The sequence below is a fragment of the Paenibacillus sp. OK076 genome (assembly GCF_900110055.1).
Taxonomy (GTDB): domain Bacteria; phylum Bacillota; class Bacilli; order Paenibacillales; family Paenibacillaceae; genus Paenibacillus.
This window is the reverse complement of the sequence record NZ_FOCH01000001.1, coordinates 1-115,343: the sequence shown is the minus strand read 5'-3', so window position 1 is coordinate 115,343 and position 115,343 is coordinate 1. Positions and strand designations below refer to the sequence as shown.

96 protein-coding genes, 1 rRNA gene and 2 riboswitches (1 of these 99 running past the window's edge) are annotated in these 115,343 nt (G+C 46.6%); of the genes, 35 read left to right on the top strand and 62 right to left on the bottom strand.

All coding sequences use genetic code 11. The features are described 5' to 3' along the window. Together BMY78_RS00485 and BMY78_RS00480 are read right to left on the bottom strand one after the other, a co-directional pair. On the bottom strand, nt 1-340 hold the 5' portion of the coding sequence (locus BMY78_RS00485) for a hypothetical protein (protein WP_090893601.1). The gene continues 323 nt to the left of window position 1, outside the view; 340 of the gene's 663 nt are visible here — the first part of the coding sequence; it begins with the start codon at nt 338-340; its stop codon lies off the left edge, out of view. A gap of 83 nt (nt 341-423) precedes the next feature. Next, nucleotides 424-909, bottom strand: a complete 486-nt coding sequence (locus tag BMY78_RS00480; RefSeq protein WP_090893599.1) for a hypothetical protein — start codon at nt 907-909, stop codon at nt 424-426. A 314-nt stretch (nt 910-1,223) separates the two neighbouring features. Between BMY78_RS00480 and BMY78_RS00475 the strand changes: the two genes are divergently transcribed. After that, a complete protein-coding gene (locus BMY78_RS00475; protein WP_090893597.1) occupies nt 1,224-1,745 on the top strand; it encodes a GNAT family N-acetyltransferase in 522 nt (173 codons plus the stop codon). A 409-nt stretch (nt 1,746-2,154) separates the two neighbouring features. Here BMY78_RS00475 and BMY78_RS00470 read toward each other — a convergent pair whose 3' ends face one another. Further along, nucleotides 2,155-2,595 carry a hypothetical protein gene (locus BMY78_RS00470; protein ID WP_090901816.1) on the bottom strand — a complete coding sequence of 147 codons (441 nt, stop codon included), beginning with the start codon at nt 2,593-2,595 and terminating at the stop codon, nt 2,155-2,157. 49 nt (nt 2,596-2,644) lie between these two features. Continuing rightward, a complete protein-coding gene (locus BMY78_RS00465; RefSeq protein WP_090893595.1) occupies nt 2,645-3,781 on the bottom strand; it encodes an EndoU domain-containing protein in 1,137 nt (378 codons plus the stop codon). A gap of 656 nt (nt 3,782-4,437) precedes the next feature. Between BMY78_RS00465 and BMY78_RS00460 the strand changes: the two genes are divergently transcribed. Continuing rightward, nucleotides 4,438-4,848, top strand: coding sequence for a hypothetical protein (locus BMY78_RS00460; RefSeq protein ID WP_090893593.1), 411 nt, complete (start codon nt 4,438-4,440; stop codon nt 4,846-4,848). 169 nt (nt 4,849-5,017) lie between these two features. On the opposite strand, the gene BMY78_RS00455 is transcribed toward BMY78_RS00460, so the two are convergent. The 6 genes from BMY78_RS00455 to BMY78_RS00430 form a co-directional block, all read right to left on the bottom strand. Further along, nucleotides 5,018-5,905, bottom strand: a complete 888-nt coding sequence (locus tag BMY78_RS00455) for a permease prefix domain 1-containing protein (RefSeq protein WP_090893591.1) — start codon at nt 5,903-5,905, stop codon at nt 5,018-5,020. Beyond that, the gene (locus tag BMY78_RS00450; RefSeq protein ID WP_256221904.1) at nt 5,892-6,218 is read right to left on the bottom strand and encodes a PadR family transcriptional regulator; all 327 of its coding nucleotides are present in this window, start codon (nt 6,216-6,218) and stop codon (nt 5,892-5,894) included. Before BMY78_RS00450 ends, BMY78_RS00455 begins: the two co-directional genes overlap by 14 nt. A 279-nt stretch (nt 6,219-6,497) precedes the next feature. After that, nucleotides 6,498-6,782, bottom strand: a complete 285-nt coding sequence (locus tag BMY78_RS00445) for a DUF4183 domain-containing protein (RefSeq protein ID WP_090893587.1) — start codon at nt 6,780-6,782, stop codon at nt 6,498-6,500. A gap of 82 nt (nt 6,783-6,864) precedes the next feature. Then, on the bottom strand, nt 6,865-7,674 hold the full coding sequence (locus tag BMY78_RS00440; protein WP_090893586.1) for a DUF4183 domain-containing protein: 810 nt from the start codon (nt 7,672-7,674) through the stop codon (nt 6,865-6,867). A 298-nt stretch (nt 7,675-7,972) separates the two neighbouring features. Further along, nucleotides 7,973-8,347 carry a hypothetical protein gene (locus BMY78_RS00435; RefSeq protein ID WP_090893584.1) on the bottom strand — a complete coding sequence of 125 codons (375 nt, stop codon included), beginning with the start codon at nt 8,345-8,347 and terminating at the stop codon, nt 7,973-7,975. Between the two features lie 66 nt (nt 8,348-8,413). Beyond that, nucleotides 8,414-9,319 carry an ATP-grasp domain-containing protein gene (locus BMY78_RS00430; RefSeq protein ID WP_090893583.1) on the bottom strand — a complete coding sequence of 302 codons (906 nt, stop codon included), beginning with the start codon at nt 9,317-9,319 and terminating at the stop codon, nt 8,414-8,416. A gap of 145 nt (nt 9,320-9,464) precedes the next feature. Between BMY78_RS00430 and BMY78_RS00425 the strand changes: the two genes are divergently transcribed. Further along, complete coding sequence (locus BMY78_RS00425) at nt 9,465-9,851, top strand: VOC family protein (RefSeq protein WP_090893582.1); 387 nt, start codon at nt 9,465-9,467, stop codon at nt 9,849-9,851. Nucleotides 9,852-9,980: 129 nt separating this feature from the next. Here BMY78_RS00425 and BMY78_RS00420 read toward each other — a convergent pair whose 3' ends face one another. Then, nucleotides 9,981-10,451, bottom strand: coding sequence for a DUF4362 domain-containing protein (locus tag BMY78_RS00420; RefSeq protein WP_090893580.1), 471 nt, complete (start codon nt 10,449-10,451; stop codon nt 9,981-9,983). A 70-nt stretch (nt 10,452-10,521) separates the two neighbouring features. Then, nucleotides 10,522-10,998: a DinB family protein gene (locus tag BMY78_RS00415; protein ID WP_177185618.1), complete on the bottom strand. Its 477-nt coding sequence runs from the start codon at nt 10,996-10,998 to the stop codon at nt 10,522-10,524. 175 nt (nt 10,999-11,173) lie between these two features. On the opposite strand from BMY78_RS00415, the gene BMY78_RS00410 reads away from it, so the two are divergent. Continuing rightward, nucleotides 11,174-12,742, top strand: a complete 1,569-nt coding sequence (locus BMY78_RS00410) for a stalk domain-containing protein (RefSeq protein ID WP_090893576.1) — start codon at nt 11,174-11,176, stop codon at nt 12,740-12,742. A gap of 175 nt (nt 12,743-12,917) precedes the next feature. Here the strand turns inward: BMY78_RS00410 and BMY78_RS00405 are convergent, their stop codons facing one another. The 3 genes from BMY78_RS00405 to BMY78_RS00395 all read right to left on the bottom strand — a co-directional run bounded on the left by BMY78_RS00405 (nt 12,918) and on the right by BMY78_RS00395 (nt 18,783). Then, nucleotides 12,918-13,733, bottom strand: a complete 816-nt coding sequence (locus BMY78_RS00405; protein ID WP_090893574.1) for a putative phage abortive infection protein — start codon at nt 13,731-13,733, stop codon at nt 12,918-12,920. 188 nt (nt 13,734-13,921) lie between these two features. Next, complete coding sequence (locus BMY78_RS00400) at nt 13,922-17,401, bottom strand: glycoside hydrolase family 2 TIM barrel-domain containing protein (protein ID WP_090893572.1); 3,480 nt, start codon at nt 17,399-17,401, stop codon at nt 13,922-13,924. Between the two features lie 224 nt (nt 17,402-17,625). Next, complete coding sequence (locus BMY78_RS00395; protein ID WP_090893570.1) at nt 17,626-18,783, bottom strand: epoxide hydrolase family protein; 1,158 nt, start codon at nt 18,781-18,783, stop codon at nt 17,626-17,628. 202 nt (nt 18,784-18,985) lie between these two features. Here BMY78_RS00395 and BMY78_RS00390 point away from each other — a divergent pair, with 202 nt between their 5' ends. Further along, a complete protein-coding gene (locus BMY78_RS00390) occupies nt 18,986-19,564 on the top strand; it encodes a hypothetical protein (protein WP_090893568.1) in 579 nt (192 codons plus the stop codon). Between the two features lie 255 nt (nt 19,565-19,819). Beyond that, the gene (locus tag BMY78_RS00385; RefSeq protein ID WP_090893566.1) at nt 19,820-21,589 is read left to right on the top strand and encodes an alpha-glycosidase; all 1,770 of its coding nucleotides are present in this window, start codon (nt 19,820-19,822) and stop codon (nt 21,587-21,589) included. A gap of 194 nt (nt 21,590-21,783) precedes the next feature. Here BMY78_RS00385 and BMY78_RS00380 read toward each other — a convergent pair whose 3' ends face one another. Genes BMY78_RS00380 through BMY78_RS00370 form a run of 3 tightly spaced genes read right to left on the bottom strand, consistent with a single transcriptional unit; the run spans nt 21,784 to nt 25,984 of the window. Further along, entirely contained in the window at nt 21,784-23,196 is a 1,413-nt protein-coding gene (locus BMY78_RS00380; RefSeq protein ID WP_090893564.1) for an ANL family adenylate-forming protein, read from the bottom strand. Further along, nucleotides 23,193-24,608, bottom strand: a complete 1,416-nt coding sequence (locus tag BMY78_RS00375; RefSeq protein ID WP_090893563.1) for a cysteine peptidase family C39 domain-containing protein — start codon at nt 24,606-24,608, stop codon at nt 23,193-23,195. Before BMY78_RS00375 ends, BMY78_RS00380 begins: the two co-directional genes overlap by 4 nt. Before the next feature lie 2 nt (nt 24,609-24,610). Continuing rightward, nucleotides 24,611-25,984: an alpha/beta hydrolase gene (locus BMY78_RS00370; protein ID WP_090893561.1), complete on the bottom strand. Its 1,374-nt coding sequence runs from the start codon at nt 25,982-25,984 to the stop codon at nt 24,611-24,613. A gap of 481 nt (nt 25,985-26,465) precedes the next feature. Here BMY78_RS00370 and BMY78_RS00365 point away from each other — a divergent pair, with 481 nt between their 5' ends. Beyond that, the gene (locus tag BMY78_RS00365; protein ID WP_090893559.1) at nt 26,466-28,625 is read left to right on the top strand and encodes an alpha-amylase family glycosyl hydrolase; all 2,160 of its coding nucleotides are present in this window, start codon (nt 26,466-26,468) and stop codon (nt 28,623-28,625) included. Nucleotides 28,626-28,728: 103 nt separating this feature from the next. Here BMY78_RS00365 and BMY78_RS00360 read toward each other — a convergent pair whose 3' ends face one another. The 4 genes from BMY78_RS00360 to BMY78_RS00345 form a co-directional block, all read right to left on the bottom strand. After that, nucleotides 28,729-30,015 carry an MFS transporter gene (locus tag BMY78_RS00360; protein ID WP_090893557.1) on the bottom strand — a complete coding sequence of 429 codons (1,287 nt, stop codon included), beginning with the start codon at nt 30,013-30,015 and terminating at the stop codon, nt 28,729-28,731. Between the two features lie 156 nt (nt 30,016-30,171). Then, nucleotides 30,172-31,008: a sugar ABC transporter permease gene (locus tag BMY78_RS00355; RefSeq protein WP_076290382.1), complete on the bottom strand. Its 837-nt coding sequence runs from the start codon at nt 31,006-31,008 to the stop codon at nt 30,172-30,174. Further along, the gene (locus BMY78_RS00350) at nt 31,005-32,360 is read right to left on the bottom strand and encodes a carbohydrate ABC transporter permease (protein ID WP_090893555.1); all 1,356 of its coding nucleotides are present in this window, start codon (nt 32,358-32,360) and stop codon (nt 31,005-31,007) included. Before BMY78_RS00350 ends, BMY78_RS00355 begins: the two co-directional genes overlap by 4 nt. Nucleotides 32,361-32,456: 96 nt before the next feature. Further along, nucleotides 32,457-33,743 (bottom strand): sugar ABC transporter substrate-binding protein, encoded by a 1,287-nt coding sequence (locus BMY78_RS00345; protein ID WP_090893553.1) that lies wholly within the window; start codon nt 33,741-33,743, stop codon nt 32,457-32,459. Nucleotides 33,744-34,201: 458 nt separating this feature from the next. Between BMY78_RS00345 and BMY78_RS00340 the strand changes: the two genes are divergently transcribed. Continuing rightward, complete coding sequence (locus BMY78_RS00340) at nt 34,202-35,230, top strand: LacI family DNA-binding transcriptional regulator (protein ID WP_090893551.1); 1,029 nt, start codon at nt 34,202-34,204, stop codon at nt 35,228-35,230. 124 nt (nt 35,231-35,354) lie between these two features. Here the strand turns inward: BMY78_RS00340 and BMY78_RS00335 are convergent, their stop codons facing one another. Next, nucleotides 35,355-36,113, bottom strand: coding sequence for an SDR family oxidoreductase (locus BMY78_RS00335; RefSeq protein ID WP_090901813.1), 759 nt, complete (start codon nt 36,111-36,113; stop codon nt 35,355-35,357). 190 nt (nt 36,114-36,303) lie between these two features. On the opposite strand from BMY78_RS00335, the gene BMY78_RS00330 reads away from it, so the two are divergent. Next, nucleotides 36,304-36,906, top strand: a complete 603-nt coding sequence (locus BMY78_RS00330; protein ID WP_090893549.1) for a TetR/AcrR family transcriptional regulator — start codon at nt 36,304-36,306, stop codon at nt 36,904-36,906. A 105-nt stretch (nt 36,907-37,011) separates the two neighbouring features. On the opposite strand, the gene BMY78_RS00325 is transcribed toward BMY78_RS00330, so the two are convergent. The 5 genes from BMY78_RS00325 to BMY78_RS00305 form a co-directional block, all read right to left on the bottom strand. Next, nucleotides 37,012-38,151: a toxic anion resistance protein gene (locus BMY78_RS00325; RefSeq protein WP_090893547.1), complete on the bottom strand. Its 1,140-nt coding sequence runs from the start codon at nt 38,149-38,151 to the stop codon at nt 37,012-37,014. A gap of 80 nt (nt 38,152-38,231) precedes the next feature. Further along, the gene (locus BMY78_RS00320; protein ID WP_090893545.1) at nt 38,232-39,920 is read right to left on the bottom strand and encodes a vWA domain-containing protein; all 1,689 of its coding nucleotides are present in this window, start codon (nt 39,918-39,920) and stop codon (nt 38,232-38,234) included. 12 nt (nt 39,921-39,932) lie between these two features. Then, the gene (locus BMY78_RS00315) at nt 39,933-40,664 is read right to left on the bottom strand and encodes a hypothetical protein (protein WP_256221899.1); all 732 of its coding nucleotides are present in this window, start codon (nt 40,662-40,664) and stop codon (nt 39,933-39,935) included. 362 nt (nt 40,665-41,026) lie between these two features. After that, a complete protein-coding gene (locus BMY78_RS00310) occupies nt 41,027-41,593 on the bottom strand; it encodes a Uma2 family endonuclease (protein WP_090893540.1) in 567 nt (188 codons plus the stop codon). A gap of 82 nt (nt 41,594-41,675) precedes the next feature. Further along, the gene (locus tag BMY78_RS00305) at nt 41,676-43,997 is read right to left on the bottom strand and encodes a glycoside hydrolase family 127 protein (protein WP_090893538.1); all 2,322 of its coding nucleotides are present in this window, start codon (nt 43,995-43,997) and stop codon (nt 41,676-41,678) included. Nucleotides 43,998-44,191: 194 nt separating this feature from the next. On the opposite strand from BMY78_RS00305, the gene BMY78_RS00300 reads away from it, so the two are divergent. Continuing rightward, nucleotides 44,192-44,959: an AraC family transcriptional regulator gene (locus BMY78_RS00300; protein WP_143066993.1), complete on the top strand. Its 768-nt coding sequence runs from the start codon at nt 44,192-44,194 to the stop codon at nt 44,957-44,959. A 171-nt stretch (nt 44,960-45,130) separates the two neighbouring features. Beyond that, nucleotides 45,131-45,640, top strand: a complete 510-nt coding sequence (locus tag BMY78_RS00295; RefSeq protein WP_064640524.1) for a GNAT family N-acetyltransferase — start codon at nt 45,131-45,133, stop codon at nt 45,638-45,640. 147 nt (nt 45,641-45,787) lie between these two features. Here the strand turns inward: BMY78_RS00295 and BMY78_RS00290 are convergent, their stop codons facing one another. Then, a complete protein-coding gene (locus tag BMY78_RS00290; protein WP_090893535.1) occupies nt 45,788-46,831 on the bottom strand; it encodes a 2,3-butanediol dehydrogenase in 1,044 nt (347 codons plus the stop codon). A 141-nt stretch (nt 46,832-46,972) separates the two neighbouring features. On the opposite strand from BMY78_RS00290, the gene BMY78_RS00285 reads away from it, so the two are divergent. Next, nucleotides 46,973-47,878, top strand: a complete 906-nt coding sequence (locus tag BMY78_RS00285; RefSeq protein ID WP_090893533.1) for a LysR family transcriptional regulator — start codon at nt 46,973-46,975, stop codon at nt 47,876-47,878. Nucleotides 47,879-47,989: 111 nt separating this feature from the next. Here BMY78_RS00285 and BMY78_RS00280 read toward each other — a convergent pair whose 3' ends face one another. The 5 genes from BMY78_RS00280 to BMY78_RS00260 all read right to left on the bottom strand — a co-directional run bounded on the left by BMY78_RS00280 (nt 47,990) and on the right by BMY78_RS00260 (nt 54,213). Then, entirely contained in the window at nt 47,990-49,744 is a 1,755-nt protein-coding gene (locus BMY78_RS00280) for a methyl-accepting chemotaxis protein (protein ID WP_090893531.1), read from the bottom strand. A gap of 323 nt (nt 49,745-50,067) precedes the next feature. Beyond that, entirely contained in the window at nt 50,068-50,358 is a 291-nt protein-coding gene (locus tag BMY78_RS00275; protein ID WP_090893528.1) for a hypothetical protein, read from the bottom strand. 14 nt (nt 50,359-50,372) lie between these two features. Next, a complete protein-coding gene (locus tag BMY78_RS00270; protein WP_256221897.1) occupies nt 50,373-51,803 on the bottom strand; it encodes a WXG100 family type VII secretion target in 1,431 nt (476 codons plus the stop codon). Nucleotides 51,804-52,047: 244 nt separating this feature from the next. Then, nucleotides 52,048-53,400 (bottom strand): amino acid permease, encoded by a 1,353-nt coding sequence (locus BMY78_RS00265; RefSeq protein WP_143066992.1) that lies wholly within the window; start codon nt 53,398-53,400, stop codon nt 52,048-52,050. 357 nt (nt 53,401-53,757) lie between these two features. After that, nucleotides 53,758-54,213 carry a GNAT family N-acetyltransferase gene (locus tag BMY78_RS00260; RefSeq protein ID WP_090893526.1) on the bottom strand — a complete coding sequence of 152 codons (456 nt, stop codon included), beginning with the start codon at nt 54,211-54,213 and terminating at the stop codon, nt 53,758-53,760. Nucleotides 54,214-54,654: 441 nt separating this feature from the next. Between BMY78_RS00260 and BMY78_RS00255 the strand changes: the two genes are divergently transcribed. Both BMY78_RS00255 and BMY78_RS00250 read left to right on the top strand, forming a co-directional pair. Further along, entirely contained in the window at nt 54,655-55,230 is a 576-nt protein-coding gene (locus BMY78_RS00255; protein WP_177185617.1) for a GNAT family N-acetyltransferase, read from the top strand. Further along, nucleotides 55,227-55,574: a DUF1801 domain-containing protein gene (locus BMY78_RS00250; protein ID WP_090893524.1), complete on the top strand. Its 348-nt coding sequence runs from the start codon at nt 55,227-55,229 to the stop codon at nt 55,572-55,574. The genes BMY78_RS00255 and BMY78_RS00250 overlap by 4 nt, the downstream gene beginning before the upstream one ends. Before the next feature lie 208 nt (nt 55,575-55,782). Here BMY78_RS00250 and BMY78_RS00245 read toward each other — a convergent pair whose 3' ends face one another. The 4 genes from BMY78_RS00245 to BMY78_RS00230 all read right to left on the bottom strand — a co-directional run bounded on the left by BMY78_RS00245 (nt 55,783) and on the right by BMY78_RS00230 (nt 61,708). Further along, nucleotides 55,783-57,087: a DUF1963 domain-containing protein gene (locus tag BMY78_RS00245; RefSeq protein WP_090893522.1), complete on the bottom strand. Its 1,305-nt coding sequence runs from the start codon at nt 57,085-57,087 to the stop codon at nt 55,783-55,785. Nucleotides 57,088-57,165: 78 nt separating this feature from the next. Beyond that, nucleotides 57,166-58,344 carry an alanyl-tRNA editing protein gene (locus BMY78_RS00240; protein WP_090893520.1) on the bottom strand — a complete coding sequence of 393 codons (1,179 nt, stop codon included), beginning with the start codon at nt 58,342-58,344 and terminating at the stop codon, nt 57,166-57,168. A gap of 451 nt (nt 58,345-58,795) precedes the next feature. After that, nucleotides 58,796-60,565 carry a dihydroxyacetone kinase subunit DhaK gene (gene dhaK, locus BMY78_RS00235; protein ID WP_090893518.1) on the bottom strand — a complete coding sequence of 590 codons (1,770 nt, stop codon included), beginning with the start codon at nt 60,563-60,565 and terminating at the stop codon, nt 58,796-58,798. Next, nucleotides 60,566-61,708 (bottom strand): glycerol dehydrogenase, encoded by a 1,143-nt coding sequence (locus tag BMY78_RS00230; protein ID WP_090893517.1) that lies wholly within the window; start codon nt 61,706-61,708, stop codon nt 60,566-60,568. Nucleotides 61,709-62,078: 370 nt separating this feature from the next. Between BMY78_RS00230 and BMY78_RS00225 the strand changes: the two genes are divergently transcribed. Then, on the top strand, nt 62,079-63,110 hold the full coding sequence (locus tag BMY78_RS00225) for a PocR ligand-binding domain-containing protein (RefSeq protein WP_090893515.1): 1,032 nt from the start codon (nt 62,079-62,081) through the stop codon (nt 63,108-63,110). A gap of 140 nt (nt 63,111-63,250) precedes the next feature. Further along, on the top strand, nt 63,251-64,240 hold the full coding sequence (locus BMY78_RS00220; protein ID WP_090893512.1) for an aldo/keto reductase family protein: 990 nt from the start codon (nt 63,251-63,253) through the stop codon (nt 64,238-64,240). A 191-nt stretch (nt 64,241-64,431) separates the two neighbouring features. Here the strand turns inward: BMY78_RS00220 and BMY78_RS00215 are convergent, their stop codons facing one another. The 4 genes from BMY78_RS00215 to BMY78_RS00200 all read right to left on the bottom strand — a co-directional run bounded on the left by BMY78_RS00215 (nt 64,432) and on the right by BMY78_RS00200 (nt 68,022). After that, nucleotides 64,432-65,337, bottom strand: a complete 906-nt coding sequence (locus tag BMY78_RS00215) for a LysR substrate-binding domain-containing protein (RefSeq protein WP_090893510.1) — start codon at nt 65,335-65,337, stop codon at nt 64,432-64,434. A gap of 32 nt (nt 65,338-65,369) precedes the next feature. Beyond that, nucleotides 65,370-65,840 (bottom strand): SMI1/KNR4 family protein, encoded by a 471-nt coding sequence (locus BMY78_RS00210; protein WP_090893508.1) that lies wholly within the window; start codon nt 65,838-65,840, stop codon nt 65,370-65,372. Nucleotides 65,841-66,039: 199 nt separating this feature from the next. Continuing rightward, entirely contained in the window at nt 66,040-67,140 is a 1,101-nt protein-coding gene (locus tag BMY78_RS00205) for a threonine aldolase family protein (RefSeq protein WP_090893507.1), read from the bottom strand. 6 nt (nt 67,141-67,146) lie between these two features. After that, nucleotides 67,147-68,022: a LysR family transcriptional regulator gene (locus tag BMY78_RS00200; RefSeq protein WP_090893506.1), complete on the bottom strand. Its 876-nt coding sequence runs from the start codon at nt 68,020-68,022 to the stop codon at nt 67,147-67,149. Nucleotides 68,023-68,158: 136 nt separating this feature from the next. On the opposite strand from BMY78_RS00200, the gene BMY78_RS00195 reads away from it, so the two are divergent. From BMY78_RS00195 to BMY78_RS00185, 3 genes are all read left to right on the top strand, one after another. Further along, entirely contained in the window at nt 68,159-69,148 is a 990-nt protein-coding gene (locus BMY78_RS00195; RefSeq protein WP_090893505.1) for a zinc-binding dehydrogenase, read from the top strand. A gap of 392 nt (nt 69,149-69,540) precedes the next feature. Further along, nucleotides 69,541-69,759, top strand: coding sequence for a bacteriocin immunity protein (locus BMY78_RS00190; protein ID WP_090893504.1), 219 nt, complete (start codon nt 69,541-69,543; stop codon nt 69,757-69,759). Between the two features lie 26 nt (nt 69,760-69,785). Continuing rightward, nucleotides 69,786-70,283 (top strand): hypothetical protein, encoded by a 498-nt coding sequence (locus BMY78_RS00185; RefSeq protein ID WP_090893503.1) that lies wholly within the window; start codon nt 69,786-69,788, stop codon nt 70,281-70,283. A 270-nt stretch (nt 70,284-70,553) separates the two neighbouring features. On the opposite strand, the gene BMY78_RS00180 is transcribed toward BMY78_RS00185, so the two are convergent. Next, a complete protein-coding gene (locus BMY78_RS00180) occupies nt 70,554-74,891 on the bottom strand; it encodes an S-layer homology domain-containing protein (RefSeq protein WP_090893502.1) in 4,338 nt (1,445 codons plus the stop codon). A 40-nt stretch (nt 74,892-74,931) separates the two neighbouring features. Then, a complete protein-coding gene (locus tag BMY78_RS00175) occupies nt 74,932-77,595 on the bottom strand; it encodes an S-layer homology domain-containing protein (RefSeq protein ID WP_177185616.1) in 2,664 nt (887 codons plus the stop codon). 381 nt (nt 77,596-77,976) lie between these two features. Between BMY78_RS00175 and BMY78_RS00170 the strand changes: the two genes are divergently transcribed. Continuing rightward, the gene (locus BMY78_RS00170) at nt 77,977-78,765 is read left to right on the top strand and encodes a formate/nitrite transporter family protein (protein ID WP_053784134.1); all 789 of its coding nucleotides are present in this window, start codon (nt 77,977-77,979) and stop codon (nt 78,763-78,765) included. Between the two features lie 205 nt (nt 78,766-78,970). Here BMY78_RS00170 and BMY78_RS00165 read toward each other — a convergent pair whose 3' ends face one another. The 5 genes from BMY78_RS00165 to fabF all read right to left on the bottom strand — a co-directional run bounded on the left by BMY78_RS00165 (nt 78,971) and on the right by fabF (nt 87,743). Next, nucleotides 78,971-79,957 (bottom strand): WXG100 family type VII secretion target, encoded by a 987-nt coding sequence (locus tag BMY78_RS00165; protein ID WP_090893500.1) that lies wholly within the window; start codon nt 79,955-79,957, stop codon nt 78,971-78,973. 51 nt (nt 79,958-80,008) lie between these two features. Beyond that, entirely contained in the window at nt 80,009-80,467 is a 459-nt protein-coding gene (locus tag BMY78_RS00160) for an acetyltransferase (protein WP_090893499.1), read from the bottom strand. Nucleotides 80,468-80,770: 303 nt separating this feature from the next. Next, nucleotides 80,771-85,756, bottom strand: a complete 4,986-nt coding sequence (locus tag BMY78_RS00155; protein WP_090893498.1) for a DUF4132 domain-containing protein — start codon at nt 85,754-85,756, stop codon at nt 80,771-80,773. A gap of 23 nt (nt 85,757-85,779) precedes the next feature. Further along, nucleotides 85,780-86,199, bottom strand: coding sequence for a hypothetical protein (locus tag BMY78_RS00150; RefSeq protein ID WP_090893497.1), 420 nt, complete (start codon nt 86,197-86,199; stop codon nt 85,780-85,782). Between the two features lie 305 nt (nt 86,200-86,504). After that, on the bottom strand, nt 86,505-87,743 hold the full coding sequence (fabF, locus tag BMY78_RS00145) for a beta-ketoacyl-ACP synthase II (protein ID WP_090893496.1): 1,239 nt from the start codon (nt 87,741-87,743) through the stop codon (nt 86,505-86,507). A gap of 142 nt (nt 87,744-87,885) precedes the next feature. Here fabF and BMY78_RS00140 point away from each other — a divergent pair, with 142 nt between their 5' ends. Then, nucleotides 87,886-88,749 carry a helix-turn-helix transcriptional regulator gene (locus BMY78_RS00140; protein ID WP_090893495.1) on the top strand — a complete coding sequence of 288 codons (864 nt, stop codon included), beginning with the start codon at nt 87,886-87,888 and terminating at the stop codon, nt 88,747-88,749. A 127-nt stretch (nt 88,750-88,876) separates the two neighbouring features. On the opposite strand, the gene BMY78_RS00135 is transcribed toward BMY78_RS00140, so the two are convergent. The 7 genes from BMY78_RS00135 to BMY78_RS00105 form a co-directional block, all read right to left on the bottom strand. Next, on the bottom strand, nt 88,877-89,716 hold the full coding sequence (locus BMY78_RS00135) for a MetQ/NlpA family ABC transporter substrate-binding protein (protein WP_090893494.1): 840 nt from the start codon (nt 89,714-89,716) through the stop codon (nt 88,877-88,879). Between the two features lie 77 nt (nt 89,717-89,793). Then, complete coding sequence (locus BMY78_RS00130) at nt 89,794-90,462, bottom strand: methionine ABC transporter permease (RefSeq protein ID WP_090893493.1); 669 nt, start codon at nt 90,460-90,462, stop codon at nt 89,794-89,796. Continuing rightward, nucleotides 90,452-91,270, bottom strand: coding sequence for a methionine ABC transporter ATP-binding protein (locus BMY78_RS00125; protein ID WP_090893492.1), 819 nt, complete (start codon nt 91,268-91,270; stop codon nt 90,452-90,454). Before BMY78_RS00125 ends, BMY78_RS00130 begins: the two co-directional genes overlap by 11 nt. 131 nt (nt 91,271-91,401) lie before the next feature. Continuing rightward, on the bottom strand, nt 91,402-93,684 hold the full coding sequence (locus BMY78_RS00120; protein WP_090893491.1) for an outer membrane protein assembly factor BamB family protein: 2,283 nt from the start codon (nt 93,682-93,684) through the stop codon (nt 91,402-91,404). A gap of 114 nt (nt 93,685-93,798) precedes the next feature. Further along, complete coding sequence (locus BMY78_RS00115) at nt 93,799-94,593, bottom strand: energy-coupling factor transporter transmembrane component T family protein (RefSeq protein ID WP_090893490.1); 795 nt, start codon at nt 94,591-94,593, stop codon at nt 93,799-93,801. Beyond that, nucleotides 94,568-96,076 (bottom strand): ABC transporter ATP-binding protein, encoded by a 1,509-nt coding sequence (locus BMY78_RS00110; protein ID WP_090893489.1) that lies wholly within the window; start codon nt 96,074-96,076, stop codon nt 94,568-94,570. The genes BMY78_RS00115 and BMY78_RS00110 overlap by 26 nt, the downstream gene beginning before the upstream one ends. Continuing rightward, a complete protein-coding gene (locus tag BMY78_RS00105) occupies nt 96,077-96,670 on the bottom strand; it encodes an ECF transporter S component (RefSeq protein WP_053784146.1) in 594 nt (197 codons plus the stop codon). Between the two features lie 238 nt (nt 96,671-96,908). After that, nucleotides 96,909-97,019: riboswitch (TPP riboswitch) on the bottom strand. A gap of 163 nt (nt 97,020-97,182) precedes the next feature. Between BMY78_RS00105 and BMY78_RS00100 the strand changes: the two genes are divergently transcribed. Beyond that, on the top strand, nt 97,183-98,136 hold the full coding sequence (locus BMY78_RS00100; RefSeq protein ID WP_090893488.1) for a copper amine oxidase N-terminal domain-containing protein: 954 nt from the start codon (nt 97,183-97,185) through the stop codon (nt 98,134-98,136). 172 nt (nt 98,137-98,308) lie between these two features. Here BMY78_RS00100 and BMY78_RS00095 read toward each other — a convergent pair whose 3' ends face one another. The 3 genes from BMY78_RS00095 to BMY78_RS00085 form a co-directional block, all read right to left on the bottom strand. Continuing rightward, nucleotides 98,309-98,977, bottom strand: coding sequence for a pectate lyase (locus tag BMY78_RS00095; RefSeq protein WP_090893487.1), 669 nt, complete (start codon nt 98,975-98,977; stop codon nt 98,309-98,311). A gap of 368 nt (nt 98,978-99,345) precedes the next feature. After that, entirely contained in the window at nt 99,346-100,221 is an 876-nt protein-coding gene (locus BMY78_RS00090) for a radical SAM/SPASM domain-containing protein (RefSeq protein ID WP_064640556.1), read from the bottom strand. A 136-nt stretch (nt 100,222-100,357) separates the two neighbouring features. After that, nucleotides 100,358-101,050 (bottom strand): aspartate/glutamate racemase family protein, encoded by a 693-nt coding sequence (locus BMY78_RS00085; RefSeq protein ID WP_090893486.1) that lies wholly within the window; start codon nt 101,048-101,050, stop codon nt 100,358-100,360. 286 nt (nt 101,051-101,336) lie between these two features. On the opposite strand from BMY78_RS00085, the gene BMY78_RS00080 reads away from it, so the two are divergent. The 13 genes from BMY78_RS00080 to BMY78_RS00020 all read left to right on the top strand — a co-directional run bounded on the left by BMY78_RS00080 (nt 101,337) and on the right by BMY78_RS00020 (nt 113,659). Further along, a complete protein-coding gene (locus BMY78_RS00080) occupies nt 101,337-102,527 on the top strand; it encodes an iron-containing alcohol dehydrogenase family protein (protein ID WP_090893485.1) in 1,191 nt (396 codons plus the stop codon). Continuing rightward, the gene (locus tag BMY78_RS00075; protein ID WP_090893484.1) at nt 102,524-103,579 is read left to right on the top strand and encodes an ABC transporter substrate-binding protein; all 1,056 of its coding nucleotides are present in this window, start codon (nt 102,524-102,526) and stop codon (nt 103,577-103,579) included. The genes BMY78_RS00080 and BMY78_RS00075 overlap by 4 nt, the downstream gene beginning before the upstream one ends. A gap of 27 nt (nt 103,580-103,606) precedes the next feature. Next, nucleotides 103,607-104,392, top strand: coding sequence for an ABC transporter permease subunit (locus BMY78_RS00070; RefSeq protein WP_090893483.1), 786 nt, complete (start codon nt 103,607-103,609; stop codon nt 104,390-104,392). 23 nt (nt 104,393-104,415) lie between these two features. Further along, nucleotides 104,416-105,192, top strand: coding sequence for an ATP-binding cassette domain-containing protein (locus tag BMY78_RS00065; protein WP_090893482.1), 777 nt, complete (start codon nt 104,416-104,418; stop codon nt 105,190-105,192). A gap of 24 nt (nt 105,193-105,216) precedes the next feature. Beyond that, nucleotides 105,217-106,338 carry a histidinol-phosphate transaminase gene (gene hisC / locus BMY78_RS00060; protein WP_090893481.1) on the top strand — a complete coding sequence of 374 codons (1,122 nt, stop codon included), beginning with the start codon at nt 105,217-105,219 and terminating at the stop codon, nt 106,336-106,338. Between the two features lie 105 nt (nt 106,339-106,443). Beyond that, nucleotides 106,444-106,546: riboswitch (TPP riboswitch) on the top strand. Nucleotides 106,547-106,716: 170 nt separating this feature from the next. Continuing rightward, entirely contained in the window at nt 106,717-107,484 is a 768-nt protein-coding gene (locus tag BMY78_RS00055) for an ABC transporter ATP-binding protein (protein WP_090893480.1), read from the top strand. After that, nucleotides 107,471-108,316: an ABC transporter permease gene (locus tag BMY78_RS00050; protein ID WP_090893479.1), complete on the top strand. Its 846-nt coding sequence runs from the start codon at nt 107,471-107,473 to the stop codon at nt 108,314-108,316. The genes BMY78_RS00055 and BMY78_RS00050 overlap by 14 nt, the downstream gene beginning before the upstream one ends. A gap of 117 nt (nt 108,317-108,433) precedes the next feature. Beyond that, nucleotides 108,434-109,501 (top strand): ABC transporter substrate-binding protein, encoded by a 1,068-nt coding sequence (locus BMY78_RS00045; RefSeq protein ID WP_090901803.1) that lies wholly within the window; start codon nt 108,434-108,436, stop codon nt 109,499-109,501. Nucleotides 109,502-109,780: 279 nt separating this feature from the next. Continuing rightward, the gene (gene thiM, locus BMY78_RS00040; RefSeq protein ID WP_090893478.1) at nt 109,781-110,593 is read left to right on the top strand and encodes a hydroxyethylthiazole kinase; all 813 of its coding nucleotides are present in this window, start codon (nt 109,781-109,783) and stop codon (nt 110,591-110,593) included. Continuing rightward, a complete protein-coding gene (gene thiD / locus BMY78_RS00035; RefSeq protein ID WP_090893477.1) occupies nt 110,590-111,402 on the top strand; it encodes a bifunctional hydroxymethylpyrimidine kinase/phosphomethylpyrimidine kinase in 813 nt (270 codons plus the stop codon). The genes thiM and thiD overlap by 4 nt, the downstream gene beginning before the upstream one ends. Beyond that, nucleotides 111,402-112,067: a thiamine phosphate synthase gene (thiE, locus tag BMY78_RS00030; RefSeq protein WP_090893476.1), complete on the top strand. Its 666-nt coding sequence runs from the start codon at nt 111,402-111,404 to the stop codon at nt 112,065-112,067. The genes thiD and thiE overlap by 1 nt, the downstream gene beginning before the upstream one ends. Before the next feature lie 165 nt (nt 112,068-112,232). Continuing rightward, entirely contained in the window at nt 112,233-112,976 is a 744-nt protein-coding gene (locus BMY78_RS00025) for a MerR family transcriptional regulator (protein WP_090893475.1), read from the top strand. Nucleotides 112,977-113,197: 221 nt separating this feature from the next. Continuing rightward, nucleotides 113,198-113,659, top strand: coding sequence for a ferritin-like domain-containing protein (locus BMY78_RS00020; protein ID WP_090893474.1), 462 nt, complete (start codon nt 113,198-113,200; stop codon nt 113,657-113,659). Nucleotides 113,660-113,753: 94 nt separating this feature from the next. On the opposite strand, the gene BMY78_RS00015 is transcribed toward BMY78_RS00020, so the two are convergent. The 3 genes from BMY78_RS00015 to rrf all read right to left on the bottom strand — a co-directional run. Beyond that, nucleotides 113,754-114,404, bottom strand: a complete 651-nt coding sequence (locus BMY78_RS00015; protein WP_090893473.1) for a deoxynucleoside kinase — start codon at nt 114,402-114,404, stop codon at nt 113,754-113,756. Then, nucleotides 114,401-115,024, bottom strand: a complete 624-nt coding sequence (locus BMY78_RS00010) for a deoxynucleoside kinase (RefSeq protein WP_090893472.1) — start codon at nt 115,022-115,024, stop codon at nt 114,401-114,403. The genes BMY78_RS00015 and BMY78_RS00010 overlap by 4 nt, the downstream gene beginning before the upstream one ends. 224 nt (nt 115,025-115,248) lie before the next feature. Further along, nucleotides 115,249-115,343, bottom strand: a 5S ribosomal RNA gene (gene rrf / locus BMY78_RS00005); the annotation flags it as partial.

Genomic DNA, 115,343 nt, shown 5'->3' with positions numbered 1-115,343 from the left:
CGGGTTGTAGCAGCCAGTTGGCTTCTTCGCTGAAACTTAGATTCATCAAGTTATACTTATCTATAATCTGCGTCATATCTGTAAAGTTGTAATAGAGCTGGCTGGCTTGTTCTCCATCCTCAACCATCTCGTTTGTTATTATTTCATTCGTAAGTATTCGGTTAAATAAAATATTATTATTTATGATCGCACTCTTCATATCAACGATATCTTGGCGGACATTCATCGTTAGATACTGTTCATACATTCTTTTTTCTTTATAAAAACTATAGGTTAGTACAAGTAAGATCACAAAAGCAATACAACATCCGATCATTAAAAGTCGTTTTTTTAGTATCATGGCACTTTGTTCTCCTAAGATTTTATGGTAAAAGCACCTCTAGTTTGTGTGTAGAAGTGCTAACCTTAATAAATCCTCTTAACTCATACAATCTTTTCGCTACACCACTTTGGGTTGTACGGCTTTTGACTTAATATCAAGATATCGTCAGCTGTATAATACCACTCAGCATCATCAAACCATAGGTAATCTTCCGTGTTATCTTGAAAATACTCTACTACAAACCTATAAATAAATTTATATTCATGATTAATATTTACAACATCCGCTGCCCAAAAGTAATCTGTTGATTCGGTGAGCCACGTAAAACTATCATATGAATTTTCGACAACTTTATTCACGTTAAAAGTGAAGTACCTAATAGTTTCTTCATCATCAGTATTTGATAGGGTCTCTTCATCCACTTCAGATAGCGTGCCTTCTGCAGATTGAAAGTTGTTATCTGTTTCATGATCAACTGTTAAATGAAAACAATACATATTCGCTCTCTGTGCTGCATGCTTAAAGTTCTCAAGAGTCTGCTCCGGAGAATAATTTGAGATTTTTTTTAGAATGATTACTGAACTCATTTACTTATATCCTCCTTCAATTCGTCTAATGAGCTAATTTTATATTCTGATCTTTTAATTTTTCAACTGAGTCAGACTGAGTTTTATTTTTCACAGTTACATCTTCCATACTCGTGTGGCAGCGGGCTAAACCGCTGAAAGAAGATGCAGATTATGTCCGTAACCACTTGTAAAGGCTGATGGAACACTAGGAATACGAATATCCATTAAACCAAAAGACAATCTTCTGATGTTGAATAACGAAATAGGAATGTTATACTTGCTATAGTATATTAGTAGTATTTAGAATTAAAGTTTATTGGAGGGAAGTATTCATGAATATAGTAATTGAGAAGTTAAAAGACACTGATCTTGAAAGCTTGTATGAATTTGAGATTGAAAACAGAACTTTTTTCGAGGAAATGGTACCGTCTCGAGGAAATGATTATTACAAGCCTGAGGGTTTTAAAGTAAGGAATGAATCTCTGCTTGATGAACAAGCTAAAGGACTTTCCTTTTTTTATTTAATAAAAGACGAAAATAATTCTATTCTTGGAAGAATAAATTTAGTTGATATTGATGATTCCGATAAAATAGGATTTCTCGGCTATAGAGTGGGACAAATTCACACTGGAAAAGGTATTGCTAAAAAAGCATTAAAATTATTTCTCAATACAATAGTTGATTTAGATATAAAAGAAGTTGAGGCAAAAACAACCACCAACAATATAGCATCTCAGAAAGTTTTAGAGAAAAACGGATTCGAGCATACAGAAACTAGTGATAAAGAATTTGAAATGAATGGGCAAATGTTAAAATTCATTAGTTATAAATGGATAAATAAATCATTGTTTTAATAACCAATGCCTTCTGCTTAACCTCTCCTCCATCATCTCTCTTGAATCATCTAGAAAACCACGATTCCAGGTCCACTGGTGAGTCTCCTATTATTCCTGGAACATATGGATTGGTGTAAAGAAAATCCTTATTTATTTTCAACCCACCTTTTTGAATGGCATGTCACTAATATAGTCGAGTATATTTTAATGCTCCTTCGCTATTGTAAGTTTCTTCATCCTTATCAAAGAAAAGTTTCTCTTTTCTACATATGTTCCGAGCAGCACTCGATAAAAGATAAGTCGGCATGCTCTTTCCAAGTCTAAATAGTATAAAAGATGATATCCCCATGAATTAAATCTCCCAATAATAAGATGATACAACTTTTCACTGCTTGTCGGCCATGATCAGGGATGAGCTTTATATCAGCTATTGTATAGATTCATTTTCTATACTCTCAACTTCTAACATCTTTTGTTCAACCCATTTCATAACCATTTCCGCCTCCTTTAAAGCAATCACTCCCTTTTTACTTTTAAATTTGTAAGTTTCGTAAGCCCATAGTAATATTACTTTTACGAATTCAACTGTCTCTAACTTACAAATGGGTTCAATTTCATCTTCTTCCTCATCATAAAATGGATCTTCAATTATTGTGTAATCTTTATGTGATATGACGCTGGATGCATTTCCTCCATGTCTATATTCGGGGATTCCTCCCCTTAATAAATCAAAATAATTCTCAATATCTTTTCTCAAATCTTCAAATCTCCAAGGTATATCAGATCCTAAAGGATCACTTATCATAGTGGCGAACTTAAGTGATTTTTCCTCGTCAAAATCCATTACAACCATATTAAATTCATCCATGTATTTCAATTTATAATTATATTTTATCTTCACTAATGTACCCTCCAATTCAGTATATTGGGTATGCTGAGATTATCTTATCATTTCTCAAAATAAGCTCTATTTCCATACCTGTGCTTGTTTTCCCTATATATTTATTGTTTTTTATATTTACTTTACTATTAAAAGCTTCATTTACTGAATCAATTACCTGTTGTGGTGTCCATTCCTTTGGAAAAAATGTGGATTTGGGTCCTTTTGGTACTCCATTAATTTCAACATTGGCTTGATAGACACCAAACTCATTAGGTGTATCAACTTTCCCGACAATTTTGCCGTTACTATTTGGCATCCCTTCATAATGAAAACCATTGGCATTCCCATTTTTGAGTATTTCACCACCAAAAATATGGCTTAATCCGTTTTCTTTAGTTCCTGTTTTAAAGTTTTCTGTATTTTGTAGACTCCCGAGCCACCTCTCTTTATCTACAACAGGTTTACCATCTTGTCCAGCCCCTTCTTTACCCTTATCCGCTTCTTTCTTACCTCCCCCTAATCCCCCGCCCATATCTTCTTTCGAACGAAGCGCCCTGCCAACAAAGGCGTAGGCCAATACCTGACCCATCACAGAACCACTATAATAGCCTACCCCACTCTCATCCATCTGTTTCTTCTGCTCATCTACAAACTGCTCAATGTCAGACCTGGCTGTTCCTGTGCCCCAAGCGGCATCCCATGCGAATCCGATTCCTCGTCCAACATCGACCACTCTGCCCAAAGTCAGCCCATAGGCCACACTGGCGACCGTCCCGAATGGATCATAAAAGAGCGCCTCTGCTGTCTGTCCAATTCCCGTTACGGTCTCTCCAACCGACTTGTCGAGCAGTCCAACACCGAAATTTCGTTTCAGTTCTTCCGGAATGTACAGTGCAACCTCACCCGAACCATCCGCTGTTCTAAAATTCTTCGCTATAAATATAAATTCATTCTGAATTTTATCCAATAGCCCAATTGTGGCTGGGAAAACTTCTTTCACCTGCATAAAATCCCAGAAGAACCGCTCTCCTGTGACACCAGACCATTCGGACTGCAACAGGTAAATTGATTTTTCCAGATCCCGGACCATTCGCTCCAGTTCCAGCTTCTTCTGTTGAACCAATCGCGCTTTTTCCTCTAATTCATCGGGATGTACCTGAATACGCTGCATCTATCTTCACCGCCAACCTGACCGTAGTATATGTACCTAAATTTTAACAAGTTAGACAGGGGATTGGAATCAAACAGAGGATTCAATTTTTTATAAGTAGTCCGGTAGGTAGGAGATATCCTACAGGCAAGTATATTGCACATTAGTGCATGTTGAAGGCTAATATACTGAGCTTCTCTATCTTAAACGAAAGCGCCAGTCGATCAAATCGGCGGTCACGATCTTCTTTTGCAGCACCAATAACATACTCGTCTTAGACCTTGCGCCTGTGATTAATGAGCTTAGAGGTTCATAGAGTGTGGGGGAAAACATCTTCAACTTGGCCGGTAGAAACATCAGCGGATTATACCAGTATGTCTAGGATCATAAAGAGCAGTATCCCGAAGTTCACATTACTCACCATTCTTCCATACTCGTGTTGCAGCGGGCTATACCGCTGGGCGGCGATGATGAGGTTGCGGCGGGTTCGTCGATACAGTGACGCTCGGCGTATAGCTGTTCCAGCACTCTGCCCGTGAGTTATATGACATTCACTACTCATGTAGCGAGGAGATGAAGATACAGCAGAAGGCCAATTCTTCTTGTTCTCCTATGAACCCAATCAAAATGAATTTAATAACATAACATAAACTATCACTTTTAGGAGGTTGATATGTATGACATTAGTAAAATATTCTACTGGTCCAGTTGAAAATGCTATTAATACTGTAACAGTTCCCGGAGAGTCCAGAACTTTTTTCGCGAAGGCAGTTAATAATGGAAGTAGCAACGCTACGGTACGTGTTCGATTATTCCGTTTGAATGGAGCAAAAACTCTGGTTAGCACATTTACTTTCACTCTTGCACCAGGCTCTTCTAGCTTCCGGGTTCTGAATGTTGCTAATTTGGTTCAATTTGAAGTTGAGTATACTACAAACAGCGAACATGTCCTTGTGTCAGGATGGGGTAAAAACGCAACTGGCCGACTGGTTGCAGCTCATCGCTTTTCACCTACAGAATTGGCTAAGAAAAGTTTCGGCAAGCACTCTAAGCATTATAAACACTATAAACATTATAAAAAGCATTAATAATAATCAGTAGATTGGAGATCGACCTGCTTCTACAGAGGTGGGTCTTTTGGGTTTATGTTTCAGATTCTGCCGACCTTCTATTATTTGTATTAAAGCTCTCTTGTTTTATCAATACATAAATCAAAAAAAGCCGCCATATAGCGACACAAAAAATACTCGGTGGCTATCAAGCTAAGTTCAACTTCCTTTTCGAAGTCCATTTCCCCCAGAGCATCAATAATACAAGCACTAATGCACCGATAACCAAATTAAGTCCGATCTCCATCAAACGCTGCACATTACCATCCAGGAAAACGCCATACCCCTGAGTTACCGAGGAACTAAACTGCTCTGACGTAAAGAATGCGTAATAGAGAGTGAACATCATCATATGAACCAATGTATACATGGTGGAAAAGACAAACGGGAGTATGGATATATAACGATTTTTACTTACAGCAAAAAGGATGAGCACTTGTGTTACCAGGAACAAATCGCCTATCAACATGACTTCAATCCGACCGGAAATATCATATGAACCACTGAAAAATAACTTTTCAAACATCGTAAACGATAATCCCTCACCCCAATAATCAACCAAGATTTGAAAGTAGGCTTGCAGATATCCTAAGGCAAATAACAGTGGCAGAGATAGCAGACAAAGTCGATCTACTCGTTTACGAGTTAAACATATACAGATGCTTAATGCACTCACGGTAATCAAAACAACCGGCATAATCTCGATATATCGGTTATGTACACCGTATTGATTGGCTACTAGTCCAGCTACGAGTGTCACGATGAAAAGGATAAAACTTGCTAAAGCACAACCAAGTATCGTCCTCATATTGAATCCATATGTTTCTTTGGTTACCGTTCTGCGTAGTTCTGAAATAGAGCCAAATTGTTGGATGCTGCGTTCCATAGCCTGTTCTTCAGAATATCCCTGACTTCTATAGTGATCGGTAGACGAATGGAGATGAGCGGCCATTTCTTCTCTCCACTCGGACTTTTCCCGTTTGGACAAAAACGTATAGCGGAGTACTTGATCTAAATATTGTTCAATGACTTCCATGAAGACTCCCTCCCAAGAAAATATTGATGATCTTTATGTTATCCGTCCAAGATGTTCTCAACTTGTCGAGCTGAGTCTGACCCTCGGAGGTCATTCGGTAATATCGTCGCCGTGGTCCTCCAATTTGCTCCCCCCAATAGCCCTCAATGTACCCATTAGCCTCCATTCGTTTGAGGGCGGGATATAACGTCCCTTCTTTCAGATCAAATTGACCGTTCGTCTCGTCATGTACCATTTTGGATATTTCATACCCGTATGCATCCTGCTTACTCAGAACAGACAGTACAATACCATCAATGTAACCTTTCATCATTTCATTCCTCAGTTCTCACACCACCTACTGTGTAATTCTATGTAGTCAGCATAACAAACAAATATTGTAAAAAGCAATACATAAAATCATTTGAGATTAATGTTCTCCCTCGAATTTAGGCATATCTAGAAGGTTTATTTCTTCCTATTGCCGAATTCGGCCGTTTGTTAAGTTCGTTAATACCCTTTAGAGTCGATTGGTGCCTTGTACAAAAAAGTCCGGCTTCTATCACAGATAGAAGCCGAACAAGATAATGATGCAGCATGATTCAAGTAAGCGTTAAGACACTACGAATTGTACTACGACTGGAATTCCAGCATTCAGCGCGTCTCCACCAGGAATCGTAATTGTAGTGGTTGTAACGGAGGAAGTATCTGCTGTCTGCATAATACCGTTAATATAAAGATTGTAATAATTGAACGTGCCTGGAAATGCCGTTGCAGCTGTACCTGCGTCGTTTGTAAAAGCCGTCGCAGCAATCGCAAACGTCGCTCCGGTACCTGTTCCATCGCCAATGGTTGCAGCATATCTTAAACTGTTCTGAAAGGGTGTCACGAGTGGCATGTTTCTCACCTCCTACCTGACATAGTATATGTGGTAGATTCGAGAGTCGTGAAGGCAAAGTCACGAGGAGGTTTGACTAATTTTAACCATTTATTATATTTACTGTTAGTTGGATAGTCTCCAAGATGATCGGCGTTTCTGCAAAAAGTACACCACCTTGCGAAGGAAAAAACAGCATAACCTTATTTACTTCATATGAGTTACCTGGCTGTACGATCCCGTTGATATAAAGATTGTAGAAACTCGTAAGTCCTATTCCTGCAAATTCGGATACGCTCCCACCCTCATCATTCGCGAATTCCACGGCGGGAATCGTAACCGAGTCCAATAAATTCAGATCGGTGTCTGGAAAATAGAAGTAACGGTTTACCGTAGGAATGATCTCAATTCCGGGTACGCTGCCCGGCGGACCTTGCTCACCTGGGGGACCCGTTGGTCCTTGTACTCCGGGAATTCCTGGGAAACCCTGCTCGCCTTGGGAGCCAGCGGGACCCTGCGCTCCGGGCAGACCCGGTTCGCCTTGCTCACCCTGCGGGCCGACAGGACCCTGCGCTCCGGCAAGACCCGGTTCGCCTGGATCGCCGCGAAGGCCAGCGGGGCCTTGCGCTCCAAGTTGGCCCGGCTGCCCAGGCACACCGTGGGGACCGACAGGGCCTTGGGGGCCTTGGGCACCTTGCTCCCCTACCAGACCTTGTGTTCCATGAGGTCCAACAGTCTGAGTTTCATGTTGTCTCACCGGAGCCAGCCGGGGCCTGGACTCCCGGCATGCCGGGTTGAGGCCAATTCCCCTCGGCAAAGCAATGATTTTTTTGCCACAGACTACTTTCAGTTGTCTTATTGGACGCTTCGGTCGGAGGTAGCGCCGCTTTTTCCGGCAAGGTTTACGGGTCATAGGGCAATTCCTGAGTTTTCCCAGGGATTTTTTTCTACATTTCGGTATTGAACGTCTCGATCTTAATCGTTTGGGCGCAGCTCTTCTCTTATTCAGATACTTCAGAACGTTCACTCTCCTTAGGCCAAAGCACACAGTGTATATGCCCTATTCTATGTCCTTGCCACATTCGGAGAGTGTGCGAATAACTATGAAGGATGCCCAATAAAAAAAGACAACAGCTCCTGCTGCAGTCCTTTGTCTTAGCCATATGCTTTCATTGTTTGCTCATGAGGGTTTTTTTGGTGGACTCTTACCTCTACTCAAAATGCTGAACGATTTCTTCAGGTTTATGTGTCTCCAATGTAATCTGGCCTTTCTCAAAGAGGATCATATACGGGTATGTTTCTAGTTCAAAAATCTTCTCAAATTTAAATTTATGTTCATCACGAATATTATAAAAAGTCACGTTGGTGATTGGGCCTTCCGCCCTCAGATTCTGGTTGTTCACTTCATTCAATTCTGTCTGTAAATCAACAATAAATGGCCGCTCCGCAGGGCGATCGGTAAATACAATTAGAGAAGCATCATTCCTCTGATTTTGAGTCAAATGTTCAATGGCCTTCTCTCTATTGTTCTGACCACACCCTGTCAATAAGAGTATCAACACACTCACTATCCAGAACCTCTTCATCAAACACGCCTCCAATATATGATATAAGTTAATTCATAATCACCATGAGTTAACTCTTTTGATTGTTTACACTAATGCTCTTTTCAATTGCTTATAAAACGTCAACGGGTCAGCATAATCCGGTAAACCCGCAACCTGTCCGTCACCTAGTTCGAGAATAATCCAGGATCCGCCTTCCATCTTGGCAAAATCCATTGTGAAGAAACGACTTTGAATCGATTGGGCAATGTCCAGAAACGAAATAAATGCTTCCTTGAATGCTTCGTCCTGACCGTCATCCCAATAGTTTGAAATGTATGCAGGCTTACCGTCCATCATAAACACACGCATCTCCCGGGACAACGGCATGCCGCTCTGATCGTGGTAGGATAGAAACTCCAACTGAACATACTCCCTGAACACAAGCCCTGCATTCAATTCCTCACCTTGTAACGTCACAAAGTTATGCACAATCTGCTTCATATGCTCCTCATCCGCAGCATCTGGGATGTAACAGGCTTCCTTCCACTCATGTTTACGAGATTTTACGTAATCCTTAACGATAATCGGCTGATTACCAAACTGGCGCGCGGCCTCCTTAACGGCATCTGGAGAAGCCTGGATATCTGACATAGGCACCCAGACGGAGCGCGGTGTATATCCTTTGATTACGTCATATGACTCGGGCAAGTAATGGCAATGCTTATATTGCTCCGGTGTGTTAATGAGATATAGATTTTTTGACTCCAGGGCCTCATATAGTAGCTCATACTCTTCCGGTCTCAGCATCCAGCCGCGATATAACACGTCCTCTCGTTCTGTTGCTTTCTTCAGCCGTCTCACCGCGAGATCCGGTCGCTGGTTCACTATTAGCTCTTCCAGATGAACTAATCCCAACTCAAATCCAAATTCCTTGGCACATATATACTCTTGTTCGTAGCTTTCGTCTACCTTCTTCTCATTCAGCGGTGAACTACAAAAAATAATTTTCATATGTATCTCCTTTTTTCATTTTGCTTTATTGTGTTTCTCATACGATGTCGATCCAACTGAGCTCTAAGGTATAATAAACGAAATACTATTATATACAACCCTCGTTTTACAGGAGCTAATGATCCAATTCGAAGGAGGCTCATCCATGAAATTAGAACGACTTGATCATCTCGTGTTAACCGTAGAGAATCTGGAAGCAACGATTGCATTTTATACGAATGTATTAGGCATGCAGGTAGTTGAATTCGGCCAGGGCCGAAAAGCGTTACAGTTTGGACAGCAGAAAATCAATCTGCATGAGCGGGGCAAAGAGTTTGAACCGAAAGCTCATATCCCCACGCCGGGTTCAGCAGATCTTTGTTTTCTGGTCAGCACACCGCTGGAGGAAGTCATTGCGCATTTAACACGACAGAACACGAAGATCGAAGAAGGACCAGTCAAGCGGACAGGTGCACTGGGGCCAATCTGTTCGGTGTATATACGTGATCCTGACGGTAATCTGATCGAACTATCCAATGCTTTGTATGCATAAACCACCAGCTCTCGCTCTCCATATAGCAGCAAAAAGATCCTGAAAAGCCTCGGCTTCGCAGGATCTTTTTTTGATTTATAGCATGAATAATTACATAGCTCAACTATTTACGGTTAGATACCGCTCTCATCACTTGGGAATCGAAAAGGTACTGCCTGCCTTCTCACAACCGGTTAACACGTTAAAAACACGTCCTTGCTCACTCTTCATCGTACCGATCCCTTCGCAGGTGTTGGTCGTGATCCCCTGTTTGGAGCCATAGGCATCCCTTGAGTTATCATAAGTCGATTGAATGACTGAGCCATCGTATATCAATTCATAGATGATGGCCCCACCTTCGATGGTATACATCGTCACACGAACCTGATCCTGCTGCTTGTTCTTCACATTCTTCACAAATGTGTTCCACTTATCCTTGTTCCGCATGCCTTCGAGAAGTACAACGACATCCCCGCTTTGCTCCGCTTGCTCAGGGTTATGTGGCTCAATAATTTCCGAAAATGAATTCATGATTACTGGAGAATCCACTGTCTGATCATTTGCCTCACAGGCTGTTAACATCATTAACGCTATCGAAAGCGTGAGCAGTACTCTTTTCATCCTATCACCTCATGCTTAAGACGATAAAGTCGCTGTTCATGTTACATCTCTTTTCAAAACCCTGTTCCAATCATTGTGTGCAAGCGCTAATGTACCTTTGTATCGACTGAATGTACCCCAGATGATACCACTCATGATAAAGCGTGCGCGGAATAATTTCCCCGATGGTGTTCATGCCAAGTTCACTCTCGCGTTGCAGCGGTTCTTCAAGACGACCGGAAAATTTGCGCTTTAGCACCTCTGGCTGCATCTTCAAACGCTCCATTAATTCCTCCCACGTTGGCGGTTCTTCTGTCCATGTTGCAGGGCTTGTCCCGAATCCAAAAAATTTCTCATACGCCGTCGGAATTTCCGCCTCATCAGCAATCAGATAATGAAACCACGTATCCTGATCCAAAATGATATGTCCCACATTCCATCGAATGGAATTGTTGAAACCCTGAGGAACCACATCTACTTGTTCCGGATTCATGGCCACGCACACCTGCAACGTAAATTGCCTTACATCCTGCAGTTGATTCCAAAGAACATCCTCATTGAATTTCATGATTGTTCCTCCTCTGTTTACTAATGGTAATGACTGCTCCATAAGCTGAAACGGCGATTTCTATCTTCAATATAAAGGAAATTTTATCATTTGTATGTAACTTCGACTCTCCATAAAGTGTTTATATAGCAATGCATCATTTACGTCCATCTCATCTGAAAAAGAGGCGATACCTATGCGTTCGATTAACCCATCCAATAACATAGCAAAAGAAAAACGACGCTCTACTTCACGCTTGAATCATAGACCCAATGGGAAAGGTAAAACGGCCCGCCGATTCGCCATTGCCATGGCTGCAGCATTAGTTGTATCAAGTCTGTTGATTGAGCTGGCAGATGAGCAAACGACTCACGCAGCCACTAACGTACAGCATTCCGCCAGTAACACTTCTGTTCCATCGAATGCAGCAAACGCAGAGAAGAAACTCCACTATACCGCTGTAGAGGGGGCTTATTATTACACAGTCGCCTTAAGAAGTGATGGTTCGGTCTGGACCTGGGGCCGCAATCTCTTTGGAGAGCTGGGTGTGAGCGAGAACATTCGATATCGTCATACGTCTAGTCCAATCCGAATACCGGTACTATCTAATGTAACAGCTATTTCAGCCGCCGGTGGTGGAATCAACGCAGCCGTTCAGGCGGATGGAACGGTCTGGGAGTGGGGTGCTGGCAAACTACCAAGCAAAGTCGAAAGCATCAACTCTGCGAAGGATGTAGTGAGTGGTTCTTTTACTGTCGCCCTTCTCCATAACGGGACAGTATGGTCATGGCAGCGCCCTACCGCTCAAGGAAGCGATTCTGATCTCATACGTAAACCGCATGCGATTAGCGGACTGAAAGATGTTATCCAGGTTGGATCCGCAGGTCTGCATGGATATGCTTTGAAGAAAGATGGCTCCGTATGGACATGGAACGAGCCCGACGAACCCGGTAAAATCCTGTCCAAACCTACCAAGATAAAAGGTCTGACCAACATATCTTCGATCACAAGTACAGATACGTCCCTGCTTGCACTGGATAAGAACGGGAAAGTCTGGGGTTTGGACGAGACAGGGAAAGCATTCGCCTTTCATTACGACTTCAAGGTGAAAAAGATGGATGGAAATTCGCAATATATGTTATTACTCACGACATCCGGTGAGGTATATAGCTACGGAAGGAGCGTGAACGGCAAAGAAGGCAAAGTAAACCATTTATCCGGCATTACTGATATTTCAGCAGGATATTACCACAGTCTTGCCTTATCCTCGGATGGAGCCGTCTGGGGCTGGGGAAGTGATAAATACGAGGAAGCGGGTGCACCTGCAACGTCATCTGGTGGCATGGTCTACAAACCCGTTCAAGCCAAAATTGGCACAGATGTATATCTGAACGGTGAGTTGTTCCAGTCGATGTATGCCGCTGTTGAAACGGCTAAGACCGTGCAACTGCCCATCAAAGCCATCGCAGCAGCACTCGGAGCAGAATTTGAGATTCACCAGGTGGAAGGTAGCCTGAACCACTATACGTTAACATATGACAATCGGACAATCACAATCCAACCTAACGAAACACAGTATGTTATAACTTCCGCAGATGTGTCTGGGGAGAGAGTCATGCAGCTGCCTGAACCCATAAATAACTACTCGGGAGCAACCACAGTGCCTTTTGAGGTATTGCGTGGTTTGGGATTGAACGTGTCCTGGGATTCAGAGAAAGCAATGCTGACCATTGACGATGCTGATAAAAAAGAGTCAGGAAGCTAAAAAAGTCCATTTCTTTCTAAAAACACGCGCTTCTTGTGACTTCTGCATTTTCTATTCTATATACAGCATCTCCTTTTTGGTTACTAAGAGTCTAGCGTATGAATTGGATGAAAGAACTTCGTAAAGAATCTAATCTAAATAAAAAGAGTGACGGTTATCCGTCACTCTTAAATAACTAAGAAGTCATCCACTCATAATGATGCCGAGCGAAATGATTTAATTCACTTATATCAGTAAATTTCTCCAAAAATAATCTCGTCTCACTCTTGTATCCCAATGTATAGAAAATCAGAAATCGTTCGTCCTCTGATAATTGAGAGAGAGCAATACGGGTATAATTCGAATCTCTCAAATCTTCTTCTGTGTTCAGACCATGCTGCTCAATCAATTCAAGTATACAATAATAGTTATTAAGGTAATGTTTAATATGCCGACCTTTAAGTCTAAGAAAATCTTCTATTGTTTTATTCAAATCACGCTTATGATCAGCACGTTTCAATTCATCATAGAGAAACTCTCGTAGTTTCTCTATGGCTCTTCTTCCCTCATAAGGTTTATCATTCATTGATGCAATTAAATTGTGATGGAGTTCGATCATTTTAAAAAAAGTGTTTTCAAAGCTTTGCTGTATCATTACATTTTTTTGTTGTTCTAATTGATCACCATTACGAGCCACTTCCAAACGTTGCATCTCCAACTCTTTTCTTTGTAAACTCAACTCATATCTCTGAATGAAAAGAGTGTACACTAATCCTCCAAAAGCAAAAGCAGAGAAAAGTGCATTGATCGCTCCAAACATATCACCAAATGTTCCCCTGTCACTCCACTCCGAGAATGCATAGTAAATAATTACTCCTGATAGACACCAGATAACCAAAAATCCTAATAAAATTGCTTTAAAGTTCACAATAACATTCGGCTTGTCTTGTTTTTTAATTGAATCCAAATCTTCTAACATAAACTTTCTAACACTAGACTTAAGACGATTCATATGTATATTTTCTCCTTTAGGTGACTTTCTCAGGAAAATTATACATAACAACAAGCAATGTGACCATCCTGAACAAAAGAGATTTAAAAAATCCCCTTCAGGTAAACGTCCTGTTCTGAATGAACACCGTTTACTTGAAGAGGATGGATATAAATCATCTCTAACCCTGAATTACTATATTTGGACTCCTACTTCTCGAACCGGAACCAGCCAAAGTCAAACTGACTACCCGGCAGGAAAATAAAGGTCACCTTCTGCACACCTTTAACTTGCTCAAGCTCAAACACCCGCTCCTCATATCCATCGGACTGTGTGAATTCGACCAGCTGATTGCTCTGTCCGTCCTCACCTGCAAATCGGATATGGATCGTGTTTTTATCAATCGGCGAACGTCCATAGATCACAAGCTTGGATGTGCCTTCGGCCGTGAAGTCCATATTTTCGAACTCCAGCGACACATTGTTTCCGATCCCCTCAACATGATCACCCTCGATCTTGAACGTATCCCCGTAGAGATGATCGCATGATGCAGCCGTATTCTGTTCAAATGCCCGACTTTGGCGCTCGAACGAGAAGCCTTTGATATGAATCTTCTGCTTCAGTACAAAACAGATCGACGTAATCCCGCTCAGCCGCTTGGACAGATGATACGTCTCTTCCTGATACACATTCCATCTGGATTCTTTGTCATACACCACATCTGCCAGCAGTGTACTTCCCTCTTCATCCGGCATGCCTTCCCAGATCTGAATGAAGTACTCTTCACTGGACAGCGCAAAGATTGGAATCGTAATGGTGTCAGATCCATAAGGCCCGAAGTCAATGTTGCGGAAGCCCACATGTGTCTCCCCGTCCCGGCTTGTCGCTACCCCGCGTTCATTGCCGTTACCGACATCCCCTTTGGTGTAATCGTACAGCCCGCCAGTAATAAAGCCGTATGGATCTTTGTAAGCCGTACCTAGACCTGTTGCTTTGAACTCCAGTTGGGAAATCAGTTTCGTTTTATCGGTACCGTTACTGCTCGTCGCACGAAGACGGAATTCCCCATCGCCCAGAGCGGATACGTTGACTTCCAGACCGTTGGCTTCGACCTTGGCAATGTTGGATTCGATACCTGCGTCGTTCACAACTGCCCACTCAATATCCCGATAGGATGTGTTCTCCGGATACAGCTTGGCTTTCACCGTCATCTCCTGTTTCGATTCATCGAATAGCTGTCCACCTTCGCTGACAATCTCGATTTTTCGCAAAGGAATCTCCTGCACGTGGCCCGTCAGAACCGGACGTTCTGTATTACTCATGAGTACGATATGCTCCTGACCTGCAGCGGCCTCGGAATCACCTAAGGTACGATCTCCTGCGCCTGCAACAGCTCGTGATTCGAACTCGGCAGCTGCACTTTCCAACCCTTCCGAAGTCACCTCAATCCGTACGGTTCCCGATTCGTTCGTTGCTCCGATGATTGCCATCAGCTTGCCGCTGAACAGTCTTCTGCTGAGACCTTTGTATGGATCATAGTCCGTGCTATCTCCATTATCCAGACCCAATAGACGACCTGCACCTGTCACTTGGACCTGCACACGGTTGTTTGCATTTTGCACGGGATTGCCCGCTACATCTTCCACTTGGATTTCCACGAAAATAAGATCCGTACCGTCCGCTTGCAGCTGCTCCCGATCGGCTTGCAGACGAATCTTCTTCGCATCTGTAAAGGATTTTTGCACATCCGTTGCAATAACGTTGCCGTGTTCATCATAAGCGATCGCTTTGAGCTCGCCTTCTTCATATGGCACTTTCCACCAGCCTGCCAGCTGGGTTCCCTTTGTATGATCGATATCATACGTGCCAATCGTCTTGCCATTCAGCTGCAATTCAATCTTCGGCGCATTACTGCACACGCGTACATCGATCAGCTGACCAGGACTGAAATCCCAGTAAGGGAACAGGTGAACCATCGGACTTTTCTTGTAATCCGTCCAGGCCGCTTGGTAGATATAATAGGAATCCTTCGGGAACGTTGCTGTATCCAGCTGTCCAAAATACGAATTCTTCGTATGATACGGTGTTGGTTCTCCAATATAATCGAATCCCGTCCACAGGAACTGCCCCAAGGAATACGGCGTATCTCGTTCCGCCAAAATGCAATATTCTGCTGACTTTGCGCCCCAGCTTGTTGTACTGTTACCCAAAGCTGAGCACTGCTCGTCATCGTCGGCCAGAATGGATTGCTCGAACGGGAAGTGATAGATCCCACGGCTCTGCACCACAGACGACGTTTCACTACCATAGATAATCCAGTCCGGATGTTCTTCGTGATGTTTGTCGTAGTATTTTTCCGCGTAGTTATAACCTGCGAGCTTCACGATATCGGCGCATTTTTGTGCGTTTTCCCACGGCATGTAGTTCGAACCGATCGTCACGCCTGCATTCCCTTTTGGATCGAATTCCAGTACATACTCCATCAGCATCCGGGTTACTTCTTGGCCCCTCTCATCCGCATGAGTGTCGTAAATTTCGTTACCGATACTCCACATGATCAGACTTGCATGGTTACGATCACGCTTGACCCAGCTCTTCACATCAGAATATGCCCACTCCGGGAAAAATCTCGCATAATCGTAAGGGGTTTTGGCTCTCTCCCACATATCAAACGCTTCCGAAACGATCAGCATACCCATCTCATCCGCAAGTTCCATGAATTCTTTGGCAGGCATGTTATGAGCGGTCCGGATGGCATTGACGCCCATTTCCTTCAACAGAGTAAATCTTCTGCGCAGCGCCGTTAGGTTAAAAGCAGCCCCGAGCGCCCCGAGATCATGGTGTTCACACACACCGTTCAGCTTCATCTTGACCCCATTCAGGTGGAATCCTTCGTTTGCATCCAACTTGATATCCCTGAAACCAATCCGCTGTGTGGCGGTCTCGATCGTCTCATAGCCCTGCTCACCTGTAGCTACTAGCAGTTCCGTTACCAGATCATACAGATTCGGTTCATCCGGGCTCCATAACTTCGGAAGATCGACCGTCAGCTTTTGGCTGTTGGATTGTATCTCTCCATGTCCGGCGTCTTGACCCGCTGTAGCTGTAACGTCCTCTTTGCTGGATACGATCTGATTACCCTGATACCAAATCGTGTGCACAAGTTGTGCGTTCTGATTGAGACTCAGCTCTGTATCCACCTCAACCTGCCAGCCTTCTGTCTGCTGCTGAATCGATACATAGGTACCGTCTGTGACAATATGATTCCGATCTCTCGTTTTGAGCCACACATTGCGATAAATGCCAGCCCCCGAATACCATCTGCTGTTGGGACTCTGATGCACAACCTTGACTACAATTTCATTGTCACCTTCCACCAAAGCACTCGTGATCTCATGCTCAAAAGCCGAATAGCCGTACTTCCATTCCCCCACAAGCTGACCGTTCACATATACGGAAGAATCCATATACACCCCGTCAAAGCAAAGCAGAAGCTGCTGATCATCCTTCTTATATGGGAATGTCTTGCGATACCATCCGATGCTGTCCTCATACAGTTCAAGCGTATTATAGATCAGCCAATCATGGGGAAGCTCAACCGGTTCAAACGTTAACCCCGCAGGCTCCGTAACCTCCAGCTTACTTTTCGCAAATTGCCATCCATCCGTAAAAAGCTTTTTCTGATTCATGTCAGCTCTCACCTTCTGTGTATATTATGATTGCGGTTACAAACAACAATAGACCACTTACCGAAAACCTTTTCGAAAATAACTTGGTGAGACAATAACACTTCACCCGATTATATCATCTGACCGCCTCTGTACGTCACTTTTTGAGAAGATTGAAGAAAAAAAAGTCCCACTTTAGATATCCAAGTCGGGACCTTACGAATTCTACCAAATATATAACTGCATTAATTATTCATAGCTCGAATCGGTCTGTAGAATGCCCGAATATCATCTGCCAGCAACTCCGGTTCTTCCAATGCCGTAAAATGCCCTCCACTTGGCATGGACGTCCAACGCGTTACGTTCAGGTTTTGCATCGCCCAAGACTTGGGCGGCAGCACGATATCCGCAGGAAATATGGCAATGCCTGTCGGAACTTCTATACGTCCCAATGGTGGCAAGGAATGTGAATTTTCGAAGTACATACGTGTGGATGATCCTATGGTGTTCGTAACCCAATAGATCATAATATGAGTCAGCAACTCATCCTTGCTAAATAGTTGATTGAGGTCGCCTTTACAGTCGCTCCAAGCACGAAATTTCTCAATGATCCAAGCGGCCAAACCTACTGGGGAATCGGAAAGTCCATACGCAAGTGTCTGAGGTTTGGTTGATTGAATGGACATATAACCCCCCTCTTGTGAAATCCAGGTTGAAGCATTTTTCTTGTACTCTCGTTCTTCCTCCGAACGTTCTGCCTCATCCTGGGAAGATAAGAGATCTCTTATGATACCAATATCCGTTAAGTGGATTCCAACTAGAAGTTCAGGATTATTCGATGCCAGATAACGTGTAACGCCAGAGCCAATATCTCCACCTGCAGCAGCGAATTTATTGTAGCCTAATTCTTTGGTCATTAGTTTGGCCCACATCTGGGAGACACCAGAATTGTTGATTCCAGGTTGGTCAGGGCGACTAGAGAATCCAAATCCAGGCAATGAAGGCACAATGACATCAAAAGAGTCCTCCGGATTACCTCCATGACTCGCGGGATCGGTCAGGAGAGGGATAATCTTTTGATAACGAAGATAGCTATCGGGCCAGCCATGGGTAAGAATAATCGGCAGAGGGTTAGGCCCTTTACCACGTTCATGTACGAAGTGCACATCCACCCCATCCAACTGGCAACGAAACTGGGAAAATTGATTCAACCTGGACTCTTGTGCTCGCCAGTCATAATGATCTCTCCAATAAGAGACAAGTGATTTTAAATAACTAATATCTGTTCCTCGCTCCCAGCCGGAATCTACAAATTGATCTGGCCAACGGATGTGATGCAGCCGATATTGCAAATCGTCCAGAATCTCATCGGAGACATGAATATGAAAACGTTCAACAGTCATCAAGATTTCCTCCCTTTTTGCTGATTCACAACGTTATTATATCCTTTTAAACTTGCATTTTGCACGGTTATAACTGAAGCAAACAACTTCATATTGATTCATAGATTCCATCTCTGTAAATCGATTCCTGTAATTTCTTGTCGTGCTATGTTAGATTATCCATTGGAATAATATCACATATATAGATAGGGGAAATTAGAACGTGAAGAAATCATGGGTACTATCAATTATTATGAGTTTTGTTTTGCTCGGCGGGGTACTCGCACCTGCAGGGTCCTATGCCGCTGCGGCGGATGACTCAACCACTACATATTCGGATGATGCATACTCCGAGGTTGATACAACAGAAGAAGAGCCGGAACTTACAGCCGATGAAGAGGATTTCTTGAACTACCTGGATCAACTGGATAGCGCATCTGTGTATGAGGAGAAAGCCTTCAATGCTTTGGTGGGCAGCTCATACATTACGTCTTCCAATCGCAAATCGGTTTTCCTGAAATTGACCAACACAGCGATTCCTAACTACACCAAATATGTATCTATGCTGAAGCTGATCAAGCCGCAAAATGCGGAACTGCAAAAAATTCATGCCAGCCTGATCAAAGGAAGCTACACACAGCTGGAAGGATTCCAACTGGCTAAAAAGGCTGTATCGAAAACAACGATAAACAGCGCTGTTCTGAAACAAGGTAACGCCAAAATCGATACGGGTAAGAAAAGCATTGAGAAGTTCCAAAAAGATTTGTCTGCCTATGCCAATAAACTTGGGTATGATTTTTAAAACAAAAACCCAAATTGAATGGTGACTCCAAAAATCATCCTTATCTCATAAATGAAGTGAAAGCGCAACTTGCGTTTTGAATTCGATAATTTGAGAATTAAGGAAAAAAAGTGTTTTCTTTTTCCAATTTAGTTCGTATAATAGCACTATAATCAAAAGGCTATGCTGCCGAAAGGTACAACCTCGTGAACATTGGGGTTGTGCCTTTTTTGCGTTTATAGCCATATTATCCATCCCAGATAAGGAGTGAATGCTATGTTACTTGAAGCTATTTATCACCGTCCCAAAATGAATTGGTCCTACGTATATGACCGTTCCACCATGCACCTGAGACTCCGTTCCAAGCGGGGCGACCTGGATGCGGTTATTGCCATCATCGGGGATAAATATGCGTGGGATCGTACGGTCCTTCACCTTCCGATGCGAATCTTTGCCCGTGATGCCCTGTTCGATTATTGGGAAGTGGAAGCGCAACCACCTTACCGCAGATTGCGTTACGGCTTCCAACTGATCGAGGGAGAAGAATCGGTCTGGATGACGGAACGGGGATTCGAACAGGCTCTGCCTGATCATCCGCTGGAATTTTTCGATTTTCCATTTATGAATCCAGCAGATTTCTTCGAAACGCCTGCTTGGGTTAAGGATGCTGTGTTCTATCAGATCTTCCCTGAACGTTTTGCCAATGGTGATCCGTCGATCAGTCCAAAGAACGCTGAGCCCTGGGGTGGTGAACCGACTCCTGTCAATTTTTTCGGAGGTGATTTACAAGGCGTTTTGGACCATCTCGACCATCTGAGTGCGCTTGGCATTAACGCCATTTATTTCTGCCCAGTGTTCCAGGCTACAACCAACCATAAATACAATACCGCAGACTACCTGAAGATCGATCCGCACTTTGGCACTAATGAGAAAATGAAGGAGCTTGTGGATGCATGCCATGCACGTGGGATACGGGTAGTTCTGGACGCGGTGTTTAACCACTCCGGCAGAGAGTTCCTTCCGTTTGCGGATGTGCTTGAAAAAGGGGCTGCTTCCCGTTATGCGGATTGGTTCCACGTCAGAGAATGGCCAGCACGTATCGAGGACGGTATTCCCACATATGATACCTTTGCCTTTGAACCCCTTATGCCCAAACTGAACACGGAGCATCCCGAGGTTAAGGAATATTTGCTGGAGGTGGCCCGCTACTGGATTCAGGATATGGGTATCGACGGTTGGAGGCTGGATGTTGCCAATGAGGTAGACCATCAATTCTGGCGTGAATTCCGGCAAACGGTCAAATCACTTAACCCGGATGCCTATCTGCTAGGCGAAATCTGGCATGATTCCATCATGTGGCTGCAGGGGGATCAGTTTGATGCAGTCATGAACTATCCGTTCACGAATTCAGTCATGGATTACGCTGTGCTTGGCAAGCTGGACGGTCTCGGATTTGCCAACGAGGTTGGCAAACTGCTTGCTGCGTATTCACAGCCTGTAACCGAAGCAGCTTTCAACCTGCTCGGCAGTCATGATACACCAAGACTGCTCACCCTATGTGAAGGGGATGTTCGCAAGATGAAGCTGGCTGTCATTCTGCTGCTTACGTACCCAGGCGCTCCTTGTATTTATTATGGTGACGAGGTAGGACTTGATGGTGGCTATGATCCAGGTTGTCGCAAATGTATGGAGTGGGACGAACAGAAGCAGAACAAGGATCTGCTCGATTTCTTCACCCAAGCCATTGCCCTGCGTAAACAACACGCTGCATTGCGCAGTGCAGACATCACCATGATTTACGCGGAAGCCGCAGATCCGTGCATTGCCATCGGACGCAAGGATCAGGATACCGGGGAACAATTCGTCCTCGTCCTGAATGCAAGCGAAGAACCGCGCAGTATGGAGCTGCCACTACATCAAGGGACTTGGCGTAATGTATTCTCAGCCACAGCTCGGGAAACTCAGCAGAACAAGCTGAAACTGGACTTGGAACCATACGGTTTCTCCCTGTTACAGCTGGATGTCAAATCACACGTGAAGGCATAATATTTACGTTAATCACAGTCCTTATCGAAGCTATCCTAGATCATTTGCAACGAGAAGTTGTGTATGTTTATCTCTCAAAGTGCAAAAGGGGAACCATCGGTGCATCATGCATCCGAAGGTTCCCCTCTCCTGTTACAACTCATGATGTCCCCTGCTGCATTGGCATTCATGAGTCACTTTATTCATTCGTTCATTCAGTATTGAGTTCGTCCCGAATCTTCCTCCTTGCTTGCCGCAACCTCATCCCGAACGGAGGAGCTTGGACCGGGATTTCTTATTTTCTTCATTCTCGGGCTTGTTAATGTCTCCTGGGTAATCACGATTTTTTGCGGAATTTTGTACTGGGGCAGCTTGTCTCGGCAAAAGTCCCAGATTTGTCTGCGCAGTTCCGTAAGAGGCTGCTCACCTGTAAGTCTGACCGTGGCCTTTACCATCTGCCCCATAATTCCACTCGGCTCGCCACTCACGGCAGCCGTTTCAATGACTTCCATTTGCTCCAGAATACTCTCCACTTCCGCAGGATAAACCTTACGTCCGCCTACATTAATGATCTCGGAGCGGCGACCCAAAATACGAATGTAACCATCCTCCATCTCCGCTTCATCCCCGGTCTGGAGCCAGCCATCTTCCGTGAACGGAGAAGGGGCGTTCAGATACCCGATCATAGCCGTTTTCGTTTGGATCTCAAGCAAACCGTCCACAATGCGATAACGGACTCCTCCGTCACGAACCGTAAATAGCAATGAACCCGAATCCTTGGAGCGTGTCGGCAGAATGCCAAGCTCCGACATACCGTAAGCCTGCACCGTACGTACATTCGGAAACTGTCTATTCCATGCGGTAAGCAGCGCCTCCGGCATAACCTCTGAACCATAGGAAACCACTTCGAGACTGGATAGATCGAACTCCCGATAGACTCCACTAAGAAGCAGCAAATTCATGAACGTTGGTGAGACTGGAAGTGCCTGAACACGGTACTTTTCAATGGTTTTGCATACTTCCAGGGGGGAGCGATCCGGTATGACGCATAAACAGCCGCCGCTGGACAGGGATTGCAGCATCGTATTCAAGCCGCCGATGTGGTCAAACATCATAAAGGGAATGGTACAGAGCGGCCGAACTTGCCGCCTGAACCCGTGCAACAGACGATCTGCGCTATGAACAGCAGCTTTGCTTCGTCCTGTCGATCCGGATGAGAAAATCACCAGACCTGCTTTCTTTTCCTGACTCAGTCTTGCCAAAATCGGGGCCGAACTACCTTTCACAGAGCAATGTTTTGCAATAGCTTCCCCTTCCCCAACACTCATACGCCATTCTGCCTGAGCAAGCGCTGTATACTCATTCCGTTTGGCCTCAACCAAGTGTCGATCCATCGGAACCACAATACAATTCCGCTCCAGAAGAGCGATCAATGCCGCTGCGGCATAAGGAGAATAATCCTCTTCAAGCACAACGATCGCCCCTTCGAGCTCTTCACTGGAAATCCATTGGCTAAAGGTGTGAATCTGATCCAATAACCAGTTATAACTATATTGCTCGTCCTTCCATATCAACGCAGGGCGATGGTCATACGCGGCGAATCGTTCCAGAAGAAAAGTGATATTCATCCCTTATCATCCTTTGGGCAATGTTTCAATTGCGCCTCCAGATATTCAACCAGCGATTCCACCGTTCGGTAAGGACTTTCCGGCATGGAAGCCACCGCCATTTCCGCGAGGGTTATCCCTGCACCAAACGTATCTTCAACACTTTGCTCGACAACCGCAAGTAAAGTTACAAGTTCAAGGGAGTCCAACCTTCCCCGACTTCCATACAGAGGCGCCTGCAAGCCATGCTCCAGAGGAATCGGCGCGTTATGGTACCGATTAAGCTCAACGCAGCTATCCAGCACAATCCGCTCAATGACTTCCCGATGTGTAGGCGCGGAATTTTCCACAGTCGATGAGGTCCGTCTGAAGCGATCAGCATGCTGATGTGTCGTCATTAACGCTTCGTACCAGCATAATTCGTCCGCCGCCAATTGTTGAATAATAACCGTTAACTGCTCCCTCCATTCTGGGCTTCGTTTCATTCTGGCGATCTGCAGCAGCTTATGCGCCTGTTCCCACTGGGCAATCATTGCACCGAATTCTGCAACATATTGATCATGGGGAGAATCGAGCCATTCGGCGGCCTCCTCCAGCAAATCGCGGAAAAAGTAGCGGCTCCAGCGCATGTCGAACAGGAACGCGGAGATGGCTTTCTCCTGTTCCCGATCCACCTCGGCATCCGGGTGCAATCTTTGTAACAATTGTGATGTGACAGCCTGTCCAAAATAATAGCTTCGATTGCCCTGCCAGATCGTTCTGCCCGTGATGAATTCATGCGCCTGCGTCGCCAGCGCAGAGCGCAGCATGGTTCGGTAGCCTGCGGCGTCGAGTGTCTCCACAGCACGGATCTCCATCGTGCCATATGTCCGTAATGTTTCTTTGCGCCGGGCTATTTCGAGCTCGGAGATATTTTTGTTCCCTTTCCAGAACTCCTGGAAATCAGTAGACGATACAGCTCCCATGTATTTGGAGGGAACGGGGTCATAGACATAGAACTGCTCCTCATCCATCCCGTACACAGCCAGCCAATGATCGACCAGATGAAGGCGCGAGCCTTGTTTAACGAGTTTATGAATATACTCGGGATTTCGATAATCCTCCCCGTAAGGCAAGCAATAACTTGTGCCTGTAACGACCAGAAGCCCCTCATTTTCAAGGCGTTCCCGAATATATGCCTTCCCTTGTTCGAAGCTGTCAAACTCCCGTTCTCCAAACACTTCCCACATCGGCTCCTCATAATCCAGCTTATGAAAGTAAGGCTTGATCAGACCACGTTCCGAACAGGAAGGCAGACTATACAAACGGCTGGAAGCCAGCAAGCCCAGACTGCTTATTGAGCCCTGACGCTGAAGGATTTCGTGGATCAAAGGAAAATTGCAGGGATAATAATACGGAATATCCATCGTTGGTTGAAATGGTTGACTGATCATGGCTACCTCCTGTTCCCGGCTTTGGCAGCCGTGCTGCCCCAAGACTGGATTTTGTAATGAAGAGACAGGTTATCAAGGGCACGAAACACCCGATTGGGAAGTGCCTTTCCATCTTCACCGGTTTCAAACTGCCGGAAACCTCGCGTGAACCTGAACCGAAATCCGCTGTCACGTGGAACCTCGAAGCAGCCCTCATAAAGGCCACCTCCGGTGTGCAGAAGCTTCATGCCCATGCCTCCGTAGATCGAGTCATCATACGTGTCATGAAACGGTACCTCTGCACGCATGCACACTGTCACGTGACCCGATAATTCTTCCACAACTGTGTACACGCGTGATGCCGACAGCTCTCCCACCGTGAGGGTGACCACTGCATTACCTATCTTGACAGGAACCAATTCCCCATTGGGTCGAACCTCAATAACATCGGGTTGATCGGAATGATATTCCCCTTCAAGCACACTCATGGTGAACCCGCTGTCGTAATGAAGCAGCGCATTGATGTGACAGTTCATTCCGCCTTTCAATCCGATCATGTCCCTTCCCATCAGCTCCAGAGAAACCGGTTTGCCGATTCGGCCAAACATGTACAGTAGCGGAAGGTGAACCCTCTCTCCCCAATCCGCTTCCTGATGACCTGCATCCGGCTGTTCCAGAAATGCGATGTCCTTGCCAGGCTTGTATCCCAGTTCAGTGATCTGACGGACTACATTCCTTACCTGGGAAGGAAGAAATAATCCTTCTGCATCCCCAATATCTATCCACATTTGAATCGGAGCACTGCGCTCAGGCATGAGGTACATATCCTCCTCCTGTAAACTGCTCTCCGACGTTTCATCCAGCTGCACGTCCACGAAAAAGGGAGAGAGCATGATCAGTTTGCCAAAAATTTCAGGATGACGTGTTCCTATATGGAAGGTGCTGAGTGCCGCTGCGGAAGAACCAAGCAGTCCCGTATTGTCCTTGTCTGGAAGTGTGCGGTAATGCTCGTCAATGAACGGTTTCAGTTCATGAATGATAAAGTGTTCATAATCCAGGCCTGAGCAGCCCACACTCACCGCTTCTCTTGCAGGCGCAATGAAATGATAGAATTCATTGTGTGTAACTGGACGAACATGGGCAATTCCGACAATGATCAGCCCGTCCATCAAGCCTTGATCAATCAGTTGGTTTGCCGCCTGATCTACGTGCCACGTTTCATTTCCCGTAGTCGAAGGGCCGAAGGCCCTCTGACCCGCATGCATGTATAACACAGGATAGCGATGATCCACATGCTCCTTATAGCCTGGTGGCAAATAGACAAAAATCTTTCTCGTGTTGCCCAGCCTGGATGCCTTGAAACCTTCCACACATTCGATGACAGAATGAGTGTTCACTGAGCCATCAACCGCCTCTCCTATAGATTTCCCTTTTACACTACCGGGGTTTTCTTGTTAGTCTTGCTTCGTTCTTCCCTCGGCTACATCGACAAACAACCCCGTCTCTAAAGAGACGGGGTTGTTTTAAAACACCGAAATGTTCTAAAATGCATAGCCCTTATATTGGTGGGTCTGCGAATAGTTTAAATCTGTTGAGCCTGATTTGTAAATATAGAAATAGAAAAAAAATGCTCAAGAAAAAGTTATTGACAACCAAACCATTATTTAATTATCATAACGTTGTGATTATAACTAGAGGGCCATGCTTTTAAACCCAATCGGTTTAGGACAACCCCGGTAACTCCAGCAGGAGGTGCCGGGGTTGTTGGCGTTCATAAAGGGGGGGATATCTTAAGAATAACGAACCAGCGTCTAACTTGAAAGCGCTTTTCTAATCAAGAAGAGATTACACATCTAAACCACGAAGGGTGGATTATCAATGTTCAAATGGACCAAGCGAATCATCCTCAGTACCACGCTGAGCTTCAGCTTGCTGGCCGGAAGTGCACTGCCACTATTCCCGGCGGCCTCCGTATTCGCAGATGCTGATACGGCTGTAACCAACAAGCAGAACTTCAGCACCGATGTTATTTATCAAGTATTTACCGACCGTTTTCTGGACGGCAATCCCTCCAATAACCCTACTGGGGGAGCCTATGACGCCTCATGTTCCAACCTGAAGCTCTATTGCGGGGGCGACTGGCAAGGACTGATCAATAAGATTAACGACAACTACTTTTCCGATCTCGGCATTACGGCACTCTGGATTTCCCAGCCTGTGGAGAACATTTACTCGCTGATTAACTATTCCGGTGTCAACAATACAGCTTATCACGGCTATTGGGCACGTGACTTCAAGAAGACCAATCCTGCTTTCGGTACGATGACCGATTTCCAGAACCTGATCAATACGGCACATGCCAAAGGCATTAAAGTCGTCATTGATTTTGCTCCTAACCATACCTCTCCTGCCATGGAAACCGATACCTCATTCGCAGAGAATGGAAAGTTGTACAATAACGGCACTCTGCTTGGTGGCTACACCAATGATACGAACAAATTTTTCCACCACAATGGCGGCTCTGACTTCTCCACACTGGAGAACGGTATCTACAAAAATCTCTATGATCTCGCTGACCTGAACCACAATAACAGCACCATTGACACCTACTTCAAGGATGCGATCAAGCTCTGGCTGGATATGGGCATTGACGGAATCCGGGTGGATGCGGTGAAGCATATGCCGATGGGATGGCAAAAGAACTGGATGTCCTCCATCTATGGCTACAAACCGGTATTCACGTTTGGTGAATGGTTCCTGGGTTCATCCGCATCCGATGCGGACAACACCAACTTCGCCAACCAGTCCGGCATGAGTCTGCTCGACTTCCGCTTCAACAATGAAGTACGTAACGTGTTCCGTGATAACACATCCACAATGGTTGCCCTGGATTCCATGATCACCAGCACTGCCGCTGATTATGCCCAGGTGAATGACCAAGTGACCTTCATTGATAACCATGACATGGATCGCTTCAAAACAAGTGCCGTTAACAACCGTCGCCTGGAACAAGCTCTTGCATTTACACTTACCTCGCGGGGCGTACCAGCCATCTATTATGGCACTGAGCAGTATTTGACAGGTAACGGCGACCCTAATAACCGTGCCAAAATGCCTTCGTTCTCCAAAACAACAACCGCTTTTAACGTGATCAGCAAGCTAGCTCCATTGCGCAAAACCAATCCAGCCATCGCCTATGGAACAACCCAGCAGCGCTGGATTAACAACGATGTGTATGTGTATGAGCGTAAATTCGGTAACAATGTGGCCGTCGTAGCGATTAACCGCAATCTTTCGACTTCCACATCCATCAGCGGTCTAACCACTTCACTCCCTTCGGGTACATACAACGATGTTCTTGCAGGTGCATTAAGTGGTAATACCATTACCTCTACTGGAGGTAACGTCGCTAACTTCACTTTGGCAGCAGGAGCTACAGCAGTCTGGCAGTATACAGCCAATACCACTACACCAACCATCGGGCATGTGGGCCCTGTAATGGGCAAAGCCGGTAATACCGTTACCATTGATGGTCGTGGATTCGGCACTACCAAAGGTACTGTTTATTTTGGTACAACCGCTGTTACCGGTTCAGCCATCACATCATGGGAAGATACTCAGATCAAAGTGACCATCCCTGCTGTTGCCGCCGGCAACTATGCAGTTAAAGTCGCAGCGAGCGGAGTCAACAGCAACACCTATAACAATTTCACGATTCTTAGTGGCAACCAGGTTTCCGTTCGGTTTGTCATCAACAATGCATCCACGACACTCGGCCAGAATCTCTATCTGACGGGCAATGTCGCGGAGCTGGGTAACTGGTCCACAGGCCCTCTCGCCATTGGTCCGGCGTTCAATCAGGTGATCTATTCTTATCCGACCTGGTATTATGACGTGAGCGTGCCTGCCGGAACGAATCTGGAATTCAAGTTTTTCAAAAAGAACGGCTCTACCATTACGTGGGAAAATGGCAATAATCATACCTTCACCACACCAACCAGTGGAACCGCGACCGTTACAGTGGACTGGCAACCTTAATTCCATCACCGTCCTATCATTCAACCCGGGGTCAGACGCAATGAGCGCCTGCTTCCGGGTTCTTTGATTAGGCTCGCCCATACCTTTTTGCATGGTTGCTCTGCTATCGATAGGTCCGAATGGATTTTAATCCAGCTGAAGCAATCACTCCTACCACTAGCAGCAGCGCGCCCAAGCTCTCCAGCACGGTTTGGGCACCCCACTGATCAGCCAAAACGGAAACCACCGTTAATCCCAGAATCGGGGCTGTACTTGTTATGGTTCCGAGCACCCCGTAGATTCTCCCCTGCAGCTCATCGGGAACTTCGGCACGCATCATGATCTGGGTTAACATTGTACAGCACGCAAACATCGCTCCCCCCGCAATGATCAGCGGCAAGGCCACCAAAGGAGAAGATACATTGGCTAACAGCATATACAGTGGGCCGAGAACCAGCAGACCGATAAACACCCATCGCCCCTTTCGTTTCAGCCGGTTGCCTGAGGCAATCAGAATTCCGGAACCCAGCATGTACCCCAGTGGAATACATGTCTCGATCAGTCCGAACTGGACAGGATTCGCCTGCCATACGTTGACGGCCATGACTTGAACAAGCATGATGGCTGACATGAAGAAAAGAATCAGCAGCGGATTAAGAATAACGATAGAGCGAATCAGGGGATGTGCAAAGATGTAGGAAAATGAACCGCCCCACTCCTTTACAAACGATCCTCTATGCATCGAAGAGCGTTGTACATCCGGAAAACGCCCAGCCAACATTACACATATCGCTGACAGCAGAAAGGTCACACCTGTAATCATAATAGCCGTAAACCCTCCAAATGCTGAAACTGCAATCCCCGCTGCGGCCAGTCCGCTGATCCGGGCAATATTATCGACCAGATGAATGGTTCCTGTAGCTTGCTGCAGATGCTCCCTCCCTACAAGACTGGTTACCGAAGCATGAAAGGCAGGCGCCTGAAACAGGCTGGAGAACATCGAAAGGGAAAGCATGAGCAGTACGATTGGAAAAGGAGCATGCAGCACAAACAGACTCACCGCGATGATAAACGCCATAGCACCACGAAACAAATCCGACGACAGCATCAATGTTCTGCGATCCAGCCTGTCGGCAAACGTACCCGCGAATGATCCGAACAGAAAACTGACGACCATATTACATACTTGTACAGCTGCCATGCTCTTCGCACTTCCCGTGGTCTGCAGCACCCACAGACTGATGGCAATGCCGTTGAAGCAATCACCAAATACGGAGATGCCGTAACCGCACAAAATTCTGCGATATGCAACATTGCGCCAAAGCGCCCTGTTGGCCATTTTCGGACTTTCCGCGGCAGCGAGAGCCCCGTTCGGTCCTAATTCCGGTTCTGGGGACTGTAGCGTTCCCATCGATCTTTTCCTCCTCTTGTCATTCAGATCTCAAACAGCAGGCAGGCGCTTCCGGAGCAGTTCCAGCGATAAATGGAACCTCTCAGAAGCGCCTGATTGGTGGCCTGGATATGTTCTACAGGCTGTCTATGCGGTTAATGGTTTATCCTTTATCTTTTATCCTTTGGAGGCGCCAGAGGTCAGCCCCTGCACCAGGAAGCGCTGCAGGAATACAAACAACAACGTAATCGGAATGGCGATCAGTACCGCCCCGGCAGCAAACATGGTAAAGTTACTGTCCTGATAACGGCTAACCAGATCCCACATGCCAACAGCAAGTGTCCAGTTCTCTTTCGTCCGAAGTACCAGCCGGGCAAAGATAAAGTCCATCCACGCTCCAGTGAAGCTGGTTAAGGCTACATAGGTCAGCATTGGCCGGGACAATGGCAAAATGATGCTGGTGAACACACGCAGATGACTGGCACCGTCAATTCGTGCGGCTTCATCCAAACTGCGCGGAATGGTATCAAAGAACCCTTTGACAATAAATCCACCTAGCACGGCCCCGGAAGAATAGACCAGAATCAACGCGGCATGAGTGTCCAGCAATTTGATCTGAAGCAAAATAATATAAATGGCAATCATGCTCATGAAGCTGGGGAACATCCCCAGAATCAGCATCGTGGATAGAATGGTCTTACGACCGCGAAAACGGAAACGGGACAAAGCATACATGCCCAAAGTGACCATAAGCGTTGAGAAAATCATCGTGAAAAAGGCGATCTTCAACGTGTTCAGATACCATGTGCCATACATGAACGACGGGTTGGTAAACAGTTCCCCGTAATGGGCCAGCGTGAACGCTTCAGGCCACAGACGTTCACTGTATAGCGCTGCCCCTGGACGCAGTGACGAGAGAAATATCCACAAGACGGGATACACCGATACGATGGCAATGATGACCAGCAGCACATAACTGATCGCCAGACGCATGGGATTGTTGCGCTTTTTCATTGAATCATGTCCTCCTCCTTGAACGATTTGGAACGACGGAAATTCCAGATGGAGAACGACGCAATAATCAGGAAAATAATGATGCCGACCGCCGAAGCCATATTGAATTTGTTGTTATCCAACGTCAGTTTGTACAACCAGGTCACGAGGAGATCGGTTGATCCCGCGTATTGATAATCTCCACGCAGCGGATTCCCGTTCGTCAGCAGGAAGATGACATTGAAGTTGTTGAAATTCCCGGCAAATTGCATAATAAGCACCGGTGTCGTAGCGAACATGATAAAAGGAAGCGTAATGATGCGGAACTTCTGAAAGCCGGACGCACCGTCTACCTCAGCCGCTTCATACAAATCCCGTGGAATCGCCGTCAGCACGCCCAGGATGAGCACCATGCTGACCGGGATTCCGATCCACATGTTTACAATAACGACTGTAACTTTTGCCCAGAATGGATCAGTTAACCACGGCAACCCCTCAAGGCCAAAAGCCTTCATATACGTATTAATCGGGCCAAACTGTCCGTTGAACAGGTTCCGCATCAGAAGCAGTGAGATAATCTGCGGAATGGCATAAGGAAGAATGAATATCGTCCGCCACACCTTTTTGAAGCGAATACCCTTCTGCTCGATGAGAAGTGCAACCAGCACCCCGCCGAAATACGTAGTGACCGTTGCCAGAATGGCCCAGATCACGGTCCATGTTAATACGCCAAAGAAGGTATGGCTCCACGATTTAAGCTGGACCAGATCCGTGAATGTCTTGAAGCCGACCCAGTCCACCAGCTTGGCGGGCGGAATATGATCCGGTGCCGAGTAATTGGTAAAGGCCAGGGTAATCGTAAACAAAATCGGCATAATGGTGAAAAACAGGATGCCGAGTGCAGGGATGGATAAGAAAAGATACGGGAATTGTTTATCGAGCAGATATCTCAGGGAAGCAGAAGCTCCGGTGGCCTGCTTGCCTTCCTCTCTTAATTTTCCCGTGAGGTACGCATCCCGGATATTGAATATATACAGAAGAAGAAAAACGAAAAATACCAGAAGTACTATGATTCCGTTGAGCAGTAAAAAGATGGAGTGGTCGCCCTGCTGGAGCACCGTTGATCCATTGACCTTGACGAAACGCTGCGTTTGCTCGCCCAGCGTCCATACTCCCCATACGGCCTGATTCAAACGGGGAATCAGATAGGCGAGTCCCACTGCCTCTAAGATCAGAAAACAAATTCCCTTGATCCATTGACGGTTATACAATTGTCCAAGTCCTTGCAGGACAACGGACAACACAGCCGCTGTCATACGATGCTGTCTTTCTCGATTCGGCTTAACCGTGACTGGAACATGCTGTTGTTTCATTCATTCCTACTCCTTCCCGGCAAGCGAAGTTACCGATCAGTTATAGCAGAGTGCAGAGGACATGTTGACTTCCTCTGCACCTGCTCATTTTTTATTTTATTGGGTGGTTGCAAGGCTCTCCTTGACTTGTTTGACTGCGTTATCCAGAGAGGTCTTTACATCCTTGCCTCCATCCCATATGTCGGTAATCGCCGCGCTGATGGGACCCCACACGCTATCCATGGCAGGAAGCGAAGGCATAGGGGTGGAGTTGTTGAATTGCTCAAGGAATGCCTTCGTGATTTCATCCCCTTGAATCTTCGGATCTGCCGCCACATCTTTATTGGCCGGGAGTGTTCCGTTCATCTCAAAGTTGACCATCTGGGATTCGGCACTGGAGAGATAGGCCGCAAACAGCTTGGCAGCATTCGGATAGGTTGTAAATGCATTGACGTAATAGGCCTTAACTCCAGAGAAGGAGGTCATCGGTTTGCCTTCAATCGCCGGGAGTGGAGCCACACCGAAGTCAATGCCAGCATTGCGATAATCGGCGATGGACCAAGGTCCGTTAATATCCATGGCCAGTTTCCCGCTTGAGAAAAGACCTTTCTTGATGTCATAGTTCACATCACCCATTTTCACAGGCAGTACTTCCGATTTCAGCGTTTGCAGGAACTGACCGCCCTTGATGGCTCCCTCATTGTTAAGACCAATGTCCTCGCTGTTCATGCCTTCATCGCCGAAGATATATCCGCCCTGAGAAGCCAGATAAGCAAAGTTGTAATAAAATTGCTGGAGTTCCCACATCAGAGTGTACTTGTTGTTTTTGGGGTCATTAAAGGTTTTGGCAAAGCTGATAATGTCATCAAATGATTTTGGTGCTTCGGGATAAAGCTTTTTGTTATAAAACAACGCATAGGTTTCTACGCTGTAGGGATATCCATATAAGATGTCTTTGAAGGTTACGGCTTTAACCGCATTGTCGCTGGTAGATTGCGTGGTCTGTTGCTCAAAAATATCGTTTGGCAAGATCAGTCCGGCCTCTGAAGCGCTACCAATCTTGTCATGCGGGAAAACGACTACATCCGCAGCCAATCCTGCGGGTCCGTCCGTAGTGAGCTTGGTCACTTGGTCGGTAGGCGGTAATTCCTCGATCTTTACAGAGACGCCATACTCCTCTTCAAATTTCTTCGCCCGCTCCTCGATAAAGCTGCGTTGATTCTTATCCTCCCATATAACAAGGCTCGCGCCCTCTTCTGGCTGAATATTTTCCGCGGTCACTGTGGTTTCTCCAGTCTCACCGCTGTCTGTTGTGGTTGGCGCTGCGCCTCCACCTCCGCTTGAACATGCGGTAAGTGCAAGTGCCATGAAACCTGCAAGTGCTGCTTGCTGCCATTTTCTCATTGAATTTCCCCCTTTTCGTAGTCTTGATCGATGCTGTACTCGCGCTTTTCACCCGTTATTCTGTGTACTGTTCCTGTACTCCGAAGTTCGCCGTGGTTCCGTTTGAAAGTAATACAAACGTTTGCTCATATTAACCTCAGACTGGTCCAATCCTTATGTAATCGGGATGAATATTCTAGGAAGTATGTTGATTTAAGTTATGTAAGCGCTATAATGACAATAACATCATACAACAGCAAACTTTGTTTGTACAAACGTTTGCACAAGTCATTTTCGTTCATTTTCCGTCACTTTTGTGGTGTTTCTTTCTGTAATTTCCTATTTGCTTGATCTACCACCATCTTCCTTTAATTTTCTTTTCCCCTCTTCACCATGATGCAGTTAGCAATTGATTTATCCAAGTCTTTGAATTAACATAGGAGACATGTTGAAATGCTTGTACAGAAGGGATTTTTCACATGATTACAATCAAAGATATTGCCAAATTGGCGGGTGTATCCCCTTCTACGGTCTCACGGGTTATTTCCAACCATCCCAGAATCAGTTCGGAAACATCACTCAAAGTGAAGCAAATCATGAAAGAAATGAATTATCATCCCAATATGATGGCCAAAAGCCTTGTTTCCAAAACGACTCAAACCCTGGGTATCATGCTGCCCCGACCTGCTGAAGAGCTGTTTCAGAACTACTTTTTCGGAGAATTGCTTCGGGGAATCATTACCCATGCCACCCGCATGAATTATGAACTTCTTCTCTCCACCGAAACGTCTTCCAGCGATGAATTGAATGCCATATCTCGCCTGGTACACGGGCGGCGCGTAGATGGAATTTTGCTGCTTGGTTCTAAACGGGAAGACCCGATTATTTCATTTTTGGAGGCGGAAAAGTTTCCTTTTGTACTGATTGGCCGCAGCGAAACGCATCCTGATGCCCCGATGGTGGACAATAACAATGTACAGACGGCTTTCGATGCAACTACACATCTGATTGCCCAAGGGCATAAACGAGTCGGATTTGTTAGCGGACCACCAGATTTGACGTTGTCTCATGATCGCCTGCTTGGATACAAAAACGCGCTTGAAGAAGCGGGTCTTGATGCTAACAATGACTGGATCGTGGAGGGAGAATTCCTGCAGGAAAGCGGCTTCCGGTCGATGTCCCTGTTCATGTCGCTACCCGACAGGCCTACCGCCCTCGTTGTCATCGACGACAATGTTGCCTTTGGCGTACTTCGCGCTCTGGCCGAGCTGGGATACAACGTTCCTGAAGATATAAGTGTTGTGAGCTTTAACAATATTGCCTTATCGGAACTCGCATCGCCTCCACTCAGTTCGATTGATATCGGAACCTATCAACTGGGCTATACCGCGGTTCAGGTACTGCTGAAAATTCTGAGTGGGGAGCAGTTGCCTCAGAATCCGGTCATTATTCCCCACCGCTTAATTGTTCGGGATTCGTCCTTGTTTACGCTGTCCGGGAATGTCTAGACACGTTTGTGCAAACGTTTGCCCTACTGGTTTGAAGTGTCACATTCTCGCCTGTTGCAGACATGCAAAAGAAGCCCATACAGCGGTATGAGCTTCTTTGCACATTTCAGTTATGAACGATGGATTAGTAAGAGCTCCATCCTGCATCTGCCGTTACGACGGTTCCGTTCACAAAGCTGGATTCGTCTGAGCCTAAGAACAGAGCCACCTTAGCAATCTCTTCACTTGTTCCTATACGTGGGTTAATCGCCATACCCAATTGTTGTCTGCCCGCACCAAACTGACTTAACCCCGCCATGGATGAACTAATATTGGTTGCTACCGCCCCAGGAGCGATGGCGTTACAGCGAATGCCTTGCTCGGCGTACATGTAGCCTGTATTTTTGGTGAATCCAACCACAGCGTGTTTGGAAGCTGTGTAGGCTGCACCGGCTCGGCCACCGTTCAAGCCACCTGCTGATGCAATATTGACGATGACACCTTTTTGTTTCTCCAGAAAGATTGGCAGCACCTTACGTGTTGCACGCATAACACTGGTCGTGTTGATTGCAAACACTCTCTCCCATTTGTCATCAGACACATCAGCAGCCGGCTCCATGCCATCCATAATGCCTGCATTGTTCACCAGAACATCCACTGTTCCGTATGTGCTCACCGCAGTATCAATCAGATTCTGGATATCTTCTTCTTTTGCCACATTGGCGAGCACAACCATAGCTTCGCCGCCCTGCGCCTTAATCTCATCCACGAGCGTCTGGGCTGTCTCCGCATTGATATCCGATACGATTACCTTCGCTCCCTCCTGTGCGTACAATGTTGCAATCGCTCTACCCATACCGGACCCCGCACCTGTCACCACAGCCACTTTATCTTGAAGTTTCATCATGTATCATCCTCCATGTATTCGTTTACAATAAGTTAACAAACAAATGTTCATTAACTCGTATCCTTAGTATAATAAGTCATAGCATTCCTGTTCAATCAGTAAAAGCATGCCCAAATGTACGTTAATCAACAATTTCCATGATGTATGTACTTTAACTTATAAATCGCTCTTCCAAGGAGGCTATAGTATGACTGAACTTCCGAACTCTATAGACCGAAGAATCAAGAAATCCAAAGCGGCGCTGAAGGATGCCCTCATCCAGTTAATGCAGAAGCAGCCGTTTAAGGAAATATCCATTACCGAGATCGTGCAGCTTGCGGATCTGAATCGAGGTACCTTTTACAGACACTATCAATACAAAGAAGACCTGTTCAATGAAATGATCGATGATGTGATCAAGGATCTGGTGGCTTCTTTCCGTGAGCCTTATCAGGATATGGAACTATTCCGAGTAAGTCATATGCCTTCTTCCGCAATCAAAATATTTGAACATGTGCATCAACATGCACCATTCTACACGCTTGTGGTGAAGTCCGAGGCCGCGTCCAACTTTCAACAAATGATCTGTGAGGTTCTTCGTAACCTTGCCTTGCAGGATCTCACTGAGGTTTTTCCTTCTCACATCAACCAGGAACTGCTAGCCAGCTACCAGTCCCATGCTATCTTTGGCATGATCCTGGAGTGGATTCGGCAGGAATTCAAACACACCCCCGCCTATATGGCAGATGAGTTATTCAAAATCATTAATTTCAAGCCTGCCAATGCGGTGGTCCAGTCTAACCTCAAATGATCGATCCAGGCGTATTTATCCACGAATTCTGAATGAAAGTCAAAAAGCGACCGTTCCCAAAGGCTTAACAAGGAACGGTCGCTTTGTTTATTTATGAATGTCGAACTACAGCCCCAGCTTCTGCCCTTTCTCCAACCGCTGAATCTGCTGCTCCCCGGTATCCGCCAGTTCACGGAACTGGTTAATGGTCTCCCGCATCCGTGGCAATGCCTCCTGCTTATACACACTGATGGAGTCGAGCGCGGACAGCACATCCGTGAACGCCTGCTTCATCGTATCGACCGAAATGCTGGCATCATAAGCTTGCTTCTGGATGGCAATGCCCTGATCTTTCAGCATTTTGGACGTACCTGCGATCAGGTCGTTGGTCGTCCGGTTAAGCAGTTCAATTTTCTGCAATACAATCTTCTGATTGTAAAGTGCACTCGCAACGGTGACGGCAATTTTCAAGGCCGAGATCGTTACATTTTTGGCCCGATCCACACCACGGATCAATTCCTTGTTGTTGCGGATGACAACTTCAATCGCCATGATGCCTTGCTGGTTCACCACCAGCATTTGCTGCAAATCCATGACCCGCTGACGAAGCGGGAACAGCACTTCTTCCGTGATAAAACGGACTTTCTCCGGGTCCTCGTTGCGTACTTTGGCGGCTTCGATCTGTGCGTCGATCGACTCATCCATCAGCACACCAAGCTGAATTTCCTTTTGCAGTCGTTTAGTGAGTTCCCGCAGATTTTGCTGTTCAATCTCCAGTGTAGTATTGTCGTTTCTCAAGGTCGCTCTGCCTTTATCCAGCGAGGTTACGATATCGGCGATAACAGCGTCAGCCTTCTGGTATTTCAGGAAATAGGCCCGCAGGGGATTGAACAATTTGCCAAGGAATCCGGTCTTGGCAAAGTCGACCACGCTGGGGTCGAGATCCTTCAGTTGCATATGCAGCTCGGTCAAGCCTTTGGCGACCTGTCCGCCCTCGTCTCCCGTCTTGGACAGATGTCCAACGGAGACTTGAAGCAACGCGTTTTTCTCGGAAGAGGATCTCATCGTGTTCATGCCAAAGCCATCAATGGATTGCAGAATCTCCTTGCGTTTCTCCAACGATTCGAGATCCAGTGTCATGATCATCTCCACGTTGGCATTTGCGACTTGCTGCAGCTCCGCCACCTCGGCAGGTACGGGCTTTATCTCCTCCTCAATTACCTTCTGAATTTCCTTCTGACTAGGTATCTCCATCGAAAACGACATCCAAGTTCCCCCTTCAATTACGTGCTATATAAAATGGAATAATGAACCTTACATTAGGTCACTTCGAGTGAGTACCCGTGCTACATCTGCACGTTGAACAGGTTACCGATTTTGTATACCACATCGTCGGTATCCGCGTTAATGCTCGCCGCTTCGTTAATGCTGGAAATGCTCTCCAAAGCTTTGATGTCCGCGTTGTAACCAATCGTGTAGATTGGCACTTTGTACGTCTCGACCAGATCACGAATATCTTTCAGTGTATGACCTTCGTTGGTCTCTCCATCACTTAGGACAAAGATCAGTGGCTTCACATTCGGATTCGCAGCTATATAATCTTCCAGCATCTTCATTGCCACAACGATTCCATCGAAGGTTGCCGTACCGCCACCCGCTTGCAGGCTATCCACCGTACCGACAAACATCGACTGCTGATTCGTATCATACTTGGCAATGGGCAGATTCACCGTTACTCCACTAGAGTAGGAGACGAGGCCGATACTGTTATCTGTGCCCAGGAACTTCTGGCCTTTGCGCAATGATTCCTTGAGTCGGTTCAGTGGTTCACCATCCATACTCCCGGATACATCGGTTACAAATACGGCTGCAATCGGTTTACTGCCGTTCTTTTTCTCTTTCCATACTTTCTGAGCAGACAACAACGTGCCACCATCCACTGTGTTCAATTCCGACTTGTAATCCTGCAAGCCGTTGAAGCCGAATTCCTCAGCCGATTGCTGATACTTCGCTTGGGTTACGAATTCTGCATACTTCTTAATGATTTCTTGCTTGTTCTGCGGTAGTTGCCCCAGTGCATACAGCGGGCTGTCATGTCTCACACCAAAAGGGGTAAAGACGTAGCCGCTTTTCAGATCTGCGGTGTTTACGTAAGTCTGGTATTCCAGTACAAATGCGTCCAAACGGCCTGACTTGGCTGCCTCACGCATCTGAATGGTTGTGGACGCCGTAAACGGTACGTTAGCTTGAAACTTCTCAAAACCCTCAATCGCTTTCTCACCAAGCGGATTGGAGCTGTCGTATGTGTTGAGTGCCGTCACCAGAAAGTTCAGTCCCGTGGAACTGGCAAATGGATCGGTGTACCCCATCGCGAGTTCATTGTTGGCAATCGCTTCGGTCACGGTTTTTACATTAACTGAGCCGTACGTGTCGACCAGCGCATCATATTTGGCTTTCGAGATGACGATTCCGGGAACGTTCCCCACCAGTCTTTTGGATACCAGGTCTGTCTTCACTCCGCTTGCAGCTACCATCTCGCCCCATAACTCATTGGAGGGAGTGTACGCATCAGGCACATATTTACCAGACTTGATATAATCGGCCGCCGTACCGGATGCGATATTGCGTAACTTTACCGAAACCTGCTTGCCGCCAACGGTAATGTTAGCCTTGTTGAACTCTTCGGTGACCTCGGTTAACCAGCCATCTCCGCCAGTGCCTGCTTTCTCCGGGGATGAAAAGATTTCCACATAATCATTCGTTGTATTTTCGACCGTGATCGGAAATTTCGAGATGTCTGGAAGTGACTCTGCCACATCCACCGGATCGAGATCAATCTGTCCCTTCACAGGTTCAGCCGTTGCCGGAGCAATGTCCGCATACAGCTTGCCTAACTCTTTGCCTGCATTCTCTGTCGTTACCTGTGTACTGGATTTACCCACGTTCGACGTCAGCGTGATACCTGCATATACGAGTCCAAACACAAGTACCAGCATTAAGATCGATATGAAAAAAAACTTTCCCTTCTTAGCCATACGTACAACCCCTCACTGTCTGTATAATTTGGTGTGCTTGATTAATTGGTCAATTTCTTGCATACAAGGCATCTGTTCAATATCTCCTGCTTCAAAGCTGTCCAGGCGGGAGATTTCCAGCATCAATTGGTCGAGCTTCAAAAGAATTTCCTCATTGGTATGAAGCGAGCTTTTCACATAGCTCAGATAGTCGTTATATACTTTAGTCTTTTCCTGAAAGAGCTTCTGGGGAAGTGTTGCGGATTTGGACTTCATCAGGCTGGCGTACTCCGCTTCATCGAACACATTGAGTCGGTTAAGTACACTTCGGATGTTGAGGTATAACAGCTTCTCCACTTCGAGGGTGACCGAAGCAAATTTCTTGTAACTCAGTTCCCCCGGATCAAATCGCTGATTCAGCACGTTCAGGAGGGTTTCTTTCTTTTTCTTCATGCGACTTAGTTGAGATAATCCCAGTGTGATATCTTCCTCAAGCACTTTAATGCGTCGATAAAAGGATAACGCTTCCACATAATCATCATGGGTTTCGATATTTTTCACGGGCAAGACCACAGGCTGTTTGAACAACAAGGTGTAGCTTCCATAGAAGAGCGTCATCACGCTGCCGAACAGAAATGTCACCGAGAGCGCTGTCGTAAATGCTCCCCCGCCAAACTCCAGTCCGATGAATCCTGGTGAGAACAACAGAACATTCATGACCACAACGCCGAAGATTAGCCCCAGCAGTTTTATGTACTTTATCATGTAAATCATCAGACCTCCTTTCGCGCTATGTGTTGGAGCTTTATGTCGATATTTACCATTGGAACTTTATTTCATTGTACATGATGTTGCCGCATTCGGGTGGATTAATATGGATATTCATAATATACGTGGCTTGGGCTTATCCCATTTCATCTTTAGAGGGACAACGTGGATAAGATTTTGTAACCTCTGGGAAATGAGCCTGGTACCCTTGAACAATCGGTGGCGGAAAAAGAAATGTTATCAGGTAATACGTGGAAATTTGCAGTGCGTGTCATTTTTTATATAGGGCTTGTTTGATACGATAAAAATCAAAAAACACCCCGACGCCCGGCGCCGGAGTGATGATGATGTTGTGTAATCTAATTCAGCTTGAATAAATTCCGAAGCGGAATTTCCAATTCCGGATATAACACCGATTGAATCGTTTCTTGCTCCGTGTACAGATGACGGTTCTGGTAACTGCCTTCTTCCAATGTGTACACATGAACGGTCTGATTCCCAGGGTCAACAATCCAGTATTCATTCACACCGTATTTCTGATACAGATTAAACTTCTCGTTAAAATCCTTCAGCGCAGTTGAAGGAGACAGCACTTCTATGATTAGAGAAGGCGCACCTTGACAGCCGTTTTTGGTTATTTGGTCTTTGGAACAAACCACCGATAAATCCGGTTGAACAACATGATCAGGTACGTCATACTGCTCATTCTCACTGAAATACACGTCAAAGGGGGCAACAAATACGATACATTTCCGATTCTGAAAAAAAGTACGCAAGGAGAAGTGCAGCTCACCCACAATAAACTGGTGTAATGAGGTGGGTGCTGGAGACATATTGAATGCTTTGCCGTTAATTAACTCCCATGCCCCCTCCCAAGTTAACCAATCCTGAAAACTATAGGTGCCTTTATTATCCGGTTTTGCCACACTTCCAACCTCCTCTTTTACCTAATCAGCATTTTGCTCTTATTATAACATTGTGTTTGCCCAATTTCATACAATGCCTCTTCTATGAGAAGATAGATTCCGGTTTACTCCGCGTTGTACGTACCTCCACCACTTTCCCGGCACAACCATTGTCGTCCAACGCCTGGAATGCAACCCGAACGCTGTCTTTACCTGACGTTACCTTCTCAGGGATGTCATAGGTAACATAGAACACTTCACCAATCTTGTTCATATGAATCCACTGTTCTCCGACCACATGTCCATCGACGGCGATACTAAATATTCTCTCATGCCGTGTTCCTTCCCGTACAAAAGGAGAATGATCGCCGCCCCAGTATGCCACGCATACATAGTTCGGTGCAGAACCATCCACCGCCAGCTGGTAGCTGAAGTAAGACCCGCTGACACCAAAAGCTTCCCGCCACATATGCAGCTTGTTGCGGCTGTCTGTATAGGAACCGTTATGATGTTCTGCGCGGCAATTGCTATCCAGATGATGTCCAATCTCATCCTGCTGACCGTCAGGCTGCACCCTGTCGATGGTGATATCATTCAATTCCTTCTCCAGCGCATCCCCTTCATCGTTGAACGGCCAATAGACCGTATAGAACTCATGATGCACATCATAGAACGGAATTAGCTTCACCGGGTTACCGTCTGATGTGACATCCTTGCTGATCTCAAACGTCAACGTACTTGCGTCTATGACCTTGATCCACTCGTGCACATCCTCCTGCTCTGTCCATATAACAGGTACAGGTGCAGTTTTGGGGTTCAGTGCCGTTTCGTCCACAATGGTATCCTCAGGCAGCCCTTCGCTTCCCAGAGCCCCTGCCAGCACAATCGGGCCATACAGGAATGCCACCTTGTGAGCATCATCCCGGGACGTATATTGGTGGAGCGACATCGGCAGCGTGATGGTGATGACATCGCCAGCGGTCCATGTGCGCTCGATGTCGAGGTATCCGGGTTCCATCCGGGTATGCGGATGGGCCGTATCCCCGTTGACCATTGCCGTCATTGGCTCCTGCAGCCAGGAGGGCACGCGTAGTCTAAGATTGGCCGAGGCGCTGCCTTCGGTGATCGTAAGGGTACCCTTTTCCGAATAAGGAAAGTTGGTTTCGAGCTTCAGCGATAGGCCTTGGGATTTCCAGTCCAACTGGGAAGCAATATACAGGTTAACGTACAGATCCTGCTCATCCTCGAAATAGATGGCCTCGGCGTATTTGCCCGGGTTCTCCATGCCAGATCCTGTGCAGCACCACCAGGCGGTATCGTGAGTACCGTAGATTTTGTAGTGGCCTTGCAGCGTTGATGCAAAATACGTTTTGTTGCCTGTGTCCGGGTCCTGTGTGCCCAGGATGTGGTTGTAGATCGCATTTTCATAATAGTCCATGTAGGCACTGTCCGGATTCCAGGTGTAGAGCTGCTTCGTCAGATGCATCATGTTGTGGGTACAGCAGCTCTCTCCGGTTTTAATGCCCAGACTCTCCATGCCTTTCGCTTCATAATGCTCCGAAATGCTCGTAGCACCAAATACATAAGACCGATGATGAATCGTAGTGTCCCAGAAAAACTCCACTGCTGTCCGGTAACTCTCGTGATGATGGTCCTGATTGTAGATTTCGGCTGCACCGATGACTTTCGGAATCTGCGTATTCGCATGTTTGCCCTGAAGATCGTCCTGCTTGTGTTCCAACGGTTCGAGGATTAATTGATGTGTGAATTTGTTGGCTATATCAAGGTATACGGACTTCCCGGTGATTCCATACAAGTGTGCAAACACTTCGTTCATACCGCCGTGTTCACATTGAAGCATGATCTGCATCTGTTCTTCGGTCATCGGGCTTAGACCGTCCACCGCCCAATCCGCAAACCGTGTTACCACCTCAAGGGCCTGCCCGTTGCCCGTTAGTTTGTAAGCGTCAATTAGTCCGCGATAGATTTTGTGTATGCTGTACCAAGGCACCCAGTATTCGCCGATGTTGAAACCACCAATATGTTCTGCCCGAAAGGCAATGTGGAAAGCTTCTTCTGACAAGCCGCCGACATACCCACTTCCTGTATGCTGTTGAATGGATGCAAGCTCACTGACGGCATAGTCCAGCGTTTGCTTTAACGTTTCATTACCTGTCGCCTGATAGGTCACAGCCAGGGCAGACAGGTAGTGTCCAAGGGAATGCCCGCTAATCGAGCGTGCCTCCCAACCCGCGTATCGTTCCTTTTTCGCCGGTAACCCATGGGCCTCAAAACATGGTGCCAGAAAACGGTCAATGTCCAGTGATAACAAATACCGTTCTCCAACCTCCTGTGATGTTTGAAAGACGCCATTTAACAGCTCTACATGCTCAGGTCCCAGAAATCCCTTTTTGGTTTCAATCATTCTGCTCGCTCCTCCTCGGTATGTAGTGGATATTTAGAAGCACTTATATCATTGTACAAAGGGTAAAATCCGTGTTGAAATTCATGTGTCCCTTGCGATGTTTCTTCACACAGGCCTTGAATATCCTCATATTATCAAATAAAATACAACTACATCAGACTCATAATCCAAGAAAAGGTGGAGAAATCCGTCCTATGCAAAAGCCATTGGAACATTACTTGTGCGGCAAATTCATAACCGAAGGCAATTGGAGCCATATGAAGCGCAGCATGCCTGTTCACGAGGTCATTTTGATGTTGGAAGGCGAGATGTACATTGCCGAGGAGGACGAGCAGTTCGTGGTTCGTGCCAATGATCTACTATTTCTGAGGGCTGGACGCACCCATTATGGCTATCAGGTCAGCGATGCTCCCGTCAGCTTTTATTGGGTTCATTATGATTCAAATGAGAAAGAGTTCGACCAGTATCCCACCCATGCGACTATTCAGGTTCCGTCCACCGCCAATCAGCTGTTCAAGCAGCTGCTGCATAGTTCATCGTTCTCGCCGGAAGAAGCAGACGCAGCATTGCTGCTGCTGCTCAAAGAACTGGAACGCAATACACAGGCGGGTTATCGGCCGCACAATGCAATCGTTGACCACATCTGCAAGTGGGTGGATATTCATCTGCATACCGACATTACGGTGGGCAAGATTGCTGAGACTTTTAATTTTAACAAGGACTATATCTCCAAAATGGTGAAACGTGAGAAAGGCATTGGGCTCAAAACCTATATCCTCACGGAACGGATTCGCCGGGCCAAGCAGATGCTGCTCAATACCAATGCCAGTGTGAAAGAAATTGCGGGGCAATGCGGTTTTTCGGATTACAAACTCTTCCTGCGCATGTTCAAACAATACGAAGGCAATACGCCCACCGAATATCGCAATAATTTGTATTCTACACAGCTCAATCGCCTATAATGAACCTTATACGTGCGAACCTTGGATGTGCTTGTGCGGAAGTACCAACTCATAGAATTTCATGAGTCATATATAGAAAATTTGAATAAATCCAGTACCATCAGGTGTGATACAATTCAAGTCAACTATATCTCTTATCAAACCAAGATCAAATCAGAAGGAGAACTTGAGATGACAACGGCAGTAACGATTCATCCCGCTACAGAAGCTGACCATGAAGAAATTGTACATATTCTCATTGAAAGTTACTCCGAGTACCGGGACACGTTCCAAACACAGGAACAATGGGAACATTATTTGAAGGATATTCGGGAATCGCCGAGCAATCCTTATATCAAGCAATTATGGATTGCCAAAATAGATAATCAGATTGTTGGAACGGTCCAATTGTTTGAGACTGCACATAAGGCTTACCCGAACTTCGAGCTGCCTATTGATTATCCGTTTATTCGACTGTTGGGCGTTGATCCCAAGTGGAGAGGTCACGGTATTGCCAGAGAATTGCTTCAACAATGTGTTGAATCTGCCAAAGACATGGGCAAAAATACGGTGTATTTATATACGGGCGGCCAGATGGTCAACGCGATCCGATTATACGAGCGTTTCGGTTTTGTAGAAGACCCGGAATTCAGTTCCGAGAGTGGTGGAGGCAAAGCGATCTGCTACCGTTATGATTCATAATTCTCGCAAATGCTAATAAGCGTGGATAACAGAAAAAGGGATGCCCTTAAGTCATTAATATGACGGAGGGTATCCCTTTTTAGCGTTATTCTGAGCTAAAGAATCGGATTAGAGCAGCAAATGTTATTCGCTCCATTTTCCAAATTATTAACCGCTGATTTCCACCAAAATTTTCGCATGGCTCTTGTCGGTCATGAGCAGTTCAAGTCCTTCCTGAACGATGTCGTCCAGCTTGATTTTTCTGGTGATCACCTGCTTCACATCAAGTGCTCCCTCAGCAATCAAAGAGATGACTTCAGGGAAGATATGACGGTAGGCCAGCGTTGCTGTCAGGTTCGCTTCCTTCACCAACAGGTCGAAGAAATTCACCTGAAGTGGATTCGGAATTGCTGCGATGACAACAACTTCTCCACCTTTTTTGATTACCGCTACGGCGCTGTCCATGGTTGGCTGTACACCTGCCGCTTCATATGCTACATCTATTCCGCCAGACTGCTGCAAAATCACCTCAGTGGCATTAACTTTGGCACTATTCACCGGAATGGCTCCCAGCTTGGCAGCCAGGTTCAGGCGTTCTTCAAATACATCAACTGCATAGATCGTGGAAGCTCCGGCAGCTTTGGCTGACAGGATTGTCAGGAGTCCAATCGGACCTGCACCATATACAGCAACCTTCTGACCTACTTTTAGTTTGCTATGGCGAACCGCATGAAAAGCTACTGCTGTAGGCTCAACCAGTGCGCCCTCTTCAAAGGAGACGTTGTCCGGCAATTTGTGCACCATATAGGCCTCAACCACAACGTATTCAGCAAAACCTCCGTCACCGTTCAGTCCCACAAATCCGAACTCGGTACATTGGTTATAGCGCCCCTGAATACAGTACTCACACTGTCCGCAATGATACAGCGGTTCAACAACAACACGGTCTCCTACACTGATACCGCTTACATCACTTCCCAATTCACTGACGGTTCCTGCAAACTCATGACCAAGTGTCAGCGGCGCTTTCTGTCCTGAAAGCGGGTGGTTCTGCCCTTCCTGAATGCCTACGCCATGATGGTAAGCATGCAAGTCACTACCGCAGATTCCTGCGTACTCGACTTTAATTTTCACTTGTCCTGATTGGGCTACCGGTATTTCCCGTTCTTCGACCCGGACATCTTTTTTGGCATACCATACTGCTGCTTTCATGAGATACATCCCCTTTGGTTTATCTTGTCTACCTGAGATTCAACTACTGTCTATTAATTATATCGCTGTTCACGTATTATTCATATTTATAGATACTAATGTTAATATTACTTGTACTAATGCTAAAACGGAGATGAAACCATGAATCTGGAACAGCTTGAATATGTCGTTGAAATTGCCAAAACCCAATCATTCTCGGCTGCCTCGGAGCACCTGCATGTCACTCAATCGGCGATCAGCCAATCTGTGCATCGTCTTGAAAATGAGCTGGGTATGATCCTGTTCGAACGCTCGCGGCATGGGACGTTTCCCACCCCTGAAGGCAAACAGTTTATTGCCAAGGCACTCGATATTTTGCAGCGAATTGATGAATTGAAATCACTGAATGCCGAGACATCCTTGTTAACCGGAGACCTGCATGTTGCTACTTTTCCAAGTGTGATGCCTTACCTTGTACAGACGGCTGCAGATATGAAACGCGAGCATCCTCAATTGAATATTGCCATTGAAGAGAAAGGTTCCATGGAAATTATCGAGGACATCCGTAACAACAGAACCCACCTGGGCTTCATCGCCATCTACGCCAAACAATTGCGGGAATTCGATGGACTGCATTTCAGTCCTATGTATTCAGGCAAACTGGTTGTGTGCACTCATCACCAATCCGAACTAGCCAAGCTTAACCGGGTTACTCCCGAACAATTAAAAGAACATAAGCTTGCTCTGTATCGTGATGGATTTATCGAAGATTTCCTGCAGGAGTTCACGTATGATTATGGCCCTCTGTCCATCCTGTTCAAAACGAACAACTCGGAAGCGATTAGCACCGTTCTAAGAAACAATATTGCTGCCACCATTGGTCATGACTTCTCCTTCCACCAACATCCGCTATGGAAAGAAGGTATTGCGAAAATGGTTGAGATCGCCTCGATCGACCAGCCTAAAATGCAAATCGGCTTCGTACAGACCGAGTCCAAGGAGGTGGCTGTATCCGCTGAGCGATTTGCCCAACGCTTCAGACAGGCGATTGAGCTGGATCAGTTATAATGGCAGAGTCTAAGTCATCATCGGGGTGTCAAAAAAACACTCAGGTGCTTGCACCAGAGTGTTCCACATTTGATGATAAGGATTCAACTTACTGCTTACTGCTTGCTGCCCTTATACCTTTACTTTTCTTACCGCTTCGCTCAACTCAATCGTTTGCTGTCTTAGCAGGGTGGACGTCTGTGCCACCTTCTGGAACATGCTCGACTGCTCCCCTGTCAAACGATAAATGTCATCCGAATGATCTGAAACGCCGGATGAAATTTGCGAGATCGTATTGACCGATGCTGCCGCTTCCTCGGAACCGGCCGATATCTCCTCCGCTGCTGCGGATACCTCCTGGATACGATGTGTTACCACACGAAATGCCTCAACCATTTGGGTGAAGGCATGCTCTGCTTCTGCTGTGCTCGTCACTCCCTGGCCGATCTCTTGCGAGGTAATATCCATCTGTGATCCGATGTTCTGGGACTCCTGCTGAATGCCGAGCAACAAATCCGATATCGTCTGCACGGATGTGCTTGATGCCTCCGCCAACTTCCGCACTTCATCCGCCACAACGGCAAATCCCTTCCCGTGCTCTCCTGCATGAGCGGCTTCAATCGAAGCATTCAGTGCCAGCAGCTTGGTCTGACTCGCAAAATCCTGCACCGTATGAAGCGCACCGCCAATCTGCTTCGAGAAGTCGTTAAGCACTCGGACCATGGCTACAACTTCAGCAGATACAGCCGAAATGCTCTCCATCTGTTTCTTCATTTGCGTCATGCTCTGCTTACCCGATTGTGCCGTAGCAAGCGCAGTTGTTGCAGCGTCGGACACGGCTGTAGATGACTCTGAAATATCGGTAATCCCTTTAGCGATTTCTTCCATCGCATTGGCGCTGTCGCTAGCACCTTGCTTCTGGGTGTGTGCTCCCTGTCTGATCTGCTGCACGGATTGGTCAACGCTCTTATTCATCTCAAGCATGTCTTCTGCATCACGTTTGAATTGCTCCGTTGATTCCGCGAGGATACCGGTGGTTACCGAGACACCCGCGACCATGTCGCCGATCATTTGATTTAAGTCCCCGGACATATGAATCATCGCCTTGAATGTGCTGCCAATCTCATCCTCACTTTGCAGCCGATACGCGGTCAGGATTCGGTTGGCTTCCGCCAGCTCACCTTGCGCCATTTGTTCGACGCTTGCCTTTAGTGGTTTCAGCGGTCGCAGTCCTCTTACGATGTACCACAATACAACCGCGATGCCTGCAAGCGTAATGAATAACAATAGGGCATACAACGGAATGCTGGATTTCATAATATCTGACTCAATACTTCCAATGACCGACACAGCTGTATCGATTCCTATCACACCCGTTAAGGCCCCATTACTGTCCAAAATCGGAGCGTATGAGGAAATATATTCGCCATATTCCTCATTATGAATGATCGGAGAACTGGCCGTTTTTCCTTGCAGAAGCTTTTGGACTGCATCACCTGGGATATCCGTCACTTCATTGATCGGTGATGCTTTATCCGCATCTTTCATGCCGTCCACCATAATGAGGGGCGTGCCTGAATCGTCTATTTTCACAAAATACACATACATCGCCCCGATGCTCACACGAAAATCATCCAGCTCATCACGAATCTTCAAGAACACGTCATTTTCTTTGGGATCTTGGGCAAATTCCACATACGGCTCCGTGTCCAGCTGTTTCACATAACTCTCGGCAATTTGAATATTGTAACTCGATATGGCCTCCTGCGCGGCTAGCTTCATATTCGCCAGCTGAAGCAGCATGCTTCCCGCAGATATAATCATAATGACCAATGTAACCATGGCAACAATGCGAACAACCAAACGTTTCTTGAAAAACCCGACCATCCAATCCTCTTCCTCTCACGCCTGTATGTAAGCCTTTTCGACTACGCCCTACCCAAAAACTACATGCTTGAAGCACTATGTAATGTGAAAATAGTATATGAAGTTGTCGAATTAGGCAAGAAAATATTGGAACCGAATTGGAACGCTATCATCACTGTGTTAGCTTTATTTTTATAGAAGTTTATCCATGTTTGTTTCGATGAAACTGTTACGCTTTTACACAAAGAAAAACTCCGACGTATGCGTCAGAGTTTAGTCAACATGGGTAGGTTTAAGCCTGATTTTCGTAAGTGATCTCACAAATGCATCTCCAATTAAGCCCATTAAGAGATATCGGTATACACCACTGAGTTAATAGGGATTTCAGATTGGTTTATTGACTTACCAACGCATATACCAATGCTCTTCTTATTCATTAATGAACTTGAGATTTGTACTGAAACCACATCTATTGGAAATTCCTTATTGTCAGGTGTTCGAACAACAATATGATTATGGATTCGCTTTTTGATCTGATCATGGCTTAGGTCATCAAGTTCAGGATTGATACCCACTAAAATAGTACCATATTCGGATGATTCAAAAACATCTCCAACCTTCATCAATTTATGCATATTTATCATCCTTTCTATCTGTGTTGGATATAAAGTTCATTCTTCACATCTTGTACACGGAGATCTGCGTTTTTTAATCTCGTTACTGCATCTCTAAGTAGTGTCATTCTCTCTACAGAAGTTAATTCTGGTGCAAACCTCGCTGCTCTTATGCTGGCTTGTGCTTCGTCCAAAGCAAAATTTCGTGCATACGTTGCATCATCAAGATTATATAGTTCAAAGGCCCTTCCGCTTTTAAACGCTTCATAATGTCCAATAATCTCATGAGCTACAGTAGCTCTACCCGAAACACGTGTGTTGGCACTTAATGTGCCAATTCCATGGGACTCTGCGGGTAACACGTCTGTATTGATATATAGTCTGTCATACATCATTCCAGTATTCCAATGTTCTCGAAACACTATATTCTCTTCCGGGAAACCTAATCTTTTAGAGTAATTAATCAATTCAGTTTTCTGGGCATCTGTTAGTTCCAGTTCATTTCTTAAACCATCTGAAGAAATCTGACGATGATCCCCTTTTCCAAGCTCTCGTTCCTTCTCAGCATACTCGGAAAACCTGGAGGATTCTCTAGCCTTTTTGCTCTCGGCTATATTATCCACCACTCGCAGACGGGTATCTTGAAAACCATTAAAACCACCCCTCATCTTTCCTGTGCCCGGCTGTCGGGTAAAGGCCTGAATACTTGCGCCACCACCTGATAAAGTCAGCAAATTATGCGGTTTAATTAGAGAAGAAGCATAGCCTGTTCCAACCATCAGACCTCCCATACCGATCATGTTCGCCCAATGTTCACTAGACCAGGCATTCGTCGGAAACGTCGCTTTGCGGATCGTACCATGAATACCGAATGTAAGCCAATTAGCTGTATCATTGGGCGAGTTGAATGCTTTATCTGCACGGTCCACATAACCCTTAACAAGACCTCTGGGGATACCGAACGTCCAGTAATCCAAAAATCCACCTACACTATCATAACGCTTTTGATACCGAGCATCCGCAGATTGCATAAAGTCTTGTCCCAATTCGACCAAACTGTCAGCAGACTTCTGAAAAGCATTACGTGTATCGGCTAATGGTGCCCTACATTCATCCGGGGGTGGTGGTACGCAACTAGCATCATAGGATTGTAGAGCTTGCTGATCAACAAGTCTGAATTTCTCAGCATGCGCTTGAAGTTCTTTGGCAATGGACAGAGACAAGGAAACAAAGTTATTCATGACCTTCTGCGCCAGTGTAAAATCATAATAAAACTTCTCCTTCGTGCTGCCATCCCACTGTCTTTCGATCTCGAATAAGTGTTGTTTCAGGATACTGTTCATCTGAAAAACCTGGCTTTGGGCTGCTTCAAACTGTCTGGAGACTGATAACAGCTGTTCCGGGTTACTTTTATCGTCGTCATGTGGTACCTCGTTCGAAATATATTCGTTGTTATATGAATCCAAGGGAGGAGTATGATTTATGTAAGATTCAAACGTACTTCTGGTCCTTTATTATAAAAGCAGCTCATGTCATTTCGTAGCTACTGGCGATTTATTTATCTAGTTCGTATCCCCCCTATTTTTCCATAATATAACATTACAACTTCAAATCAGTCCCCATTAAAACTTTCTTTCTCAAAAAAAACACCCCAGCGTGAACGCTGAGATGTCTTGTTACTGCGTAGCTATTATGATTCTTCTACAAACACTAAACTTCTTGCCCATGGTTCTTTCTGAATCGAATCAGAGACCAGAGGATCAGTAACACGAGTACAGTTAGACAGATGCTGATGCTGAAACGGTTGCCTTCATCAAATACGAACATGACTGCAATCACGCCAAGACAGAGCACAGCAGCTCCAGTTACGTAAGGAAATCCCCAGACCTTAAATGTCGGCTGTACCGGATACCTCTTGCGCAGCTTCAGCTGTGAGGTGGCAATACAGATCCACACGAGCATCACGACAAACCCCGGAACCGCCAGCAGCACGCGGAAGAGCTGGTCTTGTGCGAACAGCCCCAGCATGGAGCCCCCAAGCAGAATCACAGCACATACCAGCAGTGTATTTACCGGACTGCCGTTGCGATTCGTTTGTGATAATGCCTTGGGAGCTTCACCACCTACCGCCATGGAATGCATCATACGGGATGCGCCGTAAATGCCCGAATTCGCAGCAGACAGCACAGCGGTTACCAAAATAAAGTTCATAATATGAGCGGCTCCGGGTAGTCCCGTGGAGGCAAGCACCTGTACAAACGGACTGCTCTCCGGTCCAATTTCATTCCACGGAATGAGTCCACAGATGATGAGAATCGGCAGCGTGAAAAATAAAATAATTCTCAGCATAAAGTTGCCCACAATCTTAGGCATCACCTTGTCCGCATTTTCCGTCTCCGTTAAGGTGAGTCCAATCAGCTCCGATCCTCCATACGAGAACATCACGACCAATAATGCCGAGAAGACCGATGACCATCCATTAGGGAAGAAACCGCCTGCTTGCGTGTAATTATGCAGATAAGGCGTGTTGTCACTTGGAATGATTCCGAAGATCAGACCAGCACCAAGGATAATAAAAATAATAATCATGGCGATTTTAATGCCCGCCAGCCAAAATTCAAATTCCCCAAATACGCCCACACTCAACAGATTAATCAGTATAATAAACACCGCACATGCCAAGCTCAGCATCCACAGCGGCACTTCCGTGAACCAATACTGCAAAAAGCTCCCTGCTGCAATCACCTCAATTACACATACCGATAACCAGAGGAAACAATACATCCATCCCATGATAAAGGAGACTCTGCTGCCGAACGCTTCCTGCACAAAGTCTTTCATATTTTTGTTCTTGTATACCGTAGCCATCTCCGCCATCGCAGCCATGACAACCAGTAACAATAATCCTGCAAAAATGTACGTTACAATGACGCCTGGACCTGCAATTCCAATCGTTTCGGCGCTTCCTTTGAAAATGCCGGTTCCAATGACACCGCCCATAGCCATAAAGCTAATATGCCTTGGTTTGAGTTTCTTCTGCAATGTTCCTTCTGTCTGAGCCAATTCAAATCCTCCTGATGTAAAAAACGTCTATAATCTTCTGTTATGTTTTCTAAAACATAACTTCCAGTATACCCTATTGTTCATGGATCAGCCCAGCAGTTCCTTAGGGCCAATTCATCCCAAACCGTCGCTGACATAACCTATGTTTTATACCCCACAATGATACATGGCAAACTGTATGCAATCCCATTTGTTCATTTGAATACATTCTACTCTTCTTGCGATCTCCCATATGTATGATTTGTTGCAATCCACCACTTCGGACAACAATCATTACACGCAAAAAACCAGCGTTCTGTCTGCAACAGAATGCCGGTTTCCTGTGTTCCTGCTATGTTGTTTTGCCTATCATGTAATTTATAATTCCTTCGTCATAAAAGCGCTGTTCGGGTCCAAACTATAATCTGCAAATGGCTCACAGTATACAAACCCAAAGTCTTCATACAGTTTCCGCGCCGGAATAAAAGAATCCATCGAGCCTGTCTCCAAACTGATCCGTTTATATCCCCGATCCTTGGCAACCTCGATAATATGGGCAAGGATTTTTCTCGCTACGCCTTTTCTCAGGTGAGCCGATGCTGTACGCATCGATTTCAATTCTGCATGCTCCGAATTCAATTCCTTCATGGCGCCGCAGCCCAGCAACTCCTCCGCTTCCCATGCGCACCAGAAGGTAATCTCAGGTTTCTTTAACCCCTCCAGATCCAGAGCGTGAATGCTTTCCGGCGGCGAGTCTGCTGCCATGCCCTGCAAATGTTCTGCAATTAATCCAATGACCTGATGACCGCTCAAATCGTCTACTTTGATCTCCATATCTACCACTCCTGCCGACATTTTGTTGTGTGTTATATCAATGAATACATGTCTATTATTTATATAGTACTACCATGACAGGTTTTCTGACAACAACTTCAAAAACACAAACGAAATGTCTATTGTGATACCCTTAAATTTCCATTATAGTGAGGCTATCTGAAACCAAAAGGAGCGAAGAATATTGCGTAGCAGCCATATAGCTAAATTGATATTTACTCGAAAACGGAGAGGACAGAAATAACCTGAAGAAGCGGAGCGTTCGCCTTTATCCCCGGATTTTCCCCTTTGAAAAAGGAATTCAAAAAATCTGGGGATAACAGCGATCGGAAGGTTGTTCTGTCATCGGAGTGGCATGTGTAAATATCTTTTTTAGTTCAATTTATATAGCTAATTGTCGTGCTAGGTGAAGCGAACTTAATTTGTGAATAGGAGATCATCATGACACTATCGACTGAAAATCTGTTTTATAGCAAACGATTGAAAATGACCCCGCCCCGTGCTGAAGACGTGCAAACCATGCTGCAATGGAATGAAGATCCCGAATATTTGCGAAATGTGGACACGGATATTGCCATTCCTTATTCGGAAAAGCAGCTTGAAGATGAAGGCGAGACGAAGGACAAGGAAGTTTACTTCCGGCTTCGAACGCTTGAGGATGAACAACTGATCGGATTCGTTGTCATTCACAGTATTGAATGGAACAACCGCTGCGGACAGCTTGCCATTGGCATTGGACTCGCACAGCATCGCAACAAGGGGTACGGAACGGAAGCGTTGAATCTTATTTTGCGGTATGCCTTCCATGAATTGAATCTGGACCGGGTAGGTCTGGATGTCATCGCCTATAATGCCAAGGGCATCCGAGCCTATGAGAAGGTCGGCTTTCAGTTGGAAGGTCGGGCTAGATCAGCCGTGTATCGTGATGGAAAACGCTATGATCGCTTATGGATGGGAATTCTAAGACCGGAATGGGAAGCACACAATCAGATCAAATTGGAGGGTGGACAAGCATGAATAGGAATGCGGAAGTCACTGAATTTATCGAACAGATCACGGTACCATGGCAAGTCCAGGTTGCAAGTAAACTGCGGGAGTTGGTACATGAGTCCATCCCTGAAGTAGAGGAACGTGTGCAGTACAAAAAACCTCATTTCCTGAAAAACGGTAAATATACGGCGGTCATCTCTCCTTCCAAGCCGGCTGTATCCTTCACGATCTTCAATGCAACCGGACTTGATCTGCCAGATGGGATATTTGAAGGCCCTGCGGAACGCAAAACCATCAAGATCAAGGAAAAAGATACGCCGGACTATGAGTGGCTCGCTGGCCTTCTGACACAGGCATCGGCAGAACTCTAAGCTGGTATCGAGGATATAACATGTCATAGATTTTTCTAACCGACTATAGCAACTATTAAAAAGGCCAACCAGCATATCTGGTTGACCTGATCATACGAAGGGGCTTCCTATACTGTTGAACACATATAGGATCGCCCCTTTTGGGTGTGCAGCATTTATTACAATTTAAATCGCATCTATGCAATAACAGATCATTAGAGTTCCCTCATCAGGATTGTTGATAAGATACCGCAGTCATCTGACACGGCTCGCAAATGAACATGTAATACATGCCATCCCCGTATTCCTCAACCTCGCTCCAGTCTATTTGTCCAACGGCCCGCATCCTAGAAGAGCAGCATGGACAGTTCGGGTACTCCGCGTCCTGAACCCATCCGGGATGGCCCCCAATCTGGGAAGCAGAAGGTTCCATCGCCCACTCACTGGCATGGAACGCATGACGTGGTGTGGTCGCAATCCGAAACTGCTGCCCTGCATCCGCTGCAAGCTGAACATCGTCGTCCGGGTCAAGATTATCCGCTCCCATCGGCATCACATTATGCGCACTCCAGCACGGTTCACCTGCTGAATCCATCTCCATATAAACGACGCCATAACAACTACAACTAATGCAAGTCTGCACTTGAAGTCGTTCACTGTTCCAAGCAACGTCCTGCAGTGCTGGATGCCGTACATCCAAATCCATTAAGGTCGTTAACTGACTGCCACACCACTCACAGGTATCGGCACTGGTCAGCAGCATGGAGATGGGATCGCCAATTGATGGGTCGTCTGCCCCTTCATTCCCTTTTACTTTATAGAGTGAATAACTTGGGGTGATGAATAAATCCCTGCGCTGACCTTCATTCGTTAACTCCCAACCGGCTTCGGTTGTATAGTACTCTGGTGCAACATGCAGCTGATCTGCCCAATGAGGTGGCAAATGCCTCCATTGCTGGAACTGACGTACGACCACTTCATCTCCAATATAGGCGAGCATGAGCAACAGGTTATTCCGATTCTCATCATCGGTGTTCACCCGCTGCAAAAGTTGATCACGTACTTCGGGCGAGGCACTCTTATACAAAATGGCAGGGTAGTCAATTTCATGCTCCAGCAGCTCAGGAATCTGTGCAGACAACGAGGTATCATGGTAACAGACCAGATATACCAATATATCTTTACCTGTATCATCATCCCCTGAACGAATCAGCTGCATCGCATACTCAATCATGAGGGCTTGCTGCTCCGCAGACAAGGACAGATATACTTCTTCTTTGGAATGATCGTATGCCACATAACGGATTAGCGGATCATGAACCTGGCGTGTATGCATAACTTTCAAAATCTCCACAGGGTCCGTCATTCCCTCATACAAGTTCACGTCGCGCCGATTGGCTTCAATGTATCTTTGACGTGCCTCACGTTCCATCTCCTGCTTGCAAGGCATACAGTACCCACCTGTTCGGGCAGCCGTTGCTGGCAAAATCGTATTTGGGCACCCCTCTCGTATGCACGGAATGCGTTCTGTCATCCGTTGGCACCTCCTCTGCTATTGATCACGCTTCACGATCCATCGAGTCCCATCCATATCGATCAGCGGGAAGGTAGATTAGTGATGTCCCAGTTGCTCCTTCGTGAATTCATAAAATGCGAGCGCATCTTCGCTGCTGGCAAAGCCCGCCTGAGCCATCTTGTCGCTGCCGCCACCTTTGCCCTGGTAGGCTCCGAGATTGCCCTTGAAGAAAGGTCCACAAGCCCACTCTGGCGGCTGCCCGTTCTGCGCCAATACAACCTTGGCCTCCGAGATGCTCGCAAAGAGTACAAGGCCTTCATGTTCTGATGTCAGCTTGGTTGCCAGACTCTGCATATCCTTGAGCGATTTGTCCTCAAAGATTTGGGCAATGACAAGCCCTTCCCGTGCAGATAAAAGCTCCTGCGCATAATAAGCGTCATTGGAAGCTTTCACCACGTTCAGCTCTGCTTGCAGCTGCTTTTGTTCTGCTTCCATTTTGTCGATCCGATCCGTCAGCTCTTCCCGGCTCGTCTTCAATTTGGCTGTAATTCCGGTCAGTACGCTTTGCGCGGCGTTGAACTCATTCAGTGCTCGGTATCCACATTTAAAATAAATCCGGGTGCCGCCCTTCACTTTCTCGGTTTTCAACAGTTTAATGATCCCGATCTCGCCAGTGGCTGACACATGTGTTCCACCACAAGCGTTATATTCCACACCCTCGATTTCCACGATGCGAATATCTTCGGTGACGGAAGGCTGCTTCACCAGCGGCAGACGGGCCGCTTCTTCCGCTGTGACCCAGGAACTGCTGATTTTGGCATTTCGGTATATCTGCTGATTGACCTCCATTTCAATGGCAGCCAGTTGGTTCGCTCCCAATTCGGCTGCGGCCACATCAATCGTGATATAATCTGTGCCCAGATGAAAACTGAACGTCATCGCATCTGCCAGTTTCAGCGCAATAGCCGATAGCAAATGCTGCCCGCTATGCTGCTGCATATGATCGAATCTGCGCTGCCAATCGATGTGGCAATCCACGTCATTCTGCTCCGGCGCACGCTCCAGCTTGTGCAGCACCTCATCATTTTCACTAATTACATCCAACACATCCATGCCGCCGATCTGTCCCAGATCACAAGGCTGTCCACCCCCATGCGGATAAAAAGCCGTCTCTGCCAGCGTCACATATATACCGTCTTCCTTGTCCACTCTGCCTGTAATTTGTGTATGCCACTCGCGTGTGTATGCCGAGTCATAATAGATTTTTTGCGTCATCGAATCATCCCGATCCCTTCTCTTTCAAATGGCTGTCCATACTCTCCAGATTACACTATCTGGAACCGCCAAGCCAAATTTTCCGACTCACATCTTCGCTTTTCCATATCAAAAAAAGACCGCTCTGTAAGCCAAGCTACAGAGCGGTCTCCTTACTTATATCCACTATCCACGTTTAATGAAACGTTGGATATGGTTTGTACCTATGATTACACCAAAACAAGATGCAGTCATATTAATTTGGTATAGACACAAGAGCGAAACAGACAGAAAGGACCTGAAGAAGCGGAGCGTGCTCCTTTATCACCGGATTTCTCCCTTCAGGGGAAAATCATTGAAATCCGGGGGTAAGAGAGATCGAAAGGTTTTCTGTCTGTGTAGTTCCTGAGTGTCTAAATCAAGTATGGTCTGCAATCGGAGTGGCCAAGTGTAATCTCGTTGCACTCCATATTTATTTCATTGACTCGGATAGCTCTGTGAAAATAACACCCAGCGCATAGGCGCCAGCATCCGGGTATCCGAGACTGCGATCGCCAACAGCACCCGCGCGGCCCATGCGTGCCACAATGTCTTCTGTTTTCTTCGCGCCTTCTACCGCGGCTTCAGCACCTTTGGCAAACGCCGTTTGGAAGTTATCTCCATACTTCGCACTTTGCGTCCATGAATCTGCACAAGGAACAAGTGCGTCAATTAATGTCTTGTCACCTACAACGGCACCACGTCCGAAGGAGCGCTCCCCTGTAGATTGAATGCCTTGTACTGCCGCCTGCATCATGTCAGCGAACTCTGCAACGTTCAATTGCTGCTTGTCCCCAACGGCTTTGCCTGCCGCCCGGAATGCCGAACCCCAGATTGGACCGGAGGCACCGCCGCAGTATTCCATAATGACAAGAGAGCATGCATCGAGGAATGAACCGATATTCTTTTTCTCTTCATTCAAGATATGGTTCCATTCACGCTTGAGCTGTCTGAAGCCCTTTGCTACGCTCATGCCAAAGTCGCCGTCACCCGCATGGGAATCCAGTTCACAGAACGGTACTTCGTTCTTAATGATGATCTCACTCATCTTATCGATCAGGTAGACGATATTTTCCAGGGAGAATTGATTGTTGTTGATTACAGCAGAAGATGCAGGTGTCTCCACTTCATAGGATACTGGCGCATCTTCAGTCACGACGGCTTCCAACGCTTCGGAATATGTCACTTGTGCTACTGGAGGACCAGTCACTTTGAAAGCAGGTGTATCACTTTCCTTAAACAACAACGTTTTCAGTTCATCGTCCAGTTTCAGGATGGTTACCGATGCGCCTGCCATATCGATGCTCGTCATGTAATTGCCAACAAACGTAGTGGCTACATTCAGTCCTGAATGCTGTGCCAGCTCACGCTGAACCGAGTTGTTGAGCAGATAGAGCTCCTGCAACGGTGTAGCGCCAAAGCCATTGACGAGCACAGCAATCTCAGCAGAAGCATCGTTGTCCAGCTTCATATCTGCAAGCAGCGCTTCAACCATGCGTCCTGCAAGCTCATCCGCAGATACCAATTTCTCGCGGCGAATACCTGGCTCACCATGAATGCCCACACCGAATTCCATCTCATCTTCAGCGATTTCAAATGTCGGTGTTCCTTTGGCAGGTACGGTACAGGATGTGAATCCAAATCCGATGCTGCGTACGTTCAGGGCTGCTTTCTCAGCAACGGATTTCACCTCTGCCAGACTGCGGCCTTCTTCGGCAGCGGCACCAGCGATTTTGTGAACCAGTACAGTTCCGGCAACGCCGCGGCGTCCTACCGTATACAAACTGTCTTGAACAGCAATATCATCCTCAACCCGTACATATTGCACGTCAATGCCATCTTCCTCGGCAAGATGCGCCGCGTTCTTGAAGTTCATCATATCTCCGCTGTAGTTTTTGATAATCAGCAGCGTGCCCTTCTTGCTAGCTGTGGCCTTGATCGCCTGATATACCTGAATCTGGGAAGGAGATGCGAATACATCTCCGCAGACCGCAGCATCCAGCATGCCTTTGCCAACGTAACCCGCATGAGCAGGTTCATGACCACTACCGCCGCCACTGATGAGGCTGACTTTATCCCCATTAATCTCTCTGCGTTTAATGACCTTATATTTTTTCAAAAATTCAAGCTCCGGGTGCGCCAGCGCAATTCCGTTGCACATTTCCATGACAACATTTTCAGCCTGATTGATGATTTTTTTCATTTATTTCGCCTCCCGGCGAGCTTTTTTGTAGTCCCGTCCCATCCGGTCAGCAGCCGCAATGGCAGCAGCCACTTCAGGAACAGTAATCGGGAACGGCATGGCGTGAATGGATTCTTCCGGAATACATGCGATCTCGGCCACCTTTAACAACTCTTCCTGACTAATGGTATCTACACCGATATCCGCCAAGCTTACAGGCAGTCCCACCGCGAGACAGAAGTCCATGACTTCATGCAGCTCTTCGGTTGGTGCATTTTCAAGGACGAGTTGTGCAATCGTACCGAAGGATACTTTTTCACCGTGGAAGAAGTGATGTGTACCCTCCAGAACAGTCAAACCGTTGTGGATCGCATGGGCAGCAGCCAGACCGCCACTTTCAAATCCAAGACCAGACAACAGAATGTTGGTCTCAACGATGTTTTCCAGCGCTTGAGTCACGACGTTGCTGTCACTGGCTACTTTTGCTTTCAATCCATCAGTCAGCAGCATTTCATAACACAGTTTTGCAAGGGCAAGTGCTGCATTCGTACCTACTGCGGATGGCGTGTATCCTTCACGGGAGCCCATCGGCAGACTTGCGTTCACACGAGAGTACGACTTCGCTGTAGCTCTTGCTTCAAAGTATGTCGACAATGCATCACCCATACCCGATACGAGGAAACGTGTTGGGGCGTTTGCGATAACCGTTGTGTCCACGAGAACAACACTTGGGCTTTGTTTGAAATAAGCGTAGTCATCAAAAGCACCTTCCGGCGTGTACAACACAGCCGAGTGACTTGTTGGCGCATCCGTTGCTGCGATGGTAGGACAGATAATCAGCGCTTCACCTTCTGCCACACATTTGGCTGCGTCGATCGCTTTACCGCCACCAAGACCGATGGTACAATGACATCCTTTTTCCTTCGCGATCTCTTGCAGACGAGCAACTTCCTCGCGGGAACATTCCCCTTTAAAACCGCTTTCAACAAACGTAATATTGAATTTCTGTGCCGTTGCATCGAGCTTCGCCTTTACACGCTGCACATCATCCGGATGTGCGATCAGCAATGCAGATTCACCAAAGGATTTCACAAAGTAACCGAGGTTCAATAATTCGTCTTCGCCTTGCACATACTTCGTTGGGCTAATAAATGCTTTTCTCATAATGATATAGACCCTCCTATGGATGATATAAGTTAAGTTCGTTTACTGCATAAATGTTCTGCATACCTACAACAAGGGTACCTGATGTCATTCTTGGATGAACTTATACATTAAATTTTAAATGCTCACAATTAACCTAAATATATACCATGCATGTGAGGTTTACAGTGGACTTTGATAACAAATTATTATAATTTGCAATCGTAATTTTTTGCTTTTCAACGGAAACATGGTATCTTATTGTCATGCGATAGGTTAATTTTTGACATCTTCTATACATTACCCGTCATTATCTCATCTTAATATGTACAACTTGCTAACTTTTAACGAACAAAATCTTTCATCAGGTTAGCTATGGAGGGTTCCATTCATGATTAAAGAATATCTGCATATCAATAAAATCCTTGATTTGAATAAATGGAAGCGTCTACAGGATTCCCTTGCCACCGTGACCAAGCTGGCTATTCTAACCGTCGACTATAAAGGCATTCCCGTAACCAGCCATAGCAGCTGTCAGTCCTTTTGCCAAAATGTTCGCAAAGATCCCGAACTGCTCCCCTACTGCCAGAAATGTGATTCCCGAGGTGGTCTGGAAGCCGTTCGATTGAATGAGCCTTATGTTTACCTGTGTCATTTCAATATCGTGGACATTGCGATTCCAATCACGATTGATGGGAAATATATCGGTGCCGTAATGGCAGGACAAGTTAAGCTCGCTGACCCGGAGAAAGGTACGGAACTGGAACAGATCGTCACGTCCAAGAACGTGCCAATGCATGCTGCGAAGCTAAAGGAATTACAGGACGATTATGACCAGCTGCCGGTCATGACCTATGAAGAGGTTGTGAAAATTTCCAACATGCTTTCTTTACTTTGTAACTACATTGTGGAGGAAGCACTGAACAAAAATTTGCTGGTGGAAATGTTCGAGAAAGCTTCGGGGCATCAGGAGTCTCTGAATCTGTCCACGATTCTGCCTGGATACTCCATCCGTAATATTGAGTCGATCAAAAAAGAAATGACCAATGCGATTGCGGATGCCTATCTTAAAAACAGCCCAAGCGATACTGAGAGTTCCAGCCCGGTGCTCCAACCTGCTTTTGAATATATTCACAGTCACAAGAGTGAGCAAGTCTCACTCAAACAAATGGCCGATCTGTGCCACCTGAGTCCAAGTTATTTCAGCAGGCTGTTTGCCAAGGAAACGGGAGAGAACTTCACGACTTATATTGCACGACTCAAAATCAAATGGGCCAAGCAATTGCTGGAGGTTACGGACATGCCCGTGTCGCAGATCAGTGATGAACTGGGGTTCAATGAATCGGGTTATTTTATCAGAATATTCAAAAAATTTGAGGAGATTACGCCTGCCCTCTATCGCAAATACATGCAGGAACAATGAGCAAGCCTAACTATACGTTTTTGTTACAAGAGAAAACTCAGTGATATCTTTTTCGTATCAAAGATGAGGTTAAAAGACATTTCACCTATTAATCTGCCATTGCTACAATGGAGTCCAGATTACTTAGGGAGGCGTCACGAATGGAATATCGCAAATTAGGAAACAGCGGTCTAACCGTCAGTGAAATTTCACTGGGGAACTGGATTACACATGGAGCACAAGTGGATGATGGAATCGCAAAAGCCTGTGTTCAGGCTGCTTTGGAGGCAGGTATCACGACATTTGATACGGCAGACGTCTATTCCAATACCAAGGCAGAAACTGTGTTGGGACATGCTCTTAAGGAGATCCGAAGAGAAAGTATTGAACTGTGCACCAAAGTCTGTCATCCAACCGGCTCAGGTCGCAACGACAGAGGACTTTCCCGCAAACATATCATGGAGGCCTGCAACGCTTCATTGCAAAGATTGCAAACCGATTATATCGACGTCTATTATGCTCACCGTTATGATCCAAATACGCCGCTGGAGGAAACATTCCTTGCATTTGCCGATCTGGTTCGTCAGGGCAAGGTTCACTATATTGGAGTTAGCGAATGGACTGCTGCTCAGATTGAAGAGGCTTCCGCATTTGCTAAGGAGCTTCGCGTGCCCTTTATTGCGAGCCAACCACAGTATTCGATGTTATGGCGTGTTATTGAGCAGGAAGTTGTGCCAGCAAGTACACAAGCAGGTCTGGGCCACATTACATGGTCTCCCCTGGCTCAGGGCATACTATCGGGTAAATATATCCCGCATGAAGCGATCCCAGCCGGATCACGTGCAGCGGCCGAGGCTGGAGCACCCTTTTTCAACAATCTTGCTGGTCGGTGGTTACGTGACGACGTTCTGACTGCTGTTCAGCAGCTTATTCCATTGGCGAAAGACATCGGGCTGACGCTCCCTCAACTTGCCGTCGCCTGGGTTCTCCAGCATTCGTATGTGTCATCCGTCATTATTGGCGCATCTCGTCCAGAACAAGTTCTTGAGAATGTAAAAGCCTCTGGTGTTCAACTGGATCGGGACATCCTGTCCCGCATTGATGAAATATTGGGTGAGTGGATTGAAAGAGACCCTGCCAAGACGGGTTAGTAGCTCTTCTTAAACTACTCTAACCATACTATATAAGTTGGACTAATCATTTGCACGACAACGGAGAGGACAGAAAAAACCTGAAAAAGCGAAGTTACAAGCTTTCTACAAGAAAGCTGCATCGGAAGCATACGCTTATCCCCAGATTTTCCGATTGGAAGGTTGTTCTGTCATCGAAGTGCTAGTGTAAATCATTTTTTGTTCAACTTATATTCCCCTTCAACAATTTCATCTACAATATTCATAAAACGGGAAATCACTTCCTGATTCATGTCCGTCCGCCATGCCGTGTATAACGGTACGGAGGGCGGACTTTCTATTAGTGGTAGAAATACCACACCCCTCCGCTCAAACACATCTACTGAAGAAGGAACGATGGAGATGCCCATGCCCGCTGCCACGAGATTCACAATCGTGTACATCTGAATGGCTTCCTGTGTAATACGAGGATCTACACCATGCTCCCTGCAATAATCCAGAACGAGACGATGAAACGGAGACCCCAGATGCCGCGGGAATAAAATAAAATCTTCGTCCGCCAGCTCAGTGATTGACACCTGAGTCTGTGAAGCTAAAGGGTGATGGTCTGGCAGCACTGCAAGTAATGTTTCCGTCTGACAGACCCGGAACGACAAATGTCCGTTATGATCCGGATACCGCAAAAATCCAATATGGATCTGTCCATCTGCTAGTGCCTGCAATTGTTCGGACGAGGTCATCTCGCGCAACGTAAGTTCAATCTGCGGGTACGCAGCTCGGAATTTTCTCAGCACATCGACCATAATACTCCCCGAAGCAGAATCCACAAAAGCAACCGTTAAATGTCCAATGATGCCCTGGTCAGCCTTCTGCGTAAGCTGGATGGAGCGTTCAAGTTGGGCCATGATCAGCCTCGCCTGTTCCAGAAATACGGCACCTGCCGCCGTGAGACGAACCATTTTTTTCGTGCGTTCCAACAGCTTCACGCCAAGCTCTTCTTCCAGATTCTGAATCTGCTGGCTCAGCGGCGGCTGCGTCATATTTAATTTCTCTGCCGCACGGTGGAAATGAAGCTCCTCCGCCACGGTGATAAAGTATCGTAATTTTCGGATATCCATTCGCCTGATGTACTTCCCTTCTGTCTGACCTCTTACTTCATCTGTTCCTGAACCCAAACGGCTGATTCAGCCAGCATCGTCATTAATTCATTAAAGTCCACGGCTATCTCACGAAGAGGTAGTTCTCCCGCATCGTGGATTAACATCAGAACCTTGCCAGAATTTTGATCCAGTATAGCAATGCTTCCTTCGCCAAACCCACCAATTGGAAATGGTTGCAACTCAGCGGGCAACTCGTATTCCTTCTCATATTCACGGTATACTTCCAGGAACTCGGGATATGCCCAATTCAATTCTTTCACCGAATACACGGCAGGATCGCCGAAGTTGCATGCACCAAATTCAAGCAAGAGCTCACGATACACTGCGGGCAATTTCACATTAAACTTTTGCTCAAAATCCTCAATGCTTTGTTGCGTTTCAGGAGTACACCCTTCTCCCATGGTTGTATTGTATGCTTCCACCAAAAGATCACGAATGGACTCCAAACGTATTGACTCCACTTGAACTCCTCCTTATAAATGAAAATCAATGAAATTGTGGTCCACGAATATGTTCACTATTAACGACGCGATGATACTAGAAGCTGCATTATTGCTGTTATTACTGCATTAAAGTACTTTTCGTCAGCTATCTTTCTTTTCCTGCAACAAAAATGCCCTATCCAACAAGTGGATAAGGCAGAATTAGCATAGCTTTATTTTAGTTCACATGTTTCCGCAGTTCTTCATCCAACCATTGCAGCGCTGAATGCAGCTTGTCCTTGGGTACATTCTGATAACGATCCCCCGTTGACAATTCAAAGGCACAGCTATGAGCACTGGTCTGCTGCAAGTATGAAGTAAACCCTAAGCCGAATTGCTGTGTCATGAATGCCAGAATACGCTCCACCTCGGCTTGGGCCAAGGGGAAATGTACGTGAAACATATTGGAGACGGGTACTTCTGGCAATGTACGTATACCGTGACACGCATTTAACAAGGAAGCAAGTTCTTTGGCCTGCTCATAATAAAGCCCCATTTTGCCATTCCGTTCATTGAAATAATATTGAGAACTAAGAATATACGGATATAGGCCGATCAGATCGCCGCCGTGCCGACGCTTCCATATTTTCGATTCTTCCATAACATCCGTATCTCCTGCCAATATAGCCCCAGCAATTCCTCCAATGCCTTTGTAAAAAGAGACGTAGACACTATCGAACAGACTGCAAATCTCGGCGGGTGTCTTCTGATAATAAGGCGTGATTTCGAACAGGCGTGCCCCGTCCAGATGAAGCTTGATTCCACGTTCACGGCAATAAGCCGAGATTGCCTCCAACTCTTCATAGGCAGGCAATTGTCCACCAATCTCGCGTTGAGGCAGTTCAAGCAGCAGGCAGGAAATTTCCTCATTCATCCCCTCTACATCTTCCAATCGAATCAGTCGGTCCTCGTCCGCCAGCAAAATGGTTTCAATCTGATGCAGTTCCTTCAGTCCGTCTTCCTCATGGATTTCCAGATGAGATAAAGGATGATAGGCTACCCGCTTGATGCCCTTACGGTCACACCAGATACGCAAGGCGATTTGCTGTGCCATCGTACCACTGGGGAAAAATACAGCCGATTCCTTGCCCAGAACGTCAGCCATCTGCTGCTGGAATTGATCAATAATTTTACCGTTGCCATAATGATCACTATACTGTTCCCCATCCACCTGCTCCAGCGCTTTCTGAAGCACTTTGACTTTACGACTTCCGTGACCGCCTATAATAAACTCTGCCTGATTAAAAGCTTCCGCTAATGTTAACTCTGTATTCTTCAAGGTTATTTACTCCTTTATTGTCCTGGTTTTTTTGTTCGTTATCATCTGCACCAATGCACCCAGCGCCCCGGATAGATGCTCACTCCGGGAATGCACAAATCCCACTTCCAACCTGCGGTACGGATCAGGCAAAGATAACACTGCAACCTCGCCTCTTCGCTCTGCTTTAGTAACCGAGGAGCGTGGGAGCAATGACACACCCAACCCGGCAGATACGCCATTCAGAATAGTGTCCAGTGTTCCGTATTCCGTGACATTGAGGGTGTGCACGCCTTGATCTTGCAAAAAGGCTTCTGCCTGTTCGCGATGAGTACACCCTACTTCAAAGAATAACATGGGTTTACGCAATAAATCATGCATTTTATGGGTCCCGGGTTCGGCAATCAGCACCAATTCTTCGTCGTACACTTTCATATAGTTCAGCTCAGGGTGGTCGACCGGGCCATATATTAAAACCCCATGCAGCTCATGTTGAATGACCTTCTGATTGAGTTCATGTGTACCCCCTGTAATTAACGAATGCTGAACCTCGGGGTAACATAAACGGTATTCAGCGAGCAGCGGCGTCAGATAACTGGAGACTGCGGTCTCAATCGCACCAACACGAAGCATACCTGAAGGTGGATTTCCGATCTGCGTTGCCTGCTCCGCTTCATATAATAAATGTAATATTTTATCCGCATATCCCAGCAAATTCTCACCCGCTGGTGTGAGCGACATGCCCCGGTTGGAGCGATGAAACAGCGGTACCTGCAGCTGATCTTCCAACTGTTTAATTCGTGTTGTTACATTGGATTGCACATAATTCAGCGCTACTGCTGCTTTGCTGATACTGCCTTCGCGGGCAACCGCCTGAAATATTCTCAAATCTCCTGCATCCATGCCCTGATCACCTGCTTGTTATCTATGATCTGAATTGATACTGACATTCATTTTTGTTCATTTTACGTGAATCTGCCCCATCTGTACAATGAGGCTCAGTAGTGAAGTTTTTTATACACAAGGAGGATTTTTGAAAATGAAAGCTATTATACATTCCGGCCAGAGCGGCCTTGAAGGTCTTCAATATACAGAGTCAACATCTCGCGCACCAGAAGCCGGTGAAGTACAGATCCAACTGAAATCTGCTGGAATTAATCATCGTGATCTGTTCATCATGGCAGGACGTACATTCCAGGATACACCACTCATTCTTGGTTCCGATGGAGCAGGTGTAATCATAGCGATTGGAGAAAGTGTAGATGGCTTATCTGTAGGTGATGAGGTCATTATCCACCCTACTCTTGGTTGGGACCACGCAGTAGACGTGCCCATTGTGCCCGATATTGTAGGAGGCCCTACGGATGGAACTCTCGCACAATATATTACGCTGCCTGCTAGAAATGCCTTGCCCAAACCCTCTCATCTATCATGGGCGGAAGCAGGGGTGTTGTCCCTTTCGGCTTTGACAGCATACCGCGCCCTATTCACTCGTGGCGAACTTAAGCAGGGTGAACATATCCTCATTCCCGGCATTGGCGGCGGTGTAGCGACCTATGCTTTGCTTATAGCCATAGCTGCTGGTGCCAAGGTAACCGTTACATCCAGAAGTGAAGCCAAGATACATGAGGCTCTGCGTCTGGGCGCTTTCCAAGCTCTGGACAGTCATGCAGACTGGAGTCTGCAGAACGATCTTAATCCTATTGATCTCATCTTGGATAGCATCGGACAAGCCATGTTTCCCAAATATTTTGATATAATCAGACCAGGTGGCCGTATCGTGATGTATGGTGCAAGCTCTGGAGATGATCTGGCTGTTCCGATCCGCTCGATCTTTTTCCCGCAAGTTAGCCTGATTGGCACCTCCATGGGCAGCCGTGAAGAGTTTGTCCAGATGCTCCAATGGGTTGAAGAACATGATATACATCCTGTAATCGATAGCATATATCCGCTACAAGACACAGCCAAAGCATTCGAACGTATGGAAAAGGGAGAACAGTTTGGCAATCTTGCTATACTCGTGGAGTGACATCTGGTTATAGATGGACCTTCATTACTTGGTAAAAATCATTTTACGATAATGGGGGAATCCATCTGACCCGTCTCGCTAAACGTACAGCCATTGTTCTGGTCGCAATTATACTTTTGGCTCAAATTCCGTTGTTGAAAGCAACCCTTGCCCGCGGGGTAACTACGCTATATGTGAACGTAAAGTACCCCGAACGCTCCTTTCAATACAGGGATTTCATCTATGAATCTCATTTTGGGAGCTATCTCATTTCTTATGCTGATCAAGACGAACAACTCATTAGCCTGATGCTTGAGCCTCAATTTTTACCAGTGATCGTTACATATGATCCATTGGATCAACCCATGAAAGACTAAATTATTCACTCTATGAATCATTCAGGAGGTATCGATATGTCTAATCATTTGCACTTGGTCGAATTAGTTCGCAAGCTAATGAATGCCGAAGGAACCGAGGATGAACTGGATGAGATGCTAAACGAGCTGCAGCAGCAATTGCCTTACGCGGAGATCAGCAATCTCATTTTCTGGGATGATCGAGATCTGACACCCGAGCAGATTGTGGAGGAGGCGCTGACTGCTCGTCCCATCATTCTTCCGCCCCAGCCCTAACATACTTCAGGAGGTTAATGACGGATATGTCGGATCTGAATCATAACAACAATGAACAGCCTGATTTGAGCACTATCAGTGGAGAAGAAAAACTACAGGCCCTTCGTGATCTGATCGATCTGACGGATAACCACCTTGCTCAGCAAATTCTCACTATTGGCATGGATTCTCGCGAAGAAGATCTGGTGCGCATCGAAGCATGGCGTGCTCTTGGTATGGCAGGCACCTCTGCTCTTCTAGGTGAGATCCTTCATGCTGCCGCACAACTTGTTCGTAATCCAGAAGAAGATGAGGATGTACAGAATTACGTCTTGCAAACTCTCGCCTTATTGCCTATTACCGAAGCGGAGATCAAGTTGGCTCAGGAGGTTTTGGAGGGGGAAGCCTATATTTTGGTCAAAGCAGCGGCCTTTGCTATTCTTGTTGCACATCAACATGTTTCTGGTGCCACATCCGCGCTAGAATCGCTTCAATACGATCCTGATTTTGGCGCTTCCGCGAAGCGGGTACTGCATTTGAATTAAGGAAGTGATAATGATGACTAGTGAGCGGACATGACCTTTCACATCAACATGAATTTTATGAAAACTGAATCAAAACCAGGAGAAGCTGCTACGAGATCTGTCCGAATGAACAGAGGAACCGAAGATCAAGATTCTCAGATCCTGTATGTATTCATCTCCGTTTAAATATTAAAATCCTCCCTACTCAAGTTCAGAGTAGGGAGGATTTTAATATCAATAATGAATCATACTACCTAGTAAACTGTATTTCTTGGTTTCTTACCCTCAACTCTACGGTGTATGTTTACCCACATGCTGTAAAGTTCCTTTAGGGAACTCGTTCCATTCACCTGTTAATGAAAACTGTTGTGAACCCGTGTAAATCCCACGTTTGCGGATAAATGTCCCACCAGCAGGCATAAATTGATCATGCGAGGATGGGTCTCCCAGTACATCGACAATTCTTCCGTCCTTTTTGAGAACCAAAGCAACGACGTTATACTCATTCGGGTTATACAATTCCAGTTCATCATTGTAGTACGTGGCTGAAGTGATATCAAAAAAGTCGTAAAATATATAATTTATATAAATGAAAGGCATTCCTGGAACAACATCGAATACATTTTTCGTCGTCACCTTCATTGTTGACGTCTTTTTCATCCACTGATACACGTCCACTTGATAACCTGTTGCCTTGTGAGACGGATTACCGTCACCAGTATAGTACAGTTGGACAACACTACGTCCATCTCCTGCATCCATGTATTGAGAGAAAAATAACTCGGGTGAGCCTTGTGGAAGCGAATTGACCTGAACGACCACGGCTCTACCATCATTTCCAATAATCCAGAAGTACAACGGAGATGCGGTTAAAGTAATTTGAGTCGTATTTATCGTATCCGGTCCCGTAAACGTCGAATCTGGTGTGCCACTATATAGTTTGAAACTTGTCTGTCCCGGGAACAAATTCGAAGTTGAATAGGTTAGAGCATCCTGCACCCCTGATTTCGTATTGATCTGCATCACTCCATCATTCACCAGAGAAGCGGTACGAACATTAAAGGAATACTCTGCCTCTCCACCTTTTCCATCCTTCGCCGTCAGGGTTAATGGGGCTACTGCATTACCTGTTCCCGGCTTCAAGGTTAACAGGCTACCATTAATGCTTGCATTAACTGCTTCGCTCGAAATGCTGCTAATTGCAAATTGTAACACATCTCCATCTGGATCACTGAACAATTGACTCAGATCAAACGTACGATCGTTCGTTACATTGGGTGTTAAAACTTGTTCGTAAATACTGCTTACAACCTCTGGTGATAAATTAGGACCAGCAGGCTCACCTTGTATGGTCAAGCCAAAGGACGCTTGCTCGCTTCGTCCTGTCTGATCATACACCGTTAACGTCACTGTTGTGTGTCCTTCCGCAATTGGAGCGACAGATACCCTCGAACCAGTAGTAGAAACTTCCGCAATATTGACGTCTTCAGAAGAGGCATCCACCGTTAATGTACTTATGTCAAAATTCAGCAGGTACGGAGTAAGGTCTATATCCTCAGTCGTCCAAGGCCATGTTACCGTTTGATCCGGAATCGAACCAATGCTTCCTGATTCTAAGACCTCTACATCAATAGGGACTGTTGCCTTTTTGCCATATACATCTTTTGCTATAATGTCAGCTTGAAATTTCCCAACTTGCTTGGGATGAATAATCAGCTTGTTTTCTTGAATATTCATCTCTGCTATCAGGAAATTATTGAAGTCAATTGGCGTTTGAAACTCTAATGCATCTCCATCTGGATCACTAAAATATTGTGAGAGATCAATGACAATATCCTCCTTACCCAGAAACAACGTTTGAGCAGGTAGATCACTCGTAAGAATTGGAGAAGCATTAGGCTTAGGATTAACGCTTATTTGAAAACCAGTGGAAACGAAACCTCCCCTACCATCTTCAACCGAATAGTTAATGGTATATTCTCCAAATTTCAGAGCAGTAAAATTCAGCACTCCGGAAATTTCCTCCACTATCAATCCATCCGGATCAGATGAACTGGCGCTGAATGTAAGCGGGTCACCGTCTGGATCACTATAATAATCATTTAAGTTAACAGATGGAATTCGATCTGGTAAGAAACCAAAATATACGTTAATCCAACCAGGTGACTGTCCTACCGGATTCAAATTCGGTATAGGATCTACATTGATATCAAATGTGCCACTTGTTAATCCGCCCTTACCGTCATTTACGGAATACGATATGGTATAAGTTCCAAGTTGAAGAGCAGTTAACTTCAACTCACCTGCATTTTCCTCCACAGCAACCCCATCTGAATTGGATGAAGCTGCTGAATACGTTAAAGCATCACCATCTGGATCAGTATATAGCTCGTTCAGTTTCACTACAGGGATGTCATCACCCAGATAGACGTCTATTTTCGATGGAGCTTCTCCCATAGGCGCACGATTCAGTGGTGGAAGAACAACAACCCTCATGTCGAGTTCTGTAACACCCGTACTGCCATCATCTGCGATTTGCCCATCATCCACTTTGATTTTAAGAACAACTTCGCCCGCCTTTTTAGGCGTTAACCTCAATACAGATTGCCCATATTCCGATTTTACGATCTCCGTATCCACGATTTCCGGGGCACTATTCAATACACTGTAAAGCAGCTCCGATTCATATTTCTCATCATCCATAACATAGACCATGAGATGGACATCTGTGCTGCCTGACCCGGCTATAAGCTCTTGATCCGGGATCGGTGATGGAAGAGGTGGTGCATTCACGTTGACGTCAAATGTGGACCTCAGCCTTTTGCCGCGACCATCATTCGAGGACACAGTTATTGTGGTTGTACCATGTTCCAAGGGTATAATTTCGAGATTTGATCCACTAAGCACAACCTTAGCTACTGAGGATTTGGACGAAGCAACCGTATACGTTATTGAATCACCATCCGGATCAGTCACATAGTCGTTCAGGTTTAACGTCTTACCCTGACCATTTGCCGTAAACTTGCGATTTTCAAATGGCTTCAGCAGTTCAGGTGATCGATTGGCAACAACAGGAGTTGTTTCGCTCACTCCCGTTCCACCTGACGAAGAAGATGCCGCATTCGAAGTTACTGTTCCGGTGTTTCCACTTACGGCCGAAGATGGTACTCCAGCAGCCAGAGAAACCTCGGCAACCTTAATATTCCCTGTTATATTAACCTGTGCTGCTGCATTATTCACCTGAAGTCGTTGAATGGTACCCGCTACATTAAGATTAACAGCACCAACCCCATCAACCGTTAATTGTGGCAGGCTGACATTACCGTTAAGTTGCAGAGGCTTTGACGTATTCAACTTGACCGTATCTACAGTTCCCTGCATTTCCACCTTACTCGCGCCATCTACAATATTCAGTAAAGACAGCTCAGCTGTGTTTGCAATTTCAAGAGCACTGTCAGTTTTAATACTAACCTCTTGAGCATTCGTACTGCCCGAGAACACCACATGTACATCACTTTTATCTATATTCACATTGTTTAGAACAGAGTCTTCGAACACAACGGTATTGCTGTCGCCACCCTGAACTGAAATAGATTGTTCTACTTTTATATTTTTGGCATAGAAATCATGCTCCATCTCTGGTGCTATCGTCAGTTTGCCTTTGATCTTAAGCCCTTGTACCGAAGTGAAGTCCGCCTTAATCGTCAGATCTCCATTCAATGTGGTTTCCCCAGCATTCAATAACAGATTACGACTGAATTCCGCCTCTCCTGTCTGTGCTGATTTTCCACCTTTTCTAATTTCCAAGGCGTTAATTTCGGTAATTGTATGATCTTGGCTCTTAAACTGTATACCAGCCTGATCAAGTACAGCCTTGTTACGTTCATTCAGAAGACCTGCCACTTGTTCAGATATCTGATAGACAACTCCGTTGATCTGAACTTGGCTTCCATGGATTGACTGGACCACAGACAGGCGGGTTTCTGGAAAGATGGCTGACAACATCATACCTATGGCTTCGCCCCGAACAAGACCTTGTTTAACTTTATTCTCTCCCTGATATTCACTTAGAAGATTAGCCTTCTCAGCAGCTTGGATATAAGGAGCCGCCCACGCACTTGCCCCTTTCCATTCCGAAGGAAGTGACTCTATTTGATTACCTTGTTTAGCATAAGCCGTTGCTCTCACCAAAACGGTGATCAATTCCTGTCCGGTAATCTCCGCTCGTGGATGGAAATACCCTTTTGTATCTCCCTGCAAAAGACCAGCCTTCTTCACCGCTTGAATGGAAGGTGCTGACCAACTAGCTGAGTTCACATCTACAAATGGCTCTGAAACTTTCTTACTTGTTGTTAGTCCGAGAGCCTGCGCAAGAACAACCGCCAGTTCCTGACGGGTGATCGGATCGGTCGCCCGAAGGTTCCCATCTGGATCTCCTTTGATGAACCCCATGCCTACAGCCTTATTCATCGAATCATTTAATTGATTTGTAGCATTGGAGCCTGAAGATATGCTAGATGGGGTTATCGTCTGCTCTGCTGAATCCCGACTCTGTGCAGCAACTGGAACAGTATTACTTAAGAGCAATGCAATCATGGCTAATTGTGCTGTTCTTTTCATTTTTCGCATTAGTATTCTCCTTCTGTATCTGCTGTTGAATTAAACGAAATTAAGGAGTAATTAAAGAATCGAATTTGCCCAAGTTATCATAATTGTTTTCTCCGATATTGCTCCATTCGGATGGCTCATAAGAAAGCTTGTCACCTTGAACAGTATCCCTTTTTCTTGTCAAAGATTGAGCAGGTACAATAACTGCCGTATCCATGATTTCCCCTTTGTAATATAGCGTCAGCGTTACCGGCTCCGTATTTTCAGCCAGACCTAGAATCAGATAATAGTACTCTTCCTCTATAAAATTACTAAGCTCTTCTGCGAGAACCAACGTGCCTGTGGTGGGAATAATTGTGTCGGGATCTAACGTAATAGGCGTATCAGTATCGCTGCGTACAATTGTGATATCCCCTCCGTTAAGCGGTTTGGATGTAGGGTTATACAACTCAATTGCCTGATTGAACTCCTCACCCCAGACTACCTCAGAAATAAATAATCCCTTTCCTGCATCCGGGTCTTCCACTTTAACCGTAAATGTGGTCTCAGCTTCTTCACCATCAGGATCGGTAGCTTTGACCGTAACCGTAGCTGAACCAATAACGTTTTTGAAGCCCAATGTCAATGTTTCTCCTTGCACACTGGTATCTACTACATTGGAATCCGAAGATTCTGCTGTATACGTCAGAATGTCTCCATCTGAATCTTCGAACACACCATCCAGGCTTACCGTATCGCTAACCTTTCCCAAAGTTACATTCAACTTAGAAATCTGCCCTGCTACCGTGGGCTTATGATTAATAGCTACAGGAGCTTTGACCTCGACAGTGAACTCGCTCTTCACTTCTGCACCGATATTGTCCTTGGCAGTTACAGTCATCGTGGCAGATCCAACAGAATAGAAATTCAGTAACATCATATTGTCTGTAATATCAGCACTCGCAACTTGATTATCGGATGAAGTAACAACAAAGGTCAGTTCATCTCCGTCCGGGTCTGAGAAAATAGTTTTTAAATCTATTGGATCACTTGTAGTTCCCAATTGAATTTCAACAGTTTGCAATGTTTTCACCACTTCGGGAGCATGGTTTATTGGCGGTAGCGGCGTTACAATCGGTGGTATAACTGGCGGTATTGGTGGGGTTATAACAAACGGATTCACCAAATAGCTAAAGGATGTCGTTATACTTCCTCCCTTTCCGTCCGTAGCTTTCACCGTAACCGTCGTATTACCTAAAGCAACAGGCTGGATTCTCAATGTTGAACCCTGAATATCCACAGTAGCAATGTTATGATTGATTTCTGAAATCTCATAACTCAGTTCATCTTCATCCGCATCCGTAAAAACTGTGCTCAGATCAATCTCTTGTGCACCCTCTCCCCAAAACACACTTTTGTCGGGGATGGTCGATTGAATAACCGGAGGTTGATTAACGGGAGACGGAGGTACAATGACAACTGGCGGATTTGTTTCAGGTGTTGGCGTTGATGGGCCCGATGAGCCACCTGAATCTGAATTAGAGTTGCTAGTCCCCGTATTACTGGATGGTCTCGTTACAGTCGGTGTACTGCGGATGATCTGTGTTGATACCCCTCCTTTCGGAAGAATAACCTTGTCCGTTTTTACAGTCTCAGGCAATTGAATAACAGACTTCGCATCTTTCATTTGTATCTGTTTCCATGTTCCACTTCCCTGAACGGTAACCTTATCAGTAGTATCTACGGTCACTGCCTCGATGTCCCCTTCGATGCTAACTACACTAACTCCAGATTTTAAGAAAACTTGGGACAATGTGTCGGCTCTCAAAATCACATGATCTGCCGAGACTGAAATCACGCCCTTATAAGATGAACCTTTCAGATCCAATGTCACTGGATCTTTAACTGTCCCTGCTTGAACAATCTGAATTTCCGACAAGGAAGATAGATTACGTGTTCGAGCATCATAAGTGATCACAGCGTTCTGTAATGCATCTTTATTCCCATCATTCAAAATACTTTGAAGCTCTTTACTAATTACAAAAGGACGTCCGTCGATGTAGGCAACATCTCCATCCAATTTAGTCAGAGAAGCTGTTCTCTCTCCCGTTTGAAAAACGTCTACTAGAATTCCAGCAATATCTTGCCGCTCCACCAAAGCCTTGGAATTGAAACTTCCTTCACTGGATTCCAACAATCCAAGCTTTAATGCTGTATGTACCTGCTCTTTGGCCCAACTACTCACCATGGATTCATCTGAAAGTGTCTGTTGTTGACCTCCCTTTATTCCTTGTGCTCCTGTAACTCTTACCAAGATGGAAGCGAGTTCTTCCCGTCGAATTGGATCGTTGGCACGGAAATTACCGGATGCGTCTCCAGTCATCCAGCCTACTTTTCGAATAGCATCAATATAAGGAGTGGCCCAGTCTGAATTATTCCGAACCAATTGCGATGGTTCTTCAAGTGTTAAATGGGCTGCTTTAGCCAGCAATACGGCCATTTCTCTTCGAGTCAAATGCTGCCTCGGATGAAAGGAGCCATCAGGATATCCCGCAATTAATCCTTGTTTTACCGCTTCCTGAACCGCTTGCAAGGAAGTGGAACGGATATCGGTTTGATCTGTGAAAACCGATGATATATGATTTGCTACTCCTCCCGTTTGATCGGCTGCGTTGACGATCTGATTTCCCCACAGCATGCCCACTACAATTGAAGTAAGTAGTAATTTTTTCCAATCTTGATTCATGCTTGTTCCTCCCCAAAAACTTCGTTTTCGGCACATAGTTTATCAAGATTTTCTGAACAAATTCTGAACAAAAAAACTAACATATTATCCAATTAAAAGGTGCTTACTAATAACCCCTTCACCCCCACTTCACTTAACATTGGATCAAAAAGTTAAATACAAAAAGAGATTGCCCATTGGATTGAAATAGGTGCAAATAAATTATTAAAAAAAAATAATATCAGTTCATATAATACGTATTCACGTGAAACTCACATTGCGCTTTCTTACATTCTTTTTCTGAAATCACGTGTATCTGCCTCAAAATTCGTTATAATGAAAAGAACTTGGTGAGATTTGTAAGTTTATGCAATTAATCAACTTAGCTATTGGAGGCGAATTATGGAAACGGAAGGTTTACGCAACGTAGAGAAGCTGGCGCTGAAGAAACACAAGATTTACAAACAAAGCTTGATCAGGTACCTTGCACGCTCCATGCTCGCCAGCATGTTTATCGGGTTTGGCGTCATCGTGGCGTTCAAGACGGGTAACTTCTTTTATATGGAGGATTCCCCTTTTACATACCCTATGGCTGCCCTCACGTTCGGCGCGGCAATTATTCTGATCGCCTATGGTGGCGGTGATTTGTTCACAGGAAATACGTTCTACTACACCTATGCCGCCTTACGCAAGAAACTGAAATGGTTCGAAGTGGTGAAGCTGTGGATTGCAAGTTACAGTGGAAATCTAATGGGTGCGGCGGTATTTGCCTTGTTAATCTACCTGACGGGTCTGTTCGATTCATCTCAGGTGAATGGTTTTCTGCTGAGTGTCGTAGAGCACAAGATGGAGGCTCCGGCCATGCAGCTTTTCTTCCGGGGCATTCTGTGTAACTGGCTCGTATGTCTGGCGTTCTTTGTGCCGATGTTCATGAAGGAGAATGGTGCGAAAATGTTCGCCATGATGCTCTTTGTCTTCTGTTTCTTCATCTCGGGATATGAGCATAGCGTCGCCAATATGTGTACGTTTGCGATTGCGCTGGTACTGAACCATCCGGGGACGATCTCATTCGGCGGGGTTATTCACAACCTGATTCCGGTCACGCTCGGCAATCTGGTGGGCGGCGTACTGTTGATGGGCTTCATGTATTATGCGGTGAACAAACCGTTTCTGGACGAAGAGACACACTAATCTTTGGGCAAAAAAAAAGCCCCCATACTGGCCTGGTCACCTGACCGTGGATGGACGGTAAGCCAAACCGCAAACACCCGCGCAACCTTTCCATCCTGTGATGAAGGTTGCGCGGGTGTTTGTTTATGGGCAGGCTCCTTATTTGCCTGCCCTCGGTTCTACCTGCCTTGTACCCGAATGAGGCTACAAGGCAGGGCTTCGTGGCTTAGTTATACTCGCGCCACGGAATATATTCAATATCGTTGTCGCCACGGGTGACAACGATCATATTCTCGATTTTTCCTGTATCCTTGTTGGTTCGGTAGATCATCGTACGCGTCTCGCCTTCTTCCGGCACGGAGAACAGGAACTTGTCCGCAACAAAGGAGGAACCGAGCCCTGTCGCATGTTCTGTAAAGGCAGATCCACTCTTGCTGGTCAACAGCAGGCCGATTCCATAAGCTGTAGCCGTTTGTGCTCCTTTGCCAAAGAGATGCTCCCCTTGACTGGTCGTATGGGTTTGTTCCCAGTACTCGTATTTTTTCGTATCCTTGTTGTAATCCACGACGTTACCCTGTTTATCCAAGCTGATGCTGGTCGTTTCACCCTTGTCACTTTTCACTTGATACGTACCTACAATCGAATCCTCGGTAAACTTCACCGTCTTGCCTGTGTTCGGATCAGTTTGGTAGATTTCGTCCTCATATTGAAGCCGAATAACGTTCATGCTGGCCTGAAGCTGCTGCGCCAGTTTCTCGTCACCCATTTCCTCGGCTTTCTTTAACATTTCCTCATAGTTTTTGTAATCCTCGGCGTCCTTCTTATCCCAATCCTCCATATTCTCGGGAGGACCGGACGTTTTGCCCGAGCCATCGCCTTTATGTTTACCGAGGGACGTAAGAGTCTGTGCCGCAGCCAAAGCCACCATAAGAGCCTTGTTCACAACATCTTCATCCGTGGTGCGGAAACGCTCCGCAATTTTCTTGAGTTCGGATTGGATGGACAAGACCAGCTCAAGGACAGACTTCATTGTAGCTTGGGCCGTTGCATAATCGTTATAAAAGCGCTCCCGCTCCATTCCGTCCCAATTGCTGCGCATGACACGGATCTGGCTGTCCAATGTGGACATGAACCCCGACAATTGCTGATGTGCCTGAGCGAATTGCCCACTAACTGTATCCAGTTGTTCCGGTGTTACCTTAATCTGTGTCATCCTGCACGCTCCTCTTCGTCATATTCCTCCTGTTTCGTGGTCCACCGATGATTATCTTGCAGCCTGATCTGCCTTGATCTCCAGATGCAGCAGCGGAAATGGATTACCGGAACCATCCAACTCAGAACGACCAATTTGTACAAATCCCATTTTCTCGTAGAATCGGGCTGCTCCAGCATTCTGCTCATTGACATCCACCTTGAGGTGACGGCCTTTGATGTTAAGGGTATGGTTGATTAGAAGACGTCCAAGACCCTGTCCGTGCTGACTGACATCTACAAACAACATTTCAATAAAGTTATCATCCAAGCCGATAAAACCAACGGGTTCATTGTCAGCATTCAGCGCTTCCCATACCTCGACCTGCCTTTGCTGCAACACGTCGCTCACTACTTTTTTATAGAACTGGATGTGATGCTCTTCCAAAAACGTATGGGTTGCCCGAACAGCTCTCTCCCAAATCTCGACCAACTTGTCATGATCCTGTTCCCGATATGAAGCGATTAACATGCAATATATTCTCCTTTTCCTTTTCAAGATAACGATTATGTAACCATCCGATTCTGCTTTAATACCTCAAATTTTATATAACTTTACGTATATTTTACCATGCCCAACACTCAATCTGTACCCACCATTGCCAATCTTGAGTCAACTTTTCACTGCCTTTTAAGGATTAGTTACCAAATGACACAAAATAAAAGACAGCCAAAGTCACCTTGGACTGGTGCTCTAGCTGCCTGATATTCGATAGGTTCACTCGGCTTCGGCAATCTGATGCCGCTTGGCTACAGCATCATTGCAACATGCTAATCAATGCTGCAATTGTGCAAGGATCTGCGGGTCCTTGATCTTCTTGTCTTCAGCCAATAACATCACTTTCGATAAAATCTCAGCCGTTCTCGGATCTTCATCAAGGAATGGCAGGAATATTCTGCCTCGATGCTGACTGTGCACAGGCACAATATAAAGCGCGCCCGTCGCCTGTTTGAACACATTGCCGCTGCCAAGATGAACGGCATACTCGCCCAGTTCACCATTAATTCGTGCGTAATTTCCATCGAGACGTACGTTATCGACCTTCAACAGACGCAGTGACTCATTCACAATCACATGACGCATCTCAATTGTGGTCAAGCTGGCTTCCGGATCTACTCCGCCAACATGCGCAACGCTAACCACCAAATCAATGTCACGCATAACTTCCGAGAAGAAGACCGGCGGTACATCCTTCAACGCCACAGGTTTATACGTTTTCCGATCATAGAACTGTACCGTCTCCAGGGTAGGCGCTTCTGTATCTGCGGGTGAGAACCAGTCTGCCATGGCATAGAGATTGGCAATCAGATTATGCTCATAGCTTACCTTTTGCAGCCCTTCCTCATAGCTGACGGTCCATTGACGTCCTTTAAGCAGAGCAACTGCTTTTTTTGGCTGAATCTGATAACCTGCGTACCGACGGGATACGGTACCATTAGCTAGCTCATCCTCATTCGGAAGATAGAGTTCACGGAACACCTGCTTGAATGGCTGACGTTCCTGACGGTTGAACAGATCCCGTTGGAATTCACTCCAGCTTCCACTCTGGAACAGATGCAATGGATGAGCAATCAGTAGGCGATCCTGTTCCGTCAAGGCTTGAATCGAGCGTTCTGAATCATCCGAAGCCGGAGTAACCAGCCCGCCGGACGTTACATCGAAACGCCCCAGCTTGTCATCTGCTTGGAACACAAGCGTGCGAACCAGTGGACGAAGAACCGGATTCTGGTACAGACTTGAAACTTCCTCACTCGTAAAGGCCGTTCCTGACGTCATGGAACGCTCTAATTCCTGTCTTGCCCGGCGATACTGATCAACCAGATCTGTTTTTAATTCCTTCAATTCGGCAATGTAACCATCTTTCTTGAACCGGGCAGGTACAGACTTGAGTGTTTTTCCTTTGCTTACGATGAGCAGTTCCGGCTGGCCTTCTTCATCAATGACCAATTGGGCTGTCGTAGCCTCATCCAGTTCATGGGGCTCAAAATAGGACTTCATCTCATCCAGCTTGCGAGCTTCCATATCCCACATCAGCCGGGTAACATCGGCATATCCCGCATTACGGGCAAGGTTGCCCAGCGCAATCTGGGATACCAGACCCTCACTGGCACGACGCTGTGCTCCAAACTGTTTGCTCTGCATCAGAAACTTCTGAATGAAATCGTACCGCTCACGCAGATCCTGTTCCCGATCTTCTGCAAACGGAATCAGGCTGTAGGTCAACAAATGATCTTTATTACGCTTATCCTCAACTGACTCACGCATGTCTTCAAGTTTCAGCTTCCCTAGTGCCGCATCCGCGAACAACTGGGATCTGCGGTGATTGGCTCCCCCAGAGATGTATTTGGCGCAATCGTACAACAGACCGAACCTCTCCTCACCGACGGCCTCGTATGCCTCCTCGAACCAGGCAATATCAAATGCACCTTCGTTAAAGTCCTGAGGTGAAATTGGAGAATAATGCGCCACAATGGTTTCCTTTTCGGCAGTGAATCGTTCATTAATATGAGCATGGAAGTACCAAGCTGCACTGCGCAGTCCTTCCCATCCGAGATGCTTCGCAACAATCTCCATCCATTGCGGCGCGTACATTGCGGCTTCCAGGAGCTTCTTCTCCTGAATGGGATGCTTCGCCAGCAATTGTCCCAGCAGTACTTCGTCCTCTCCATCACGTGGATGGCAAACCTGGATCAGATGGCTGAACGTTTCTTTACGTGTGGTATTGTCACCATAGCTGTAGATATATCCACGGACAAAGGTATCCTGATCCATCGCTGCAACGAGATGCACCCAATGCTCCATACCTTCAATGCGTTCAAGCTTCATGGCCAGCGTACTTACTTCTGTTGAGAGCTCTCCTCGGGTTAACTCAATCTCCAAAATTCGTTCAACAACGGTTCTTCGCAGTTCTGCCAATACCGGTTTCTCCGTAATCCAGTCGGATCGACTGGATGTCAATTCCCGAATAAACTGGGCGCGAGACTCTCCCACAAGCAGCTGCTTGTAGACTTCCTGTGCATCGATGAAGTCCAATTCATAGGCACGCAGGTAATCGTTCAGAGTGAGGAAGGAGCCTCGGTTACTTTCCTTATTTAATCGGTCGAATTGGCTTAGTGTCTGGAAGTATTGCTTGAAACTCTCATCGTCATATACACGATCCCGGACAATATAGAACCATGGTCCAGACAAAAGAGCAAGTATGCCCGATTCCTTTTCCATTTGTTCTTCAGGCATCATTTTCATCAGCGCATACAATGTCCGCTCAGCGATTTCAAATGTATCTGATTTATCACTGTCCTCATATACGGCCTCAATCAGTGTTTTCACCTGATCTGCGTAACGAAGCTCACTGACCATCTTTTTCATGTCCTGGATATACTGAACCGGATAGACCTCTTCGGCAAACTCCTTGCGCCATCCTTCCAGCAGCCAGTGTTTCTCCAATTCACTATATTCGTATATATTGGAATAGTAACGGTAATAACTATCCAGCTTCTTGTTCAGATCTTCCAAACGAATCACAAACAAAAGTTGCAGCAGTTCTTTACTATCCAGACCACTCTTCTGAACATATTCTCCCCATATGTTATGGAGAGGGAACTGCTCCAATAATGCTATATCTTGCCGCTGATCATAAGGAATGTAGACCATAGCACGCAATGTCGCACCTACAAGCAGGGTTTCTTTGTAGCCGGCATAATATTCTGCCTCGTATTCATGGTCCCTGTGCTCATGTAGCAACGCATCCAACCCTTCAAGAAACTGCTTCGCTTTTTCCATGGAAAGGGTAAACATATCCTTCGGCTTGAAGCCACCGAGATCACGTTCTTCATGCAGCAGTGGATTTTCCCATGAAGGATCATACAGGCCGAATCCATTAGCCGCCGTATACCTGCTGCTCTGCTCTGTAAGCTTGTCCAGCAGCTTCTGCTCCTTGGCTGTTGGTGTCTTGATTAACGATATGATTGGTTGTATCTGTTCCTGCTGCTCCATGCGTTGTGGATCTGCGGAGATCTCGGTCAACAGTTCAAGCGCACCCAAGCGCTGCAGTTCAGTTTTGGATTGTACAAGTCGTTTCAAGGATACCATCAGCTGATCTGTTGGCTGAAGCAATAACACCTGAATGGTCTTCTGACGCAGAGATCCCGTTTTCAGTTTGAGCAACGCCTCCATTTGCAGCATCTCTTCGAGCGTCAGCGTCAGCAGCTTGGCTTTGAGCAGAGCATTCTCACGGTTGTTCATGCTCTTATCCGAGAGACTGTCAAAAATAAACTGTCTTTGTACTTCGTTCTCGGGATGATGGACAAATTGGGACAACAATTCTCCTCGCAAATCCGGGCTTAGCTTGTCTTTGAGCGCAATGACCTCGCCAATCCATTCCGGGTCCATGTCATACGCAGCAAGGTACAGCATTTTTTTCACTACATCATCCGGATCGATCCGATATTGAACAAATTCAAGGAAACCGGATGGTCCACCAGCCCCTCCCTGCGGAATGTATGCCAGCATTTGTTTAAACAGATCAAAGTCACGCCGACGCACGGCTTTATCTTCAAAAACAGGCAGCGGCCAGACGTGAACACTACGTTGATTCTCTCCATTTTCAAAGCTCCAGTTAAACATGTACATGGCATCATAATTCTCAATCACCCAATGAAGCAACTCCAGATCCTGTACTTCAAGATACTGACGTGCTATTTTTAAGCGCAGCCCTCTGTTCTGACTGTTAGCAAGTACGTATTGCGCAACCATCTGCTGATATACTTGCCCGTGATCCATGATCTGGATGATTTTTCGCTCCAACTCATTCTCTTCAATAACAGCCGTTGCCCAGAGACTGATGAATAATTGGTTTGCATTGGCACTTTGCTGCCATTCTTCTCGCACCGCAGGATCAGTCAATGCCTGATGTGCTTGTGTAATTAATTGCGCAGCAACACGCTGATTCGCCGCTTCAATTCCAATCCCTGTCCATACGGCGAGCGCTCTCACCACCGAACTGAACCGAATCAGGTTGTTGTCGATGATTATTTTTAATATGTATATATACGCCTCAAGCGTTCCTTCATCCATCCGTTCCACAATGCTCTGGCGCAAACCCTCCTGCAGTCTGGCTGCAACCAGCAATTCCCCAACCATCTGGTAAGCATCCAGCTGATCGCTCATGAAGATACCCTTGATCATTTCATTGGTCAGCCATGCATTCTGATTGTCGCCGTAGATAATTTCATGCAGCGCCTGCTTCATATCGCCGGTTTCATGATCCAGTTCATAGGCAATACAATCCGGTATAACGGCTCTAATCTCATGAAGATAATCGAACTTGTATTCCCGCATGGATACATATTCGTTCAGAGAGAAGCCATGCATCTCCATGCGGAATAAGGCAATCATTTTACGAAGAACCTGTCCAATATGCTGCTCTGGATCGGTCGTACGAAATGGTCTGCGCTCATAATGTTTACTATAAGGAAAATTTGCGGCACGTTCTGCAATGTAACGGAACCGAGCCAGGAAAGATTCACTGACCAGCTGCTCCAGCACATCCAGCAATGGACGGAACAATGGAGTTTTCGTCTCAACAGACATACGTTGCAATTGCTGCTCTGCATCCAAGTAGGCCCTTTCGTCTTCGCGCAAATAGGTAAATCCAGCCATCTCTGCAACATAGCCCGCAAGTTCCTGCTCCCCATCCTTCAGCAATTTCACTTTTTCCTGCAACTCTTGCTGGTACTGTTGAACTTTATCTTCCTGATTCATTCTATTCTCCTCCTCGTCACTCTCTACCACATACGCCCGGCAAGCATTGTAAAGCGGATAAACACCACATTATCGTCTTCCTGTATAATCAACGGCTCATCCAGTGCCTGCAACTCTTCATCATTGAGAAACACTTTAAATAACCCATCTTCATATGCGGTTACTGCTGTAGCCATGGCGCCTTCTACATCGGGAACTCCTTCGTTATATATCGTGCCAAAGCCTACTTTTCCTGCTGCTCCCTGCTCTTGAATGTCCTCAGGCATCAGGTAGGCAAGCCATTCTGCTTCATTTTTCTTGTCCTGAAGAGCCTTGAGCTGCTGAACCACCATGTTCTGAATAAGCTTTCTCAGCGTGTCGGTTGTTTCCGGAAGTTCGGCAGCTTGTTTGGCAAGTGCCGGCTTGCGTTTACCCAGACTTTTCACCGTAATCCATACATTCACTGCTTTACCTCCTATGTATAGCTTTATGTTAGAAGAAACCTCTATCAGCCCTTATATCTATACCACCATGGAAAATGGACCAAACTTATGCTTCGGCCTATTTCGTTATCCATTCAAATATACGTACATATGTGCCCCTGTTGAATATTTTAACGAATATCCCGACCATATTCATGGGCCATTTCTCATGTTTACATGCAACCAGCGAACTAATGACCTATATTGCACTTTCCAGCCGGAACAGCCTTCCATAGTAAATAAAAAGAGAACAGTGCGCCTTCGGGCAGTCACTGCTCTCTGTAAGTTTACGATGAATACTTCTGCAAAATAATGACCGCATTATGGCCACCGAAGCCAAATGAGTTGGACATGCCAATCTTCAGGTCAGCTTCTCTTGCAACGTTGGGAACATAATCGAGATCACATTCCGGATCACTCTGCTCTTGATTGATTGTCGGTGGAATGATGCCGCTACGCAAGCTTTGAATGAGCGATATAGCTTCCGCACCACCAGCCGCACCCAGCATATGTCCTGTCATCGATTTGTTTGCTGTTACCGGAATATGATAGGCTTCCGCACCAAACAGCTGCTTAATTGCTCGTGTCTCCGAAAGATCACCCGCTTCGGTACTGGTAGCATGAGCATTAATGACATCAATGTCTTGTGGCTGAAGCTGTGCATCCGCCAGAGCGGCCTTCATGGCCAAGTATGCGCCACGTCCTTCCGGATGGGTCGCTACCATATGATACGCGTCTGAACTGGCACCATAACCTACGATCTCTGCAAGGATGTTTGCACCTCTCGCAAGGGCGTGGGACAAAGACTCCACAACCAAGACCCCGGCACCCTCAGCCATGACAAAACCATCTCTGCCTGCATCAAATGGTCGACTCGCTCCTTCGTACGCTTCGTTTCGTGTAGATAGCGCCGTCGCATTGCCGAAGCTTGCCAGTGATACTTCGGTGACAGCTGCCTCCGTCCCTCCAGCAAAAATTACATCCGCTCCACCATGACGGATCAGCCGGAAAGCCTCACCTATCGCGGTGTTGCCGATCGAACAGGCTGTCACTGGCGAGAGAGTGGGTCCCCAACAGCCAAACCTCATGCTCACCATAGCCGCCGCCATATTGGATATCATCATGGGCACCAGTGTTGGACTGACTCTTGCAGGCCCGCGTTCAGACAGGAGTTTACCTTGTTCCATCAGAGTCTGGATTCCGCCAATGCCGGAACCGATATACACCCCAACGCGCTCCCTGTCCACCTGATCCATCTCGAGTCCGGAGTCAGATAAAGCCTGATCTGCGGCAGCAACAGCAAATTGCACGAACCGGTCCATACGCCGTGCTTCTTTCCGTCCAAACCGTTCTTCTCCGTCAAAATCACGGACCGCCCCTGCTATCTTCGTTTTATAGGACGTTGTATCAAACGCTTCAATTGGCGAAACGCCTGATTTTCCTTCCACCAATCCATTCCAAAATGTATGCACATCATTCCCCAGAGGAGAGATAATTCCCATTCCTGTAATAACAACACGCTCCATAATGCATCCTCCTTCAGTGCTCTTTCCATACTTGTTTAGTTAAGTTATGCACTTATATTGCCATTCGTATTATCCTATTACAAGTTGTCAATTATAATAGTATAATGACTACCATGATAAACGAAGGAACGAAGGTGATGGAATGAACCATGATGTCAGGCTGCAGGCACTGTCCGCTTTTCTGAAAAACCAGCGCTCCAAAATCTCGCCAGAATCCGTCGGATTACCCGCAGGCTCCCGGCGAAGAACGCCTGGATTAAGAAGAGAAGAAGTATCCCAATTGGCAGGTGTGAGCACCACATGGTACACCTGGCTTGAACAGGGCCGAGATATTCAGGTATCTCATTCCGTATTGGATAACATCGCCTCAGCTCTCAAGCTGACAGCGGATGAACGGAAGTATTTGTTTTCCCTTGGTCTGGATTACCATTCGGAACTTCATATCCTGGATGAGAAGCCACTCCAAATACATCCCTCTTTACAAAAAATATTGCAGGAACTTCGCAATTGTCCCACAATCATCTCAGACCGACGCTGCCACATTGTGGGCTGGAATGACGCAGCGCGGCATGTGTTTATGGACTTTGAACAGATTCCGGCTGAACAGCGGAACATGATCAGCTTGTTGTTTGAACGAAAAGAATTTCGAAGACTGGCCGTCAACTGGGAGGATTTTGTTAGCGGATTCCTGGCTATTTTCCGTGCTTATTATGGTCAATATGTCGATGATGAATGGTACAACTTGTTTTTGGATGACATGATGGACAGATATCCTGATTTTCAACCCCTTTGGAAACAAAGCAGTGTTAGCAGTGCCCCGGATGTGTTGATTGAATTTAGACATTCCAGAGCTGGCAAAATGCTTTTTGATCTTACCTCACTCCAGGTTCAGGGAAATGCCGATTTGCGGTGCAGCATCTACACACCTGCAACGGACACGGCTACAGAGCGGAAACTGATTCGCCTGATGGAGCCAAAGGTAGAAACTGACTCCGACAAAAGCTGATGCAGACCTTCTTCCTTTATTCGGTAATACAAGGTAACAAACATGAAGACCCAGGCGATCAGGCCTGGGTCTTCATGTTTGTTTTGAACCTATCTGTACCATCATTTCAGTTGCAGATTAACCGATGTTATTTAAAAGCCGGGATTGCAATATCTGCATACTTCTCTTCAAAGAAGGCTTTCACTTCTGGACCCGCCATACGCTTCGCCAGCTTCTGAATGGCTTCCGAATCCTTGTTATCTTCACGGGCAACCAAGGTAATAGCAAAATGAGAATCGTCCTTCTCAGTGAACAGCGCATCCTTCTTCGGTGTAAGTCCCAGCGGACTCGCATAAGCTGGAGTCATAGCAACCAGATCGGCATCATCCAACATGCGGGCCAGCATCAACAGGTCCACTTCCTCGAACTTGAAGTTTTTCGTGTTTTCCGTGATGTCTGCTTGCGTTGCATTGAAACCGACGCCTTCTTTCAGCTTAATCAGGCCGTTCTGTTCCATCATCACCAACGAGCGTCCAATGTTGGACGGATCGTTGGCAATCGCTACCGTTGCACCTTCAGGCAATTCTTCAATGGATTTATACTTCTTGGAATATGCTCCGTAGATGGCATTGTAGATCGGTTGAACAGCCACCAAGTTAGCGTTATTTGCTTCATTGTACTGATTCATGTAAGGTACGTGCTGGAAGAAGTTTGCGTCTACTTCTTTGTTCGCGAGTGCAGTATTCGGTTGAACGTTATCGGAAAGTACAACAACTTCCAGATTAACGCCATCTTCTTTGAGCAATGGCTTCACAATATCCAGCACATCCGTCATTGGCGGAATCAAAGTAGCTACTTTCAACGTCACTTCTTGTCCGGCTTGAGCACCTTCCTTAGTACCTTCCGCCGCAGGTGTTTCTTCTTTTTTGCCGCATCCGGCTGCTACGAGCATCACTGCCAGCAGCATGAGCATTAGTTTTGCTTTCATCTGATATAAACCCCTTCATCATATAATCTGTATTGTTCATGCTGTAATTCAAATTTCTCTGCAATACCTGTCCTTCTTCAGGATCGGCGATCGAGCCAGCGGGACAGTCTGCTGCCAGTAAATTGGATCATCTGTACCAGGATAATCATAATGATAATCGTAAATACCATAATCTCCGTCTCGAATCGCTGATAACCGTAACGAATCGCAAAATCACCAACCCCGCCACCACCGACAATACCCATGACCGTAGAGTAAGAGATAAAGCTGATGGTTGCCGTTGTTAAGCCGAGTACGAGACTTGAGCGAGCCTCCACATACAGGAATTTCACCACAAGCTGTATGGTCGATGCACCCATCGAAGAAGCAGCTTCAACGACACCTTTCGGGACATCAAGCAATGCCTGTTCTACCAGTCTGGCGTAATAAGCAATGGCTATGACCGAGAGCGGCACGGTTGCCGCGAGCGTCCCGATGGATGTTCCAACAATCAGACGTGTGAACGGAATCATAAATACGACTAGCAGCAGAAACGGGAATGAACGAATGATGTTGACCAGACTTCCCAGAATCGTGAACAGAGGTCGATTCTGATAACGTTGCCCTCTTCTGAACAGATACAACAGTGTACCCAGAGGCAACCCGATTAACACGGCTGCGGTGATAGAGATCCCCACCATGACAAACGTCTCTCCGATGGCCTGCCAAATTTCATGCTGATATTTCACAACGGACTCAGGTATCATCGTTATGGTCCTCCTGACCGCCATGAAGAGAGGTATTTCGTCCGCTCATGGATGCATCTTCGCCCATCAACAAGGATGTTAGAAGATCAGGCTTCGGTGCCGGTATGCTGCGTACTTCCGCTTCCGACAGCGTTTTGATGATCCGTCCCTCTTTCATCACCGATATCCGGTCGCAGAGCTTTCGGGCAACCTCCATCTCATGTGTAACGAGTACGATAGTTACCCCCAGCGTTTCATTGACATGACGCAGCACATCCAGAATTCCACTCGTGGTCTGCGGATCAAGCGAAGATGTTGGTTCATCACAGAGCAGCACATCCGGGCGGCTGGCAAGTGCTCTGGCGATGGCAACTCGCTGCTTTTGCCCTCCGCTTAACTGTGCAGGATACTGGTTGGCCTTATCTTCAAGTCCGACAAATCTCAACACCTCAAGTCCTCGTGCAACCCGTTCGGTCCGGGAGACGCCCGCAAGTTCCAGAGGCATGCAGACATTGCCACTTACGGTCCGATTGCTGACCAGATTGAAATGCTGAAAAATCATGCCAATGGACCTGCGTGCCTGGCGCAAACTATTCTCACTCATCCGGGTCAGATGCTGCCCATTCACAATGACTTCACCGTCATCCGGCTTCTCCAATCCATTGAGCATACGCAGAAGCGTGGACTTCCCTGCACCACTGGAGCCAATAATACCGTGAATCTCTCCCTGGCCTACTTCCAGGGAAACCGAGCTTAACGCTTCGAATCCCTGATCTTCACGGGACCCACGCTCGTTATAACGCTTGCTTACCCGGTATAATGAAATCATGGGAGATTCCTCCTGCGATTAATCGTACATGGTCCTTCAAGAACACATGAAGAAAGCCCGCACAGCCGATAACCGGAGCGCGAGCAATCCTGTTTATTTATAATAAATCATCATTCGACATGAAACAAGCTTTAACGTGAGATATCTGTTTTTAAACTACCTGCATTATATAAGCTGAACCGTCCGTTGGACGAACCAATATAGACTTCATTTCCAAGTCGATTCATAGTTCCGTTCTTCGCATCCCGATCACGATGCTCCGGGTTTCCCATCACAACGTCATGCACACGACCAAGCAAAGTACCGTCCTGTTTGTTCATGACCAGAAGATCATCACCCATCGGCAGCAAAAGCTGATCATCAATCACCACGTAACTCCCCTGATTGGTAGGGTATTGATAGGCAGCAATCGTGTTTTGTGCGGACCAACGAGTCTCTCCTGAATCATATGCAAGGGCTGATGGGTACCCATTTTTGATTACATATAATTGATCTTCCTCCACAAACCCTCGTTCAATCTTGTTATTCTGCGTCCACCATTTTTTTTGGGTCTTGGGATCATACAAGGTGGTTGTGTAATCCTTATATTCACCATACATTTCCCCGTTGTTGTTCTCTCGAATGAGCACCATGCCGTCATTCAGCACCTCAATTTGCTGTCCAATCCGGGCCGGAAATTGTGCAAGCTTCTTACCAGTGTTCAGATCAAGCAACGCCCATTGATCTCTCAACAACATCCAGCGTTCTGGCTGAGTTGACGCAAAAGGATCAAGACGGTATATTCCATCAAAGTATGGATTGTTCTCAGGATGATCCAAAATCGGTTTACCAACCTTGATGCTCCATACGGTTCGGCCAGACTGAGGGTCCGCTGCGACCAGTTGGTTTTTCTCCCAATACATCACATAAGGGTCATCTGCACCCTTGTTTAACAGTTGATATCCTGTACTAAGTTTTCTTGTCCATAATGTTTTTCCATTTGCACTGTCCAGCACCGTTAACCAGCTATTACTTGATCCTTCAACAACTGGACTATTCACTACAACTACATTCTTTGCGGCAGTGATGCCATTCATTCGAATTTTTTGCTTGGGAGCATACTCCCATACGACATCACCGCTCTTCAATTGGAGGTGGCGTATACGATCCACGTATTTTTTCTTGTCAGGGTCATAATCGGTGTAGATGGTAACGTATTGGCGTCCTGCATCCACCTCTGCCTGCTGTCTCCCATACCCCGTATTGATCCCCCATAACTTCTGGCCTGAATGTCGGTCAAGAGCATATATGGAACCTTCGTAGTGCCCCCCGCTAAATCCACCGTCATCCCCTTTCATCAGGAGCACATCATCCGTTGCTGCTTGTAAAAAGGTGTAGTTAATATCACCCTGATTGGTCCATACCGATTTCCAGGGTAAAGTGGCAGGCAGCATTGTGCCATAGATTTTAGTCGTGAACGGATATTCATCTGAACCACCAAATTCCCAATTAGACACTACACCGTTTCGATTATCCTGGGGTATATTCCAGCGCGCTCGCACCAGCCTGCCGTTCTTGTTAAATGTCACGAGAAAATGAGCATCTGCTCGTTCGTACCGCCAGGTCTTTCCTATGCTCATGGCATAACCCGTATCGTTTAAATTGCCGGAATGCTCTTGCCAATCGGGTTCGCCAAGCCACTGCGCCACCTGTTTCGAGGTCGTTTTTGAATTCAGCACAATATCTGTCAAATGACGTATAGTGGACGTGGGCATCGCCAATGATCTACTGAACCAGCCATCCGCTACCTTGGTATGCTGTGCTACATCCTGTGCCTTAACCCAAAGCAATGCAGGACGATAAGTGGACGATTCCTTATTCCAGACGCGCGGGGCAATGGACAAGCCGTACCAATCCTTCGTCGCTGCAACAATCAACGCCTGATCTTTCAGAAATGCCCCTGAAGACCAGGTTGCCTGACTTCCGGGAAACAGGTACAGCTTGCTGCCCGATCGCATTGTAAACGTTTGTGGCATTGTTTTCGTCAAGCTGCGGCTTTCTTTGGAGGTATACCAACCAGGTATCCAGAATTCAGTGTAATCGCTGCCTTTTAGTTTGATCCATTCCCCGCGAACAGCGTCTATTTGCAGGCTTCCTTGGGCGGAGCTATACCCGTTTATGTCCATCAGATCAGGGGAAACACTGCTCTCGACCACACCACTGTAAATAGGTACACCTTCAGCTACCGTCACCTTATCCCCCTTTTTATAATTAAGCTTCACCGATTGCACTTGCATAACTGAAATGGAACCTTGTCCTTCAACCGCCCTGGCATGGTTATTCAGCAACAGTCCCCCCGTGACCAGCACAGCTACGATACCAGCAATTATATTCCATGGGTAGCCCGTCCCTTTCCTTTTACGCCCGGTCTTCACGTCAGTCCACTCCAATCATTTGAAGTTATTTCCATTAAGGACGTTTTGAACAATGAAAAGTTACTGTTACTCCCAAATATATTTACAAGGTACGAAATAATTACAGGTCTCACCTTATCTTACATCCACAAGCGTTGAATGATATGGGATTGTGGTTCCCAATATATAAGCAGCGGTTAACATGATGATAAAATACCCCACAAACCATACATCCGCTCGGGAATATCCGATCTGAACGTAATAGGTACGGCTCCCGCCTTCCTTGAATCCTTTCGCTTCCATCGCCACCGCCATACGCTGCGCACGGCGAATACTCTGTGCAAGTAGTGGAATAGCATATCGTTTCAGTGTGCCGTATACATTCCAGCGGGAGCCGTGCTGCCTCGTTCCCCGAATGCGGATGGCATACCGCAGCGTCTGGAATTCATCCAGCAAAATCGGAATCATACGCATCGCCGCCAGGAAACTATAAGCATACTTAGGTGGGAGCCTCCACTGCTGCATGAGGGAATAAAAGAGACGAACAGGCTTGGTCGTCAGGCCGAACAACAATCCAGCTGCCGCCATACTTAGGGAACGAAAGCCCAGGTGCAGCCCGCGATAGAAGCTCTCTTCGGTAATATGAATCAATCCCCACTGAAACCAGGTGGTCTCGCCTTTACCAAACATGATCATCCCTGTGGAAGTTGATATAAATACCAGAATGAACGGAGACGCATACAGCAATAATCTGGGCCATGGGTGACCTGTCCAGCCCAGCAATAACAGCATGACAACTGCCACATTCGCCATTACATTCAGGTTGTGAACAAGAATGACGAAGACAAACAGCAATGTCAGGAAAATCATTTTCAACCCCGGATTCACCGCGTGAAGCCAAGTCTCACGATGAGGAAACGAGAGCTGCATCCGTTAACCTCCCCTCATCCACCGTCCAGATCCTGTTGCAATAACGTTTCACGATTTCATGATCATGCGTAACCATCACGATGGCTGTCCCTTCACGCCGCAACCGCTCCAGCTGGGATAACATGGAAAAGGTATTCCGCGCATCCTGTCCAAAGGTAGGTTCATCCAATAACAAAATACGCTGTTCCCGTACCAGAGCTGATGCTACACTCAGCCGTCGTTTCTGTCCCATCGACAATTGATATGGGTGCCTACCGGACAGCTCACTCAGTCCGAATTGCTCCAACATATGATCGGTTCGGATACCTCTTTCTTCGGCAGTTAGCTTTCCGCTCAGCAAGGAAAATCCCACTTCATCACGGACTGAATTTGTCACGAATTGAAATTCAGGATTCTGGAATACAAAGGCAATGCGATCTGCAAGCTGCTCGGTTTTTCCAGCCGATTGTCCTTCCACAACATATTGACCTGTCGTTTTTAGAATATTCATCATGGACAGCAATAATGAACTTTTACCTGCCCCGTTAGCCCCGACAATCCCCACCCAATCTCCGTTCCATACCTTGGCCTGCTCCACCTGAATGAATGGCGTTTTTCCGCGCCATCCGGTGAATTGCTGCATTTCCAGGGCTGGTTGGATCAGTGCAGAGGTTTCCCCCTCCTTATAATCTATACTTTCAGTTTCTGTTGCACCGTAACGACTATCCTCTCCTGAGACCCATGCCTGTGCCTTCGATTGGCCTCGTTCTTCCCAGACCCCTGGATACCAGATCCCGTATTCCCTGAGCATATTCCGCTCATCTGTAAACACCTGATTCGCCGGGCCATCTGCCACAATCTTTCCTTCAGGCGACAATACGATGATTCGGTCTACCCACTCGACGATTTCATTAATTTTATGTTCTACGATAATGAGTGTTTTGTCCTGTGCAATCTGTTTCACCGTTTCCCACACCTGAGAGGTTCCTTCATCATCCAGCAGTGCCGTTGGTTCATCCAAAAAGAGTACGTCTGGCTCCATGGCCAGAATCGAAGCCATCGCAAGACGCTGCTTCATACCCTGAGACATCGATTGAATGAGTGTTCGATTATGTTCAAAGCATAACCCAACCTGTTCCAGGTATTGATGGATAAGGGTAGGCATCTGCTCGCGTGGAATATTCCGGTTCTCCAATACAAAAGCAATCTCTTCATCCGTATATGACATACAGAACTGGGTATCCGGATCTTGAAAAACAATGCCGGGCTGCTCAGGCACCCGAATGTCATCACATTTCATCGGAATCTCCACAGATCGCGGAATCAGACCGCTCAGAATTTGCAGCAAGGTTGATTTGCCAGATCCGCTTGGACCAAGCAATAATACTTTCTCCCCTTGACGCACAGAGAGAGACAAGCCTTGAAACACCAAGGCCTTCTCTCCCGGGAACTTGCATCTTAGATTCGTAACACCTACCGCTTGCACATTCTCCACTTCATTCATCTAGTCCAGCGCCTCGTAATCCTGCTTCGACACCGGTCTAAGGGATCGTGTTACACCTGTAAGCTCCAGCGCTTTGGCAAGGTAATAGGCGAATACACCTGCAATCAGAATACTGCCAATGAAGCGGAACCCGATAAACAGTGTATAGTTCCAAGCCGAGAGGGAATCAATGTACCCGTACTGATAATCCAGTACAAGCGAAGCTGCCGCTGCACCAATAGCCGCAAGGCAGGTGACGAACAGATTGCTTTTCCGATACAGAAATGCGGCGAAGAAGATCTCTGCACCCAGCCCTTGCAACAGTCCATACACCAGTGTCGACATGCCCCACTCACTTCCGAGAAAAGCACTCACCGTGGATGCCGCTACTTCAGCCAGAATGGCTACACCCGGCTTACGAATGATTACAAAGGCAAAGGTTCCCGCCATAAACCACATGCCATAAATCATCTGCTCCGCATGAACGCCGAATGGCTTCATCAGATCATATGTAGGTCCCCATATTTTGTAGATCACCCCGAAGACCACCGCAATCACAATCGTTACCAAAATATCGGTTAACTTCAATCTGTTGCTGCCTACTGCTGTTGACATGTTCTCTACTTCCTTCCTCTGTTTCCCTGGATTTATAAAATAAACAATAAAACAAACAAAAAAGCCTCCCCGGTTTCCAGGCAGGCCATACGCACAGTTTACAATCTCACGATGCTGCGCATTAGGCAGATATAGAGAAAGAAGAAAACAAACGACACCATTCCCGTCACATCAGAAAAATCCTGCTGCACCCAAGAAACGCTGACATTTATGTTCTATCCCTATCGCTTACCATTGCACATCGCAAATTCATGTTCTCTACGCTGGCATTACCCAGATCAGATTTACGGTCAGCGGCACAAGGCCGCTCTCTCAGCCCAACTTCATTGAGCTCCCGGTTCACTTATTTCATTGCTTCTACTGTACAACACATGGGTATTTGTGACAATCCCGGAAAAATCATTACGCTGTATTTTGGGTAAATCAGAGAAGACATTCTGTGGTGTACTTTACAATACTATGCAACATTTGGATCAAGTAGTCCGTTTGGTATACAAGAAGGGAGATTGATAATGATGAAACAAACCAATACTGCCTGGCAGCAAAAAAAGTGGAAAATGATCCTTGCCGCTTCGATTCTCACCGCGGGTACGGCACCCGCACTGCTGTCATCCACTGTCGCGGAAGCAGCAACAACACACAAACCGACAGCGTATATTAACAATGTACAAGCTCAAAATGATGTGGTTATAAAGCAGGGTATAACGTACGTAGCATTGACTGAACTTCAATTCCTCGGGGACTATACGTTTGGCTACAATAACAAAACAAAACAGATTAGCATCAGCACAGACAGCGACAAATATGTTCTTATACCCAACAGCAAAACAATGAAGAAAAACGGTCAGAATGCGACGTTGTCGTCCGCTCCCATTCTGGTGAATGGCAAAGCCATGCTTCCGCTCCGTGCCATTGGCGAAGCCTTTGGCGCACAGGTTCGCTGGAACCAGACGGCCAAGGAGGCCTACATCTACACCACGGATGCTGCGGTGGTCAAAGACTACAGCAGTGCTGATCTGACTGTGGCGCGTGAAGCTGCGCTGCATTTGCCACGCTTCTCTGAACTGGGACAAGCACGCCTGGAGATTCGCAACCCTCTGGGTCCAGTGGATTCATCCATTCAATACATTTTTGAACAAGGCAAAAAGGAAAGTTTCTTCATTGTTGAAGATAACGATCTGATCAGCTATTACACGATTAAAAATGAAAACGCCCTGCTGAAATGGCAGGCCAATATCGGTAAAGATGCCGGAACTATCGGTGACCTGTTTTTTATCAAAACCAAACCCGTTGCTGAAGCAGGGACTCGCCCTTCCGTCAAGGGTCAAACCCTCGTATCATTTAAGTATTCTCGTATGCTTGAAGAGACTTCCTACGAGATCATGAACAAGTCCGGCTCCATCCATGCGGGCTCCATTGCCCCTGAGAAAGGTAAAGTGATCGTTGAAGTTCCGGAAGAAAAGTAAATTGGAATGCCCGCCCAGGCTTTAGAGACCTTTGTATCGGCGCAGGTGGGCAAATGATGCTTCTTCTGAATGCAACACCAAAAGGGATGTCCCCTACGTGATGAATAAACATAACGGGGGACATCCCTTTTTAGCATTATTCTTTATTTATTCGCTCACGGATATCATTGTCTTAATATTGCGTATTTCCGGACTGACTGGTTTTTCCCGAAGCAAATCCCTTAAATAAGGTCGGGACTTTAGAATAACGGGTATTTGTAATTTTCCCTTGCGATGTACTGCTGTCCGTACGCATGATCGAATCTTTGACGTTGGAAATATTTGAGTTGTCCAGCGTCATGTTCACCGTGAAGGTGGTTCCACCATTTTGACGCACCAGCTTGCCAATATCGTCTGCACGGAAATTTTTAATGTTAATCGTTCCGGCTGCATTAATTTGAAATACTTTATCGTAGGCTTTGTAAGCTGCCCCGCCAGTAATGTTGACTGTTCCGGCTGATTTCAGAGTCAGAGCGTCCTCGCCTACATCCTCCCACACCACATTTGAAATTGTACAGTTACCGTAACAATGAACACCGTCAGCTGCGGGTGAACCGATATTTACATTTTTGAGCGTGGCGCCTGCCTCCAGTCGAAATACCGGCTTCTGATTTTCCGCTTGAGATCCATCTCCCAGTGTGGAGGGGTTAGCTACATAGGTTTGGCCTTTGCCGTCAAACGTTTCACCCTTGGGTACAATAATCGTTGAGTTTACCACAGTAGGTGCGGCAAAAGCTGGAATTGCACTGAATAATGAAGCGACCAAACCCGCGGACAGTAACAACGTCAACATTTTTTTCATCACTTAAATCCTCCCTTATTCTGATGAATTGGCGTACAAGCATAAGCTTGTCCTCAAGGAACCGATCAGAGGTGCACCTCTGGCTTGGAACCTACCCTGATCCTACCAAAAAAGGAATGTTACGATAATAATCATTAGCTTAGATATAGAAACGACAGCATTATACCTGTGTTCTCGGCATTTTTTGCATCGTACTCCATTGTGTAATGTGCCGATCTCAACTTCGGGTATGCTTCTTTTACAACTTATAATCTATGGCTATATGCTCCTTTATCGTTCTAAAAAAAAAAACGAAAGACCACTTCATCTGTTTTCAGACAACGTGATCTCTATTATTTTGAATCTCATTTTATTTATTAAATTACGCTTTAGGCTCCGAACCGCTGACGATATCCGCACTTCCGACATAATTCCTCCACGGCTTCCCGTTTGGAGAAACCATAGAACAGATTATTGGCTCGTTCACCATCCACAATCTCCGAGAACGATTTTTCGTGAACGTTGCCCAAGTTAATTACACCTTCACCATCTAGACAGCATGGAACCACAGTTCCATCGACAAGCACGGCTGCCTGACTGCGAAGCGCATGACAGAAGCCTTTACCATCATCTTCGGGTGCATCCAGACTCGGCCACTGGAATTCATGATCCTGATTCAGATATACATTCGGGGCAATTTTGACACCACTCCCTGGCACCACTTTCTCCTCAATACGGAAATCCAGATTGAACTCTCGTTCAAGGACCTCCAGCGTCTCCCGGTTTCGGTTCATCTGCGCATTCGTAAAGTTATCCTGTGTCAGATTCCAGAGTCGGAATGAAATAATGACATTGTGCTTCACGGCTTCTCGGACAAAAGACAACACATTGCCCAGATAACCCTCACGGTCTGTAGAACCCTCATGACCATCAAAGCTGTGCAGGGAGAAGTTCATCTGACGCAGCGCGGGTTTGCCAAGCAGTTTGTGCTGGGTTTTGGGCAGCAGCGTACCGTTTGTTGTAATGTTGACCTTGAATCCCTTTTCATGCGCTGAATCCAATAACAGATCAATTTTGGGATGAAGCAGCGGCTCACCTTTGACATGTAAATAAATATGTTTGGTATGGGGTTTGATCTGATCCAATATATTGTTGAAGACTTCAGGGTCAATGAAATTTTTGGCACGTTTGGTCTGTGGACAGAAGCTGCATGCCAGATTACATATACTTGTGATCTCAATATATACTTTCTTGAACGTTTTCAACTCGGGGTCCCCATTCTGCTTAGAGGGAGAACAGTCCCACCCTCATTTGTGATCCGGCTCATATGTGCCACCACTATTATATCGGGTTCAGGTGCCAAGGTAAATCAGAGAACCGGTTTATACCGTTAGGTCCATTTTATTTGGCTAATGCCAGATTAACAGATTCAATGGCATGTATACGTGTTGTGTCAAATAAGGGCACTTCTGAATCCTCCGGTTTAACTAATAATCCAATTTCGGTACAACCTAATATTATTCCTTCAGCTCCATTGTCAACTAACCTCTTGATCACCTTTTTATAATAGTCCCTTGATAAGGGTTTAATTTCACCTAAGCATAATTCGTCATATATTATTTCATTGATCACTTTTCGATCCTCTTCATTCGGTATCAAAACCTTAATGCCGTTATGCTCAATACGTGTTTTATAAAAATCTTGTTCCATCGTATATTTGGTGCCAAGTAAACCAACTGTACTTATTTTGGACTTTTGAATCTGGTTGGCTGTTGAATCAGCAATGTGTACAACGGGTAAGCTAACTTTTTCTTCAATATGATTAATCACTTTATGCATCGTATTTGTACAAATTACAATCATTTCAGCTCCTGCCTTTTCCAAAGACTGAGCAGCATTGCCTAATAATTTTCCAGCGCTTTCCCATTCTCCCTCAGCTTGATAGCGCTCGATTTCTTCGAAATCCACGCTATATAAAATGCACTTGGCTGAATGCAATCCTCCCAATTTAGTTTTCACTTCTTCGTTAATAATTCGATAATATTCTAGCGATGACTCCCAGCTCATTCCACCAATAAGGCCAATAGTTTTCATAAGCACTCCCCTCTTCCTAGGTCATATCCCGAAAGCAACCTATAGAAATTTAATAGACATTGTACCGTATTCTTACATCTTAAATAAACCTGCCTCCGTAAGCAAAGTAAAGAGTCGATTCCCCCTCGTTCCCCCGTTCTACAGTCACCTATAGATTCTTTCAATCGAAGTATAGGATGTATTGATAGTCTGGGTTATTGTGGTTGCTGCAACGCGATGCTAGAATTTAAACAATTTAAAACCAAGTTAAAACGTAAGAATAATAAGTTATAAGGGGAGTGTATTCATGATTACTGTTAAAGCACCCGCAGTATACGTACACGAGGCTAACATTCTTGAGCAAAGTGGTTCGCGGATTGCACAGCTTGGGCAGCATGTTCTCATTATCGCCGGTGAGTCTGCATTAGAAGCCGTGAAGCCTTACCTTCTTCCTTCACTGGAGGAGCATAAGATCAAATTCCATGTGCAGTTGTTTCATGGTGAGGTTACAACAGGCCAGATTGATACTTTTACGCAGCAAGCTTTCGATCTGGATGTTGATCTGATTATCGGCGTCGGTGGTGGTAAAGTGCTCGATCTGTCCAAAGCGGTGGCCGAGCAAGCCCAATTGCCCATTGTAACAGTCCCAACGATTGCCGCAACCTGTGCCGCCTGGTCCGCCTTAACCGTGCTCTATGATGAACAGGGACAATCTGCAGGCTATCGTCCCCTGCGGCGTTCGCCTAATCTCGTTCTGGCTGATTCTCATATTCTGGCGAGTGCACCAAGACGGTATTTGGCCGCTGGGATCGGTGACACACTCGTAAAATGGCATGAGTTCGCCGTTAATCTAAGTGGCAACGCCACCAGTCTCACTCTTCGAAACAGTGTCAGCACTGCCAAGCTTGCACTTGATATTCTTGAAGCGCACGCCATCGAAGTCTATGAATCTACCGATACAACCGGCAGTACACCCCAATTCCGTGATGTTGCCGATGCCATTATTGTGCTCGCCGGCCTTGTAGGCAGCATTAGTGATGGATCACTTCATGCCGCGATTGCTCACGGTCTGCATGACAGCCTCACCAAATTACCCGAAACACACGCTTCGCTACATGGAGAAAAGGTAGCCTTTGGACTCTTCACCCAGTGGATTCTTGAAGGCAAAGCAGGGGATGAGCTTCATGAGCTGACCACGCTGTTACATAAGCTGAATCTGCCTATCACTCTTGCTGAGCTTGGCATACAACAACAGCCTCAGGAAGCTGCTGCACGCATTGCAGCAGGACTACAGCTGCGGGAAGGCAGTGCGGCACATCTCTCCTTCGGAGTTAGCACAGCGCAGGTAACTGAAGCCATTCTTCAGGCAGACCGTATCGGCCAGGCATTTATCGAATCCAATGATTCTATTGAGTCCAATGGATCTATCACTAAATTCACTGAGTCCGTTGAGTCCAATGAGAACAACTCATACACCAAGGAGGTTTCCTCCCTATGATCCGTCCAAACCGCCAGCACACTCTTGCCTTAACTGTATTTCTGAGCGCGGTTCTGTTGTTGCTAATTTCCGGCTGCTCTGCCGGAACTGACAATCAGGCCGCGGGTACAGGTACAACACCGACAGCGGCATCAGCTGCTTCGAATAAAGACGTTACCATTCGGGTTGGTCAGACCGGATGGGGCAATCTCGAATTGGGACTGAAAGCCGCCGGACTCGATGACACCCCCTATAAAGTCACTTATAACGTATTTCAGGGAGGTAACCTGATCCTTGAAGCGATGGCTGCAAACCAACTGGACTTTGGTGTAACCAGTGAAATTCCGCCCATTTTTGCATCTCAGGCTGCCAATGGTGGAAGCTTCAAAATTATTGCGGTACAACAAGGCAGCACCTTGAATCAAGAGGTCGTTGTCCCCAAAGGTTCTTCGATCAAATCGGTTGCTGACCTGAAAGGCAAGAAAGTGGCTTTCGTAAAAAATACAACGGCCCACTATTTCCTGCTCAAAATGCTGGAGGAAGCCGGATTAACCTGGAGTGACATCAGTCCGGTCGAACTTACAACAGCGGACGGACTCAGTGCCCTAATTAGCGGGAAAGTGGATGCTCTCGCCAGTTACGGCAATGCCATCATCTCCGCACATCAGAATGAAGCAACAACGCTCGCCAGCGCCAAAGATATCCTGTCAGGCAGCTTCCTTGTGGCCGCCTCCGATCAGGCTATTGCGAATGAGGAACAGAAAAAGGCCCTTGCCGATTATCTGGAGCGAATCAACAAATTCAATGATTGGGCTCGTGCCAATAAGGATGCGTGGGCTCAAATTACAGCAGACAACACCCACCAGCCCGTGGAGCAAGCCCTTAAAACCTACACGGATGGAGAGGCACAACGGCCATCGCGGATTGTTGCCATTTCTGACGAAGCCATCAAGTCCGAACAGGACGTAGCAGATACGTTTCAACAAGCAGGAATTTTTGACCAGGCAGTTGATGTGAGCACATTCTGGAGTGATGCTCTTCAAGATCAACTTCCAGCTCCAGGTAGCCAATAATGAACGAAGCAAGGAGGTAGGCATAACGTGCGGTCCAACACCTTTAACCGGGCATGGTTTAACCGATTTATTCCTTTTGTTGTACCACTACTCATTCTGGCTCTGTGGCAATGGCTGACTGCATCCGGAGTTGTTGCAGCCAATATTTTGCCCCGTCCCGCTCAGGTACTGGAGGCCTTCATTCGTCTGCTTCGTAACGGTGAACTACTGAATAATATCAGTATCAGCGCCAAGCGAGCTTTGGGAGGATTCCTCATTGGTGGGGGTCTCGGTTTCCTTCTGGGTGTGCTGAACGGCATCTCCTCCCTTGCGGAAAAGATCGCTGACTCCTCGGTGCAGATGATCCGCAACATTCCGCATCTGTCCTTGATCCCCCTCGTTATTGTGTGGTTCGGGATCGGTGAAGAAGCCAAATTATTTCTCGTTTCCCTGGGTGTATTCTTTCCGGTATATCTGAATACGTTCCACGGTATTCGATCGGTTGATCCCGGTCTGATTGAAATGGGCAAAGTATATGGACTCAGCCGTTGGTCCCTTTATAAGGACATTATCCTGCCCGGTGCACTGCCTTCCATTCTGGTGGGCATTCGATATGCACTTGGCATTATGTGGCTGACCCTCATCGTAGCCGAGACGGTTGCGGCGGATGCGGGGATTGGATACATGGCAATGAACGCGCGGGAATTCATGCAGATGGACGTCATCGTCTTAAGCATTCTGCTATATGCTCTGCTGGGCAAGCTGTCCGATACCATCGCCAAATGGCTGGAACGGCGCTGGCTGCGCTGGAACCCGGCCCTATCCCGCAAGTAAAGCCAAAGGAGCGTGATTCATCTATGAGCACAAGTCAGATCAGTCCTTTTCTTCAAGTAGATGGGGTTCAGAAATCGTATGATCAGCGGACGATTCTGTCCGACATCAACGTCAATGTAAGACAAGGGGAATTTGTAGCCATCGTTGGACGAAGCGGCTGTGGCAAAAGTACGTTGCTGCGTCTGATCGCCGGGCTGGAGGCCCCCTCTTCCGGGAGCGTTACGCTGGGCAACAGAAAGCTTGGCAGTACGGCACCCGAGACACGGTTTCTGTTTCAGGAAGCCCGGCTGCTGCCTTGGAAATCTGTGCTCGACAATGTACGGCTGGGCATCCCCGACAAGAACAAGGAAGATGCACGCCAGTCGCTTCGCAATGTGGGACTCGGAGAGCGTGAAGGTGACTGGCCGGGGGTATTATCTGGCGGACAAAAACAACGTGTCGCCTTGGCACGGGCACTCGCTAGTCATCCGCGCCTACTGCTGCTGGATGAACCGCTGGGTGCATTGGATGCATTAACCCGAATTGAGATGCAGCAATTAATCGAACGCTTGTGGGTAGAAGAAGATCTGACCGTCATTCTGGTCACGCATGATGTCAGCGAGGCGGTTGCGCTGGCAGACAGGGTGCTGCTAATCGAAGATGGTCATATAACGATGGATACCCGTATTACGCTGGAGCGGCCACGCGTTCGGGACAGCGGGTTTGCTCATTTTGAAAACCTGATTCTGAATCGCTTGTTGACTCCTCCACAAGAGACACCACAGCAGATTGCCCAGAAACAGATCTCATTCTCGATCTAATTCCACTGGAAAGAAGGCATGATTATGCAATCCCTTTCACCCGTTCCCTCTCCTCCTGTTAAAGACCTGTTAAATCAAATTCCGGCTTATACGCCTGCTAAATCCATGGAACAGATCCGGCGGGAGTTGGGACTGGAAAGTGTGGATCGACTCGCTGCAAACGAGAATCCGTTTGGTTCCTCTCCGCTGGCAGCAGAAGCGGTCAGATCGCTGAGTTCCGATCTTTTGGCTCAATACCCCGACGGTTCCAGCCAACTGCTGCGTGACAAACTTGCGGAACGTCTGGGGGTTCGTACTTCCCAACTGGTATTTGGAAGTGGATCTTTCGAGCTCCTCACCCTTACCGCCCAAGCTTATCTTAATCCCGGGGAGGAATCACTCATTCCGGTGCCCTCCTTTAACTGGTATAAGGGCGCTACGCTGCTGGCAGGCGGGGTCATTCATGAAGTGCCTTTGGTCAACCATTCACTGGATCTGGAGCAATTCCGGCAGCGGATTAATACTTCTACCCGAATCATCTGGCTGTGCAATCCGAATAATCCGACCGGAACCATTTTCACGGCAAATGCCCTGCTTGATTTACTCGAACATGTTCCCTCCCATGTCGTGGTTGTCCTGGATGAAGCGTATTATGAATTCGCGGAAAGTGAAGATTACCCTGATACGGTTAAGCTGCTGGAGCAGTATAATAATCTGATTATTTTGCGGACCTTCTCCAAAATATATGGACTGGCCGGACTGCGTATTGGATATGGCATCGCGAATGAAAGCATCATTGAAGGCATTAACCGGGTCAAGCTGCCCATCAGTCTGACAGCCACATCCCAAGCCGCTGCTTCGGCCAGCCTGGATGATCATGAATTTGTTTCTCATTGCCTGCAATACAATCGTCAGGGACGGGAAACGTTAATGCAATCCTTTGATCAGTGGAAATTACCCTACATCCCTTCCGAAACCAATTTCATCATGGTGGATCTGTTGCAGGATAGCGGCCCGATTACCAAAGAATTGTTGAACAGAGGTATCTCTGTCCGCGGCGGTGCCGAATTCGGTATGCCTACCTGGCTTCGGATTACGATTGGCACACCTGAGCAGATTGTCCGGCTGATCGGTGAGCTTGATTCACTGTTACATTCAAACGATTAGAATAGGTTACTTTCCTAACTCTCATTACGCACACTTCTTTTAAGCCGCCCTCTTTACATTCTGCTTGCATGTGATATATGCTGAACACACAACTGCATATCTTAATCATTGCACTAGGGGAGCCTTGCGGCTGAGACGAATCGAACGATTCGGACCCTTTGAACCTGATCTGGATCATACCAGCGGAGGGAAGTGGAGCGGCCTCTCAGTAAGCGGATTTTTTCATGTTGATGATGAAATTTAATGTGAATTGAACTTACAGACCCACTCATTTCTCCGGAAATGGGTGGGTCTTTTTCGCATTCTTCGGGCAGATCAGAAGGTGTAATTAAAGATCACGCAGTTTGAAGTTTGAATAATAAAGGGGAACGGATCGAGATGGATAACGACATAACCATTCATAACATGAGCTACGCCTTCCCGGGAAAAAGGGATTCCCCCGTGCTCTCCAATGTGTCGATGCGTGTAGCCAAAGGCGAATTCGTCTCGCTCATCGGTTCCAGCGGCTCCGGTAAAAGCACCCTCTTCAAGCTGCTGGCAGGCCTGCTTGAGCCAACCCACGGAACCATTAATATTCCTTGGGTTCAGGAAGGAAAGCGACTGGGGCAGGTGGCCTACATGCCGCAAAAGGACCTCCTGTTACCCTGGCGAACCGTCATGGAGAATTGCATGCTCCCCGCTGAACTTGCTCCAGGTCGGCAGGATAAGGTACGAATTCGAGCGGACATTCTGGCCGGTCTCGACCGATTTGGCTTATCTGGCCACGCGCATGCTTACCCGGACGAGCTGTCAGGTGGCATGCGCCAGCGTGTCGCGCTGCTTCGTACGTTGCTGACAGGTGGCCAGCTCATGCTGCTGGATGAACCATTCGGCGCACTCGATGCCCTGACCAAACGTGAGATGCATCGCTGGCTGCTGGAGTTCTGGGAAGGCTTGGGCAAAACCGTGTTGTTCATCACGCATGACATTGAAGAAGCCCTGCTGCTCAGTGATCGGATTATTCTGTTAACTCCGGTGGGCCAAAGCCAACAGCTGCTGGATCTGACGGTACCTTTGCCGCGTCCAAGACATTCGGACATGATCTACGAACCCGCTCTCGTTCAGATGAGACGACGACTGGAGGAACAATTGCATGCGAGACGGTAACTTGAGAGATAGCACGAAGTATAGCGCAAGAGGTTGGCTTGCCCGTTATGGTCTATTTCTTTTGCTCATGATCCTGCTGCTTGCTCTCTGGGAGTGGATTGTGCGTATGGGATGGGTGCCTTCCTTCATCATTCCAGCCCCGACGGCGATTGTCCGTTCCCTGTATGAGCATCGCCACCTTCTGCTGGGTACACATTTGCCCGCTACCTTGATGGAGGTTGTCGTTGGCTTTGGCTTGTCCATTGGTGCCGGAATTGCACTTGCAACGGGTATGCATATGAATCGGTCGATTGAAAAAGCGTTATATCCCTTCATCGTGATCAGTCAGACGATCCCGCTGATTGCCTTGTCCCCCGTCTTCATCCTGTGGTTTGGCTACACGCTGTGGAGTAAAGTCGCGGTGGTATTCCTGATCGCATTTTTCCCAATTGTGGTGAGCACCTACGATGGCCTGCGCCAGGGTGATCCGGAGCAGCGTGAACTGCTACTGACGATGGGGGCCAGCAAGTGGGATATTTTCCGCAAACTCCAGATTCCACTTGCCCTTCCCTCCTTCTTTTCGGGAATGAAAATGTCTGTGGTTTATTGTGTGGTCGGTGCAACGATCGGGGAATGGCTCGGTGGAAGCAAGGGCCTTGGTTACTTCAGCCGCAGAATGTCGAGCAATATGAACACGGACGCCATGTTCGCCGCCATTGTGCTGTTATCCCTGCTCGGTATCGCCCTGTTTGTACTCCTTGCATGGATGGAGAGAAGATTCGGTACACCACGTCATGCAGGTAGAAGAAAAGCTGGATCATTTCCGGAGGCAGACCTGCCAAAACAGACGTAGTGTGCTTTGCCCAATCCCCTGCTATCGACTAAAAATTACAGCGCAGCGTTATCCCATCTCAGGAATGTAAAACTTATGAATGATAAACAGATAAAAGGAAATGAGGAATTTGAAGCTATGAAGAAAAAACATATCTACTCCCTGCTCCCCACTCTGCTCATGACCCTGTTGCTTACCATCAGCGGATGCGGAAATACGGGTATCAACACACCTGCCACAGATTCAACTTCCAATGCAAAAGATACAGAATCATCTGCGGCCGAGAGGTCATCGGCATCCAAAGACAAGCTGTCCATCATGCTCGATTGGTATCCGAATGCAGTGCATTCCTTCATCTATGCTGCACAGGAAAAAGGTTACTTCGCGGATCAAGGTCTGGATGTTGATATTCAGATGCCTGCCGATACCAATGACTCACTCAAGCTTGTTGCTGCCGGGAAAATCGATCTGGCGCTGAGCTATCAGCCGCAAATCTTGCTCGCGCGTGGGGAAAACATTCCTGTACGTTCGATTGCAGCCGTCGTTCGGCATCCGCTCGTGCATCTGTTAACCGAAGCCAACGGTAAAGTGAAATCGCCAAAAGATCTTGAAGGGCTGACGGTCGGCTATTCCTCAATCCCCCTGTATGAAGCAATGGTGCGTACCATGATCAGCCAGGATGGCGGTAATCCCGACAAGATGAATCTGGTCGATGTAGGATTTGACCTGATCCCTTCCCTGGCTTCCGGGCAGGCAGATGCCATTATGGGTGGTTTTATTAACCATGAACAATTGATTCTGGAAAAGGAAGGTCATGCCATGAAATCGATCAATCCCGTCGATTACGGTGTACCTGATTATTATGAACTGGTCCTCACTGCAAGTGATGCGGGCATTGAAGCGAAAAAGGATCAGCTTACCCGCTTCATCAAAGCATTACAGGATGGACAGAAATATGTAACAGAGCACCCCGAGGATGCGCTGAACATTCTGCTCGCACATGAGAACGAAACGTCTCCTCTTGACCCGGAGATCGAAACCAAAAGTCTGAATATTTTACTGCCGCTGATGAATGAAGAAGGTCAGCCGTTTGGCAGGCAGGACGCCCCTTCTTGGGAAAACGTACGGGCATGGTTGGTTCAAAGTGAACTGATTCCGGATTCCGTAAAGGCTGAGGATGCTTTTATCAATTTGCAGGGTGAGTAGGAAACTCGACTGCTGGGTGAAGATCAAGAGATTTTGAAAGTTGTATATTCATTTTCGGATGACGCCCACATGAGTAGCTGCAGAATTCAATCACTCTACGAATAGAATCTTTATCGAGGATAGGAATTTTAATTAAGCTTTCTATATGCACTTTGTAGCTATCCGTGAATAGCTTTTTTGTTCCCATCATTTAATAACCCCTATTAACAACATATATAAGGGCCATCCTGCCCTGCCACTTTTATTGATTAATTTGCTTATTTATAAGGAGGAACTCATATGACTTACCTGGAACGTGTTCGTACACAAAATCCGCTTGTTCATAACATTACGAATATTGTCGTCGCTCCGTTTACAGCCAACGGTTTGCTCGCACTAGGTGCATCTCCCTTTATGGCCTATGCGCATGAAGAGGTCGCTGATGTTGCCAAGATGGCAGGAGCAGTTGTACTGAACATTGGCACTTTGGACGAAAAGGTAGTTGAGGCAATCCGCCTGGCTGGTCAATCCGCCAATTCAAATAACGTGCCTGTTGTGCTCGATCCGGTTGGTGCTGGCGCAACCGCCTATCGTACAGAAACCGTTCAGATGCTCGTTCGTGAGCTTCGCCTCACGGTGTTGCGGGGTAATGTGGCGGAAATCGCCAATGTCATCGGTGAGCGTTGGAGCATCAAAGGTGTGGATGCAGGTCAAGGCGAGGGCGATCGAATTGGAATAGCGGAACGGGCAGCACAAAAACTCGGCTGTGTGGTCGTCATTACCGGACGCGAGGATGTCATTACGGATGGACAAACGACGTTCCTGACGAGTAATGGACATGCCTTGCTTACCCAAGTGACAGGTGCAGGCTGCTTGCTCAGCTCGGTAATTGGTACTTTTGCAGCCATTGCGAAACCGGGAGACGACCTGCTGGAAAGTATTGTGGAAGCTCTAGCTTTCTATGGCGTTGCTGCAGAGATTGCGGCGGAACGTACCGCTGACCTGGGACCGGGCAGCTTCCAGATCGAATTGCTGAATCAACTGGCTCAAGTGACACCTGACGTTCTTGCGCAGCGGGCACAGGTTCGTCGGATTGATGGAGGTGCGCAATGAGTATCGCACAGGCTTTGACGATTGCTGGTTCCGATAATGGTGGTGGCGCCGGAATTCAAGCTGATCTGAAGACCTTTCAGGAGCTCGGTGTATATGGCATGACTGTGATTACGGCTATTGCTGCCCAAAATACAACAGGTGTGCAGGGCGTCTTCCCTATTTCATATGAAGGTATCGCTCAACAATTGGATTCGACCGGGGATGATTTTCAACCTTCAGCCGTGAAGACGGGCATGCTCTACAGTGCCGAAATTATTCGACTGGTCGCCGAGAAAAGGCAGCAATACGGCTGGTCCAATCTGGTCATCGATCCGGTTATGGTTGCCAAAGGCGGCGCCCCTCTGCTGCAACAGGAGGCCGTTCAGGCGCTAATTACAGAGCTGCTGCCTCATGCACTGATTACGACACCGAACATTCCGGAAGCCGAGCTTCTTACTGGAATGTCTATTATGAATTTGAGTCAGCGCGAAGAAGCCGCAAGACGAATCGTGCAAATGGGCTCCACGTATGCATTGGTGAAAGGTGGTCATGATGAGGGAAGTGGCATGATTGTCGATGTGCTTTATGATGGGCGGTCTTTTCACTATCTGGAGAACGTTCGGGTGGTGACAAGGCATACCCATGGAACGGGATGTACATATTCTGCAGCCATTACTGCCGAATTGGCGAAGGGCTCAACTGTATTGGCTGCCGTCACCACCGCGCGAGCATTCATCCAGGCAGCCATCGAAGATGAGCTGGGAATTGGGTCCGGACATGGGCCGACGAATCATTTTGCGTATCAGCGCAGACTGCGGGGTGAACAATAATGCGCCCTCTGGATGCAGAAGCGGTAAGACGTGCGATGCAGGTGTATTTGGTCATGGGCAGCGTGAATACGACGCGTGACCCCGTGGAGGTGCTGCGCCAAGCCATCGCTGGCGGCATTACGCTGTTCCAGTTCCGGGAAAAAGGAACTGGCGCTCTGGTTGGCGAAGCACGCATCACGCTTGCGATGCGGCTTCGCGAGGTGTGCAGCCAGCACGGGATACCGTTCATCGTGAACGATGATGTGGAGCTGGCTGTGGCGGTGGAGGCCGACGGTATGCATGTCGGCCAGGACGATGCGGACGCGGCGCTGGTACGCGCCCGCATCGGAGAAGGGCGGATGCTTGGCGTATCCGCCCACTCCGCGCTGGAAGCCCGCCGTGCAGTGCAGGCGGGCGCCGACTATCTTGGCGTCGGGCCCATGTACCCGACGCGGTCCAAAGCGGATGCCCACGCTGTGCTGGGCCCCGCCGGGGTTGCCGAACTGCGCGCCGCAGGCATCGCAGTTCCGGTGGTGGGTATCGGCGGCATTACGCCCGATACCACGGCCGCCGTGATGGCGGCAGGAGCCGACGGCGTAGCCGTCATCTCCGCCATCGCGGGCGCGGCCGATGTGCGCGCAGCGGCTGCGCAGTTCGCTGCGGCGGTGCGCGGGATGCAGGCGTAGCCATGCGCTCCCTGCACCGCCAGCCCGTGTGCTGCACCAAATAGAGTGCAGCACACTCATTCTCAAGATGCAGCTTCTACGCCTGCATCTTATTTTTTCATTTTTACTTGTTGACTCTCACGTAACGTGACGCTGTACAATCGGTGGTGTAAGGAGGTTTCCATCATGGCCATGAAAGTAAAAGAAGTGTCCGAACTTGTCGGGATTAGTGTGCGCACACTGCATCACTATGATGAGATCGGGTTGTTAACACCGGACAAAGTGACTTCTGCCGGATATCGACTGTATTCAGATGCCAATCTGGAAATGCTGCAGCAGATTTTATTTTTTAAAGAACTCGATTTCTCTCTGAAAGATATCAAGGAGATTATAAACAATCCATCTTTTGATCGAGAAGAAGCCCTGAATATGCACCGTCGTATTTTGCTGGAGAAACGCCAACGATTGGACCTAATGATCGCCACCATTGATAAATCGGTTCAACACGTGAGAGGAGAAATTAAGATGACAGCCAAAGAACAATTTGAAGGGTTTAATTTCAGTCATAATCCGTATGAACAGGAAGCGAGGGAACGTTGGGGAGACCAAGCGGTGGATCAGGCTAATCAAAAGTTACACAAGCAGTCTCCTGAGGAGCAAAAAGCTCTATCCGATCAAATGAATTCAATCTACACCCGTCTTGCAGCAATCCGTCACACGGATCCAAACTCTGCCGAAGCTCAAGCCGGAATCTCGGAATGGTACAGCTATCTGAACAACATGGGCAATTATCCTCTTGAAGTCTTCAGAGGGTTGGGCCAAATGTACGTGGACGACGAACGTTTTACACGTAATATTGATCAATTCGGCGAAGGCTTGGCTGTATTTATGAGGGATGCCATGGATGTGTTTGCTGGTCGAAACAGTTAATCAAGCGTTAAGCTTTAGTTACGATTTTGTATCAACCGGTGTCAACCAACATTAACTTTCTTAAACAATTGGGATATCACTCAAAGCTACCTATTACTATATGCATTCAAAAAGGGGGTGTCCATAAGTCATGAGCATGACGATGGGCACTTTAAGAAATAGGAACATCCGCCCAATAACCGCATATTCTGGTTAAAACGTGTTTGGAAGGAGTACTCCCCATGTACTATGTTCCCTATTTCCGGAATGACAACATGCTGTTAGCGCAAATTTCCAAAGCTATTAATGGAGAATCCTCAGCAATTGCCTGTTACGCAAAACTGGCAGAATTGGCACCCTCAGAAGTGGAAAAAGCCCGTATTCTGGAGATACGTCTTGATGAACTAGAGCATCTTCAAAAATTCACCGCTATTTATGTTTCGTTAACAGGTACGCAACCTACGGTCCAAATCTCTTCGGATTGTCCATCAGAGTATTTTGCGGGAATTGATTATGCTTTTAATGATGAGCAAAATACGGTTGAGTTTTACTCACAAGTCGCAGATCAAGCAAATGACCCTTACATTAAGGAAACGTTTCGCCGTGCAGCAACGGATGAACAGAGACATGCCGTCTGGTTCCTGTATTACTTAACAAAGCATAAGTCAAAAACATCTTTTGAGAATTCTCCTATTACCAAATAACGAAAAAAATCCCCTCTAGAAGCTTTCGCTGGCATAGAGGGGAAAACGATATAACTCTCATCATCTCTTGTCAAAAGACAGTTTATATATACACTTAAGCTCTCTTGGAAGGATTAATGACAGCAGCAATCTGCGCCAAAATGGCATCCACCGATGCTGGGTCATTCACATCATACTCATCAATGTTCAACCGCAGTACCGGACAGGCCGTAAACTGATTAATCCATACCGAATAGCGCTCATGCATATGCTCCCAGTAAGAACGGTCCGTCTGAATCTCCATCTCCCGTCCGCGTTCCGTAATCCGATTCAGAATGGATGGCAGGCTGCCTTCCAGGTAAATCAGTACGTCCGGATGAGGGAAATACGGTGTCATCACCATTGCTTCAAACAAACTGCTGTACGTCTCAAAATCTGTAGCCGACATTGTACCCTGATCCGCATGCATTTGCGCAAAGATGCCTGTATCCTCATAGATAGAACGATCCTGTACAAATCCACCGCCCAGTTCAAAGATTTTCTTCTGTTCCTTGAAACGCTCTGCCAGGAAATAAATCTGCAAATGGAAGCTCCAACGTTCGAAGTCATGATAGAACTTCTCCAAATAGGGATTGTGGTCGACTTGCTCAAGCGAAGTCTTAAAGCTCAAACGCTCTGCCAGTGCCGCTGTTAGCGTAGATTTGCCCACCCCAACGGTACCTGCTACCGTAATTAACGCATTGGCCGGAATGCCATAGTTGTTCATGTGATATACTCCTTTACCTGATTAACAATCTGTTTGAAATGTTCGGGATGTTCTACAAAATCGAGCTGCTCCGCATTCACCTTAATGATAATTGGCCGATTCGGGCTGCTGGCCAGATAGGCCATACCTGTTTTATAATCTGCAATTAACTGCTCCATATAAGCGGGGTCCATATCCTGCTCAAAAGAACGTCCGCGTTTGTTGATACGTTTCATCAATGTATCGAGTTCAGCCTCAATATAAAGCACCAAATTGGGTTTCGGTAAATCATCCGTTAAGAGATGATAGATTTGACGGTATTTGTCCCGTTTCGTTCCTTTTAAGGTACGTTCGGCAAAAATCATATTTTTATAGATATGATAGTCCGAAATGACGGGGGTATTCTTCTTAATATAGTGCACGCCTGTGTCTTCCAGTTGCTTAAACCGGTTACACAGAAAAAACATTTCAAGCTGGAAGCTCCACTCATCTATATCCTGATAGAAGGAAGCCAAAAAGGGATTCTCTTCTACAATCTCCTTGACCAGCGGAAGGTTCAATTCCTGAGAAAGCATCGTTGCTAACGTTGTTTTCCCCGCACCAATCGGACCCTCCACGGCAATAAACGGGGCTGATTTCATCGTAATTCAGTTCCTCCTCGTACTCATGCGTGTTTCCGTTTCTATATAGACCCCACCTATTGTATCACAGCTTGGATGATGGGAAGGCCAGTATTTTATGTATAAAATGAGTTTAATCTCTAAGATGAAGATATATAAAACAGCCTACAGTAGTTATAATCATTCCCATGATCATAATAACAGAAAAAGACACGATCGCAGATAAGCGATCGTGTCTTTTGATTGCTTGGCGGCGTCCTACTCTCCCAGGACCCTGCGGTCCAAGTACCATCGGCGCTAGAGGGCTTAACGGTCGTGTTCGGGATGGGTACGTGTGGAA

What these genes read in the sequence shown, in the direction of transcription:
- BMY78_RS00480 (WP_090893599.1), bottom strand. Translation starts at nt 909, where the DNA reads ATGAGTTCAGTAATCATTCTAAAAAAAATCTCAAATTATTCTCCGGAG.
- BMY78_RS00475 (WP_090893597.1), top strand. Translation starts at nt 1,224, where the DNA reads ATGAATATAGTAATTGAGAAGTTAAAAGACACTGATCTTGAAAGCTTG.
- BMY78_RS00470 (WP_090901816.1), bottom strand. Translation starts at nt 2,595, where the DNA reads ATGGATGAATTTAATATGGTTGTAATGGATTTTGACGAGGAAAAATCA.
- BMY78_RS00465 (WP_090893595.1), bottom strand. Translation starts at nt 3,781, where the DNA reads ATGCAGCGTATTCAGGTACATCCCGATGAATTAGAGGAAAAAGCGCGA.
- BMY78_RS00460 (WP_090893593.1), top strand. Translation starts at nt 4,438, where the DNA reads ATGACATTAGTAAAATATTCTACTGGTCCAGTTGAAAATGCTATTAAT.
- BMY78_RS00455 (WP_090893591.1), bottom strand. Translation starts at nt 5,905, where the DNA reads ATGGAAGTCATTGAACAATATTTAGATCAAGTACTCCGCTATACGTTT.
- BMY78_RS00450 (WP_256221904.1), bottom strand. Translation starts at nt 6,218, where the DNA reads ATGATGAAAGGTTACATTGATGGTATTGTACTGTCTGTTCTGAGTAAG.
- BMY78_RS00445 (WP_090893587.1), bottom strand. Translation starts at nt 6,782, where the DNA reads ATGCCACTCGTGACACCCTTTCAGAACAGTTTAAGATATGCTGCAACC.
- BMY78_RS00440 (WP_090893586.1), bottom strand. Translation starts at nt 7,674, where the DNA reads ATGACCCGTAAACCTTGCCGGAAAAAGCGGCGCTACCTCCGACCGAAG.
- BMY78_RS00435 (WP_090893584.1), bottom strand. Translation starts at nt 8,347, where the DNA reads ATGAAGAGGTTCTGGATAGTGAGTGTGTTGATACTCTTATTGACAGGG.
- BMY78_RS00430 (WP_090893583.1), bottom strand. Translation starts at nt 9,319, where the DNA reads ATGAAAATTATTTTTTGTAGTTCACCGCTGAATGAGAAGAAGGTAGAC.
- BMY78_RS00425 (WP_090893582.1), top strand. Translation starts at nt 9,465, where the DNA reads ATGAAATTAGAACGACTTGATCATCTCGTGTTAACCGTAGAGAATCTG.
- BMY78_RS00420 (WP_090893580.1), bottom strand. Translation starts at nt 10,451, where the DNA reads ATGAAAAGAGTACTGCTCACGCTTTCGATAGCGTTAATGATGTTAACA.
- BMY78_RS00415 (WP_177185618.1), bottom strand. Translation starts at nt 10,998, where the DNA reads ATGAAATTCAATGAGGATGTTCTTTGGAATCAACTGCAGGATGTAAGG.
- BMY78_RS00410 (WP_090893576.1), top strand. Translation starts at nt 11,174, where the DNA reads ATGCGTTCGATTAACCCATCCAATAACATAGCAAAAGAAAAACGACGC.
- BMY78_RS00405 (WP_090893574.1), bottom strand. Translation starts at nt 13,733, where the DNA reads ATGAATCGTCTTAAGTCTAGTGTTAGAAAGTTTATGTTAGAAGATTTG.
- BMY78_RS00400 (WP_090893572.1), bottom strand. Translation starts at nt 17,401, where the DNA reads ATGAATCAGAAAAAGCTTTTTACGGATGGATGGCAATTTGCGAAAAGT.
- BMY78_RS00395 (WP_090893570.1), bottom strand. Translation starts at nt 18,783, where the DNA reads ATGACTGTTGAACGTTTTCATATTCATGTCTCCGATGAGATTCTGGAC.
- BMY78_RS00385 (WP_090893566.1), top strand. Translation starts at nt 19,820, where the DNA reads ATGTTACTTGAAGCTATTTATCACCGTCCCAAAATGAATTGGTCCTAC.
- BMY78_RS00380 (WP_090893564.1), bottom strand. Translation starts at nt 23,196, where the DNA reads ATGAATATCACTTTTCTTCTGGAACGATTCGCCGCGTATGACCATCGC.
- BMY78_RS00375 (WP_090893563.1), bottom strand. Translation starts at nt 24,608, where the DNA reads ATGATCAGTCAACCATTTCAACCAACGATGGATATTCCGTATTATTAT.
- BMY78_RS00365 (WP_090893559.1), top strand. Translation starts at nt 26,466, where the DNA reads ATGTTCAAATGGACCAAGCGAATCATCCTCAGTACCACGCTGAGCTTC.
- BMY78_RS00360 (WP_090893557.1), bottom strand. Translation starts at nt 30,015, where the DNA reads ATGGGAACGCTACAGTCCCCAGAACCGGAATTAGGACCGAACGGGGCT.
- BMY78_RS00355 (WP_076290382.1), bottom strand. Translation starts at nt 31,008, where the DNA reads ATGAAAAAGCGCAACAATCCCATGCGTCTGGCGATCAGTTATGTGCTG.
- BMY78_RS00350 (WP_090893555.1), bottom strand. Translation starts at nt 32,360, where the DNA reads ATGAAACAACAGCATGTTCCAGTCACGGTTAAGCCGAATCGAGAAAGA.
- BMY78_RS00345 (WP_090893553.1), bottom strand. Translation starts at nt 33,743, where the DNA reads ATGAGAAAATGGCAGCAAGCAGCACTTGCAGGTTTCATGGCACTTGCA.
- BMY78_RS00340 (WP_090893551.1), top strand. Translation starts at nt 34,202, where the DNA reads ATGATTACAATCAAAGATATTGCCAAATTGGCGGGTGTATCCCCTTCT.
- BMY78_RS00335 (WP_090901813.1), bottom strand. Translation starts at nt 36,113, where the DNA reads ATGAAACTTCAAGATAAAGTGGCTGTGGTGACAGGTGCGGGGTCCGGT.
- BMY78_RS00330 (WP_090893549.1), top strand. Translation starts at nt 36,304, where the DNA reads ATGACTGAACTTCCGAACTCTATAGACCGAAGAATCAAGAAATCCAAA.
- BMY78_RS00325 (WP_090893547.1), bottom strand. Translation starts at nt 38,151, where the DNA reads ATGTCGTTTTCGATGGAGATACCTAGTCAGAAGGAAATTCAGAAGGTA.
- BMY78_RS00320 (WP_090893545.1), bottom strand. Translation starts at nt 39,920, where the DNA reads ATGGCTAAGAAGGGAAAGTTTTTTTTCATATCGATCTTAATGCTGGTA.
- BMY78_RS00315 (WP_256221899.1), bottom strand. Translation starts at nt 40,664, where the DNA reads ATGATAAAGTACATAAAACTGCTGGGGCTAATCTTCGGCGTTGTGGTC.
- BMY78_RS00305 (WP_090893538.1), bottom strand. Translation starts at nt 43,997, where the DNA reads ATGATTGAAACCAAAAAGGGATTTCTGGGACCTGAGCATGTAGAGCTG.
- BMY78_RS00300 (WP_143066993.1), top strand. Translation starts at nt 44,192, where the DNA reads ATGCAAAAGCCATTGGAACATTACTTGTGCGGCAAATTCATAACCGAA.
- BMY78_RS00295 (WP_064640524.1), top strand. Translation starts at nt 45,131, where the DNA reads ATGACAACGGCAGTAACGATTCATCCCGCTACAGAAGCTGACCATGAA.
- BMY78_RS00290 (WP_090893535.1), bottom strand. Translation starts at nt 46,831, where the DNA reads ATGAAAGCAGCAGTATGGTATGCCAAAAAAGATGTCCGGGTCGAAGAA.
- BMY78_RS00285 (WP_090893533.1), top strand. Translation starts at nt 46,973, where the DNA reads ATGAATCTGGAACAGCTTGAATATGTCGTTGAAATTGCCAAAACCCAA.
- BMY78_RS00280 (WP_090893531.1), bottom strand. Translation starts at nt 49,744, where the DNA reads ATGGTCGGGTTTTTCAAGAAACGTTTGGTTGTTCGCATTGTTGCCATG.
- BMY78_RS00275 (WP_090893528.1), bottom strand. Translation starts at nt 50,358, where the DNA reads ATGCATAAATTGATGAAGGTTGGAGATGTTTTTGAATCATCCGAATAT.
- BMY78_RS00260 (WP_090893526.1), bottom strand. Translation starts at nt 54,213, where the DNA reads ATGGAGATCAAAGTAGACGATTTGAGCGGTCATCAGGTCATTGGATTA.
- BMY78_RS00255 (WP_177185617.1), top strand. Translation starts at nt 54,655, where the DNA reads ATGACACTATCGACTGAAAATCTGTTTTATAGCAAACGATTGAAAATG.
- BMY78_RS00250 (WP_090893524.1), top strand. Translation starts at nt 55,227, where the DNA reads ATGAATAGGAATGCGGAAGTCACTGAATTTATCGAACAGATCACGGTA.
- BMY78_RS00245 (WP_090893522.1), bottom strand. Translation starts at nt 57,087, where the DNA reads ATGACAGAACGCATTCCGTGCATACGAGAGGGGTGCCCAAATACGATT.
- BMY78_RS00240 (WP_090893520.1), bottom strand. Translation starts at nt 58,344, where the DNA reads ATGACGCAAAAAATCTATTATGACTCGGCATACACACGCGAGTGGCAT.
- dhaK (WP_090893518.1), bottom strand. Translation starts at nt 60,565, where the DNA reads ATGAAAAAAATCATCAATCAGGCTGAAAATGTTGTCATGGAAATGTGC.
- BMY78_RS00230 (WP_090893517.1), bottom strand. Translation starts at nt 61,708, where the DNA reads ATGAGAAAAGCATTTATTAGCCCAACGAAGTATGTGCAAGGCGAAGAC.
- BMY78_RS00225 (WP_090893515.1), top strand. Translation starts at nt 62,079, where the DNA reads ATGATTAAAGAATATCTGCATATCAATAAAATCCTTGATTTGAATAAA.
- BMY78_RS00220 (WP_090893512.1), top strand. Translation starts at nt 63,251, where the DNA reads ATGGAATATCGCAAATTAGGAAACAGCGGTCTAACCGTCAGTGAAATT.
- BMY78_RS00215 (WP_090893510.1), bottom strand. Translation starts at nt 65,337, where the DNA reads ATGGATATCCGAAAATTACGATACTTTATCACCGTGGCGGAGGAGCTT.
- BMY78_RS00200 (WP_090893506.1), bottom strand. Translation starts at nt 68,022, where the DNA reads ATGGATGCAGGAGATTTGAGAATATTTCAGGCGGTTGCCCGCGAAGGC.
- BMY78_RS00195 (WP_090893505.1), top strand. Translation starts at nt 68,159, where the DNA reads ATGAAAGCTATTATACATTCCGGCCAGAGCGGCCTTGAAGGTCTTCAA.
- BMY78_RS00190 (WP_090893504.1), top strand. Translation starts at nt 69,541, where the DNA reads ATGTCTAATCATTTGCACTTGGTCGAATTAGTTCGCAAGCTAATGAAT.
- BMY78_RS00185 (WP_090893503.1), top strand. Translation starts at nt 69,786, where the DNA reads ATGTCGGATCTGAATCATAACAACAATGAACAGCCTGATTTGAGCACT.
- BMY78_RS00180 (WP_090893502.1), bottom strand. Translation starts at nt 74,891, where the DNA reads ATGCGAAAAATGAAAAGAACAGCACAATTAGCCATGATTGCATTGCTC.
- BMY78_RS00175 (WP_177185616.1), bottom strand. Translation starts at nt 77,595, where the DNA reads ATGAATCAAGATTGGAAAAAATTACTACTTACTTCAATTGTAGTGGGC.
- BMY78_RS00170 (WP_053784134.1), top strand. Translation starts at nt 77,977, where the DNA reads ATGGAAACGGAAGGTTTACGCAACGTAGAGAAGCTGGCGCTGAAGAAA.
- BMY78_RS00165 (WP_090893500.1), bottom strand. Translation starts at nt 79,957, where the DNA reads ATGACACAGATTAAGGTAACACCGGAACAACTGGATACAGTTAGTGGG.
- BMY78_RS00160 (WP_090893499.1), bottom strand. Translation starts at nt 80,467, where the DNA reads ATGTTAATCGCTTCATATCGGGAACAGGATCATGACAAGTTGGTCGAG.
- BMY78_RS00155 (WP_090893498.1), bottom strand. Translation starts at nt 85,756, where the DNA reads ATGAATCAGGAAGATAAAGTTCAACAGTACCAGCAAGAGTTGCAGGAA.
- fabF (WP_090893496.1), bottom strand. Translation starts at nt 87,743, where the DNA reads ATGGAGCGTGTTGTTATTACAGGAATGGGAATTATCTCTCCTCTGGGG.
- BMY78_RS00140 (WP_090893495.1), top strand. Translation starts at nt 87,886, where the DNA reads ATGAACCATGATGTCAGGCTGCAGGCACTGTCCGCTTTTCTGAAAAAC.
- BMY78_RS00135 (WP_090893494.1), bottom strand. Translation starts at nt 89,716, where the DNA reads ATGAAAGCAAAACTAATGCTCATGCTGCTGGCAGTGATGCTCGTAGCA.
- BMY78_RS00130 (WP_090893493.1), bottom strand. Translation starts at nt 90,462, where the DNA reads ATGATACCTGAGTCCGTTGTGAAATATCAGCATGAAATTTGGCAGGCC.
- BMY78_RS00125 (WP_090893492.1), bottom strand. Translation starts at nt 91,270, where the DNA reads ATGATTTCATTATACCGGGTAAGCAAGCGTTATAACGAGCGTGGGTCC.
- BMY78_RS00115 (WP_090893490.1), bottom strand. Translation starts at nt 94,593, where the DNA reads ATGCAGCTCTCGTTTCCTCATCGTGAGACTTGGCTTCACGCGGTGAAT.
- BMY78_RS00110 (WP_090893489.1), bottom strand. Translation starts at nt 96,076, where the DNA reads ATGAATGAAGTGGAGAATGTGCAAGCGGTAGGTGTTACGAATCTAAGA.
- BMY78_RS00105 (WP_053784146.1), bottom strand. Translation starts at nt 96,670, where the DNA reads ATGTCAACAGCAGTAGGCAGCAACAGATTGAAGTTAACCGATATTTTG.
- BMY78_RS00100 (WP_090893488.1), top strand. Translation starts at nt 97,183, where the DNA reads ATGATGAAACAAACCAATACTGCCTGGCAGCAAAAAAAGTGGAAAATG.
- BMY78_RS00095 (WP_090893487.1), bottom strand. Translation starts at nt 98,977, where the DNA reads ATGAAAAAAATGTTGACGTTGTTACTGTCCGCGGGTTTGGTCGCTTCA.
- BMY78_RS00085 (WP_090893486.1), bottom strand. Translation starts at nt 101,050, where the DNA reads ATGAAAACTATTGGCCTTATTGGTGGAATGAGCTGGGAGTCATCGCTA.
- BMY78_RS00080 (WP_090893485.1), top strand. Translation starts at nt 101,337, where the DNA reads ATGATTACTGTTAAAGCACCCGCAGTATACGTACACGAGGCTAACATT.
- BMY78_RS00075 (WP_090893484.1), top strand. Translation starts at nt 102,524, where the DNA reads ATGATCCGTCCAAACCGCCAGCACACTCTTGCCTTAACTGTATTTCTG.
- BMY78_RS00065 (WP_090893482.1), top strand. Translation starts at nt 104,416, where the DNA reads ATGAGCACAAGTCAGATCAGTCCTTTTCTTCAAGTAGATGGGGTTCAG.
- hisC (WP_090893481.1), top strand. Translation starts at nt 105,217, where the DNA reads ATGCAATCCCTTTCACCCGTTCCCTCTCCTCCTGTTAAAGACCTGTTA.
- BMY78_RS00055 (WP_090893480.1), top strand. Translation starts at nt 106,717, where the DNA reads ATGGATAACGACATAACCATTCATAACATGAGCTACGCCTTCCCGGGA.
- BMY78_RS00050 (WP_090893479.1), top strand. Translation starts at nt 107,471, where the DNA reads ATGCGAGACGGTAACTTGAGAGATAGCACGAAGTATAGCGCAAGAGGT.
- BMY78_RS00045 (WP_090901803.1), top strand. Translation starts at nt 108,434, where the DNA reads ATGAAGAAAAAACATATCTACTCCCTGCTCCCCACTCTGCTCATGACC.
- thiM (WP_090893478.1), top strand. Translation starts at nt 109,781, where the DNA reads ATGACTTACCTGGAACGTGTTCGTACACAAAATCCGCTTGTTCATAAC.
- thiD (WP_090893477.1), top strand. Translation starts at nt 110,590, where the DNA reads ATGAGTATCGCACAGGCTTTGACGATTGCTGGTTCCGATAATGGTGGT.
- thiE (WP_090893476.1), top strand. Translation starts at nt 111,402, where the DNA reads ATGCGCCCTCTGGATGCAGAAGCGGTAAGACGTGCGATGCAGGTGTAT.
- BMY78_RS00025 (WP_090893475.1), top strand. Translation starts at nt 112,233, where the DNA reads ATGGCCATGAAAGTAAAAGAAGTGTCCGAACTTGTCGGGATTAGTGTG.
- BMY78_RS00020 (WP_090893474.1), top strand. Translation starts at nt 113,198, where the DNA reads ATGTACTATGTTCCCTATTTCCGGAATGACAACATGCTGTTAGCGCAA.
- BMY78_RS00015 (WP_090893473.1), bottom strand. Translation starts at nt 114,404, where the DNA reads ATGAACAACTATGGCATTCCGGCCAATGCGTTAATTACGGTAGCAGGT.
- BMY78_RS00010 (WP_090893472.1), bottom strand. Translation starts at nt 115,024, where the DNA reads ATGAAATCAGCCCCGTTTATTGCCGTGGAGGGTCCGATTGGTGCGGGG.